This window comes from Pectobacterium colocasium (assembly GCF_020181655.1).
Taxonomy (GTDB): domain Bacteria; phylum Pseudomonadota; class Gammaproteobacteria; order Enterobacterales; family Enterobacteriaceae; genus Pectobacterium; species Pectobacterium colocasium.
Genome location: NZ_CP084032.1, coordinates 1,325,930 through 1,441,272, shown reverse-complemented (window position 1 = coordinate 1,441,272; position 115,343 = coordinate 1,325,930). Strand labels below are relative to the sequence as shown.

Here is a 115,343-nt window from a genome sequence, read left to right as displayed (position 1 = left end):
AAGCCCAGCGGCTGCGTGCACAGGGGCTAGATATTCTTGTCGGCGTGGTCGAAACCCACGGCCGCAGCGAAACCGCTGCGCTGCTGGATGGACTGCCGTTGCTACCGCTCAAACATTTTCGCCATCATGGCCGTCACACCGCCGAATTCGATCTGGATGCAGCGCTGGCGCGCTGTCCGGCGCTGATTCTGATCGACGAGCTGGCGCACAGCAACGTGAGTGGATCGCGTCACCCCAAGCGTTGGCAAGACGTGCAGGAATTGCTTGATGCGGGTATCGACGTCTTTACGACGGTAAACGTTCAGCATCTGGAAAGCCTGAACGATGTGGTCGGCGGCGTTACGGGGATTCGGGTACGGGAAACCGTGCCAGACCCGATATTCGATCAGGCCAGCGAAGTCATTCTGGTGGACTTGCCGCCGGACGATCTGCGGCAGCGCCTGAATGAGGGCAAAGTGTATCTGCCGCTACAGGCCGAGCGCGCCGTCGAGAACTTTTTCCGCAAAGGCAATTTGATCGCCCTGCGCGAGCTGGCGCTGCGGCGCATGGCGGATCGGGTTGACGATCAAATGCGCGCCATGCGTGCCGGACAAGGGCGCGAACAGGTCTGGCATACGCGTGATGCCATTTTGTTATGCATCGGCCACGGCACGGGTAATGAAAAACTGGTGCGAACAGCGGCACGACTGGCAGCGCGGCTAGGCAGCACCTGGCACGCCGTTTACGTCGAAACCCCGCGTCTGCACCGCTTGCCTGAACCGCAACGGCGCGCCATTTTGCGGGCGCTCAAGCTGGCGCAGGATTTAGGGGCAGAAACGGTGACGCTATCGGAACCCGATGAAGAGCTTGCCGTCCTGCGCTATGCGCGTGAGCACAACCTCGGCAAAATCGTCATTGGTCGCCATGTAGAACAGCGCTTCGGCTGGTGGTGGCGCACGCGCTTTGCCGAACGGCTCGGCCGACTGGGGCCGGATCTCGATCTGGTCGTGGTGGCCGTGCAGGATGACGTATCAGCCGCACCGATTAAAACACCGGATGCACGCGGGTTGGTCGAGAAATGGCGTATGCAGTTGTTTGGCTGCGGACTGGCGACGCTGCTGTGCGCGTTGATCACTCTGCTCGCCTCATGGTCGCCGTTTGCCATGCTGGAACCCGTCAATCTGGTGATGATTTATCTGCTGGCCGTGGTAATCGTTGCGCTGTTCTTTGGCCGCTGGCCGTCGGTGTTCGCTGCCGTCATCAACGTCGCCAGTTTCGATCTCTTCTTTATTCTGCCACGCGGCACCTTTGCCGTCTCGGATGCGCAATATCTGGTCACCTTTGCTGTGATGCTCGGCGTCGGCCTGCTGGTCGGTAATCTGACCGCAGGCGTGCGCTATCAGGCCAGGGTCGCCCGTTATCGCGAGCAGCGCGTTCGCCATCTGTATGAGATGTCGAAGGCGCTGAATCGCAGCCTGTCCAGCGCCGATATTGTCGAAGCCAGCCAGCATTTTCTCAGCACGACGTTTCAGGCCAGGATCGCGATTTTGCTCGCCGATAGCCTGCATCATACCTCGTCCGAGCTATCTCAACCTGCGCGAGACAGCCAGCAGTTGATTGTCGATCATGCTATCGCCCGCTGGAGCTTCGATCATCGCGCCCCCGCCGGAGCGGGAACGACAACCCTTCCCGGCGTGTCATATCAGATTCTGCCACTCGCAACCACGCAGCAAATCTTCGGCGTGCTGGCGATCGAGCCTAATAACGCTCGGCAGTTGATGATTCCCGAACAGCAGCGCCTGTTGGACACCTTTACCGTGCTGATCGCCAACGCGCTGGAGCGTCTGCATCTGATGCAAAGTACGGAAAATGCCCGGCTGGATGCCGAGCGCGAACAGTTGCGCAACTCGCTGCTTGCCGCGCTTTCGCACGATCTCCGCACGCCGCTGACCGTCCTTTTTGGTCAGGCCGAGATTCTGACGTTGAATCTGGCCAGTGAAGGATCGCCTTATGCCCAGCAAGCCAACCAGATCCGCCAGCATATTTTAAACACCACACGACTGGTGAATAACCTGCTCGATATGGCGCGTATTCAGTCGGATGGCTTTAACCTACGTAAAGAGTGGCAAACACCGGAGGAACTGATCGGCAGCGCCCTACAGCAGTTGGAAAGCGCGCTGGCGAAAAACACCATTCAGGTTAATCTACCTGATGAGATGGTTCTGGTTTATTGTGATGCAGGGCTGGTGGAACGCGTGTTCATTAACCTGTTGGAGAATGCGCTGAAGTACGCCGGAGAACAGGCCACCATCGCGATTTCAGCAAGCATTATTCCCAAAAGCCTTATTGCAGAGAGCACCGCCCCGCAGCACGATGCGCAGGAAAGCGTGCTGGAAATCATCGTGCAGGACAATGGCCCGGGGATTGAGCACGGCCAGGAAAGCATGATTTTTGATAAATTTTCCCGTGGTCACAAAGAGTCATCGATTCCCGGCGTGGGACTGGGGCTGGCAATCTGTCGGGCGATAGTAGAAATTCACGGCGGCCGGATCTGGGCAACGAATGCCGAAAGCGGCGGTGCTGCCTTCCATTTCACTTTACCGCTGTCGGCACCGCCGGATCTCGAACCGGAAGATATTGAGGAGCACTGAATCCCTTGCAGGCCACCATTCTGATCGTTGAAGATGAAAAAGAGATCCGTCGTTTTGTTCGTCAGGCGCTGGAAGGCGAAGGCTGTCGCGTGTTTGACGCCGAAACGATGCAGCGCGGTCTGCTGGAAGCAGCCACGCGCAAACCCGACCTGATTATTCTCGATTTGGGCCTGCCGGATGGTGACGGTATCGACTACATCCGCGATTTACGTCAGTGGAGCAGCCTGCCCGTGATTGTGCTTTCTGCCCGTACCGATGAGCAGGATAAAATAGACGCGCTGGATGCCGGTGCCGATGATTATCTGACCAAGCCGTTCGGCATCGGCGAGCTGCTGGCACGATTGCGTGTCGCGCTGCGTCGCCACAGCAATACACAGCAGGAAACGCCGCTGGTGAGCTTCGGTAATATCACCGTGGATTTACTCAATCGGCAGGTGAATCGCGACGATCAGGAGCTACACCTGACGCCCATCGAATTTCGTCTGTTAGCCACACTCCTCGCCAACCCAGGCAAAGTGCTGACGCAACGTCAGTTGCTGACGCAGGTTTGGGGGCCAAACGCTGTCGAGCACAGCCACTATCTGCGCATTTATATGGGGCACCTGCGCCAGAAGCTGGAAAGCGATCCGGCAAGACCGCGCCATCTCTTGACCGAAACCGCTATCGGTTATCGTTTTATGCCGTAAAATCATCCTTCTGTATCAGGCGACGTCCGTAGAGAATGTTTCCCACGGCACGCGCTTGCCTTTTCTTCAGGAATACGCCGTCATGAGTAGTTGGTTAATTTACGCCTTGCTGTCTGCCGTATGCGCCGCGCTGGTCGCGATATTTGGCAAGATTGGTCTGCAAAATCTGGACGCCAATACGGCGACCGCGATTCGTGCCGTCATCATGGCACTTTTTTTAGTCGGAGTGGTGGTCGCGCAAGGCAAGTTGGCGCTGGTCGGTGAGGTCGTCGCCAATAAAAAAGCGCTGTTGTTTATCGTGCTCAGCGGCGTCGCGGGGGCGCTGTCATGGCTATTTTACTTTGTCGCATTGAAGAACGGTAATGTCGCTCAGGTCGCCCCGATCGATAAGCTCAGCGTGGTTTTCGCTGTCGTGTTGGCAGTCATTCTGCTGGGAGAAAAGATTTCGCTGATGGCGGGAGCTGGCGTGGCGCTGATTTCCGTGGGAGCGTTGCTGGTCGCATTGGGATAAAGGCGTTCTGCATTTTCTGGCTGTACAAGATTAAAAAAGCAGACAGTTGAAAAACTTATTTGCCGAGTGAAAACGGGAGTAACGGAATAGAAGAGTAAAGCGTTTGCGCCAGGGATGGCGCAACCCGAGCTTACAGGGACGTACTTGCAGCGTCTTTACGATCTATCCGTTACGCCCGCTCTGCGGACTTTGTCAGCAGTCTGAAAGGCGCTGCATGCAGCGCCTTTTCACTTATTTAGCCGTTGCGAGTACCGCACTGACAATTTCTACCGCTTCTTTCTCGATGCGCTCGCGGTGTTCCACCCCGAGGAAACTTTCACAGTAGATTTTGTAGGCTTCTTCGGTGCCGGAAGGACGCGCGGCAAACCAGCCGTTCTCCGTCATCACTTTCAGGCCACCAATCGATGCCCCGTTGCCCGGCGCAGCGGTCAGGCGCGCAGTAATCGGATCGCCCGCCAGCGTACTGGCCGACACCTGCTCAGGCGACAGCTTGGACAGTACGGCTTTCTGTGCATGCGTCGCGGAAGCCTGGATACGGTTATAGCTCGGCGCGCCAAAGCGCTGTGCCAGCTCATCATAATGCTGCTGTGGGTTTTTACCTGTCACGGCCGTAATTTCCGCCGCCAGCAGACACAGGATGATGCCGTCTTTGTCCGTCGACCACGGCGTGCCATCAAAGCGCAGGAAGGACGCCCCCGCACTCTCTTCGCCACCAAAGCCAAAGCTGCCGTCATACAGGCCGTCAACGAACCACTTGAAGCCAACCGGTACTTCTACCAGTTTACGGCCTAAATCGGCTACTACACGGTCGATCATCGCACTGGATACCAGCGTTTTGCCGACAGCAACAGACTGCCCCCACTGTGGACGATGCTGGAACAGATAGTTGATTGCCACCGCCAGATAGTGGTTCGGGTTCATCAGCCCGGAAGGGGTGACGATACCGTGGCGGTCATAATCAGGATCGTTGGCAAACGCCAAATCGAATTTATCACGCAGCGCTAGCAGCCCAGCCATGGCGAATTCTGACGAGCAGTCCATACGAATCACGCCATCGTGATCCAGCGACATAAAGCGGAATGTCTGATCGACCGCATCGTTCACCAGCGTCAGATCCAGCTTGTAGTGCTCGGCAATACGCTGCCAGTAGGCAATACCGGAACCACCCAGCGGATCGACGCCCAGTTTCAGACCAGCGCGTTGAATCGCCGCCATGTCCACCACGCTAGCCAGCCCTTCTACATACGGCTGAACCAGATCCTGCTCGTGGACATGTCCGCTTTTCCACGCCTGATCCAGCGTAATACGCTTCACGTCACGCAGTTCATCCGCCAGCAGGGCATTCGCACGCTTCTCAATCACGCTGGTAAGATTGGTATCTGCCGGGCCACCGTTCGGCGGGTTATATTTAATGCCGCCATCTTCCGGCGGGTTGTGGGACGGCGTGATCACAATACCGTCAGCCAGCGCGCCGCCCTGACGATTGTTAACCAGAATGGCGTTAGACACCGCAGGCGTTGGGGTAAAACCATTATCCAACTGTACGATCACATCTACACCGTTGGCAGCCAACACCTCAAGCACAGAGATAAACGCAGGTTCGGAGAGCGCGTGAGTATCTTTACCGACGTAGCACGGGCCGCTGATGCCTTGCTTTTTACGCTCTTCAGCAATCGCCTGCGCAATCGCCAGAATATGCGGTTCATTAAAGCTATGGCGTCCCGCACTGCCGCGATGGCCAGACGTACCAAATTTCACCGCATGCGCTGTGTTGCCGACGTCCGGCCGCAGCACATAATATTGTGACGTTAACTGTGCCACATTGATCAAATCGCTCTGCCGGGTAGGCTGTCCGGCCCTTGGGTGATTAGCCATTGGCGTTTCTCCCTAACGCTGTCGTTAGATAAATGGTTAATAAATAATTAGATGGTTCCGCACACTTTCTCTGTCAGTTCCGCTGGGAACTGCATCGTCAGCATGATGTGCTCAACCATGCTACGTTTACGACCGGTATTCGTGTTGGTAATCACCCAGTATGGCGTACCCGGAATATGTTTGGGCTTTGTGTGTGTGCCATGCTGAAGCAATGTTTGTTGGTCACCCGCGAAATAGACCCGCGTGCGGCCATGAAGAGATTCTGTCGCGGCAGCAAACTCCTGCGGCGATAAGTTATACAGCGTGGACAGAACCAGCATAAAGCGGTTGATGGCCTTATTCTGTTCAGCGTATTCATCCGACAGCAGCAGCTCACGCAGGGTGCGAACCCGATCGCGCGGGCTCGGCGCAGAGGCAGGCTGAGACGCTGCCGTTGTTGCAACAGCCTCTACCGCTGGCGTGGTAACAGGCTGCCCAGCGGTAAATTTCAGCATGCGCCGTAAAATATCCGATGCGCTTTCACCAATATGTTGTGTGTGGCTGGCAATATAGCGATAAAGCTCTTCGTCGACTTCAATAGTTTTCATCTTTATCCAGTGCTGTTTTTACCCAAAATCATGCAAATTACAGAGGTGTTTCCCTTCTGCAACCCGGCACTATGGGTAGATGACTCAAATCAAAAGGATTATACAGGCGTTCAAATATTATCGAACAGCGGCATAGTGGGACAATAGCAAAAGTCAGACTATGCCCCAATGTCTTTCACATCCATTCAAATGGCTATACGAGTCCCTTCAGCGACAATATTGTTCTAACGTCATGATATGTTCTAAAGCCATAATTCGTTCTAAAGTCATGATACCCTAAGCCCATGTCTCTCTGAATGAACTTCACCATGAAATTGAATCATCGTTGGCAAAATGCGCACCAACCCACAGATAAACTCCCTGTCGTCCTGATTCATGGCCTGTTTGGCACGCTGGATAACCTTGGCGTATTAGGCAGAGATTTGCAAAACACGCACGATATTCTGCAAATCGATTTACGCAATCACGGTTTGTCGCCACGCTCACCGCAAATGAATTATCCTGCGATGGCGCAAGATGTGCTGACACTGCTGAATGACCTGAGCATCGAACGTGCTATCGTTATTGGCCATTCAATGGGCGGGAAAGTCGCGATGGCACTCAGTGCGCTCATTCCCGAACGGTTGGACAAACTGGTCGCGATTGATATCGCACCGGTGGATTACCAGGTACGCCGTCACGACAGTATTTTCGCTGCACTACGCGCCGTCACGGAAGCCGGACTGACCTCACGCGCAGAAGCCGCCGCCTTAATGCGTCAGCACATAGAGGAAGAAGGTGTCATTCAATTTTTGCTGAAATCCTTCCAACAGGGTGAGTGGCGTTTTAACGTGCCGGTGTTGTGGGATGAATACGAAAACATCGTTGGCTGGCAGGATGTTCCCGTCTGGCAAGGTCCTATCCTGTTCATTCGCGGCGGCGATTCGCCTTATCTGGACGATCGCTACCGAGATTCGCTGCTGCGTCAGTTCCCAGCGGCACGCGCGCATGTCATCAGCGGAGCGGGTCACTGGGTTCACTCAGAAAAACCCGATGCGGTTTTACGCGCTATCCACCGTTTTCTGGACACGAATTAACCAGACAACACTGCCACTGGCGGATTCATGATAACGGCGTCAGTTAACCGTTGTCGCCGCCAGTGCGGCTAGGGTATGATTGTGCCCGCAGTAGAGGGACGGCTGATTCAGCCACAAGCATTGTAACCACTTCATCAAAATGCACGCATAACTTCCCGACATGTTTCACTGATAGCAAACCGCATTCTGGCAACCTCTGTTGCAGGGTGAGAATCGGTATCGCTTTTATCTGTAGAACAAGACAGGCAGCACCGTGTATTTTGGTCCGAATACCTTGCAGTATCATTACTTATGGCAAAAGAACAAACGGATCGCACCACCCTGGATCTGTTCGCAGACGAGCGTCGTCCGGGCCGCCCCAAGACCAACCCGCTCTCGCGTGACGAACAACTAAGAATTAACAAGCGTAACCAGCTACGTCGCGATAAAGTTCGTGGCTTGCGCCGTGTTGAATTAAAGATTAACAGCGACGCTGTTGATATCCTGAACAGCCTTGCTGAAGAGCGGAATATTAGCCGCAGTGAATTGATTGAAGAGATGCTGCTGGCGCAGTTAGCAGAACAACAGTCCTGATTGACGTAATACGATATTCACATCTTGTGCGGCGCCATTTCTGACGCCGCTTGAACATTCACCCGAAATTAAACAGCACTCTCTTTTCTGACTCACATACTGTTTTTCTGATGAAAACCCGCGTCAGAATTTTTCCCAGTTGTCGTTGCTGGGTGGCAACGCTTTAGCTGCAGCGGCACGTGGCGCAACCGCGTGCGCTTTCTGCACCGGCTTTGCTGCGACTTGCAGCGCTGACTGCGTGTCAGACAGCTGGAACAGCGACACCGTCTGGTTCAACAACGCCGCCTGCTCTTCCAGCGACAAGGCTGCCGACGAGGCCTGTTCAACCAACGCGGCGTTTTGCTGCGTTACGCTGTCCATTTCCGCCACGGCCTGACCAACCTGTGCAATGCCTTTGCTCTGCTCTTCCGATGCCGACGCAATTTCACCCATAATATCTGTCACGTTGGTCACCGCACGGACGATATCCTGCATGGTGTCACCGGCATCGCTAACCAGATTAGAACCTGTATCGACACAGCGGACAGACTCAGAAATCAGCCCTTCGATCTCTTTCGCGGCCTGCGCACTGCGCTGTGCCAGACTGCGTACTTCTCCCGCTACCACGGCGAATCCACGCCCCTGCTCACCTGCACGCGCAGCTTCTACCGCCGCGTTCAACGCCAGAATGTTGGTCTGGAAGGCGATACCGTTAATCACAGTAGTGATTTCTGCGATTTTTCTCGAACTGCCAGAGATTTCCGCCATGGTTTTCACTACGTTCTCAACGATTTCACCGCCCTTCTTCGCCGTAGTTGAGGCTTGTAACGCCAGTTGGCTAGCGTGGTTGGCGTTTTCAGCGTTCTGTTTCACCGTTGCCGTCAGTTGCTCCATGCTTGCCGCGGTTTCTTCCAACGCGGAAGCCTGCTCTTCGGTACGTGAAGACAGATCGTTGTTGCCCGCAGCAATTTCAGAAGCGCCCTGATAGATGGAATCCGTGCTGTTTCTGATCGTGCTAACCGTGCTGGCCAGACTCCCCTGCATTTCACGCAGCAGTGGGAACAGGCGACCGACGCAGTTATTGCCGAAGTCCAGAATTGGCTTGCCCAGATGACCGGAAGCAATCACGCTAAAGTGATAGCGCAGGTCATTTAATGGACGAACCAGACACACCACGAGGTAACGGTCTGTCAGGAACAGCATGATCAGACCGATCACCAATCCGCTCAGCAAAATGTTCTGTCCAATCGTAGTGATTTGTTCAAAACGCACGCCAGCCGCAGCGAATTTCTCTGCGCTGGCGTTACTGAATGCGGATAAGGATGCGCCGAATTGGCGGCTCAATGGCGGCACAACATTCTTGGCCTGATTTTGATAATCATCCAACGCATTGGCAACGGCCTTTTGGTAAAGCGGCTCAACACCCTGAGTAACCAGATTGTTCCAGTCACGACTAACAGCCTGTACCAGCGCGGCATCCAGACCTGCATGATCGATAGCGTTAAACGCCACCAAATCAGACTTCAGTTTATCCAGCGCGACGAGGGCGGAAGCCTGTTCTTTATCTGCGGTAGCATTATCGCCGCTGCGGCGAGCGTCAACGGCACGCGCCAGACGGGTTACCATACGGAAGTATTGATCGTTGCCCTGGTTGATAAAGTTCATGTTCTGAACCAGCAAGGTGCTGGTTTTCGAGGTCGCTGTCATCTCTTTAAAAGAGAACATGGTATATATCGATACGCCACCCCAAAGGACACAAAAAATGCCCAGAACCCATAGCATAGCGGTTCTGATGGCAATATTTTTTATAAGTCTCATAGCTCACTCCAAATCAGGAAAATGGTTAAAAAGATTTTTATCGCTAATCAACCGATATGAATCAGAAAATTCACACCATGAAACAGGTCACTTCTCCCTAGCGTTCACATTTCACCGAGTTGAAAACTCAAAAACCACGCTAACTCATCGGCTAAACACAGAGAATATTTAGCGTTCTTGCTATATTTATTAATATAATTTTTCATATTGAGAATACATTTATCTATTTTTATCGATATAAGTATTTTAATCAGATAGTTATCATAAAAATCGCTATCGCTTGCGCCTCATATGCGTTGGCATCGCCATGCGGTTAGTCGGCAAAAAACCACGCCGGTTTTTTATTTAATCATTTAAAATCAAAAAGATAAAACATTTTCCTTTCGTCTTTTCATCAAGCCATCCGTAAATGGTTATAATTCTTATCTCCATTCATTAGGAATATTCCCGAGAAATGTTACGGGCTTTTAATTCAACAAAAACATTATCTTTTGTATGCATTTTAATTCTCATGAATAGTAACGTACCGTGAGGTGACTTTTATTTCTCACAAAAAGAAGTCTGCTTTTAATTACAATTGGAATTAGTCGTAAAAATAAAAAACACATTCATAAAAAATGAAACAACGTTACAGATAAATATCCGCGAAGAGATTAAGGAAATGTGCATTTAATCCCAGACGATAACATAATCCCTATTCATTATGGGGAATTTAGCACCCACAGAGATGCGTTTCGTTTCTTTTACTGCCCTCCACATTGCATACGCCTTTGATTTACGCCTCCTTACCGATACGAGTTTCTCCTGATGTGAGTGTCTGTTATTATTAACAGATAAGTGGGTGAAACATTACACCATACCATTAGGAATCAAGAGGTTATTCAATTCATGGCACTCATCGGAATATTCTTTGGCAGTGATACTGGTAACACTGAAAACATCGCCAAAACGATCCAACAGCAGTTAGGCACCAACGTTGCTGATGTTCATGACATCGCCAAAAGCAGCAAAGAAGACCTCGACGGTTTTGATATCCTGCTGCTGGGTATTCCCACCTGGTATTACGGTGAAGCTCAATGTGATTGGGATGACTTCTTCCCTTCGCTGGAAGAAATTGATTTCACAGGAAAACTGGTTGCCCTGTTTGGCTGCGGCGATCAGGAAGACTATGCGGAATACTTCTGCGATGCCATGGGCACCATTCGTGACATTATTGAGCCTCGCGGCGCGACGATTGTCGGCCACTGGTCAACAGAGGGCTATTACTTTGAAGCCTCTAAAGGGCTCGCCGACGACAATCACTTCATCGGTCTGGCTATTGATGAAGACCGTCAACCTGAATTGACCAGCGAACGCGTCACCGCGTGGGTCAAACAGATCAGTGATGAACTGAGCCTGAAAGAACTGGTTGGCTAAGCCACGTTGGCTCTGATAGTCCCTATCAGAGCCAAAACAACATTGATAGGCAAAACCTTTCATAATAATTGATACATTTTTTTAACTTCTATCCGTAAACCTGTACAATAATCCCATCGGTTTTATACGTGCTTCACCATTTCCTCATTCACCAACAACGGATTGCGTTGGATACCAGTAGTGTGAATGGGGACAATATTGTTAACATTCCCTTGTTTTCATTTTGTATGTGCGGTTCTATAATTGGGACGCTATTACATTTTTTGCGCCGACCGATGTCATAGGCTAGGCAGCCTCCATTGATAAGTAAGCAACAGGACTAAACCCGCATGACTGACAACAATATCGCATTAAAGAAGGCCGGCCTGAAAGTCACTCTTCCAAGATTGAAAATTCTGGAAGTGTTACAGGATCCTGTCTGTCACCACGTCAGTGCGGAAGATTTATATAAGAGATTGATTGATATGGGCGAAGAGATTGGTCTTGCTACCGTCTATCGCGTACTCAACCAGTTTGATGATGCGGGCATCGTCACTCGTCATAACTTCGAAGGGGGTAAATCCGTCTTTGAACTGACACAGCAGCATCATCACGATCACTTAATTTGCCTCGACTGTGGCAAAGTCATTGAATTCCGCGATGAATCTATCGAAGCACGCCAACGCGAGATCGCAGAAAGACACGGCATTAAACTGACCAACCACAGTTTGTATCTCTACGGGCATTGCAGTGAAGGGGATTGCCGCGAGGATGAAACCCTGCACGAATCGACACGATAAATCGACCGCATAAAAAAATAAAACCGCCGAGGCGGTTTTATTTTTGTCTTCTTACCGGTGGCGTTAGCCTACCCAGGTATCACGCAGTCCAACCGTACGGTTAAACACCAGATGTTCCGCACTGGAGTAAACTCGGTCAGCACAGAAATAGCCTTCACGCTCAAACTGATACGCTTTCTCTGCTTCTGCCTGCGCCAGACTCGCTTCCACAAAACCTTGCGTAATTTTCAGTGAGTCTGGATTAATCGTCGACAGGAAGTCTTCCGCCGCACCCGGGTTTGCCACACTGAACAGACGATCGTACAAGCGGAATTCTGCTGGTACCGCGTGTGCCGCAGAAACCCAGTGAATCACGCCTTTCACTTTACGGCCATCAGCCGGATCTTTGCTCAGCGTTTCCGCATCATAGCTACAGTAAATCGTGGTGATAGTACCCTGCTCGTCTTTTTCAATGCGATCGGCTTTGATCACATAGGCATTACGCAGACGAACTTCTTTACCCAACACCAAGCGCTTGTACTGTTTGTTAGCTTCTTCACGGAAATCTGCGCGATCGATATAAACCTCACGGCTAAATGCTACCTGACGTGATCCCATTTCCGGCTTGTTCGGATGGTTTGGCATCGCGACAAATTCTTCGTGCCCAGCTGGCAGATTCTCGATCACCACTTTGACCGGATCCAGCACCGCCATCGCACGCGGGGCGTGTTCATTCAGATCGTCGCGGATACAGGATTCAAGCGCGGCCATCTCCACGTTGTTATCCTGCTTCGTCACGCCGATGCGCACGCAGAATTCACGGATAGAAGACGCACTATAACCACGGCGACGCAGACCAGAGATCGTCGGCATACGTGGATCGTCCCATCCTTCAACGACATTTTCCGCAACCAGCTGATTCAGCTTACGCTTGGACATAATCGCGTATTCGAGATTGAGGCGAGAGAACTCGTACTGACGCGGATGGCAAGGAATCGTGATGTTATCCAACACCCAGTCATACAGGCGACGGTTATCCTGGAATTCCAGCGTACACAGTGAATGCGTGATCCCTTCCAGCGCATCGGAAATGCAGTGGGTGAAGTCATACATCGGGTAGATGCACCACTTGTTGCCCGTCTGGTGGTGGTCGGCAAATTTAATACGATACAGCACTGGATCGCGCATCACGATAAAGGACGATGCCATATCGATTTTTGCACGCAGGCAGGCCGTGCCTTCCGCAAACCCACCGTTGCGCATTTTTTCAAACAGCGTCAGGTTTTCTTGCACGGTACGGTCGCGGTAAGGGCTGTTTTTGCCTGGTGCCGTCAACGTACCACGGTATTCACGGATCTGCTCGGGCGTCAGTTCATCAACGTAAGCCAGCCCTTTACCGATCAGCTCAACCGCATACGCATGCAGTTGATCGAAGTAATCAGAAGAATAGCGAACGTCACCGCTCCATGAAAAACCCAGCCACTCGACGTCACGTTTGATCGACTCAACGTACTCGATATCTTCTTTTACCGGGTTGGTGTCGTCAAAACGCAGGTTGCATTGCCCCTGGTAGTCACGCGCGATACCAAAATTCAGGCAAATAGACTTGGCATGCCCAATATGCAGATAGCCGTTCGGCTCTGGCGGGAAACGCGTCTGAATATGGTCATGCTTACCGGACGCCAGATCTTCATCGATAATCTGACGGATAAAGTTGGTTGGGCGGGCTTCAGCCTCACTCATTCTTCATTCCTCAATGCTAAAACGACGTATAACCGACAATGATCCAACAAGCTACGCTGGGAAACAACCGTTAGTTTCATTTAATTATTCATAACGAAAAAAAAGGGCGAGATTACTATCTCGCCCTATCAATTTCATCAGCATAGCGCCGTTATGTTACGCCTTACTCTGCTCCGCTTTCAGTGCGGTTGCTATCGATTCGGCCTGTGTACCCACAACAATCTGTACACTTTGTTTATTCAGACGAATCACGCCCGCCGCACCAAGACGCTTCGCCTGAGCATCGTCAACCAGAGAAGAATCAGCCACATTCAAACGCAAGCGTGTGATACAGGCATCAATGCCGATCAGGTTGGCTTTACCGCCCAGTGCCTGCAAGTAACCCCGCGCCAGTGCCGCTGCATCGCCTGATTTCTCGCTCGCAGTCGCGGTACTCACATCATATCCATCAGCTTCGCTACCGCTCACGGCCAGTTCACGCCCCGGCGTTAACAGATTGAAGCGCGTAATGGTAAAGCGGAACACCACATAGTAAATGACGAAGAATGCCAGTCCCTGAACAAGCAGCATGTACCACTGGGTGGCCAACGGATTACGCGAGGACAGCACCATATCCACCAGACCAGCACTGAATCCAAAACCGGCAATCCAATGCATACTGGCCGCGATAAAGACGGAAAAACCCGTCAGCAGCGCATGCAGGAAATACAGCACCGGTGCCACAAACATGAATGAGAACTCCAGCGGCTCGGTGATCCCGGTGAAGAAGGAGGCAAATGCCGCTGCCAACATGATCCCTGCCACTTTGCTTTTGTTCTCAGGGCGGGCGCAGTGATAAATCGCCAGCGCCGCTCCCGGCAGGCCGAACATCATAATCGGGAAGAAGCCCGCCTGATAACGTCCGGTGATCCCCACTACGGCTTTGCCTGAATCAATAGATTGCTGGCCAGCCAGGAAGTTAGGAATATCGTTGATGCCCGCGACATCGAACCAGAACACCGAGTTCAGCGCGTGGTGCAACCCAACAGGAATCAGTAAGCGGTTAAAGAAGGCATAAACCCCGGCACCAACCGATCCCAACTGTTGGATATGTTCACCGAACGACACCAGCGCGTTGTAAATCACTGGCCAGACGTACATTAAAATGAACGCCACCAGAATCATCAGGAAAGAAACCAGAATCGGGACCAAACGGCGTCCGCTGAAGAACGACAGCGCCTTAGGCAGTTCAACCTGACTAAAGCGGTTATACAGTTCGGCCGACATCACACCAACCAGAATCCCGATGAACTGGTTTTCAATCTTGCCAAACGCAGCGGGCACCTGTTCAACAGGGATCCGTTGGATCATGGCGACAACGGCCGGTGAACACAGCGTGGTCAGCACCAGATAGCCGACAAAGCCGGTCAATGCCGCCGCACCGTCTTTATCTTTCGACATACCGTACGCGACACCGACGGCAAACAACACCGCCATATGCCCGATAATGGCTTCGCCCGATTTAATGAGGAGCGCGGCCAGCGCGTTCTCGCTTCCCCAGCCAACCGGATCAATCCAGTAACCTATCCCCATCAGGATAGCGGCAGCAGGCAGCGTCGCGACAGGCACCATCAATGCCCGACCGACTTTTTGTAAATAGCTCAGAGTACTCACTTTTCCCTCTCTTACCTTTGCGAGGTAAATGAAATGTTGTGGGGCAAACAAACCTGCCAATAAATTTCACTGCCGAAGAGCGTCGCCGTCGAAAAACTGCATTGTCGAGAAAACATGGCAGCGGTGGCTCCTAGGGGGAGTGTAAGAAAAATAATTCGCTACACAAATTAAACCCCATAATTATGTGATAAAAATCACCAAAAAACTGCATATTAAAAGTTTATACCTGAATAAAACCCCAACTTATTTCAAGATTAAAAAAAACGGAGTAGACTAATTTTAATGCATAGACAAAACGCGCAGCTGGCGCGATTGACGCAATAACGCAATTTATTCCACTTAAAACCAGGAGAGCGCTGATGAGACTTATTCCCTTAACTACCGCCGCCGACGTCGGAAAATGGGCCGCCCGCCACATCGTTGAGAAGATTAACGCTTTCAACCCCAGCGCAGAGCGCCCTTTTATTCTTGGGCTACCGACAGGCAGCTCACCGTTGGAGGCCTACAAATCGCTGGTCGCCATGCACCAGGCTGGCCTGGTGAGCTTCAAACACGTTGTCACCTTCAATATGGATGAATACGTCGGTCTGCCGACCGACCACCCAGAAAGCTATCATACCTTCATGCATCAGAATTTTTTCAATCACATTGATATTCCGCGTGAAAACATTAACCTGTTGAACGGCAACGCAGAAGACACCACAGCAGAATGTCGCCGTTATGAAGAGAAAATAAAGTCCTACGGAAAAATTCATCTTTTCATGGGCGGCGTGGGTAATGATGGACATATCGCCTTCAATGAGCCCGCCTCCTCTCTGGCTTCCCGCACTCGCATTAAAACGCTGACGGAAGAAACCCGTATCGCGAATTCCCGCTTCTTTGGCGGGGACGTCAGTCTGGTGCCTAAATTTGCGCTGACCGTTGGCGTTGGTACGTTACTGGATGCCGAAGAAGTGATGATTCTGGTGACCGGTCGCAACAAAGCGCAGGCACTACAGGCTGCAGTAGAAGGCAACGTTAACCATATGTGGACGATCAGCTGTTTGCAGCTTCATGCCAAAGCCATCATGGTGTGTGATGAACCTTCCACGATGGAGCTGAAGGTAAAAACTGTTAAATATTTCCGTGAGTTAGAAACGGAAAGTATGAAGAATCTCTAACCGATCGCGGGAGTCGATGATGTACGCGTTAACCCACAGCCGGATTTTCACCGGCCATCAGATTCTGGACAATCACGCCGTCGTGATTGCCGATGGGCTGATCGAGCGAGTCTGCCCACTTGCCGAGCTCCCTCCCGGCATTGAACAACACGACCTGCACGGTACGTTCCTCGCGCCGGGGTTTATCGACCTCCAGTTGAACGGCTGCGGCGGCGTGCAATTCAACGACTCGCTGGACACGATCTCCGTCAAAACACTGGAGATCATGCAGCAGGCAAACCAGCGTTCAGGCTGTACCAGCTTTTTACCTACGCTGATTACCTCCAGCGATGCGTTCATGAAGCACAGCATTGATGTGATGAGAGACTGGCTGGCGCAGAATAAGCATCAGGCGCTGGGGCTGCATCTCGAAGGCCCGTGGCTAAACGTGATAAAGAAAGGTACACATGACCCCGCCTTTATTCGCCAGCCCACGCAAGCGCTCGTCGACTTTCTGTGCGCTAACGCAGACGCCATTACAAAAGTCACGCTGGCGCCAGAGGAAGTCGAACCGTCGGTTATCCGTCAGCTAACGACTGCGGGTATTATCGTCTCTGCCGGGCATTCTAACGCGACCTGGGAACAGGCGAAGCAGGGCTTTGCCGCTGGTATTCGTTTCGCAACTCACCTGTTCAACGCCATGCCATATCTGACTGGCCGCGAACCCGGTTTAGTCGGCGCAATTTACGATGCCCCAGAAGTCTATTGCGGTATTATCGCGGATGGGCGACACGTTGACTGGGCCAACATTCGCAATAGTAAACGTATCAAGGGCGATAAGCTGGTGCTGGTTACCGACGCTACCGCACCGGCGGGGGCAGATATTGACCAATTCATTTTTGCTGGTAAAACCATATACTACCGTGATGGCATTTGTGTCGATGAGCACGGCACGCTGAGCGGTTCTGCACTGACCATGATTGAAGCCGTGCGTAATAGCGTCGAACATGCGGGTATCGCGCTGGATGAAGCCATTCGAATGGCGACACTCTATCCCGCACGCGCCATCGGCGTCGATAAGCAGTTAGGCAGTATTGAAAGCGGTAAAGTGGCCAACCTGACCGCCTTTGACCGTGACTATCACATTCTCAAGACGTTTGTTAACGGTAACCCGGTTTGGGGATAAAGTGAAAAACGTCTTGGGGTAAAGCGGAAATGCGTGGGGTAAACCGAGATCAGATTTACTCCATGTTGACGAAGACGACGCATTTATCTCTGCGTTTATACCTAAAGAAGCGAGTAACTTTTTCATGACCACAGGCGGACAGGCGCAGATAGGGAATGTCGATCTGGTTAAGCAATTAAACAGCGCGGTGGTTTACCGCCTGATTGACCAGCAAGGACCAATCTCACGCATTCAGATAGCAGAACAGAGCCAGCTTGCGCCTGCCAGCGTCACAAAAATCACCCGCCAGCTTCTGGAACGCGGGCTCATCAAAGAAGTCGATCAGCAGGCTTCTACCGGCGGTAGACGCGCCATTTCGATTATCACCGAAAACCGCCCTTTCCATTCTATCGCCGTCCGTCTCGGTCGTTACGACGCGACCATTGCACTGTACGATTTACAGGGAAAAGCGCTGGAAGAAACGCATTACGACCTGCAAGAGAAAACGCAGGAAGCGCTGGAAGCCGCGCTTTTTCAGGCGATTGTCGGCTTTATCGCCAGCCACCAGCGCCGCATTCGCGAACTCATTGCAATCTCCGTTGTGCTGCCTGGGCTGGTTGATCCCGTCGCGGGCATTGTTCGCTATATGCCGCACATCAGCGTGAATAACTGGAAACTGGTCGAAAATCTGCAACGCCAGTTCAACGTTACCAGCTTTGTCGGTCATGACATTCGCAGCCTGGCGCTGGCAGAACACTATTTCGGTGCCACCCACGACTCACTGGATTCTATTCTGGTACGTGTCCATCGCGGTACGGGCGCGGGTATTCTCGTCAACGGGCAAATTTTTCTGGGCAGCAACGGCAACGTAGGCGAGATCGGTCATATTCAGATCGATCCACTCGGCGATCGCTGCCACTGCGGCAATTTCGGCTGTCTGGAAACCGTCGTGGCCAACGCCGCTATTGAACAGCGAGTGCAGCATCTGCTGCGTCAAGGTTATCCCAGCAAGCTTTCTACGGATAACGTAACGATTTCTGCCATTTGCAAAGCGGCAAATCGGGGCGATGCCCTCGCCCGCGAGGTGATCGAACAGGCTGGAATCAACCTCGGTAAAGCGCTTTCCATCGCAATCAACCTGTTCAATCCTCAGAAAGTCGTGATTGCTGGTGAAATTACCGAAGCAGAAAAAACGCTGCTTCCGGCGATTCAACGCTGTATCAACACGCAAGTGCTGAAAGAATTTCGTCATAACCTGCCGATTGAGATTTCCAGCCTCAACCATCTTTCCGCGATCGGCGCGTTTGCCTTGGTCAAACGGGCGATGCTAAATGGCGTGCTGCTACAGCAATTGCTCGAAAATGCCTGATTCCCTTTCTGGCCGGATTATGTAATCACTAAAAATCTGGCCTTTCCTCTTCATGAATTTGAAGAATCCACACCAGAAAACCGAATAAATTAACGAAATACCACATCAATGGCTTTTTTCATTAAATAATATTGAATTCCTATGGCACTTTGATGCTAAATCAATGGCACTGAGGTCGAATCTGTCATTATTTGGAGTCATGTATGTGTTCTATTTTTGGTGTGCTTGATCTGAAAAGCGATCCTGTTGAACTGCGTAAGAAAGCGTTGGAGTTGTCTCGTTTAATGCGTCACCGCGGGCCAGACTGGTCCGGCGTTTATGCCAGCGACAAAGCGATTCTGGCTCACGAACGTCTGTCTATCGTTGACGTCAACACGGGCGCACAGCCGCTTTATAACGCTGAGCGCACCCACATTCTGGCCGTTAACGGTGAAATTTATAACCATCAGGCATTGCGTCAGCAATACGGTGACCGTTACGCGTTCCAGACTGGTTCCGACTGCGAAGTCATTCTGGCGTTGTATCAGGAAAAAGGCCCTGAATTCCTGGATGAACTGCGCGGCATGTTCGCCTTTGCGCTGTACGACAGCGAAAAAGACGCCTACCTGATTGGTCGTGACCACCTCGGCATCATCCCGCTGTATATGGGTTACGATGAGCACGGTAACTTCTACGTCGCTTCTGAAATGAAGGCGCTGGTGCCAGTGTGCCGCACCATCAAAGAATTCCCGGCAGGTAGCTACCTGTGGAGCAAAGACGGCGAAATCCGCGAATATTACCAGCGTGACTGGTTTGACTACGATGCCGTAAAAGACAACGAAACAGATAAAGAAGCGTTGCGTGATGCGCTGGAAGAAGCGGTAAAAAGCCACCTGATGTCTGACGTGCCCTACGGCGTGTTGCTTTCTGGTGGTCTGGATTCCTCCGTTATCTCCGCAATCACCAAGAAATATGCCGCACGTCGCGTAGAAGACAACGAGCGCAGCGAAGCCTGGTGGCCTCAGTTGCACTCCTTCGCCGTCGGTTTAGAAGGCGCGCCAGATTTGAAAGCGGCGCAGGAAGTGGCTGACCATCTGGGCACCGTGCACCACGAAATTCATTTCACCGTGCAGGAAGGGTTGGATGCAATTCGCGACGTGATTTATCACATCGAAACTTATGACGTCACCACAATTCGTGCCTCAACACCGATGTACTTGATGTCGCGTAAAATCAAGGCAATGGGCATCAAGATGGTGCTGTCTGGCGAAGGTTCTGACGAAGTATTTGGCGGTTACCTCTATTTCCACAAAGCGCCAAACGCCAAAGAGCTGCATGAAGAAACCGTGCGTAAGCTGCTGGCTCTGCACCAGTATGACTGCGCACGCGCCAACAAAGCGATGTCTGCCTGGGGTGTGGAAGCTCGCGTGCCGTTCCTGGACAAGAACTTCCTCGATGTCGCCATGCGCATCAACCCACGCGACAAAATGTGCGGCAACGGCAAGATGGAAAAACACATCCTGCGCGAGTGCTTTGAATCCTATCTGCCGCACAGCGTTGCATGGCGTCAGAAAGAGCAGTTCTCTGACGGCGTGGGCTACAGCTGGATCGACACGCTGAAAGAAGTCGCGGCTCAGCAGGTTACCGATCAGCAGTTGGAGACAGCACGCTTCCGCTTCCCGTACAACACGCCAGGCTCCAAAGAAGCCTACCTGTACCGTGAAATCTTCGAAGAGCTGTTCCCAGTTCCAAGCGCGGCAGAATGCGTACCAGGTGGCCCATCCGTCGCCTGTTCATCTGCGAAAGCGATTGAGTGGGATGAATCCTTCAAGAAACTGGATGATCCATCAGGCCGCGCGGTTGGCGTACACCAGTCCGCCTACAAATAATTCGATTTAATTTCTTCAGTCAACGGGCCTTTCATGGCCCGTTTTTGTACGCTTAATTGACTGGGAATGCGTGCTTTTTGGCGTTTTTCTCACCATACTGTTCACAACCCAAACAAACGATACATTGAGGGCACTTTTCGGGAAAAAACTAGTTGACGCAATTAGGCCAACTACGCATAATGCGCCCCGCAACGCCGATGAAGGTGACGCGGAAAGGATGGCTACGTAGCTCAGCTGGTTAGAGCACAGCACTCATAATGCTGGGGTCACAGGTTCGATTCCCGTCGTAGCCACCATCTTTTTTGCGGGAGTGGCGAAATTGGTAGACGCACCAGATTTAGGTTCTGGCGCCGCAAGGTGTGCGAGTTCAAGTCTCGCCTCCCGCACCATATCATCTTCTCGGTCTGACATCGCTTTTCGAAGCCTGTTAGTGTTTTGTAGTGATTGGGGTATCGCCAAGCGGTAAGGCACCGGTTTTTGATACCGGCATTCCCTGGTTCGAATCCAGGTACCCCAGCCATTTCAAACATATGCTGAAAAATTCGTTGTCCTGTTGGGGTATCGCCAAGCGGTAAGGCACTGGTTTTTGATACCAGCATTCCCTGGTTCGAATCCAGGTACCCCAGCCATCTACTTGATAGTAGAAGATTTGTTGAAGTGAAGTAACATTAGCAGTAGATTTGGCTACGTAGCTCAGCTGGTTAGAGCACAGCACTCATAATGCTGGGGTCACAGGTTCGATTCCCGTCGTAGCCACCATATTTTTGGGGTATCGCCAAGCGGTAAGGCACCGGATTCTGATTCCGGCATTCCGAGGTTCGAATCCTCGTACCCCAGCCAAATAAAGCTGGTAAAACAGCAAAGAAACGGGGCGACAATCAAAAGATGTCGCCCCGTTTTGTTATGAATGGCGACAAAAATTTTAACGTTCATCCTACGGTTACTCCCCTTCTCTATTCTAAATACGAAGATCCCCCTTCAATAGACGAAAGCAACACTCCACTCTTCTACTTGGCTCCAAGCATTTCCCTAAAGCTCGTCAGAAAGCCATAGTGCCACGTAAGATAAATTCCTAAGCCCTAATACGATGTGCTGTCACATCTCGCGATACGAAGCCCTTGAGGACGTTTCATGCCAAGTGAAGAATCCCCTAATATCCAACGTATGTCAAAATCCCACCGGAAAGTGATTCGGGAGGACTCCCCATCTTTGTCATAGTCGGAGTTCGCAGATAAGCCTGTTTCTCATACGAGTACCAAAAGAATTGAAATTGTAATATTCAGAAACATAGGGCATCATTTGCAGCAAAGCACAGTTTAAAGCGTATGTTATATGAAGCTGAATTTCTGACTGACGTGATTGTTGTACTCGTTCAATGCGAGCATGTCTAAGTTTGATGAAGTGACAGACGGCAAGTGGCTGGTTGAGATTGAAGGAAAAATCAGCGTCCGCGATCTGACCCGTATCCCTGTAGGAAAAGTTCATGTGGCGGGAGATAAACTTTCATTTGAATGCTTGCTTCTAGAATTGAAAATATTAGCTAAAATTAAAGTCACAGCTGAAATAACTCATATGTAGTGCGCGAATTAAAAATCACCAACTAACGTTAATAAAATATACTTTTTTACTAATCAATTAATTGAGGAAATTATGGACAAAATAACAAACTCATTACTTGAAGCATTTTCAAAACAAAATGAGATAGAAAATTTATCCGAATCTATCAGATTCGAACACTTCTGCAACTATTCCATAGTATCTAAGTTAAATAGAAGTAGTTTCGAATTAGAAGATATTCATAGCGGCGAAGGGAATGATTGTGCTATCGACGGATTATTTATATCAATAAATGGAAAGATAATTAATTCATTAGAAGTATTTAACGACATTTTAGAATCAAGCAGCTATCTAGACGTAGATATAACATTTATTCAGTCAAAGACAAGTACATCATTTGATGGCGCTCAGTTAGGAAACTTCATATATGGTGTAAAAGATTTTTTATCAGACACACCAGAGCTAGTTCAAAACGATAAAATAAAAGAGACAAAAGAAATATGGGAAATCATATTATCTAACTCTGATAAGATGATAAATAGAAGACCTAATTGTAGGTTATATTATGTTACAACGGGGAAATGGGTTGGTGATGTAAATTTAACTGCTATCGTTAACAATGGAGTAAAGGAAATAGATGCAATTGGAATATTTGAAGAGATTAAAATATATCCCTTTGGTGCAAGTGAAATACAAAAACTTTATCATGAAACAAAAAACAAATTATCAACAACAATAAACTTTCAAAGTAGAATAACTTTACCTGACATACGTGGTGTCAAAGAAGCATATCTTGGAGTTATACCTTTTGATGAATATATAAAATTAATCCAAGATGAAAACAAAAGCATTCATAGTATATTTGATGATAACGTTAGAGATTTTCAAGGTTCCAACCCCGTAAACTCAAGAATTAAAGAAACCCTTACAAATAAAAAGTTTGACTTATTTAGTGTTCTCAATAATGGTATAACAATAGTAGCATCATCACTTACACCTGCGGGTAATAGATTTACTCTCCGAGATTATCAGGTTGTGAATGGTTGTCAAACAAGTCATGTCTTACACGAATGTCAAGACATTGAAGGAATGAATTCAGTCTATGTCCCTATCAAGATAATCGTTACAGATAGTGACGATATAAAAATTGACATAACTCTAGCAACTAACAGCCAGACAGAAGTAAAACCAGAAGAGCTTGAATCTCTCAGTGTATTCCAAAAAAACCTTGAGTCATATTTTTTAGCGGAAAAACCATTCTCTATTTACTATGAAAGAAGATCTCAACAATATAATTCTGCCAATATAAAAAAGACACAAATAATATCAATACCTATACAGATAAAATGCTTTGCATCTATGTTCCTTAACTCCCCGCATTTAGTTAGCGCGTATTATGGAACTATAGTAAATAGATTTAAAGGTAAAATGTTCAACATAGAGCACAAACTTTCACCATATTACATTAGTGCATTGTGCTATTACAGATTAGAACAGTTCTTTAGAAGTGGTGATATTGATAGCTCAATGAAAAAATTCAGATTCCATATTTTAATGATCATCAGAGTATTGACTATGGGATCAAACATAGAACCGTTCAATTCAAATAAAATGGATAGAGAATGTGAAAGAATAAAAACATTAATTATTGATGATGTTAAATTTTTAAATTTAATAAAAACTGCAATTGACATAGCTAAAAATTCTGGGATTGATAATAGTAAATCCAGGTATAAATCTGAAACAGAAACATCACAAATTCTGAATGCAGCAATTGCTTTTAACAACGGAGAAAAAACAAATAGTTTTTAATTGTATATTTTAGTTAATTTAAATATTGATAACTGTTTTTATATACAGTGAAAATTCAGCCCTCAGTTAACAGGGGGCTGTATGGCAGTTCGTAGGCTGTGTGAGTGCTATCCGCGAAGGCAAGCGTGTGCGCAAACAGTTTGCCACCAAAGTGGAAACCGTCACCTTTGAGCGCTTCACAATGGATCGGTCGAAAGATGTCGCCCCGTTTTCTTATGTCTGGTATTAACATCATCCGGTGCTAACATATGCACACCAATCATTCGATTTTCTCAAAAGGGCGGGCATGAAGGTTTTATCGACATCCTCTGTTACTCATGATTTCAGCCACGTTGTGCTGCCACAGCAGAATGACGTCGGCCAATCGCGATGGTCTGTCAGACGTGCGCAGTTAACCACACTGCTACTCAGCATGGCATTGCTATTTTGCTTCATTACGTCGGCTTATGCCGCCAATGTCGCGTCTTTTAAGATGTCATCGCAAACGTTCGCTGACCGGATGAATGCCAATCTGACGAAACTCAATATCCCTCTTAAATTGACCATTAAGTTGGAAAAGGGAACGTCCGTCGATGACTTTCAGCACATTTTTAATGAGTACGTCGGCTTAATTGGGTCGGTAGAAAGTAAAAGCCAACAGCTTAATGGAATCGTGCTACTCAGTGCCGCGTCAGAACCCGCCGAAACAACAAGACAGAATCTGCAAATCGTCACTGCCGCGTTTTCTGCGCTATTGGGCGAGAACAATCTTGAAAGTCCTGAGGTGACCGAAATGATGTTCGGCCTGCTGCAGGATAGCCAGGCCTCAGGTAAAGGCGTTCGACAAGTAGGAAAAGTTCGCTTTACAGCAACAACCAATGAGGACACCGATATAATCTTCACCGCCGAGCCTGTGCTATAGCGGGCGGCGTCCTCATTATTCATCAGACGCCAATGGCATATTTCAATGCGCGCTGTTTTAACACGCCAGCGCGCTGTGCAACCATCAGCGCCATATTGCGCGCAAAGCTCAGCGGCGGTAACGCATTACTGAACGCGTTATAGAAGAGATCCATCCCGCTTTGCATCATCAGATTATCCGGCATACGGCGACACTGATAGCGGCGTAAAACGCGCTCAGAAGCCCATTCTTCTCCCGCATTGCGCGCGTTAATTAGCACATCCAACAGCGCCTCAACGTCACGATATCCGAGATTAACCCCCTGCCCCGCCAGCGGATTGATGGTATGCGCGGCATCGCCCAGCAGCACTAAGCCAGGCTTGATATAGGTTTGCGCATGGCGTCTGACCAGCGGGAATGATCCCGCAGAAAGCGCTTTGACCTTGCCCAATCGCTCAGGAAACGCGGCCGCAATTTCTTTATCCAGCTGTGTAAGCGGCATCGTCTGAAGCTGGCGAATACGCTGCGGGCTGTCATACCACACCAGCGACCCCCATTGGTCAAACAGCGGTAAAAATGCACGCGGGCCACTCGGTGTGAACTGCTGCCAGGTCACATCCTGCTGGGGTTGCGAAGTCTCAACACCAATCAACATACAAGACTGACGATACTGCCAGCCGCTGATGCCAATCCCCGCCCACTGGCGAATCTGAGAGTTCGCGCCATCAGCGCCAATCACCAGCGAACCCGTCAGTTGTTGCCCATCGGCAAGCTGTAAACACCAGCCATCATCGATGCGTTGCAGGTTCTGCGGCGCAGCCGGGCAGTAAGATTGACAACGTTCTTCTTCCTGCAAACTTTCCCAGAGCGCTCGTTGCAGCACACGGTTTTCCACCATAAAACCCAGCTCAGGCAGATGAATGTCAGCAGCATCGAAAACGACTCTGGCATTCGCCCATTCCCAGGTTTCCAGACGGCGGTAAGGCGCGCTGCGCATTTGCTGCACTCGCTGCCAGGCACCCAACGCTTTCAGCAACGCAACCGACGCGTAACCAATCGCCGAGATCCGTAAATCTGGCGGGCTGACGGCATCAAACGGCGCCGGCATGTCCTGCTCAATCACCGCGACCTGAAACCCTTGCTGTGCCAGCCCAAGCGCCGCAGCCGCGCCGACCATACCTCCGCCAACTACAATCGCATCGTAATGCATATTGGCTTTATCCTCTCTGGTTCCGGTGTATTCACACCGGTAAAAGTGCATGAAAGTAGTGTACTGGATCTAAGGGGGATTTTTTAGAAAAGCCGCATTTTTATAGAATGTAAGGGGTTATCAAATAAGCGCGGTTTCCGGTGCTGGTCACAACGTCAGCGAACGATTACAATACCCCCCCGAATATCCCCTAAATAATTCGGGTTACAGGAAGGCGGCGACGCAACGAATCCCCAAGAGCTTACACAAGTAAGTGACTGGGGTGAGTGAAGAAAGCCAACACACCTGTAACTTGAAGTATGACGGGCGAGGGGAATCTTTCTTATCCGCACTGAGTAATGGCAAGTCGATGACAAAAAAACTGCTTATTAAAACTTGGGGCTGTCAGATGAATGAGTACGATTCATCGAAGATGGCTGATTTACTGGGAAGTACGCACGGCTATGAGCTGACTGAAATCGCTGAAGAAGCCGATGTCCTGCTGCTCAATACCTGTTCGATCCGTGAAAAGGCGCAGGAAAAGGTCTTCCATCAACTTGGCCGCTGGAAAACGCTGAAAGATCTCAATCCGAATTTGATTATTGGCGTCGGTGGCTGCGTTGCATCACAGGAAGGCGCGCATATTCGCGAACGTGCGCACTATGTTGACGTTATCTTTGGCCCGCAAACCTTGCACCGCCTGCCGGAAATGATTAACCACGTTCAGGGAACCCGCAGCCCTATCGTTGATATCAGTTTCCCTGAAATCGAAAAATTTGACCGTCTGCCAGAACCGCGCGCTGAAGGGCCGACGGCATTCGTCTCCATCATGGAAGGCTGCAATAAATATTGCACATTCTGCGTTGTGCCTTATACCCGTGGCGAAGAAGTTAGCCGCCCATGCGATGATGTGTTGTTTGAAATCGCTCAACTCGCCGCGCAAGGCGTGCGTGAAGTCAACCTTCTTGGGCAAAACGTTAACGCCTACCGCGGCGAAACCTATGACGGTGAAATCTGCTCCTTTGCCGAACTGCTGCGTCTGGTGGCCGCCATCGACGGAATCGACCGTATCCGCTTTACCACCAGCCATCCCATTGAATTCACAGACGATATCATCAGCGTCTATGAAGACACGCCGGAACTGGTCAGCTTCCTGCATTTGCCAGTGCAAAGCGGTTCTGACCGCGTGCTGACGATGATGAAACGCCGTCATACCGCGCTGGAATACAAAGCGATTATCCGCAAGCTACACAACGCGCGTCCGGGTATTCTGATCAGTTCTGACTTTATCGTCGGTTTCCCTGGCGAAACGCAGGCTGACTTTGAACAAACGATGAAGCTGATTGCCGATGTCAATTTCGATATGAGCTACAGCTTTGTCTATTCCGCCCGTCCGGGAACCCCGGCAGCGGATATGGTTGATGACGTGCCGGAAGAAGAGAAAAAGCAGCGTCTGTACCTTCTGCAAGAACGTATTACCCAGCAGGCGATGCGCTTCAGTCGCCTCATGTTGGGCACCGTCCAGCGTATTCTGGTAGAAGGCACCTCGCGTAAGAGCGTGATGGAGCTGTCTGGCCGTACAGAAAACAACCGCGTCGTTAACTTCGAAGGCACGCCGGATATGATCGGTAAATTCGTCGATGTGGAAATCGTTGATGTTTATACCAATTCGCTGCGCGGCATCGTGGTGCGCACCGAAGATCAAATGGATCTACGCGTACATGAATCACCGTCTTCCGTGATTGCACGGACTCGTAAAGAGAATGAGATCGGCGTCGGGTTCTACCAACCGTAATCGACGGTTATCAACGTCTTAGCGTGACGATGGGTGGCTTTGCCACCCATTTTTTAGGTTCATCGCGTTTTACCGGGGAACGCTGCTTTAATTTTCAGGAAGAAGTAGTCGTTATCCCGGTATCCATAAGCCATTCGCTTTAGTACCTTGATTTTGTTATTCATCCCCTCCAGCACACTCGTATTCAGACGATGTTCAGCACTGGCGATTATCCCGCTCACGTAGCCCTTGAGCTTATCTGCGAACTGCTGCAGCGCTTTTATATCGCTCTCCTGAGACTGCCTGTACCATTCATCCCAGCGATGCCGGGCCACCTCCTTATCCGGCGCATACCACAGCTCTTTCAGCGCAGTTTTCATCACGTACACGGTGTTCAGCGGCTGGTTGGCCTCCAGCAACTCTGCCAGCTTTACATCATGACCTGCTGGCAGATTTTCAGCGTTACGCAGCAACAGCCAGCGGCTGCGCTTGATAACCTTCCGGGTTTTCGCGTTGTCACGTAGCTGATTCGCCTGGTCAACCCGCACCCTGTCGATGACCTCGCGACCGAACTTCGCCACCACGTGGAACAAATCATAGACCACTTCCGCCTGTGGGCATTGCTCCCTGACTTCAAGGTCCAGCGCCGTGTTCATGTCCATTGCGACAGACTCGATAGCCGCGCAGCCTTCCGGTCCCAGCCAGGTGAAGAACGGGCGGAAGGCCGCGCGGCTGCGACCTTCCCCGACCCACAGCACCTGCTGCGTATCAGCGTCCACGACCACAGTGGCATAGCGATGACCTTTAAACAGGGCGAACTCATCCATTATCAGGCGGCGAAGTGTATGTCGCTCTGGCTCCTGCAATTCCCGACGCAAACGGCGGAGGTCGATATTCTTGATGGTGTGCCAGTGCAGGCCTGTCAGCTGTGCTACGTGCTTCACGGGGAGTAGACGGCTAAGAGACTCAACCCAGACGGATAATTTAGAGGTGTAACGCTGCCTCTCAGGCAACCAGGAGATACGTTCGGTGGCAACACCGCAGCAGGCGCAGCGAAGACGACGAACAGGAACCAGAAGGGTGACGCGCCAGTGCAGCAAATCCCGCTCACGAACCTGACGTACAGAGACATCATGAACGGCACAGTCTCTTCGGCCACATCGGCGGCACTGGGGTGCAAAACGGGGGTCTGGGCGAAGCGTAATAAGCAGCGCATCAGATGAGGAATGGGAAAAGGAGTCAACGGTAAAGCCTTCCCAGAAAAGGGAAGAGAGGTTAGCATTCATGGCAGACGGCGGTTGAGTGGTCGGTTGGTGTTTTGGCGAATACAAAACTAACCACTTTTACCGCCGTTTTCTATTGGTTCACGCTTAAGCGCGATGAACCATTTTTTATGACGGACAAGAAGATCCGTCACCTTTGCGGGCCGGGCTTTACCGCGTTAAAAACGCACAGGCGTTTTCTTGCGACAGCCCCTCTTCACCATCTGTTTTAATTTCATCGTGCTTACATTTGCTTTTGCGAAGCAGCATCCCAATATCATTATTGTGACTTGCACCATCAGGCATTCACGATGAATAATTCATTCATAGGGCGGACACATCAGACCGTCTGACAACTATTCATTTTGTGCAGGCAGAATAGCGCCAGCACAGCAACGCTCAAGAGGAATAATTTGAACGTAACGACAAAAGAGATTGCCCTTGAACCCGCAGATAACCAACGCCTGCTCAGCCTTTGCGGTCCATTTGATGACAATATTAAGCAGTTAGAGCGTCGTTTAGGCATCGAGATCAATCGACGGGATAATCAGTTTAAACTGGTCGGCAAACACCTGCTGACGCAAGCTGCCTCTGATATTCTGCAACGTCTGTATGTCGATACGGCTCCGGTACGTGGCGTGATCGGTGATATCGATCCTGAGCAAATTCACCTTGCGATTAAAGAATCCCGCGTGCTGGAGCAGTCTGCGGAACACGTACCTGACTATGGCAAAGTGGTCAATATCCGCACCAAGCGCGGCGTAATCAAACCGCGCACGCCAAATCAGGCGCAGTATGTCGCCAATATCCTCGATCACGACATCACATTCGGCGTTGGCCCGGCAGGCACAGGGAAAACCTACTTAGCCGTCGCTGCCGCCGTCGATGCATTGGAACGTCAGGATATTCGCCGTATCCTGCTAACGCGCCCCGCGGTCGAAGCCGGTGAGAAACTGGGCTTCCTGCCTGGCGATCTGAGCCAGAAAGTCGATCCCTACCTGCGTCCACTTTATGATGCCCTGTTTGAAATGCTGGGCTTTGAGCGTGTCGAAAAGCTCATCGAACGTAACGTCATTGAAGTCGCGCCACTGGCTTATATGCGTGGACGAACGCTGAACGATGCTTTTATCATCCTCGATGAAAGCCAGAACACCACCATCGAACAGATGAAAATGTTCCTGACGCGTATCGGGTTCAACTCAAAAGCCGTTATTACCGGTGACGTCACGCAGATCGATCTGCCGAAGAATCTGAAATCCGGCTTACGCCACGCCATTGAAGTGCTGGCCGATGTGGAAGAGATCAGCTTTAACTTTTTCCACAGCGAAGACGTGGTGCGCCATCCTGTGGTCGCGCGGATTGTGAATGCCTATGAAGCGTGGGAAAATGCCGAGCAGAAACGTAAAGACGCCTTAGCCGAACAACGTAAGCGTGAAGCACAGGCTGCGGCATCAGATCAGGAGCAAAAATGAGTCAGGTGATTCTCGATTTACAAATCGCCAGCGAGCAAGAACAAGGGCTACCGGAAGAGAAAGACTTTCAGCGCTGGCTGGAAGGCGTTCTGCCGCAGTTTCAGGAAGTCTCTGAAGTCACAATCCGTATCGTGGATGAATCTGAAAGCCGCGACCTGAATAACACCTATCGCGGGAAAGACAAGCCGACCAACGTGCTGTCGTTCCCTTTTGAGGCTCCGCCTGAGGTCGAACTTCCTCTGCTTGGCGATTTAATCATCTGCCGTCAGGTTGTCGAGCAAGAAGCCGCAGAGCAGGAAAAAACCGTAGAAGAGCACTGGGCGCACATGGTTGTCCATGGTAGCCTGCATCTGCTAGGGTATGACCATATCGAAGACAGTGAAGCCGAAGAAATGGAAGCGCTGGAAACCGAGATTATGCAAAGTATGGGCTATGCCGATCCTTACCTTGCAGAAAAAGATGGTCTCACCGAATAAATAGAAATACATTTTATCTAGCCCGAGATCGGGAAGATATCGGGCATTTATATCTTCACACATCAGCGACTGTGCCGCTTCCAGTTGCTGGCAATAATCCTTTAACAAGAGTGATGTTAATTAAAACGCATGAGCGACGACCATTCTCAAAACAGCGATGCACCCAGTCCCAAAAAGGGCTTCTTTTCTCTTATTCTTAATCAGCTTTTTCACGGCGAGCCAAAAGATCGTAACGGTTTACTCACTCTGATTCGTGATTCCGAACAGAATGACCTGATCGATCCTGAAACACGAGATATGCTCGAAGGCGTCATGGATATCGCCGACCAGCGTGTACGCGACATCATGATCCCTCGCTCGCAGATGATTACGCTCAAGCGCGATCAAACGCTGGAAGAGTGTCTGGACGTGATTATCGAATCCGCTCATTCCCGTTTCCCCGTTATTAGCGAAGATAAAGACCACATTGAAGGCATCCTGATGGCGAAGGATTTGCTGCCGTTTATGCGCAGTGATTCTGAGCCTTTCAGTATGGATAAAGTTCTGCGCTCCGCTGTTGTGGTGCCGGAAAGTAAACGCGTTGATAGAATGCTGAACGAATTCCGCTCGCTGCGCTATCACATGGCGATTGTCATCGATGAATTTGGTGGCGTCTCCGGCCTGGTCACGATTGAAGATATTCTTGAGCTGATTGTCGGTGAGATTGAAGACGAATACGACGACGAAGAAGACAGAGATATTCGTCAGCTTAATCGCCAGACCTACACCGTGCGGGCATTAACCGATATCGAAGATTTCAATGAGGCTTTCGGTACACGGTTCAGCGATGACGAAGTCGACACCATTGGCGGCTTGGTTATGCAGTCTTTTGGTCACCTCCCTGCCCGAGGCGAAACTATCGACATAGAAGGTTACCTGTTTAAGGTGGCGATGGCGGACAGCCGCCGTATTATCCAGGTTCATGTCAGAATCCCTGACGATGCCCCTCAACCAAAATTGGAAGAATAATTTGGCAACGGTTGTCGCTTCTTTTCTACAACGCCAGCAGGTCAAAGCCCTGCTGGCGCTCTTATTTGGTGCCTGTGGCACACTGGCATTTTCCCCCTTTGATTTCTGGCCTGCGGCGATTATCTCGCTTATGGGTCTACAGGCGCTGACGCTGAACCGCACTAGCCGTCAGTCAGCCTGGATAGGGTTTTGCTGGGGGTTAGGCCTGTTCGGCAGCGGCATTAACTGGGTTTATGTCAGTATCGCGCAGTTTGGCGGGATGCCGGGGCCTGTAAATGTCGCACTGGTCATTTTGCTGGCGGCCTATTTGTCGCTCTACCCACTGCTGTTTGCCACCCTGCTCTCACGTATCAGCCCGAAGACAACGCTGCTGCGTCTGACACTGGCCGCTCCCGTGCTCTGGCAGCTAACCGAATTTCTCCGCGGCTGGGTGCTTACTGGTTTTCCGTGGCTGCAATTCGGCTACAGCCAAATTGACGGCCCGCTAAAAGGTATTGCCCCCATTCTGGGCATCGACACCATTACCTTCCTGTTGATGAGCCTCAGCGGTCTACTCGTTTATGCCATCAATCAACGCAAAGCCGCCCCGGCTGCTATTGCTATTGGCGTTTTCGTTTTATCCTGGCCGCTGCGCAACGTGCAATGGTACACCCTGCAACCTGAACGCGCCGTCAATGTCGCACTGGTACAGGGTAATATCCCTCAGGCTGTGAAATGGGAACAGGATGAGCTGCTGAACACGCTGCGGATCTATCTGGATAACAGCCTGCCCTACATGGACAAAGCCCCTATCGTTATCTGGCCGGAAACGGCGATTCCTGATATTGAAAGCCGTCAGGGTGCTTATCTGAAGCAGATTGACGATATCTTGCGTAGCCGCAATAGCAGCCTGATTACGGGTATCGTCGATATCCGGCGTGAGGGTAACAAAACCGATTTTTATAACTCCGTTATCGTTTTAGGCGACAAAGATCCGTATCACTACCCGACAACGAACCGTTACAACAAAAACCATCTGGTGCCTTTTGGCGAGTTTGTTCCATTGGAAACGCTGTTACGCCCGCTGGCGCCGTTCTTCGATCTCCCTATGTCGTCGTTCAGCCGGGGAAACTACGTTCAGCCTCAGCTTTCGGTTCATGGCTTTAAACTTAATGCCGCCATTTGTTATGAGATAATTTTAGGCCAACAGCTGCGGGATAACTTCCGGCCAGACACCGATATGCTGCTGACTATCTCGAACGATGCCTGGTTTGGTCATTCGATCGGGCCGTGGCAGCATTTTCAGATGGCACGCATGCGCGCGCTGGAATTAGGGCGTCCTCTGGTTCGTAGTACCAACAACGGCGTCACCGCGGTGATCACGCCAGATGGCAATGTCAGCGCCAGCCTGCCGCAGTTTACGCGTGCGGTCCTGGATACACCGGTTGTGCCAGCAACCGGACTCACACCTTATGCACGCTTCGGTTCCTGGCCACTCTGGATCATTACGCTTCTTGGCGGCATCGTTACCGTTTTCTCCGTTTTACGTCGCCGATAACCACTCCCCTCTCACTTCCTTAAGGGCATGCTTTTGCATGCCTTTTTTATTTATGGCACGGTATTTGCCTGTTATTACCCTGTAAAAGGTTGTTTCTGTATTTTTTTGGATATTGCGTCGGCTTCAGGCTCTCTATTGGAGCAAGTAACGCACCAAATTGGTGCCACACACTGACATTGCAGCTATTTGGTGCGGCGGATATCGCAAAAAACAAACATTTCCATTTCAATCTATTTACAATCAGCTACTTTTTAACTGTAGAGACAGTAACTTCGCGCTTTAACGGTGCAGCGTTATCACAGAGAAGTCGCAAAGCGTTATGAGTGATGCAGCGATACGCTGTTTAACGTGAAGACGAAGATAACTTGCACATTAACCATACGGTTATTAATGACAGCGCTATAACTATTGCACTGCAACGACAGCAAAGGAGTTAGAACATGCAAATGCGTAAACTGGCATTATCACTGCTTCTGCTTGGCACTGCCGCCAGCGTAGCTCAGGCTGAAGACCTGACCGGTACCCTGAAGAAGGTCAAAGATAATGGCGTGATCGTCATTGGACACCGCGAGTCGTCCGTGCCTTTTTCTTACTATGACAACACGCAAAAAGTGGTCGGTTACTCTCAGGCCTACTCTGACAAAATTGTCGAAGCGGTTAAGAAAAAACTGGATGCGCCTAACCTGCAGGTCAAGCTACTCCCTATCACCTCTCAGAACCGTATCCCTCTGTTGCAGAATGGTACATTCGATTTTGAATGTGGTTCAACGACCAACAACCTGGAACGCCAGAAACAAGCCGCATTCTCTAACACCATCTTCGTGGTCGGTACGCGCCTGTTAACCAAAAAAGACTCCGGCATAAAAGACTTTCCGGATCTGGCGGGTAAAACGGTGGTCGTCACCTCCGGCACCACTTCTGAAGTTCTGCTGAATAAGCTGAATGAAGAAAAACAGCTGAAAATGCGCATCATCAGCGCGAAAGACCACGGCGACTCCTTCCGTACGCTGGAAAGCGGCCGTGCTGTGGCCTTTATGATGGATGATGCTCTGCTGGCGGGTGAACGTGCAAAAGCGAAAAACGCCGATCAGTGGGACATCGTCGGCAAAGCGCAGTCGGAAGAAGCCTACGGCTGTATGCTGCGTAAAGACGACCCGCAATTTAAGAAACTGGTTGATGACACCATCGCTGAAGTCCAGACCTCCGGTGAAGCTGAGAAATGGTTCGATCGCTGGTTTAAACAGCCTATTCCACCAAAAGATCTTAACCTGAACTTTGAACTGTCAGATGAAATGAAAGCCTTGTTCAAAGCGCCAAATGACAAAGCGCTAAACTAATTAATAATGAGAATAAGGGCAGAGTCACCTGCCCTCTGATTGCTGATTCGTGGCAGGACAGACAGGCATGTGATGGTCGTTCCCCATCACATGTTGCCCCAAGAAATTTCGATAAACAGGAAAACAAACAATACGCCTGTAGTTTGAAACAGAACGGGGATATGGCCGCTCATCAATCTTCAGGGTAGCTTCGCTACCCTTTTTTTACCGGAGTTCGTTATGTCTATAGATTGGAACTGGGGCATATTTCTACAAGCCGCCCCTTTCGGCAACACAACCTACCTCGGGTGGATTTTGTCCGGTCTGCAAGTCACCGTCACATTGTCTATCTGCGCCTGGATTATCGCCTTTATCGTTGGCTCTTTATTTGGCATCTTGCGTACCGTCCCGAACCGTTTTGTTGCGGGCATTGGTACCTGCTACGTCGAGCTATTTCGTAACGTTCCGCTGATTGTCCAGTTCTTTACCTGGTATCTGGTCGTTCCCGAACTGCTTCCTGCCAGCATCGGCATGTGGTTTAAAGCCGAGCTAGACCCAAATATTCAGTTCTTCCTGTCATCAATGATTTGTCTGGGGCTCTTCACCGCAGCGCGCGTTTGTGAGCAGGTGCGTGCGGGGATTCAATCGCTACCGCGCGGACAGAAAGCCGCCGGTCTGGCAATGGGCCTGACGCTGCCACAAACTTATCGCTATGTATTACTGCCGAATGCATACCGCGTGATTGTTCCACCGTTGACGTCGGAAATGCTGAACCTGGTCAAAAACTCAGCCATCGCTTCTACGATTGGTCTGGTGGATATGGCCGCACAGGCGGGGAAACTGCTGGACTATTCCGCCCACGCGTATGAATCCTTCACCGCCATCACGCTAGCGTACGTTGGCATCAATGCCATCATTATGTTGATTATGCAGGTCGTTGAGCGAAAAACCCGTTTGCCGGGCAATATGGGGAGCAAATAAATCATGTATGAATTTGACTGGAGCTCAATTGGGCCAAGCATGCCGTACCTGATCCAGGGAATGGTCGTTACACTGAAAATTACGCTGACGGCGGTGGTATTCGGGATTGTGTGGGGCACGATTCTGGCAGTCATGCGTCTGTCGCCGATCAAGCCCATCAGTTGGTTCGCCAAACTGTATGTGAACCTGTTCCGCTCCGTTCCACTTGTTATGGTGCTGCTGTGGTTCTATCTGGTGGTTCCTAGCTTATTACAAAATGTGCTTGGGCTGTCGCCGAAAACCGATATTCGACTGATTTCAGCTATGGTAGCCTTCTCGCTGTTCGAGGCAGCCTATTATTCTGAAATCATTCGTGCGGGTATCCTCAGCATATCGCGCGGCCAATCCTCCGCGGCGCTTGCATTAGGCATGACACACTGGCAATCCATGAAGTTGGTTATTCTGCCACAGGCATTCCGCGCCATGGTGCCATTGCTGCTGACACAAGGGATTGTCCTGTTTCAGGATACGTCGTTGGTTTACGTGCTCAGCCTCGCAGATTTCTTCCGTACCGCCTCAACCATCGGTGAGCGTGACGGAACACAAGTTGAAATGATCCTGTTTGCCGGGTTCATTTATTTTATCTTCAGCATTTCAGCCTCAATGCTGGTCAGTTACCTGAAAAAAAGGACGGTTTGATGATTTCCCTGAAAAATGTTTCTAAATGGTACGGCCAATTTCAGGTGCTAGCCGACTGCTCCACAGAAGTAAAAAAAGGTGAAGTCGTGGTCGTCTGTGGGCCTTCAGGCTCCGGCAAATCAACCCTGATCAAAACCGTAAATGGCCTGGAACCGATCCAACAAGGTGAAATTACCGTCAACGGGACTGCCGTTAACGATAAAAAAACCAATCTGGCTCAGCTACGTTCCAAAGTCGGGATGGTGTTCCAGCACTTTGAACTGTTCCCGCATCTGTCGATTATCGAGAACCTAACGCTCGCGCAGGTAAAAGTGCTGAAACGTAAGCGTGAAGATGCCAAAGCCAAAGCGCAGAAGCTGTTGGAACGCGTTGGGCTGGCAGCACACGCTAACAAATATCCGGGGCAACTTTCCGGTGGTCAGCAGCAGCGTGTCGCTATCGCCCGCGCACTGTGTATGGATCCTATCGCGATGCTATTTGATGAGCCGACATCCGCACTCGATCCAGAAATGATCAACGAAGTGCTGGACGTCATGGTCGAATTGGCACAAGAAGGCATGACCATGATGGTCGTCACCCATGAAATGGGCTTTGCCCGTAAAGTGGCGCACCGTGTGATCTTTATGGACGAGGGAAAAATCGTTGAAGACACCCGCAAGGATGATTTCTTCAATAACCCACAGTCCGAACGTGCGAAAGACTTCCTGGCGAAAATCCTGCATTAATATCTGCAGGAATACTTTGTAGGACTAGAACGGTGGTAATGGGATAGAAGAGTAAAGCGTCCGCGCCAGGGATGGCGCGGCTCGAGCTTACAGGGACGTACTTGCAGCGTCTTTACGATCTACCCATTACCACCGCTCGCCGCCCCAACAGCCTTACGGCTGAAATGGCTGGCGGTGGAACAGGTCATGCGAGCATTTCGGGCAGAGTGGCAAAACCTCCGGCGTGTAGAACGCAATATGGTGGTGGCAGTTCTCACACACCAGATTACCTAGCCCCACCACTTCACCGCTGTGATACACCCCGTGATGGTTCACATCTTTAAAAATCTCACGCCACTCCAGCTGGGTTTTATCCGTAATATCCGCGAGTTCCTGCCACAGACTTTCCTTGATAACTCGCATAAAAACGCTGTCGGTAAACGCATCCTGACTTTCGTTATAGCTGCGGGCAAACTCTTCGAGATCGCGCTGAACAGCCTGAATGACCTGTTCTATTTCTTTCTGCGTCAGCTCCGAACCTTCCTGCAAGGTTTTGCGGGCGCTCAGCACCAGACTATCGAGATCGCGCTCACCGTTGTTCAGCCGGGCCGTCACTGAAGCCATTAACTCGCGGTAATAGCGGGCTAGTTTATTCATGCTTCCTCCTGAATAAGCGGATTGAAGGGCGATAAAGCACAACTATTCTCCGTCTGGCACACCAAGCCAAAACCGATACGTTGCCTATCTCTCTCTATTTTAGATTATTTTTTCGGTACGCCTGATAAATTGTCGCCAATTTGCGCAACGCCTCGCAGTCTGTCGCTCACAGAGCAGAAATATTCCTCAGTCGGGCGCTGGGTGTTGTTGCACGCGCCGCTTACGGCTATGCTATGCGGATCTTTTGTTATGAATCAGAACAGGCTACTCACACGTAGCGATTCTTCACTAAACAGGACCCCTGGCAGCCATGCAAGAGCAATACCGCCCAGAAGAGATAGAAGCGGACGTCCAGCTTCACTGGCAAGAGAAGCAGACATTTAAAGTCACCGAACAGCCCGGCAAGGAAAAATACTATTGCCTTTCCATGCTGCCTTACCCTTCTGGCCGACTACATATGGGCCACGTCCGTAACTACACCATCGGCGACGTGATCTCCCGTTATCAGCGCATGCTGGGTAAAAACGTTCTGCAACCGATCGGTTGGGATGCCTTTGGTCTGCCAGCAGAAGGGGCTGCGGTCAAAAACAACACCGCACCAGCGCCCTGGACTTACGCCAATATCGACTACATGAAAAACCAGCTTAAACTGCTGGGCTTTGGCTATGACTGGGATCGCGAAGTCGCGACCTGTAAACCAGACTACTACCGCTGGGAACAATGGTTCTTCACCAAGCTGTACGAGAAAGGTCTGGTTTATAAAAAAACCTCCGCCGTTAACTGGTGCCCGAACGACCAGACTGTACTGGCGAACGAGCAGGTTATCGATGGCTGCTGCTGGCGTTGCGATACCAAAGTTGAGCGCAAAGAGATTCCGCAGTGGTTTATCAAAATCACCGCTTATGCAGACCAATTGCTGAACGATCTGGATACGCTGGAAAGCTGGCCTGAGCAGGTCAAAACCATGCAGCGTAACTGGATCGGCCGTTCTGAAGGGGTGGAAATCACCTTTGACGTAGCGGACAGCAACGAGAAGTTGACCGTTTACACCACGCGCCCGGATACGTTCATGGGCGTGACGTACGTCGCTGTTGCCGCAGGCCACCCTCTTGCCGCACAGGCCGCTGCCACGAACCCGGCACTGACCGATTTCATTGCAGAATGCCGTAATACCAAAGTCGCCGAAGCCGATATGGCGACGATGGAGAAAAAAGGCATGGCGACTGGCCTGTATGCTATTCACCCGCTGAACGGCGAAAAAGTCGCTATCTGGGTCGCCAACTTCGTCCTGATGGAATACGGCACAGGTGCAGTGATGGCCGTTCCGGGCCACGACCAGCGCGACTGGGAATTTGCCACCAAATACGATCTGTCCATTAAGCCGGTTATTCTGAACGCTGACGACAGCGAACCCGATCTGTCCGCCGAAGCGATGACGGAAAAAGGCCGTCTGTTCAATTCTGGCGAGTTTGATGGTCTGGATTTCGACGCCGCTTTCAATGCTATTGCCGACAAACTGGTAGCAAAAGGCATTGGCGAGCGCAAAGTCAACTATCGCCTGCGCGACTGGGGTGTCTCCCGTCAGCGTTACTGGGGCGCGCCAATTCCGATGGTGACGCTGGAAGACGGTACCGTCATCCCGACGCCAGAAGATCAGTTGCCGGTGATCCTGCCGGAAGATGTTGTGATGGATGGCATCACCAGCCCACTGAAATCTAACCCGGAATGGGCGAAGACTACCGTTAACGGTCAACCTGCGCTGCGTGAAACCGATACGTTCGACACCTTTATGGAATCGTCCTGGTACTACGCGCGCTACACCTGCCCACAGTACGATCAGGGAATGCTGGATCCGGCCGCCGCCAACTACTGGCTGCCCGTTGACCAATATGTTGGCGGTATCGAACACGCCATCATGCACCTGATGTATTTCCGCTTCTTCCACAAGCTGATGCGCGACGCGGGTTTGGTAACGTCTGACGAACCAGCCAAGCGCCTGCTGTGTCAGGGCATGGTGCTGGCCGATGCCTTCTATTATCTAGGCAATAACGGCGAGCGCGTCTGGGTTTCACCTATCGACGTCACCGTTGAGCGTGATGACAAAGGCCGCATCGTTAAAGCTGTGGATAATGAAGGCCGCGACGTGATCTACGCGGGCATGAGCAAAATGTCGAAGTCTAAAAACAACGGCATCGACCCACAGGTCATGGTAGAGAAATACGGTGCAGATACCGTGCGTCTGTTCATGATGTTTGCGTCTCCGGCGGAAATGACGCTGGAATGGCAGGAATCCGGTGTAGAAGGTGCGAACCGCTTCCTGAAACGCGTCTGGAGACAAGCCTTTGAGCACACCGAGAAAGGTGCGGTAACGGCGCTGGATGTCGCGACGCTGAACGAAGATCAGAAATCACTGCGCCGCGATCTGCACAAAACGATCGCGAAAGTGACCGATGATATCGGCCGTCGTCAAACCTTCAACACCGCCATCGCCGCCATCATGGAGCTGATGAACAAACTGGCGAAAGCGCCGCAGGACAGCGATCAGGATCGCGCACTGACGCAGGAAACGCTGCTGGCCGTTGTTCGTATGCTCTATCCGTTCACACCGCACGTCTGCTTCACTCTGTGGCAAGCGCTGCAAGGCGAAGGCGACATCGATACCGCGCCGTGGCCGGTTGCAGATGAGAGTGCAATGGTTGAAGATTCCAAGCTGGTCGTCGTGCAGGTTAACGGTAAAGTTCGTGGTAAAATTACCGTTGCCGCTGACGCGAGCGAAGAACAGGTTCGCGAACGCGCTGCTCAGGAACCGCTGGTCGCGAAATATCTGGACGGCGTCACGGTTCGTAAAGTGATTTATGTCCCTGGCAAACTGCTTAACCTGGTTGTGGGTTAAGGCAAGGAGGAACTGTGCGACATCGTCTATTCACGTTGTTGCTGGGGCTGGCGGTGTTAATCACCGCTGGCTGCGGTTTTCATCTGCGTGGCACAACACAAGTGCCTGCGCAGCTACAAACGCTGGTGCTTGACAGCAGTGACCCTTATGGCCCGCTCACGCGTGCAGTACGCGAGCAGCTCCGCCTCAGCGATGTGAAAATCGTTGACGATGCGACGCGCCAGGATATCCCGTCTCTGCGGGTACTGGGCTCAAGCGAAACGCGCGATACCGTTTCTATTTTTCAGGACGGTAAAACGGCGGAGTACCAGATGGTGCTGACATTGCAGGCACAGGTGCTGATACCGGGTGAAGACATTTATCCGCTCAGCGTGACGGTGTTCCGCACGTTCTTTGATAACCCGCTGGCTGCACTGGCGAAAGATGCCGAACAGGACATCGTTCGTCAGGAAATGCGCGAGCAGGCTGCCCAGCAACTGGTGCGTAAATTGCTGACCATCAACGGTAGCCAGGAAGTCAAAAATCGGTTGCAGTCCACCGATTCCACTACTGCCGCCACGCGTTCATGATTCGGCTGTACCCCGAGCAACTCACCGCGCAACTCCATGAGGGGCTGCGCGGTTGTTATTTGGTCTTTGGTGCAGACCCACTCCTGCTACAGGAAAGCCTAGACAGCATTAAACGGGTCGCTCAACAGCACGAATTCAGCGAGCATTTCAGCTTCATCCTGGACCCGCATACCGATTGGGATGCGATTTTCAGCACCTGTCAGGCGCTCAGCCTGTTTGCCTCACGCCAATCGCTCCTACTGGTTCTGCCGGAAAACGGCCCAAATGCCGCGATAAGCGAAAACCTGGTCAAGCTTTCCGGACTCTTGCACCCCGATATTTTGCTGATTCTGCGCGGTCATAAGCTGACCAAAGCGCAGGAAAACAGCGCCTGGTTCAAAGCGCTTGCGCAAGACAGCGTCTATATCAACTGTCTCACGCCGGAACAGGCACAGCTTCCCCGCTGGGTGGCTCAGCGAGCCAAAGCCATGAAATTGACGCTGGATGAACAGGCTACGCAGCTCATTTGCTATTGCTATGAAGGTAACCTTCTCGCGCTGTCTCAGGCGTTAGAACGGCTGGCGCTGCTTTATCCCGATGGCAAACTGACCCTGCCGCGCGTGGAAAGCGCCGTTAATGATGCCGCCCACTTCACGCCATTCCATTGGCTTGATGCGCTACTGGCAGGCAAAGGCAAACGCGCCTGGCACATTTTGCAGCAGCTAAAACAGGAAGATTGCGAACCGGTCATTTTGCTGCGCACGCTACAGCGTGAGCTGCTACAGCTGTTAACGCTGAAACGGCGTATGTCAGGCACACCGCTGCGTACCTTATTCGATCAGCAAAAGGTGTGGCAAAATCGGCGTGACCTGCTCACGCAGGCATTACAGCGGCTTTCCCTTCAACAACTACAGCAGGCTGTGCGATTACTGGCGCAGGTGGAAATAACACTAAAGCAAGACTACGGTCAGCCCGTTTGGTCTGAACTCGAATCCCTTGCCATGTTGCTATGCGGCAAAGCATTACCGGAGGCATTCATTTGAATAAGTCCCCCGCTACGCCACCGCTGACCGCATTTTTTGGCGGCACGTTCGATCCGATTCATTACGGTCATCTTCAGCCAGTGACAGCACTGGCACATCTCGTGGGGCTAACTCAGGTTGTTCTGATGCCCAATAATGTTCCGCCACATCGGCAGCAGCCTGAAGCCACTTCACGACAGCGTTTTCATATGGCTGAACTGGCCGTTGAGGGTAATCCGCTCTTCACCGTGGATGACCGTGAACTGCAACGGCAAACCCCCTCCTATACCATTGATACGCTGGAGGCGCTGCGGACTGAAAAAGGCCGCAATGCGCCGCTGGGCTTTATCATCGGGCAGGATTCGCTGCTGACACTACACCATTGGCACCGCTGGCAGGATCTACTCGACGTCTGCCATTTGCTGGTGTGCGCGCGCCCCGGCTATCGCTCGACGCTGGAAACGCCCGAGTTACAACAGTGGCTGGACGATCATCTGACCCACACGCCAGACGATCTTCATCGCCAACCGCATGGGCGGATCTTTTTGGCAGACACGCCGCTGGTTACCATTTCCGCCACGGACATTCGCCAACGTCGGCAGCAAGGTCTCGACTGCCACGATTTATTACCGCCCGCCGTGCTCCGTTATATCGACGAAAACGGTCTATACCAATAACATCGCTTTTCCTGTCCATCAGACATGGGCTTTATACCACTCGGTAAAAGTGCGTGATATACTCCGCGGCTGGTTTCAATCACCGGGAAAAGCGGAAATTCTCGGCAATTACTCGGTGATTCACGTTTTTCCTAAACAATTCAGCGCCACACGCATCTGTCAGTTACAGACAGAACGCCATTGAGGGGGAACCTTTGCAAGGCCAAGCACTCCAAGATTTCGTTATTGATAAGGTCGATGACTTAAAAGCCCAGGATATCGTTGCACTTAACGTGCAGGGTAAATCCAGCATTACCGATTACATGGTTATCTGTACGGGAACCTCTACGCGCCACGTCGCGTCTATTGCCGATCACGTCGTGCAATCTTCACGCGCCGCAGGTCTGATCCCACTCGGTGTCGAAGGCGAAAGCGCCGCTGACTGGGTTGTTGTCGATTTGGGTGACGTCATGGTTCACGTCATGCAAGAAGAAAGTCGCCAGCTGTACGAATTGGAAAAACTGTGGGGCTAGCATGAAACTGCAACTGGTCGCCGTTGGCACCAAAATGCCTGACTGGGTGCAGACTGGTTTCACCGATTATCTGCGCCGTTTTCCCAAGGACATGCCTTTCGAACTACTCGAAATTCCGGCAGGGAAACGAGGCAAAAATGCGGATATCAAACGCATTCTGGAGCGTGAAGGCGAACAGATGCTGGCTGCGGTCGGCAAAGGCAACCGCATTGTGACGCTGGATATTCCAGGGACTCGCTGGGAGACACCGCAATTGGCGCAGCAACTGGAGCGCTGGAAGCAGGACGGGCGCGACGTCAGCCTGCTGATTGGCGGGCCCGAAGGCCTTGCGCCAGAATGCAAAGCGGCGGCGGAGCAAAGCTGGTCACTCTCGCCATTAACGCTGCCGCACCCGCTCGTCCGTGTACTGGTCGCGGAGAGCCTGTATCGTGCATGGAGCATTACGACTAATCACCCTTACCACCGGGAGTAAGGCGGTACGATGAAACCTGTGAAATAACGCTGGATGAAAGTAGAACGTAAACCCTTTCGAGATTATACGGCTGAGTCCGCCCTGTTCGTGCGCCGTGCTTTGGTTGCCTTTCTGGGCATTTTGCTGCTTTCCGGTGTATTAGTCGCTAACCTTTATCATCTGCAAATTGTGCGTGTTGATGACTATCGCACGCGCTCTAATGAAAACCGTATTAAGCTGGTTCCTATCGCGCCCAGTCGCGGCATCATCTATGACCGCAACGGCACCCCACTGGCACTAAACCGCACTATCTACCAGTTAGAACTCGTACCCGACAAAGTCGACAATCTTAAAGATACGCTGGAAGCACTGCGTCCCGTCGTCGATCTCACCGATGACGATCTGGAGGGTTTTGAAAAAGAGCGCAAGCGCTCGCGCCGCTTTACCTCGATTCCGGTAAAAACCGGGCTCACCGAGATTCAGGTTGCCCGCTTTGCCGTCAACCAATATCGCTTTCCCGGTGTTGAAATTAAAGGTTATCAGCGCCGCTATTACCCTTATGGCTCTGCGCTGACACACATCACCGGCTATGTTTCCAAAATCAACGATAAAGACGTAGAGCGGCTGACCAAAGAAGAGAAAATCGCCGATTATGCCGCTACGCGCGACATCGGTAAGCTGGGCATCGAGCGCCATTACGAAGATTTACTGCACGGTAAGCCCGGCTATGAGGAAGTTGAAGTTAACAACCGTGGCCGTGTGATCCGTCAGCTCCATGAACAGCCGCCACAGGCCGGACGTGATATTTATCTAACGTTGGACCTGAGTCTGCAAATCTACATCGAAAAATTACTCGAAGGTAGTCGTGCTGCGGTCATCGTCACCGACCCGCGCGATGGCGGTATTCTGGCGATGGTTTCTACCCCCAGTTATGACCCCAACCTCTTTGTCGATGGCATTTCTACCAAAGATTACAACAAATTACGTAACGACCCCAATCGTCCGTTGATCAACCGTGCGACACAAGGTGTGTATCCCCCCGCTTCCACCGTGAAACCTTACATCGCAGTTTCCGCCCTGACGGCAGGAGTCATTACGACCAACACCAGCCTGTTCGATCCCGGCTGGTGGCAGTTACCCGGTTCAGAAAAGCGTTTTCGCGACTGGAAAAAATGGGGACACGGCCGCCTGAATCTCACCAAATCACTGGAAGAGTCTGCGGATACCTTCTTCTATCAAGTTGCTTATGACATGGGCATCGACCGTTTATCTGAATGGATGAACAAATTCGGGTACGGGCAACGAACCGGTATTGATATCTCGGAAGAAAGCAGAGGTAACATGCCAACCCGTGAGTGGAAGCTCAGACAATTCAAAAAACCCTGGTATCAGGGCGACACGATTCCTGTCGGAATCGGGCAAGGCTATTGGACGGCGACGCCGATCCAGATGAATAAGGCGCTGGTCACACTGATCAACGACGGCCAGGTCAAAACACCGCATTTGCTTTATAGTTCACGCGAAAATGGCGTTATTGTGCCTTACCGACAGGCCGAGAATCAGCAAATTGGCGACATTCACTCTGGCTACTGGGAAGTGGCAAAAGATGGTATGTATGGCGTGGCTAACCGTGCTAACGGCACCGCGCACAAAAGTTTCGAGGATGCCCCTTATAAAATTGCGGCAAAATCCGGTACGGCGCAGGTCTTCGGCCTAAAAGAAAACGAAACCTATAATGCGCACAAGATCGCAGAGCATCTGCGTGACCATAAGTTAATGGTTGCCTTTGCCCCGTACAAGAATCCTAAAGTCGCAGTATCGGTCATTTTGGAAAACGGCGGCGCAGGCCCGACCGTTGGCACCATCACTCGCCAGATCCTTGATCATATTCTGCTGGGTGATAACAATACTGATTTACCCAGTGCGCCCCCTGCGTCACCGGGTAGCGAGAGTGAGTAACAAACAGTCATGACCGATAGCCAACAAAAGGGATCGTTCTGGGCGAAAATCCACATCGACCTCCCGTTTCTTCTCTGCATCCTGGCACTGCTGGGCTATAGCCTATTTGTCTTATGGAGCGCCAGCGGGCAAGACGTCGGTATGATGGAGCGAAAAGTCGTTCAAATCGTACTGGGGTTTACGGTGATGATCGTGATGGCGCAAATCCCACCCCGCGTGTATGAGGGCTGGGCTCCCTACCTCTACGTCTTTTGCGTGATTTTGCTGCTCATCGTGGATATTTTCGGGCAGATTAGTAAAGGTGCACAGCGCTGGCTGGATCTGGGCTTTATCCGTTTCCAGCCGTCGGAAATCGCCAAGATCGCCGTACCGCTCATGGTTGCGCGTTTTATCAACCGTGATATGTGTCCGCCGTCGCTAAAAAATACGGCAATCGCGCTGGTATTGATTTTTGTCCCTACGCTGCTGGTTGCCGCACAGCCGGATTTAGGCACCTCAATTCTGGTCGCGCTATCAGGGCTGTTTGTGCTTTTCCTCGCTGGTATGAGCTGGCGTTTAATTGGTATCGCCGTTCTGCTACTCGCCGCGTTTATTCCTATACTCTGGTTTTTCCTGATGCATGATTATCAGCGCGCCAGAGTGATGATGCTGCTCGATCCAGAAAGCGATCCGCTTGGTGCCGGATACCATATTATTCAGTCGAAAATTGCGATAGGCTCTGGTGGCCTGTCTGGAAAAGGTTGGCTGCACGGCACACAGTCTCAGTTAGAGTTTTTGCCCGAACGCCACACCGACTTTATCTTTGCCGTGCTGTCAGAAGAACTCGGCTTAATCGGCGTTTTGATTCTGCTCGCGATGTATCTGTTCATGATCATGCGCGGTCTGGTCATTGCCGCTAATGCACAAACCTCGTTCGGCCGGGTGATGGTCGGCGGGCTGATGCTGATTCTGTTTTTCTATGTTTTCGTCAATATCGGGATGGTCAGCGGTATACTTCCCGTCGTTGGCGTGCCGCTACCGCTAATCAGCTATGGCGGATCGGCGCTGGTCGTCTTAATGGCGGGGTTCGGTATCGTCATGTCGATACATACTCACCGCAAACTGCTATCCAAAAATTTATAACACGAGGTGAGCAATGCGTAAGGATTGGCTTTGGATCGGCGTAGCAACTCTGGCGCTTGCTGCCTGTACCACGACGGAACAGCGGCAGCCTGCTCCGCCCGTGACTCAGGTCTATAGCGGCCCCGTTGAGGAAATCGGCGGTGCGGAACCCCGTTACGAACCCTACAATCAGGGGACGCTGCAAGACTACAGCATCAAAGGCAAGAGCTATAAAATTGTCAAAGATCCGCAAAACTTTAGCGAGACCGGCTTAGCCGCCTGGTACGGCGAAGAAGCCAGCGGTAACCGCACGTCAATCGGCGAGACGTTTGATCCGAATGCGATCACCGCCGCGCACCCGACGTTGCCGCTGCCGAGCTATGTCCGCGTCACCAACCTGAGCAACGGTCGTCGTCTGGTTGTGCGTGTGAACGATCGCGGACCGTATACACCGGGTAGAATTATCGATCTGTCGAAAGCCGCAGGCGATCGGCTGAATATCTCGAACAATACCAAAGTAAAAGTGGATTTCATCAACGTCGCACCAGACGGCACGCTCTCCGGCCCCGGAACCGTGGGCACCACCGTCGCGAAGCAAAGCTTCGCCCTGCCAGAACGCCCAAGCTTCGGCGCTAGCGGGCTGGGTACCCCCATGATGGAATCGACATCCCCCACGCCGAACAGCGCCGTTCGCCCAATCAGCAATAGCAGCCTGAGCGTGCCAGCAGAAAGCACACAGCCGCAAAGCAGCGCACCGTCGCACAGCGGTGGTTTTTTGGGAGCGCCTTCCGCGCTGCGCGCTGGCGTGGTTGAGTCCAGCGTGACGCCGGCGGCAACGCCGTCTTCATCCGCAGCGCCACTGAGCGTCGCGCCAGCGGCTGCCGTTGCCGCACCCGCCGCAACGACACCGTCTGCTACGGGGCGCTATGTGGTTCAGGTCGGGGCGCTGAGCGATCAGCAGCGTGCACAAACCTGGCAACGCAGCCTGAGCGAACGCTTCCGCGTAGCCGGTAAAGTCACAGCGAGCGGCGGGCTGTACCGTATCCAACTGGGGCCATTCCAGAATCGTCAGCAAGCCGCTGAACTTCAACAACGTTTGTCAGTCGAAGCTCAGCAGCAGTCGTTTATTACCGCCGCACCCAGCACACTTTAGTAGCGAATAACCGGCAGACTTGCGCAGCGAAAACGGCGGCTATGGCATTGAACATACCGCCCTTTTGCAAAATCACGTAACGTAATGTCTGATGCCGGCCTATTGCCCATCTGCTATAGTGTGGCTCGTTTTTTAACTCATACCCACGGATGTTGTTGTTCCAATCATGAATACTGTAAACACGTCTCGTTTTACTAAGCGTACTGCGCTTGGCGCACTGCTCGCCATTAGTGCCACTTCCTTTGCCTATGCCGAAGATATCAATCTCAAAACGATGATCCCCGGCGTTCCGCAAATCGATGCTGAATCCTACATCCTGATTGATTACAACTCTGGGAAAGTGTTGGCGGAAATGAATGCCGACACGCGCCGCGATCCGGCCAGCTTAACGAAAATGATGACCAGCTACGTCATTGGTCAAGCCATTAAATCAGGAAAAATCACCCCGAACGACATCGTTACCGTCGGTAAAGATGCCTGGGCAACTGGCAACCCGACCTTCCAGGGCTCTTCCCTGATGTTCCTGAAGCCGGGCGACCGTGTTCCCGTATCCCAATTAAACCGCGGTATTATCCTGCAATCCGGTAATGATGCTTGTGTCGCGATGGCCGACTACGTCGCCGGCAGCCAGGACGCTTTCGTTAACCTTATGAACGGTTACGTGAAGGCGCTGGGACTGCAAAATACCAATTTTGAAACCGTACACGGTCTGGATGCGCCCGGCCAGTTCAGTTCGGCGCGTGATATGGCTTTGATCGGCCAGGCGCTGATCCGCGATGTGCCAGAAGAATACGCGACCTACAAAGAGAAAGAATTCACGTTCAATAACATTCGCCAGCCTAACCGTAACGGTTTGCTGTGGGATTCCAGTCTGAATGTTGACGGCATCAAAACGGGTCATACGTCATCAGCCGGCTTTAATCTGGTCGCCTCGGCAACAGAAGGTCAGATGCGCCTGATTTCAGCGGTACTGGGTGGTCGTAATGCCAAAGGACGCGAATCAGAAAGTAAAAAGCTGCTGACCTGGGGCTTCCGCTTCTTTGAAACCGTTGCGCCGCTGAAAGCAGGCAAAGAATTCGCTTCCGAACCCGTCTGGTTTGGCGACAGCGACCGCGTGGCGCTGGGCGTTGAGAAAGATGCCTACCTGACTATTCCACGCGGCCGTATGAAAGATCTGAAAGCCAGCTATGTTCTGGACAACACAGAACTGCACGCGCCGTTAGCGAAAAATCAGGTTGTGGGTTCCATCAACTTCCAACTGGATGGCAAAACGATCGACCAGCGCCCGCTGGTAGTCATGAACGAAGTGAAAGAAGGCGGGATCTTTGGCCGCATGATCGACTACATCAAATTGATGTTCCACCACTGGTTCGGCTAATCCCCCCTTGTCTGGGGCTAAAACGTCCCCATATAGATAGCATCCATCACTCCCGCACAACGCGGGAGTGTTATTTTTTAGTATAATGTCGTTATATCGTGGCTAATACAGTCGGCATTACGCCGATGTATTCCCTTTTCTGGAGCGCAAATGAAAACCAAATTAAACGAACTGCTTGAATTCCCCTGTGTTTTTACCTACAAGGTCATGGGTGAGGCAAAACCAGAGTTGGTCGATCTGGTCGTTGAAGTGGTACAGCGTCATGCGCCAGGCGACTACACGCCACAGATCAAACCCAGCAGCAAAGGGAATTATCACTCCGTTTCTATCACCATCACGGCAACACACATTGAGCAGGTGGAAACGCTGTACGAAGAACTGGGCAATATCGATATCGTACGTATGGTTCTGTAAGACATATGGTTCTGTAAGGCATAGCGTCCTGTAAAGCATAGGGTTCTGTAAGAACCACGCAGTAAGAAGAACGAGCGGGAAAATTGGCGGGCGGCATAGTTTTGTGATGCATGGTTTTGTGATGCATGGTTTTGTGATGCACAGTTTTGTGATGCATAGTTTTATCGTGCATGGTTTTGTGTCACCGACGTTTTGCACTACATAATTTGCATAGTGCTGTTCGCTGAGGCCTCCCGCCGTTATAATCCCCCCACCTTTCCTTAACCTGAAGATGACACACTTGCTACAGGATAAGATCATCGTACGCCAATTTGACGTACAGCCATATGAACCCGTCTCTCTGGCGATGCATAACTTCACCGACCGACGCGATGAGAATACCCCGGACGAACTCTGGCTGGTTCAACACCCTCGCGTATTCACACAAGGTCAGGCAGGAAAAGCCGAACATGTCCTCATGCCTGGCGATATTCCCGTCATTCAGAGCGACAGAGGCGGCCAGGTGACCTATCACGGCCCCGGCCAACAGGTCATGTACGTGTTGATTGATCTAAAACGCCGCAAGCTCGGCGTTCGCCAGCTCGTCACCGCCATCGAAAATACCGTGATTGGTACGTTGGCACATTTCCAGATCGAAGCTCATGCGCGCCCTGATGCGCCCGGCGTCTATGTGGGGGAGCGTAAAATCTGTTCGTTGGGGCTGCGCATTCGTAAAGGCTGCTCGTTCCACGGACTGGCGCTCAATATCGCGATGGATCTCTCTCCTTTCTTGCGTATCAACCCATGTGGTTACGCTGGTATGGAAATGACGCAAATTAGCGATCTGGTAGCAGGCGTCACGCTGGATGACACATCCCCCGTGCTAGTGAACACCTTTTTACAGCAAGTTGGCTATTCCGCACCCGAGTTTATTCCGTGGAATCTGGACATACAGGGTGAGCCGCTTCCTGGTTAACAAGTTTCATCCTGTCGATGAAAATCAACCGGTTAGACTATCACGTCTTGATAAATTACATTTTATTCACATAATTTATTCATTTTGATCGCGCAAAGGCTGATTGTGGTTAGGCAAGATGATATAATTTTTAGAGTTTTTTAAAAAAAAGTTTAACCAAAAACATAATCCTTTGAATTTGGATAACAAATTTAAAGAAACGATTCAGAACTGGAACTTACGCAAACATGAGTAAACCGATTCAGATCGAACGCGGCGTTAAATACCGCGATGCCGATAAAATGGCGCTAATCCCGGTACGTACCGTCGTTACCGAACGCCAAGAGATTCTGCGCAAACCTGAATGGATGAAGATTAAACTTCCGGCAGATTCAAGCCGTATTCAGGGAATCAAAGCAGCCATGCGCAAAAACGGGTTGCACTCAGTTTGCGAAGAAGCCTCCTGTCCGAATCTGGCAGAGTGTTTTAACCACGGCACCGCGACTTTCATGATTCTGGGCGCCATCTGTACGCGTCGCTGCCCGTTCTGTGACGTTGCCCACGGCCGCCCGCTTACGCCGGATGCGAATGAGCCTGAGAAACTGGCACAGACTATCCATGACATGGGTTTACGCTATGTGGTGATCACCTCGGTTGACCGTGATGACCTGCGCGACGGTGGAGCACAGCACTTTGCAGACTGCATTAGCGCCATTCGCCGTAAAAACCCGAATATCCGCATCGAAACGCTGGTGCCAGACTTCCGCGGCCGTATGGATCGCGCGTTAGAGATCCTGACCGCCACGCCACCGGATGTGTTCAACCACAATCTGGAAAACGTACCGCGCGTTTATCGTCAGGTTCGCCCTGGCGCGAATTATGAGTGGTCACTGAAGTTGCTGGAGAACTTCAAAAACGCGCACCCGGATATCCCGACCAAATCTGGCCTGATGGTTGGATTGGGAGAAACCAATGCTGAAATCGTGGAAGTCATGCGCGACCTGCGCCGCCACGGAGTGACGATGCTGACGCTGGGACAATATTTACAGCCTAGCCGCCATCATCTGCCAGTACAGCGTTACGTCAGCCCGGATGAATTTGATGAGATGAAAGCCGAAGCGATGGCGATGGGCTTTACCCATGCAGCCTGCGGCCCATTTGTTCGCTCGTCTTACCATGCCGACCTACAGGCAAAAGGCATCGAAGTAAAATAAGCGCTCATAGTTTTTTACACATTTTTTGTGTGGAATAAAAAACGGACGGCAATAGCCGTCCGTTTTGCTGTGTGATGGGCAATCAGGATTCTTTACGAGATGAATCATGCAGCGCTGCTGTATCATCCGTTTTTGCCGGTTGATCGTCATTCATCGCCTTTTTAAAGCCTTTAATCGCCGCGCCCAAATCACCGCCTAAGCTACGAAGTTTATTCGTACCGAACAGCAGGATGATTAATGCGCCAATCACCAACAGTTTGGCAATACTGATACCTTCCATACAAACCTACCTGATTTACAGAGGCTGGAGACGCCAGCAAACGAGACTATTCTTGTCGGAGCAATGCTTTTTATCCTATGCCTTCTATGTAAAACCTTACGCAACACGATACAATCGCCATCTGTAACAAAGTAAGACGCGGGAAAAGCGCTTTCACACGCATTCAGATTGGTTTACAACTTTTCCCTCGGTATCACTACAAAAAAACTGTCCGACGACGTAAACTTTTCCCTCCAAAGCGGAGATGACATTCCTCCCTACCCTAATGCCACCAAAAACGCTGGCAGACTGAACGACAGGGTACAACCGCCACTTGGCTAATGATGTCTACGTCCACCTCGCAGAGAGGGCGTAGCGTCCTGCCCGATACTCTTCGAGATGACAAAAACGCCCTAAGCACAAATAATCCAGGAAAGATTTCTATGTTTAGTACATTACTCGCGGTATTTATTGGTGGCGGAGTTGGCAGCGTGGCACGCTGGCAACTCGGAATGAAGTTTAATAATCTGTATCCAACGCTGCCGCTGGGTACCTTACTTGCCAACTTGATTGGCGCCTTTGTGATTGGCGGCGCCCTCGCTTTCTTCCTGCGCCATCCTCATCTCGATCAGGGCTGGAAAATGTTGATTACCACCGGGCTATGCGGCGGCCTAACAACGTTTTCTACCTTTTCCGCAGAGGTTGTCATGTTTCTGCAAAGCGGACAGCTGGCAGCGGCGGGGTTACATGTGTTGTTGAATCTGGCGGGATCGTTACTGATGACCGCGCTGGCGTTTGCTCTGGTCACGTGGGTGACAACGCACTGATATTTTTGATAATTGATGGCACGTGAAAATTGATAGCACGTGGAAAATGAAGCAAAAAAAACCCGCCATAGGCGGGTTTTTCACGAAATCGGTATAATTAAATAGCGTTAACGTTAGCAGCAGAAGGACCTTTGGCACCGTCAGTGATTTCGAACTCTACACGCTGACCTTCAGCCAGAGTTTTGAAACCATTGCTCTGGATGGCAGAGAAGTGTACGAACACGTCTTTGCTACCATCTTCAGGAGTAATGAAACCGAAGCCTTTGGACTCATTAAACCACTTAACACTACCTTTAATCTTAGACATCAAACTTACCTTTACATGAATGAAAGACACAAAATCTGTGTCAGGTACAGTACAACAATAGATTGGCCTTTTGTCCAGTTGAAGTTGGATAAAAAGTGATAAAAATCGCTAAAAATGTATACCGGGAGACCTCGCTGCCCTATTTTAACCCGATGCAGAACGCAGAGCGCTCGGTTCTGGCCGATTCATCACTTTTTATGATATCGAAGGAAGGCACCATGGTAAGCAAAACGCTGGGTCTGATCGGGGGAATGAGTTGGGAATCCACCATCCCGTATTACCGCATGATCAACGAGTATGTGAAAGGCCAACTTGGCGGCCTGCACTCCGCCAAAATCATCCTGCACAGCGTCGATTTCCACGAGATCGAACGGTTGCAGTCACAAGGTGATTGGGAGCAGTCAGCCGCTTTACTCAGCAATATCGCAGTAGGATTACGTCAGGCTGGCGCAGACGCTATCGTCATCTGTACCAACACCATGCATAAAGTGGCCGATGACGTTGAACGTGCCTGCCAGCTTCCTCTTTTGCATATTGCCGATGCCACCGGTACCAGCCTGAAACAGCACGGATTGAAGAAAGTCGGCCTGCTCGGAACCCGCTACACGATGGAGCAGGATTTCTATCGCCAGCGCATTCAGGAACGATTTGGCGTGGAGGTGATGGTTCCCGATCATGAGGGAAAGGAAATCGTTAACCGCATCATTTACGACGAACTGTGTCTGGGGAACATTAACGACACCTCGCGGCAGGCCTATCGGGGCATTATCCAGCAGCTTGAACAGCAAGGCGCGGAAGGCATCATTCTGGGGTGTACGGAAATTCCGCTGTTAATCAGCGCCCAAGATGCGACAGTTCCTCTTTTTGACACCAGTAAGCTTCACGCAATTGCCGCTGCGAAATTTGCGCTTAACCAATCATCCACATGAATTAATTGGATAAAATGGATTTCGTTCGCAAGCTTAATAATACCCTCTTTTATTCACTCAAGTTTCCCCTTTTTGGATAGAAAAAAAGCAGTATTGAGAGACTCAATACTGCTTATTCGTATGATTTTATTCCTGGTATGCAATGACTAACAGTACTTCTCGTTATTATTTACGTAACATTGCTTCAATAAAATCTTTCCAAGTACTCACTTCTACTTCTACCATGCGAACCTCTTGGTGATTAACGGCGATGCATTATACGCACACTTTTTAATCAGGTAAAAGTATTATGAAAGTATAAAAAGCGTACTGCCGCCTATTTCTGCTACACAGTTCACAGTAGATCTCCCCGCCTTTTTTCGGCATGCTGGGCTATCGCCCGATTAGGCCTCATCAGGCCGCGCTGCCGAGAACAGCGATCGTCATGCAACCCAATAAGCAGAAAGGATTTTACCCCTATGGCGCTGACCATGTACGGCATCAAAAACTGTGACACCATAAAGAAAGCGCGCCGCTGGCTGGACGATCAACAGGTGGCGTATCTCTTCCATGATTACCGTGCCGACGGTCTGGATGAACAGCAGCTACAGCGTTTTATCGACCAACTGGGGTTTCAGGCTTTACTCAATACACGCGGAACGACCTGGCGTAAGCTCAGTGAGGAACGGCGTGAATTAATCAATAGCGATACTCGTGACAGCGCAGAGGCCGCCAAAAGCCTGATGCTGGAACAGCCAGCGGTGATTAAACGACCGTTGCTGGTTGCCGATGGCGGTAACGCGCTGCTTGGGTTTAGTATCGACAGCTACCAGAAATTTATTGCGGAGAACCAATAACGTGTCTTGCCCAGTCATAGAGCTCGCTCAACAGTTAATTAAACGCCCTTCCCTTAGCCCGAATGACGAGGGCTGCCAGGCGCTCATGATTGAACGCCTGACGGCGATTGGCTTTACCGTCGAAGCAATGGACTTTGGCGATACCCAGAACTTTTGGGCATGGCGCGGTGCGGGAAAAACGCTGGCCTTCGCAGGACACACCGATGTGGTTCCCAGCGGGGATGAAAACCAGTGGCAGCACCCACCGTTTGAACCGATCATCCGTGACGGTATGTTGTACGGTCGCGGTGCCGCGGATATGAAAGGTTCGCTGGCAGCAATGGTGATTGCCGCCGAGCGCTTTGTCGCCGCTCACCCGAATCATCAAGGGCGTCTCGCGTTCCTGATTACGTCGGACGAAGAAGCCAGCGCCGTTAACGGCACGGTAAAAGTGGTTGAGGCGCTGATGGCACGCAACGAACGCCTGGACTACTGTCTGGTCGGCGAGCCGTCGAGTACGCATGTTGTGGGCGATGTGGTAAAAAATGGCCGTCGTGGTTCTATCACGGCGAACCTGTACGTACACGGCGTACAAGGACACGTTGCCTATCCTCATCTGGCGGACAACCCTGTCCATCGTGCCGCACCAGCGCTTAACGAGCTGATCGCCACCGAGTGGGATCGGGGCAACGATTTCTTCCCGCCAACCACCATGCAGATTGCCAATATTCAGGCAGGCACCGGCAGCAACAACGTCATCCCCGGCGAACTGTTTGTGCAGTTCAATTTCCGTTTCAGCACCGAATTAACAGATACGCTAATCCAGCAACGCGTCGCAGAATTACTGGATCGTCACCAGCTCAATTACACCATCGACTGGAAGCTCTCCGGCCAGCCGTTCCTGACCGCTCGCGGCGAACTGGTCGATGCCGTAGTGAATGCCGTCGAGCATTACAACGAGGTGACTCCAGAGCTGCTGACCAATGGTGGCACCTCCGATGGCCGTTTCATCGCGCGTATGGGCGCACAGGTGGTTGAACTCGGCCCCGTCAATGCCACAATCCATAAAGTGGACGAGTGCGTCAGCGCGGCAGACTTGCAGCTGCTGAGCCGGATGTACCAGCGCATTATGGAGCAGCTCATCGCATGATGACGTCAGCTATGTTAACCGGTAAAAGCGACCAGCATCTGGTCGCTTTAGACGGTCGCCATCGCCTTCAACCGGAGGCGGTAACAGCGTTTCTGGCGCTACAGCTGGCGGCAAAAACCGCAGGATTTAACCTACAGCCCGCCAGTACGTTTCGGGATTTCGAACGCCAGCGTCAAATCTGGAATGGCAAGTTTCGCGGTGAACGTCCCGTCATGGATGCAAACAGTCAGCCTCTGGATGTGTCAGCTCTGGACGACGCCGAGCGCTGTGAAGCAATTCTACGCTGGTCTGCCATGCCCGGATCCAGCCGCCACCACTGGGGCAGCGATCTCGATATCTACGATCCCGATTTATTACCCGCAGGCAGTTCGCTCCAGCTAGAACCGTGGGAATATGAAGAAGGCGGTTATTTTGCCGTCTTGAACGCGTGGTTGAGCGCGCACATGCATGAATACGGTTTTTATCGGCCTTATGCGCACGATCTCGGCGGTGTCGCAGTCGAACCCTGGCATATCAGCTATTATCCATTAGCACAGTATGCGGAAGAACAGCTTACACCCGACCTCATTCTTGCCGCCTGGCAAGATGAAGATATTGCAGGCTACCACTGGCTTTGCCAGAACTTGCCGCAGCTGTTTACCCGTTATATTCATAATGTTGACGAGGCGTAACCATGGCATGGCTGGCTGATTACTGGTGGATAATCCTGATTATCCTGATTGGCATGCTGATTAACGGCATCAAAGAATTGCGCAACGTTGACCACACGCGTTTTCTGCTCAACAAACCCAAATTGCCCCCGCATCGTGACAACAACGATAAATGGGATGATGAAGACGAGGACTGGCCGAAGAAAAAACCCTGATACGGGTCATCGCCAAACCGCCAGTTAAGCGTCACGCTGCGGGCGGTTTGGATTCTCACGCGGCGGGAACAAAACTTTCCGCCCGCTCAGTGCGGTTTTACGATACGAATCGTTGAGGCCGGATCGTTAACCAGACAGCGTGCCGGACGCACCGGCCGTTTGACTAACTCACCGCCGCAGTTCGGGCAGGCGTGATGAAAGACGGTATCCGCACAGTCTGGGCAGAACGTACATTCATAGGAGCAGATATACGTTTCGGTATCTGGCGGTAAATCACAGTCACAGTGCTCACAATTAGGGCGTAATTCCAGCATCGGCTTATCCTGATTCAACAAAAAATAATCGGTCCCTCGCTGTCACTTTTCTGTAGCTATTGCACAAAGAGTAGTGAAGGAGACGGAGATTCTTTTCTACCAGAAACCGACCTTCATGCAAATGAGGTTTATTCACCAGAATAGCGCCCCCCTCATTAACAACAGTCTGACTTTCCGAATCCCTGTTTTTTGGGAGGCGGTTCTCTATTCGTAATAAATACAGGGACACGACAATGACGACGGCAGTTCAGTTATTTCCACTAAAAAAGAATGATGCGCCAAAAAGAAAAACATTTCGCCAATCCATCATCGCCGCCAATATTAGTCTAGCGTTGCTGATGCTGGCAGGCTGCGGCAGTGGAGGAGGCGGCGGCGGTGAAACCGCCAGCATCGCGCCAACATCGCCCACTCCCACAACACCGACGACGCCAACCACTCCTACAACGCCGGAAACTCCTACAGCACCGGAAACGCCGACCACATCTGCGGTTAAAGTCGGGATTATTGACTCCGGTCTGGAAGCGGCTCGCCCGGAATTTAATTACAGCAATCTGCATTTTTCCTCTTTTGTCGGCGGTTCACAGCTTAATGATAATCAAGGCGTTAACGGCCACGGCACGCTAGTGGCACTGGCGCTGGCCGGTCTGGCGACAGACAGCTATGCAGGAGGCGTCGCCCCCGACAGTCAACTCTATATTGCGCAGGCGTCGTTAAATAGCCGCTTTGACTATCAAAACACCACCTCTGCCGTGAATTGGTTACTCAATTCCGGCGTGAAAATCATCAATATGTCCTATGCCGCGGACGAACGGCTGACGACCGCCGATGCACTGAATAACGCAAGAAACAACTTTGGCTACCTTTTAGTGCGTAACGAGCTAAAAAGCATTGTCGATGCTGAAGCACTAAGCATTGTCGCCACGGGGAATAATGCCGGTTCTACGCCCTCCCCCAACACACAGATCCCGCTAATTTTCGGTGAAACGTCGTTGCAAAAAGGCATTTTGGCCGTCACAGGTTACATCCCTGAATGGGTTGGACAGGAAGGCAATGAGCGTCCTGCTGAACTTTATCTTTTTGATAAGTGTGGCAATGTGGCTGCCTATTGCATGAGCGCACCGGGCTATGTTGATTATCCCGTTGCAGGCAGCAGCACTTCAGAGCGTTCGCACGGTACCTCTTTTGCAGCGCCGCGCGTCGCGGGCGGAGCTTCGCTGGTGCAGGCAGTTTATCCGTGGATGACAGGCTATAACCTGCAGCAAACGCTGCTGACCACCGCGACCTATCACACTGACGGGTATACTCGCTACGATGCTGAGAACGCTTACTACGAAATCATCCGAGACAGCGACGGCAACATCACAGGAAGTGTTTTCCACCCTGCTTATATCTCGGTCGCCGATACCGCCAACGGACGCCCTTATAACGACACCTTTGGCTGGGGCGATCTCAACGTCGATAAAGCAGTGAAAGGCCCAGCCATGTTTTACGCGGATAATTTCACCGCGCGTTTAACCGCAGGCGACTACACGTTCGCTAACGATATCAGCGGCGACTACGGCCTGATCGTCAACGGAGCCAGCAATGCAGGCGGTATTCTGCGTTTGACAGGCAACAACACCTATAAAGGCGATACCCAAATCACCGCCAATAGCCTGTACGTTGACGGCTCAATTGTGGGTAATGCCAGCGTATCCGGCTCCGGCACGCTGGCAGGAAAAGGCCGCATTGGCGGCAATGTGAGTAACACGGGTATCGTTGCCACCACCGCAGAAGGTGGGCTAACCGTCGCAGGCAATTACACGCAGGGCAGCAACGGCTTATTGAGCGTGACGCTGGCCAACCCGTTCACCGTGGAAGGCAGCGCGACGCTGGATGGCACACTGCGCGTTGGCCTGCCCAGCAATACCTACATCGTCCAAACACAAGAAACGCTGCTGCACAGCAATCAGGGCATCACGGGAACATTCCGTACCACCGATCTGGGGCTATTCCTGACGGGGAACCTGACTTACGGCAGCAACGACGTGACAGGCGCATTCAGCCGCCTGAATACCGTAGAAGCGGCCACCAGCAGCGGTTTGCGCAGCGCAGCGCAGTTGCAGACAGCGGCGAATGTTGAATCGGCGCTACAGGTTGCCGATCGCTGGTCAGCACTGTCCTCAACCAGCGAACAGCAAGCCGGTTTACTGGCTAAAGCCGCCGCCTTCCAGCAGTTAGGCAGCGCGAGTGCCGCCGCTATCGCACTGGATTCGCTGTCCGGTCAGGCACACGCTTCCAGCAATGCCATTCTGTTTAACAGTCTGGATTATCAGAACCAGCTCCTGAACAACCGCTTGGATCTGTTAGGGAACGGGAAAAACTACGGACTGTGGATTGAAACCGGCAAGCTGCGCGGCGACCTGAAACAGTCCGGCTATCTGGGCAGCCATTACGACATCACGCTGACTGCCATCGGTACGGATACCGACTTCGACACGCCGGGATTACGTGCCGGGATCGCCTATACCAACAGCCAAATCAAAGCAGATTACGAGGGCAGCGGCGGCAGCAGTGAAAATAAACTGCACGGGGTGATGACCTATGCGCGCTATAACCTCACGCCAGAATGGTATGTTCAGGGCAACCTGAGCTATCAGCATGGTCGCGATAAATTGCAGCGTTCAATCTTGCTGAACAACGTCGAAGCCGTTTCCAGCAGTACCTCAAGCGATAGCTGGCAGAGCCTGCTCAAAACGGGTTACGAATGGGCGATCAACGATATCTTTAGCGTACAACCCTATGCAGGACTCAAATACAGCTATCTGTCCACTGGCGGCTTTACGGATACCGGCAGCGCATTTGGCCTGACGGGAGAAGGCAATGATTATTCCCGTACCGTTGGCCTGACAGGGGTTAACCTGCGCGCGCTGCTGCAATGGAATCAGGGATGGTGGAGCAGTGTTGGTGTGAGCGGTGAATATCAGCATGCATTCACCAATCCGTCGCTGGATGTTTCTGCCCGCTGGAGCGGATTGGGCCGGGAAGGAGAACGCCTCGATATTCCGGGCATTCGACTGGACAAAGACTCGCAGTGGGCAGGTGTGAGGCTGGACGTAGGCAAAGCGGCGGATGCCCGTTTCTTCCTGCGTGCTGACAAACACTTTGCCGATCGCGGTAACGAAGAAGTGCTGCGCGGCGGTGTCGACGTGTCCTTCTGATAGCACCATAACGCCGACGGTATCTTCGTCGGCGTTAATACGATATCCACACCATCATCATATCAATATATTATCTATCCTATGCCGATTTAATTATTAAATATAAAATAGGTCATATAACATAAACCACGTAAAATAATTTAATTCAGACATCTCACCTCAAATATAATCATCTCAAACACAAGGACATATCGTGAGAAATAAAATTTTATTATTTGTCATTCCCGTTTTTTTATCATTATTGTCGCAGGTTACCTTGCTATCACGAATAACCTTTATTCAGACATTGCTACATCCATCATAGGATGTGTGATTGGTGCCTTAATCATTCTGGCAGCTAAGGCGATAATCTTTAGGCGGAAAATCTCACCATACGATGTCTCCGTTATTACTATCATCACAGTATTACTTTCTTTCAGCGTCGTCATTTCTGGCTTGCTCCTGTCAGATTCAGCCCCGCTAATTAAAGCATTAGCAACCAGTGCAATCCTGATGACCGGTGGACTTATTGTACTGAAATTTTTTCAGCGCAATAAGAAAAACACCGAATCCGGTAACGAGTAAAATCGTCTCGGTACCACAGGGGAAATAAATAGCATGAATCTGTCTGACAAACCCTATTTGCAGCGCGTCTATTTTCATCCGCAAAAAACATGCGACCCACACATTTACCCATTGAACATTCCGGCAATAAGCGATATCGAAAAGATCCGTTTTCACCCTGATGTCACCTTTCTGGTTGGTGAAAATGGTTCAGGAAAATCGACGCTATTAGAAGCCGTGGCCATTGCGATGGGCTTCAACCCGGAGGGCGGTTCGCGTAACTTCAATTTCAGTACCCGTGATTCTCATTCCAGGCTGAGCGAATCCCTCCGCCTCGTCAAAGGCATAAAACGCCCTCGTACCGGTTACTTTTTACGGGCAGAAAGTTTTTTTAATGTCGCGACAGAAATAGAAAATATCGATCCTCGCCTGATTCAACTGGCTTACGGGGGTGTTTCGCTCCATCAGCAGTCGCACGGTGAATCGTTTATGGCGCTGTTAAACCATCGTTTCGGCGCCAACGGGTTTTATGTACTGGACGAACCGGAAGCCGCACTGTCTCCCACTCGGCAGCTCGCCGCGCTGGCGCGCATCCACCAGTTGGTAAACGAAGGGGGTCAATTCATCATCGCCACCCACTCGCCCATTATTCTGGCCTATCCTAATTCGGTGATTTATCAGTTCAGTGAAAGCGGTATTCAGCAGGTCGCATGGCAAGATACAGAGCATTATCAAATCACGCGGCAGTTTTTAAACAATCCGCAAGGCATGATGAATATATTACTCGCCGATGAAGACAACATCGGCGAGCGCACTTAGCGCGCCGGAGGCTTTTCCTGCACCGGGCGATTCCAGTCTGGCGTTTTTCGTCCTGCCAGATGACGAATAAAGAAATCCCACATCAGCCGCTGACCGTAGGCCCCGCCGCTGACACCATGACCACCGCCGGGCAGATAGAACAGGTCAAAATCTTTGTCGGCTTTAATGAGCTTATCGACGACCTGCATCGTCGTGGACGGATCGACATTCTCATCCAACTCCCCCACCATCAGCAGCAGCTTACCCTGTAAACGCCAGGCATTTTCCGCGTTGGAAGAGTCCGCATACTTTTCATCGACCGGCCAGCCCATCCACTGTTCATTCCACCAGATTTTATCCATGCGATTATCGTGACTGCCGGAATCGGCCACGGCGACGTTATAGAATTCAGGATGGAAGAGCAGTGCCGCCATCGCGTTCTGCCCGCCAGCAGACACGCCGATAATCCCTACGCCACGGGCGATGTCATACCAGGGATACTGTCGCGCGACTGCCTGATGCCACAGGATCCGATCGGGAAACCCGCCATCCTTCAGGTTCCGCCACGCGACATCATGAAAGGCGCGGGAACGGTTATTGGTTCCCATACCGTCGATCTTTGCGACGGCAAACCCAAGTTCGGTCAACGGCTCCGGCCAAAAGGAAAAATCCTTCGGCACAAAAGAGCCGTGTGGCCCGGCATAGATCCCTTCAACGACTGGGTATTTCTCCCCCGCGTTGAGATTGCGTGGCGGATAGAGAAGCCCCCAAATCTCCGTTTTGCCATCCCTGCCCGGCGTCATAAAAGGAATCGGAGGACGCCAGCCTGCGGCACGCAGTTGGCTGATATCCGTGATATTCACCCGCATCAACGCCTGATTATCTGCCGTGCGATAGAGCGTGGTGACTGGCGGTAAGTCGTAGCGCGAGTAGGTATCAACGTAATAGTCGCCATTGGGTGAGAAGCTCAGCGTATGGTTGGCAGATTCCGGTGTTAATGCCGTCAGTCCGCTGCCGTCAAAACCGATTTTATAGCCGTGCAGATAATAAGGATCTTCCCCTTGATTGATGCCCGATGCACTGAAGTAAATCACCCGATTCTTTTCATCGACCCAATTAACGGCGCGCACCACCCACTCGCCTTGCGTAATCGCATTCTTCACCGTTCCCGTCACAGCGTCATACAGGTAAAGATGCTGCCACCCACTGCGCTCAGAGGCCCAAATGATCTCTTTGCTGTCAGCCAGATCTCGCCGATAATATTTACCGCTTCCCGTCGCCACACCCGTTAGCGGCATGTAATCGATAAACGTGTCTGACGTTTCGTTGATCAGCACGCGCGGCGTGGCGGTCGCACTATCTACTTCAATCACTCGGTACGTCTGATGACCGCGCTGGTTATAGTCAAACGTGAATGTCTGCCCGTCTTTGCGCCAAACGGGGTAAGAAAGCGAATAAGGATTGGGAAACAGTGCGGGATCGATAGCGGTGATGCGGCGCGAAGCCACCTCCACCAGCACCGGTTGCGGAATATCCAGCACATCGCCCGGTTTAGGGTAAAAGATCTGACGATGCTTCGGCTGTCGCTGGTCTGCTGGCGACGATTCGATATAGTGAACGTAACGCTTGTCTGCTCGTTGAACACGAAACAGTGCCAGTTTCGTGCTATCCGGCGACCAGCTCAACCGTTCAATCTCGTACTCGTTTTGCGCTGTCCCGTCCTGCGTGATAACAAGCCGTTCGCCATTCTGCTTACCGACCAGCACCAGATTATGGTTTTCAATGAACGCCTCCCATTGTCCATCCGGTGAGAGCCGGCTCTGAGATTTCGCAGCAGTAAGGCTTTGCTCCTCGGTTTGAGAGAGATCGGACAACACGCGACATTGATAGCTGCTGATATCACAGCCAAGCAGCCGCGAGCCTTGCGGGATAAACAGCAGTTTTGCCTGTTCGTTATAATCAATCTGCTCAAACGGCAGCGTCGTTGCCGTCACCGGTTTGGTCAATAACAGGTTCAGCGCCTGCGCCAAGCGTGTGTGATCGAAAGCGGGTTGCTGCGTCTTGCTGGCCGCCTCTACGCGCATAAATTCATAGCCACCAGGGTTCTCTGCCGTCGCCGCTATCGAGCGACGGTAGAAAAATGTCTGCCCGTCGGACTGCCACACTATCCGTCCCGGATAGTGGTGAACCAGTGTACGATAATGCTGTCCTTGCTCCCTGATGAGGCGATAGTTCTCGCGGCTCAGGTCAGGAGACTCACTCGCTGCGCCAGGCAAGGCTGCGCTCGCCAATAGCGCTATCAGCATGTTGATGCGGCAGCGCGTCATCCTCCGTTTGGGTTTTCCGTTCATCATGGGTATCACTTTCAGTTAGCGGTGTCAGGTGCAAATGGTGAGTATGGAATGTAGCCAGCGCCTCCCGATGCGCCACGCTGATAATCGCGCTGTCGGGCAAACGGGTTACCAACGTTTGATAAACCCGCTGTTCTGTTTCAGGATCGAGTGCGCTCGTGGCTTCATCCAGAAAAATAAAGTCAGGACGGTGCAGCAACGTGCGCGCGATCGCTACGCGCTGCTGCTCGCCGCCGGATAGCCGCTGTTGCCAGCGATCTTCATCATTTAATTTCGAGGTCATATCCGGTAATTCACTGTCGATCAGCGCCTGCCGGCACTGTGCGTCGGTAAAATCACGCGCATTACCGGGGTAGCACAGCGCGGCTTTCAGCGATCCCGTAGGCAGATAGCTTTTCTGGGGTAAAAACAGAGAGCGGCAGCGGCGAGGTCGCGCAATCAACCCGCTACCGTGCTGCCAGAGTCCGGCACAAGCACGCAACAGCGTGCTCTTACCTACGCCGGACGCCCCGTTGATCATCCAGCGCTCACCGGGCAAAACCTGCCAGTTGTCTAGCGCCGTCAGCGCCCGACCATCGGGTGTTAACAGCCGCAGATTTTGGCAGGAAAATTCCGGGCCATCGTGTTCCGTTACCCGAATGGGCGAAGGTGACTGTTCACTTTTATTCAGCGCTTCTTCCATATCCTGCAAACGCTTCGTCAGCGCCAGCCAACGCGTGAAGGACTGATATGCCTGCATGAAATAGCTCAACGTCGCCCCGAGAGAACCGTAAGCCATCTGAATGCGCGTCAGGTCGCCAAAGGTGATTTCGCCGCTTAACAAGAGCGGCAGCGCCAACAGCGTCGGTAATGGTGAAAGGAAATGACTAAACAGGCTCTGACCAAACGAGACTTTGAAGCCACGCAGCAACACGGACAACGCGTTATCACGCACGCGCGCAAACCGCTGAGTAAGCCGTTCACCTTCGCGTGCACCTCCCTGATAGAAAGCAATCTGCTCGGCATTTTCACGTAACTGAACGCCCAGAAAACGGAAGTCACCTTCCGCATTCTGCTGGTTCATGTTCAGCTTTATCAATGCCTTACCGAGCCAGTGCGACAGCAAAATTTGCAAAAAGTATTCAATATAAAGGGCGTAAACCATATAGCCGGATATCGCCCAGTCGCTGCCCATAAACGAGAAACGCAGCACCCCGGAAACGGACCACAGCAGCGCCGTGTACGTTACGGTGCTGATGACAACCGAAATGAGGCTAAGAAAAAAATTCAGCGAGGCAGAGACCAGCTCATTAACATCATCGGCGATGCGCTGATCGATATTCGACAGCGCCCCTTCCCTCTCGATAGCGTAATAAGCCGATGTCCCCGTCCAGCGCCGAATATAGTGAAGCGTCATCCAGGTACGCCAACGCAGCGCAAGATAGCCTTGACCCAGTACGTTTATCCATCTCAGCATCATCGCGCTCAAACCGAGCACAAAGCTGAAGATAAACAGCGGTTTTATTTGCTCCCAATCCAGCCCAATCAGCGCATCGGTGAATTTTCCCGATACACGATTCGCCTCCACGCTAATGTAAGCCGTCCCCAGATTGATGCTAATAATCATCGCCAGAATAAGCAGCGCCAGATATTTCTCCGACGTCAGCCAATAGGGTATAAGGATCTGGCCGATACCCGGTCTTGCCGTACTTGTCTCTCTTGCGTTCATGCGCCGTCTCTACCTGCTGATTCGTGTGAATGCCCGTTCTCGTGATTCGTTGAACGGATTATCAGAACGAATAGGTTCCGGTGAGACGCCAGATCCGCCCATCTTTTATCCCAACCCACGAACGTGTCGATGACGGATAATAAATATCGCGATCGAAAACGTTATTGACGCCCAGCGTCAGCGACCATGATGGTTGGCGATAGAAGACGGAGGCATCCGTTGAGTATTGGCTGCCGATATCAAAGGATTGCGCACCACGTCCACTACTGGCGCGTGACGTTCCGCTCACCCCAACAGACGCCCCAGCGCCCTGCAAACGCCCTGACTGAATTTCATAGGATGTCCAGACGTTACTGGCATGGCGTGGCGATCCCTGTGACTGAACCAAAGAAGGATCTTTATTATCCGAATAGGTATAACTGGCTGTCACATCCCACCCTGGCAGCACAGTACCATTCAAATCAACATCAAAACCTTGTGTTTCACGTCCTTCCGTACCGACCGCGATCCCATTCTGGAATATCACAAGATTTTGCTGTTTCAGGCTGAAGAAAGCTGTCGTCAATGTCAGATCATCATCTAACAAATTAAACTTAAGCCCCGCTTCTTTCGATTTCCCCGTCGTTGGCGGCAGCGTTTCCCCCGTGCGGCTTACCTGCGCATTACCGCTGAAGCTATTGAGTAAATTGGCATAAATCGTAATATCGGGCGTAATATCAAAACTCAGGCCGTAATTGGGAATCCATTTGCTGGTGGAATAATTCGAGGTTCGCGTTCCCACCAGATAAGAGTTATTCCAACTGGAATGCTTCAGGGCAAGCTGGGCGTGCCATCTTTCCCACAGATCGATTTGATCCTGCAACAGGAAGCCGCTCTGGATTAGCTTCGTGCTATAGGTTTGATTTGTCGGTTCACCGATACCGGGATAGACCAGCGAATCAGGATTGTAGACATTGCCAGTGTTTAGCAAAACAAAGTCGCCATCGTAGCTGGTAAAACGTCCGTATTGGTAATCATGCCCTATCAGCAACGTTTGGGTAACCGGTCCCAATTCCACTTTGCCACGGAAATCGTTTTGCAGGGTCCAGTTCTGGTTAGTAGATTTATAGGCCAATGGGTGGCTAATTTTGCTGCCATCATTATTAATTTGCAGGGTTTCATTCATTTTTGCCTGCATAGAGGCACTCTGGAAACCAGCCTTACTATTGAACGACCACCCTTGCGGCAGATCCTGTTCAAACTCGTAATAAGCATTCGTGGTTTTCAGCTTGTTATGATCGTCCTTATCGCCCAGACGATAGACAGGGAGCTTTTGTACCCTCCCATTGCTATAAAACGTCCCCGCTGGGCCAGAATCGCGAAGCTGGTTAACTTCCGCGCCTACCGTCAGTCGCGTGCTGTCACCTTTCCACGAGAATGCCGGAGCCAGATAGTCGTTGTGGCTGCCGTTGAAGTCAGGATAAGACTGGCTGGACTTCATCGTCGAAGCATTTAGACGGTAGCTAAAGGCCTTATCATCCGTAAGCGCGCCACCGAGATCCAGGGCTGTTTTGAATTCACCGTAACGTGCAGCCTCAACTTTGACGCGTCGAATCGTCTCCGTCACGGGCTTTTTGCGCACGATATTAATGGTTCCAGCGGCAGAACTGCTCCCTGTCAGCACCGACTGAGGCCCTTTCAATACCTCGACGCGTTCAATACCGTCAATAGCCGTTCCCTGACCAATTCCAGAATTACTGGATCCGGCAAGGCCGTCTGTCGCACCAGAAGTCACATTGAAGCCACGAATCCAGTAGGTGGGAGTACCACGGTTAGATTGTACCGTCACCACACTGCCGGAGTTTTTTAGCGCATCTTCCAGCGATGTCGCCTGACGCGCGTTAATCAGCTTATTACTGATAACCTGCACCGACTGCGCCGTTTGCTGCAACGAGGTGCTGGTACGTAATGCCGAAGACGACGTGCCAGGGTTCAAGACGGTTTCATCTTCACTCTCTGCACTGACCGTAATCGCGGGCAGCGTTTTGTCGTTAGCCTGTGCGACTTCTGCATCATTGGCGCGAGAAGAAACAATGGTTAGCGTGCCGTTATCCGTCGTCGTCAGCAATAAAGGCGTACCTTGCAATAACCGCAAAATAGCCTGACGCGTCGAATAATTACCATTCAGCGCCGCACTTTGATAGTTCGCCACCAGCGCAGGATTAAAAGAGAGCGTCTGCTTGCTTTGATTGGCAATCGCCAATAATCCTTTTTGCAGATCGCCCGCCGGAATAGAAAAAGCGATCGTGTCATTTTCACCAGCAGCGTAGACGCTAACAGGAACAGCAGTCGCCCCCACGAATAACGCAGAATTTATCGCCAGCATATTCGTGAAAAATAAGCGTTTCTTAAAACTCAGCCCCAGAGCAGGAGAGGCAGCATTACGTTTTTTCATTTTTCCCTCGTCAATTGCTTCAACAAATCGGTTTTTATTGGCCTTCGTATGAGTTGTGCAATGACGATGAAAAAGTGACAGGGGAAAGTTATGTTTTCATGTGATTATTTTCTATTTCCACATAAAATATTGATTAATAAAAATTTTTATTTTTCACTTTCACTATAGAAAATGCATCAATAAAGGCACTGTTGTCCCCACATTGAAAAATTAACCATTCAGCAAGAGCTTTTTTATCTCCGAGAAAGACACATTCAGAAATCGCTATTCATGCATTTTTATCAATAACAGAACATTTCTCGATAATTATATAAGAAAAAAATTGTTTGATTTTTCCAAATATTGACTTAAAAACACTTTAGTACCCATCGTTCCTTTTATCCTGCGGCTCTGGGGTATCCCAGCTCAAGCATTGTTGTGATATACGCTATCTAAGGGGGATCCTCATGTACACAGAGGCCGCTAAAAAACCCGATCTGCTGTCGCTGATATTTCGCAGCGACTACCGCTGGTTAACGGAAAAATTACGCCGCCGTATTGCCTACGGCTGTGAAGCTGAGGATGTCGCGTCAGAGGCATTTTTGCGCTTAGCCTCCCTGCCAAACCTTGACAACGTACAGGAACCGCGCGCGATGCTCACCACGCTCGCCAAGCGCGTCCTGTATGAAAACTGGCGTCGACGCGATCTGGAAAAAGCCTATCTCTCGGCACTGGCGAGTAAACCCGAATATCATCATCCGTCACCGGAGGAGCAACAGCTGTTGATGGAAGCGTTGCTCACTATCGATCAGGCGTTGGATGGGCTATCAACCAAAGCACGGCAAGCGTTCTTGTACAGCCAGCTTGATGGTATGACCTATGCTGACATTGCCGAAAAGCTCGATGTTTCCGTCAGTATGGTGAGAAAATATATCGCCAAAGCACTAACCAACTGCTATCTGGCCACACAGGACAGCAGCGACTGATAGGTGAACCACATGGCAAGACGACACATGGATGACCCGGTTGCCGAACAGGCCATTGAATGGATGGTGCTGTTGCGTTCCGGTGAGGCGACACAGAGCGATTACGATGAGTACCGCCGCTGGCGGTACGAGAACCCGCTGCACGAACGAGCCTGCCAACACATTGAGCGCACGCTGGGAAAATTTCAGCCGCTCCTCGCCACGCTGCCTCACGAACCGATTCGTCAGGCGCTCTTGGCGCCATCAAGCCGACGTAAAGTTATGCAATATGGGCTGGGGATGGTTGCTGTCGTATCGCTAAGCAGCCTGCTACTTAACCAACACTACCCGCTGTCTCCGCTAATGTCTGATATAAAGACCGCAACGGCACAGCGCCAGCAGGTTCCACTCAGTGATGGCAGTACGCTCATGTTGAACGCGCGTACTGCGGTCGATATCAACGTGCGTCCAGAGACGCCAGTGCGTCAGGTTGCTCTGCATAACGGTGGTCTCTTCGCCAAGATTCAGCCAGATACGCAGCGCCCCTTTGTGATTGCCACCAGTATGGGCGATATCGTCGCACTTCAGTCCACGATAAATGTGCGCCATGAAAGCGGCGGCATCCATGTTGGCGTGCTGGACAACATCGCCAAAATTACCAATCGCGCTGGGCATAGCCTGAGCCTTCATGCGGGTCAGGGCGTGTGGTTCGATCGTTCCACACTTTATCAGGTCGCCGTGACACCGGAATCAGAAACAGACTGGTTATATGGCCGTCTGGAGGTACGCGATCGTTCGCTGGCTTCCGTCATCAGCACATTGCGTGATTACACCCCCGGCATCATCCGGTTGGATCCCGCCATCGCCGATTTACGCGTTAGCGGCAATTTCCCGCTAGATAACCTGAATTACACGCTGGATTCACTGGCGCAAACCATGCCCATCGCCATTGTGCATACCACCGATTACTGGATACACATTCGCGCAGCCAATACCTGATCCTCATCCACAAAAGCGGATGGATAAAAAATTTCATGCGCGTGGTGACACTTTTTCCATCTCGTTGCACATCGTTAGTAGAAGTCATCATCGTTCCGTGTTCAGGGCTGGATGAAACGTCCGACACCGTCAGCAAAAGTATCAGGGGAAAACGTGCAACAGGCATCCGTGCAACACCTTTCGTTAAACGCACGCGTTGATGCGGTTCCTACCGCACGGCGTGATGCCGTCCCCGTACAACCAGCGCACAGGATGACAGCGGCTGCGCCCGTTCGGGGAGAAATGGGGAAGATAGCGCTCAGCTTTCTGACCGTCGCGTTGATCCATGCGGGAGTCGCTGCGCTGCTTATCACTCGTACTACCGAATACACACCGATCAATCTGCTTAATCCGGCAGCCAGCGTAAGCATTCAGGCCTCCATGGTGGAAGCGCCAGAACCTGAACCGATTCCCGAACCGTCGCCAGAACCGCCCGTCCTGACGTCAGAACAGGGGGAACGTGAAATTGCGCCCGTACCTGAGCAACCTATCGTTGAGGAGCAGCAAACACCGCCCCCGCCAGTCAAAAAAGAAGTCCACCAGCCTCCCGTTAAACCGGTGGTAAAACCTCAGCCCGTTCGCCCCAAAACAACGGCCGAACGTCAGCCCGCTGCGCGTCCTGCTGCGGAAGCACCCCCTGCTGTACCAGAAGCGACGGCCGGGCCGCTTACCACCTCCAGCAAAGGCAATTTGATGCAGAACAGTCCTGGCGCGCAGCCCAAGCAGGTTGCCTCCGTCGGCTGTGTCGTCCCGCAGCCTGACTACCCTCGCCGCGCAAAGCGTCTCCAGCAGGAAGGCGACGTGTTGGTTCGTCTGGTGATTAACCCGGAAGGGCGTTTAATCCGACACGACATTGCCCGCAGCAGCGGCTATGACGCACTCGATCAGGCTGCCGTGGACGCCGTGGCACAGGCGCGCTGTACGCCTTACCGTGAAAACGGGCAGGCCATTACCGTCATGACGATTCAGCCCGTTAATTTCCGGCTCAATCGCTAATAGAAACGCAGCGACGTTGAAGTAAGCGTCATTGAAATATCACATCAGCCATATCGTAGACACATTGAATCAGGTTATTGCACAAGAGGTCACACATGAACACGTTAGATATCTACCATTTTTGGCAACAGGGCGATGTGGTTACCCACTCCGTAGCCATCATTCTGCTGATCATGTCGCTGCTGTCATGGACGGTCATGCTGCTCAAGGCACGGCAGTTGATCGCCTTGAACAAGAGCGTGCAATACAGCCGACATACCTTTTGGCAAGCCACCAGCCTGCAAGAAAGCGTCGAAAAATTCGGTAAACAACGTTTTAATCCGTTCCGCGATCTGGTGATCGAAGGACATGCGTTGCTGAAACATCCGCATAAATTCTCTTCCACGCTGGGCGGACATGTCGATCTCAGCGACTGGCTGGTACGCGGCCTGAGCAACACGCTGGACACCAACGCCGGGAAACTGCAATCAGGCCTCGGAACGCTGGCCTCCATCGGCAGCACCGCACCGTTTATCGGCCTGCTGGGCACCGTATGGGGAATTTTTCACGCGCTGCAAACTATCAGCACCATCGGCCAGCCCGATCTGGCGCAAGTGGCTGGCCCGGTCGGTGAAGCGTTGATCATGACGGCATTTGGTCTGTTTGTGGCGATTCCCGCCGTATTAGGGTTTAACGCCATCAACCGCCGCAACCGCATCGTGCTCCATGCCATGAACCGCTTTGCGCACGATCTCCACGCCTACCTGCTGACGGGCGCACGCGTCGACACCAGTTTGACCGACCTGACTAGCACTGCGCGGTATGAAGCCACTCACCCCGTTGAGCGCTCCGCCTAAGAGGAACACCGCCATGAGTATGTCATCCCCGTTTGAAAGTCAGGACGATGCGTTGCTTAACGATATCAACATGACGCCGTTTATCGACGTCATGCTGGTGCTGCTGATCGTGTTTATGATTACCCTGCCGGTGATTAATCACGCCGTCAAAGTGGAGCTGCCGCGTGCCAGCGTCGAGAAAATCAAGAAAGATCCACGGGCGGTGGATATCGCCATTACCGCGACCGGGCAGATTAACTGGAACAAAGAAGCGATTGATGATGCACAACTGATCGCCAAACTCGATGCGGCCTCAGCAGAAGGCACCCACCCGAATATACGGCTGTTTGCCGATCAAGCCGTCGAATATGGTCGGGTGGCGTATGTCATGACCAGCGCCCAACAGCGCGGCCTGAGCAAAATCGATTTCGTCCTGCAACCCGTCAAAGCCCCCTGATCTCCCCTCCCGTACTGATGCTGGTGTTCCCATCGCCAGCATCAGTCATAAAAACCGTACAACATAACCGCCGCTCCCTATAAAAAAGTTTCGCCGCGCGCTGACGCTTTTCTTTTCTCGTTGCACATCATGAGTAGAACACTGCCACACATGGATACCAATGATGCCTTCTCTTGATGAATCCCCCGTTCTTGCGACGCCGCAAGCCGAGACGCTCCAGTCACTGGCCGCAGACGTGCTGAACTTCGCGGCCGCTAAAGGCGCGAGTCAGGCGGTTGTTAACGTCTCGCAAGGAAACCGCCGTACGATCCGTGTCAGGAATGGCGATATTGATACACTGACGCAAAACCAAAGCCGCTTTCTGTCAGTCACGGTCTACTTCGGCCAGCGCGCGGGGAGCGTGTCCTCCACCTTATTTAGCCGGGAAGCCTTACGGGATGCCGTTGATGCCGCCAGCACGCTGGCGAAATACGCCGATGAAGATCCTTGTAGCGGCTTACCGGAACCGCAGCATCTCGCTCGCGATATTTACGACCTTGATTTACATAACGCCGATACGCTGACCGTTGAGCAGGCGCTGTCGCTGGCACTACGTGCCGAACAGGCGGCCAATAGCACACACGAGCATGGCTACAGTGAAAGTACCGAAATCACCTCACAGCAGGGTGACTTTATTCTAGCGAATTCCGCGGGCTTTTGTGCAGGTTACCCGACGTCGCTGCACACGCTGTGGAGCCATGCGATCGCCCGTAACGCCACGCAGCGTCAGCAAGGTTTTTGGCACACCCTCGGTCGTTCGCCTTCACGACTGGCCGCGCCGGAAGCGATTGGGAAAACCGCTGCCCAACGCGCCGCCGCACAGTTAGGCGCGCGAAAGCTGTCAACCCGCCGCTGCCCGGTGGTATTTGAAGCCCCCGTAGCCCACAGTTTAATTCATCATCTGGTCAACGCCCTAAGCGGCGCGGCGCTTTATCGCTCCACGTCATTTCTGGGGCAATGCCTCGGCGAAACCATCACCGCCCCACACCTCAACCTATATGAAAACCCGTTTATTCCTGGCGCACTGGCCAGCGCCTGTTTTGATACCGAAGGCGTCGCTGCGGTTCCGCGTCATGTCATCCACGACGGCATCGCACAAGGCTATTTTCTCTCCAGCTACAGCGCCCGACGATTGGGGCTCACCACGACCGGACACGCCGGTGGGGCTTATAACCTGAGCGTTAGCAGTAGCCAGAAACACACCGACGATGACTTGCCGACGCTACTGCGCCGTATGCACACAGGGCTGCTGGTTACCACACTGCTGGGGCACGGGCTGAATCCCATGACAGGCGACTATTCTCAAGGCGTGGCAGGTTTTTGGGTCGAAAACGGCGATATTCAGTATCCGGTCGAAGAGATCACCATTGCAGGTAACCTGAAAACGTTGCTCCTGCAATGCGTGGCGCTCGGCGCGGACATCCACACGCAGGGCAATCTCTCCTGCGGTTCTTTATTGATTGAAGAGATGCAGATCGCCGGGCAGTAATCCCCCATCGCGTCCCAGATACAGGATCACCATCATGGCAATACACGCCACCACGACATCAGTTTCACCTGTGCTATCGGCATTTTCGCTGGAAACGGCGGAGATATCGCATGCGCTGAACCACATCATGCAGCGTCAGGTGGACTATGCCGATCTCTATTTTCAGCGACGCCAGCAGGAAGGCTGGCAGGTCGAAAACGGCATTGTGCGCCCAACGGGGTTTAGCCGCGATCAGGGCGTTGGCGTCCGCGCCATCAGCGGAGAGAAAACCGCGTTCTCCTACACCAACGACCTGCGCCCACAGGCCATTCTTCAGGCCGCCAGCACCGTAAGAGAAATCAGCCGTCAGGGGCAGAACGTCAGCGTAGCGCTACCCGCCTCGCTACCGTCCAGCGCCACGACGCTCTATCCGGCAGACAATCCCTTGCTTGCCGTCACGGAAGAACATAAACGCCAGCTGTTATTGACTATCGATCGTCAGGCTCGCGCCCGCGATCCTCGGGTCACACAGGTCACGGCTTATCTGAACGCCTCGCATGAAACCATTCTCATCGCCCGACATGACGGGCGACTCGCCGCCGACGTTCGCCCGCTGGTGAATCTGGTCATCCACGTCGTGGTTGAACAGCAGGGTCGGCGGGAAAATGGCTCCAGCGGTGGCGGACGCCGTCTTGATTATGGTTTTTTTACTGAAGAAACGGTCAGCAACTGGATCAATCAGGCTGTCGATCAGGCGCTGAATAATCTGGATGCCAGTCCGCTTCCCGCAGGCACCTACAGCGTGATCCTCGGTGCGGGCTCACCCGGTATTTTGCTGCATGAAGCCATTGGACACGGGCTGGAGGGCGACTTTAACCGGAAAGGCAGTTCCGCATTTTCCAGTTTATTGGGCGAACGGGTTGCCGCGCCGGGTATTACCGTCGTGGATGACGGCACGCTCGCGAATCGTCGGGGCTCGCTGCATGTGGATGACGAAGGTACGCCGTCACAGTGTACGACACTCATTGAGGACGGCATCCTGCGCGGCTATTTACAAGACAGCCTCAACGCCAGATTGATGAATACCGCGCTCACGGGCAACGCACGTCGGGCGTCCTACTCCACGCTGCCGCTGCCGCGTATGACCAACACTTACATGCTGGCAGGACAGTACCCCGCCGAAGAAGTGATCGCGTCTGTCAAAAACGGCCTCTATGCCGTCGGCTTCGGCGGCGGGCAAGTGGATATCAGCAGCGGGAAGTATGTCTTCTCTACCACGGAAGCCTATCTGATTGAAAACGGGCGCGTCACCCGTCCGGTTAAAGGTGCCACGCTGATTGGTCACGGGCCGGAAGCCCTGCTGCACGTCGCCATGGTGGGCAACGATCTGGCGCTGGATGACGGCAATATCGCGTGTACTAAGGAAGGTCAATCCCTGCCCGTCAGCGTCGGTCAGCCAACGCTTCGTATCGACAACATGACCGTAGGCGGCTCGCAATAAACCGTGTCGTCACGGTTCATCGCCCGCGCTTTGCTTATTTACTTACGACTTTTCCCTGAACGGAGACACCATGTCCGACGCCATTATCACTGCCAGCGATACCTCGCTAGATGCATTGCTCAATCATAACGACAAGCCCATTCTGCTTGACCTGTGGGCACCCTGGTGCCAGCCGTGTAAAACACTGGCACCGCTGCTGCATACCATCGCGGATAACACGCCAGATAACTTGACCGTCGCCAAGTTGGATGTAGAACAGTATCCGGCATTCATGCAGCGTTTTGGGGTTCGCGGCATTCCAACGCTGCTGTTGTTTAAAAACGGGCAGGAAATTTCGCGACAGATTGGCGTAAAAACGCTGGCGCAGCTACGTGGCTGGCTGGAATCACACCAGATTACGATACAGAACACCGCCCAGCCGCTGGCAGAAACCCGCGTGACGTGGGGAGCATTTTATGGCGATGCGTCGCTACACGATTTTCTCCACCAGCGACTACGTCAGCATGCGGCAAACGGGGATATTGAACACGCCTTTTCCCCTTATTGGCAGGACAACAAGGGCTCGGTCTCTGCGGTGCTGGCGCACAGTGCTGACATTCACATTTTTGAACGCGTCAGCGGGCTGCCAGCCGCACTCGGCCTACTGATGGAAAAGCTGCCGACTACCACGCCAGCACAGGTTGACGCTCTCTTTACTGCTATCGCTCCCGGAAAAGCCATAGATGGCGTTGCGCTGCAATGGCTACAGCAGTGGTTAGACGATGCGAGCAACCCGTGGTCAGACTGGCTGGCAGACAGCACGGTAGACAGCCTGCGTCAGCAGTGGATTAGCGCCACTTCGCAGTTGTTGGCGGGTGAAACCGTAGCGGAAAGCGAATGGACGGCGCTGCATCAGCAGGCAATAAGTTGGGAGGAGAAAGCCTCTGGCGAACTGGGTCTGGAAAAAAATATAGCGTCAATCATTGCCAGCCTATCACCGCCACCTGCCGCGTCCGACGCGAATAGCTGGCGAGGCGTGAGCATTACTCTCGGCTTCGCGCTAGCGCAGATCCTGCAAATTCACGACGGCTGGAGCAGAGAAGAACGGGCAACACCTGACAAACGCTTCCGCTGGTTTAAGGAACAGGAAGACGCCACGCCCAACAAACAGCTAACGGACGAGCAAATTACCGCGCTCCGTAAGCAATGGCTTCAGGAGAACCCGGATTTTTCCGCGAAAGAGGACGCTTTTTATCAGCGTTATCCGCAGTTGTTAGAAGCGCAGAAAATCCCCTTACAGGAAACGCTGTGGGCATTGCTCCGTCGGGCCCCCGCCTTCAAACCGCAGTTGGACTGATACCCTAATCTGCGCCTCACGGATGAGGCGCATCCTCCGCCGAGCGAACAGACAGCCCTCATTCTCGCCAACGCATCAAGAGCGCTTTCCAACAGAACCGCAAGCGATAACGGGCAGAGCCTGATAAAATTCGCCACTCGTACCCGATGAGGTAGCGTCGGACAATTTGGGAAAAATAAGGCGATAAGAGATGACACGTGACAGAGATGAACTTTATCGGCTCGCGGGCGATCTGTTGAGGGGCATCCAGCACAGCGACCCCGACGTTCTACTCGACTTTGGCGTAAGCCCTGCTATCTACGACGAGATTCTTGAAGAGCTGGATAGCGCGGGAGAATCGGTTGCAGATTTGACGCTTCCGCCTTTCGACGTTGCCTTTACACCCGATAAAACGGGCAGAATTCCCTTGTACCGTTACGACATTGACGCTGATGCTCCGCGAAAGAGAGTCGAGTGCCAGCTCTGGTCTGGAGAGAGGAAAACTGACCTCACGCTAATTGCCGACTATTCTGACAAACAAGGGAAAACACCGCTGATTTTCCGACTGTTAGAGACGCAGTAATCCACTTCATCTTACTATATTCGACGTACCTGTACGATTTGCGAGTTCTGTCGTCTTCAATCACGCAATACTCGTCAAGAGTCACCTAATACGACGGTTCTTCGCCAGCGTTCACTGTGTTGCACATCAAGATCGACCAGCGCAGCGGCGATCTCTTCTCGCCAGCGTTTCAGGAGCGTTTTCCTACCGCTTAGCCCCAGCGTCGTGGCTATCAGCTCGCTTTCACCCGGTTTTTCCGCCAGCAGGCGTAGCGCAGGCAGCAGCAAAGTGGTGTGACTCAACAGGCGGCAAATCGCAGCGAAGCTGGCCTCCATCGGCCGATGCGCAAACGCAAACCCCGCCAGTTCACGCCAGTCGCCTTCATCCAGCTCGGTATTTCCTGTCTGCGGCAGCGCGAGGTTCAGCGGAATCAGGCGCTGTAACCAACGCCAGTCACGCGCCAACTGTCGGCTTCCCTGCTCCGCCAACTTATGCCCCGCGTCACTCAGCGGCAGTACCGCCATCGCGCTATAACAGCCACTGCTAGCCTCAAGATGGCTGCCGATACGCACCAGTTGAAAGCCGCATGATTGCCAGAATGCCCACAAGTCTGGCTGATAGCCGAAGCTAACCGACAGGTAATCCAACGCCTGCCGTTGTGCCTCGCGCGTCTGCTCTGCAATGAGTGCCCGACCAATTCCCTGTCGGCGGTATGCCGATGCCACCGCAATCCGGCTCACGCGACGCGCCCGCAGCGTCGGTGCATGCCACAGCCCGGCGTGTGCCGCCAGCGACTGCGCCACCAGATTGCCACGCGGGCGCCGCCGCCCGGCCCACACCTCATGCGCCAATGATGCGGATAGCCCGCCTTCCTCCACCAGCCACAGTACGCCGCACATATTGCCCGCCACCTGTGCACTGGCAATCTGCATGCCCGGCGCATCCATCAGGCGGCGCAAATCCAGCGGCGAAGTACGGTAATGCGCGCTGCACAAGAGCGCGTAACACCCCGCCAGACGCTCAGGGTTCGTTAGCCAGTCGTCGACACGTTCGATTCGACTGTCCAGCGCAGAAGGCGGAATAGGTAGATTGGACGGCAGCGGGGAATGAAACGCGTCGGGCTCGTTGAAGAGCAATGCCTGATCCAACACCCGCTCCAGCGGATCGTTAACAGCCCAGCGCAGAGGATCGTCCAGCGTAAACGCTCGCCACTGCGGTAACGTCGCACAAAACTTCAGCAGGAATCCCCGTCCGGTACCTTCATACCCTTGCACCGTCGTGGTCATCAGAATACGAGGAAAATAGGGTAATAGCGCGGAGAGCGCGGAAGACGGAATCGCCGCCGCTTCATCAATCAACAACCAGTCGACATCAGGCGCGCCATGAAGGCGGCAGTGTGCCAGCAGCGCATCCGGTGCCCAAAACTGCGCATCGGCACGCGCGTGCTGTTGCAGAATCTCCGCCGCCGCACGAGACGGTGCGGTGATCCAACAGGCTTTACGGCTCCGCTGCGTCAGCATTCCTGCCAGCGCGGATTTCCCGCGCCCGCGCGGAGCGGTAATCACAAATACGCCGGATTCAGCGGCGTTCAGCTCATGCAAGATGTGCTGCTGTCGCGCGGTCGGTTCACCGTTCGCTGGCTGCCAGTCCGATCGCACGGCCAGTGGCCGAATGACAGCTTCCTGGCCCTGCAGCCAGAGCACCACATCTTCATCGGCCAACAGCTGGCGCTGAAAATGTTGGATAAAGTACGGGGTAGCAATCGGCTGTGCTTGTTCGCACCAGCGCAGGCTGTCTTCATCCGGCAAGGTCGGCCATGTCTGCCACGGCGGCACCAGCATAATCAGCCAGCTACCAGCCTGTAGCGTGCCTGATAGCATCGCCAGCGCCTCGACGTCCACGCCTTTACGTGCATCAGATACCGCATGGAGAAACTCCCGCCCCAGCAGCGTCCGTACTCGGCTGGCTGGCCGTGAGGTAACGGAATCAGGTGCAGACTCACCGATCCACAGCCAGTCGCCGGACAATTGGCAACTAAGCGCCAACGCCTGCGCTTCACACCAGCTTGGTTCACCGCTTAGCACCAGCAGGCGTCGGACGCCATAGCGCTGCTGCTGGTGTTGGCTGGAGAGAAAATCACGCAATATCATCACACGCGCCGAATGAATCAGGTCTTGCCGATCAGCAGGGAAAGCAGTCCGGCAGCGATCAATGGCCCGACGGGAACACCGCGAAACAACGCCACGCCCATAACCGTGCCCACCAGCAGCCCCGCTACCACGGAGGGCTGGTTGCTCATCAGCGACACGCCGCGTCCGCCAAGCCAGGACACCGCAACACCAATGAGGATCGCCAACAGAGATTTCCAGTGCAGGAAGGAATGCATCACTTCACTGGCGGTAATTTTTCCGCTGGCAATCGGTGCCATCACGCCAATCGTCAGAATAACGATACCGATGCTCAGGCCGTATTTTTCTACCCACGGGAAATAGCTGTTTAATGGTGTGATGCGTATCGCCAGCAGAACCAGAATCGCCAGCGTGACGGTCATGTTATGGCTGATAATACCCAGCCCCGCCAAAACAAGCAGAATTAACAATGTTGGATCGAAGTAAGCCATGGATGCGAGTCTGTCGAAAAGTAGTCAGGTTGCGCGTTAAGCAAAGCGCAATCATAGCATTAATCAGAGCAAGGGCAGGAATCGAAGTAAGAGCTAGGTCTGCAACTTATTCAGACAGAGATGAGAAGAGAAAGGCAGCTTTTCGAGAGGAAAATCAGCAAAACATTCAGGCCGTCAGCCTATCGCCAGCAGGCGACCTGAACGTAAACGATTGCGCAGTTAGTCTAATTTTACGCCGATACGGTGCGCAACTTCTTCATACGCTTCAATCAAGCCACCGAGGCTCTGACGGAAACGGTCTTTATCCATTTTGTTCAGCGTTTCTTTGTCCCACAGGCGGCTACCGTCTGGTGAGAACTCATCACCCAGCACGACTTCCCCTTTGAACAGACCGAACTCCAGCTTGAAATCGACCAGAATCAGCCCGGCGTCGCCAAACAGTTTGCTCAGCACGTCGTTCGCTTTGTAGCTCAGCTCTTTCATGCGAGCCAGATTTTCTTCGTTCACCCAGCCGAACGTCTTGCAATAAGATTCGTTCACCATTGGGTCATGCATCGCATCGTTTTTCAGGAACAGATCGAACAACGGCGGGTTCAGCTCGATACCTTCTTCGATACCCAGACGTTTTACCAGCGACCCTGCCGCGCGGTTACGCACAACACATTCGACCGGCACCATATCCAGCTTCTTCACCAGCACTTCATTGTCAGACAGCAGGCTCACCATTTGGGTTGGGATTCCAGCTTCTTCCAGTTTGCTCATGATGAAATGGTTGAACTTGTTATTCACCATTCCTTTACGGTCAAACTGCTCAATGCGCGCACCGTCTCCTGCTGATGTATCATTGCGGAACTCCAGCACCAGTAGATCGGGATCTTCGGTGGTGTAGACGGTTTTCGCCTTTCCACGATACAGCTCAGCTAGCTTTTGCATCTTTAATTACTCCACACAGTGAGGGTCAACCAATACGACCCGATATTTAACGCTTCCCCGAACGGTTGCCGATAGCGCCCGTCAATTCGGGTAGAGATTGTTGAATGAAGAAGGGTCGGATAATCCGACCCTTGGTTTATGCGTTATTTACTAAACGCCGCCTGGAATACGGCCACCAGCGCATCGTTCTGAGACTGGGTTAGCGTATGCCCTTTGGCGTCGATAAATTGCAGACTGCTGCGGTTATCTAAATCGCCGACCTGCAATTTGTAATCGCCGTTAGGCAATTCAGGATTTTTCGCGCCCAGGTCATCCCAGGTTCCGCCGCTCGGTGCTCTGTACTTGACGGAAACTGAACCCTGCGGCCGGCTGCGATCGCTAACTTCCATTCCGATTTTACTCAGCGCGGCTGGCAGACGATCCCACACCACCGTGTACGGACCGCGTACAATCAGCAGTGGCAGCCCCGTGTCATCCGCCCCGCTTTGCACATCCAGCGAACCAATGGTGCGGTTTGCCAGTGCGTTTTCGCGTGCGGTTGCCTGAGCATCCAGACCATTACTGAGCGCATTCAGCATCAGGCCGGTGTAACGCTGAGCCTGATCGCCCGTCGTCACTGGCTGGCCGTTCAATTGTAATCCCAGCAGCTTCACGATCAGAGCGACCTGATAGCCCTGCTGCTGTACGGCGATCTGATAACGCCCTTGATACGGTACGTCTTCATCTTCACGCGGCCATGAGATCCAGTCGGTTGTCAGCGTTTGGCTGGCGTCCTGACGGCTGGCAATAGTGAACGCTTTGTCTTGCAACACGCGGATAACCTGAGACCAGAGCTGGCTGTTTTGCGCGCTGTTTTCTAACAACAGCGTTGCCGTATCTCCAGAGATCTGGGTGCGAGAACCATTCAACAAGGCCAATGGCTGCACAGGAGGACGAATATCCAGCTCCTTGCCGACCGCGCCATTCAGGGTAACTGGCGGTATATCATAATCCCCGTTCTGCACCGGTAAAATCATCCCGGCCGGCGTATTCAGCGCGTGCAGCGCCGGTGCCTTCAGATAGGATTCATCGCCACTCACCTGACGCTTATAGCGCTGATCGGTGGAACAAGCCGCAAGCAACATCACAAGTGATATGCCAACAACTTTCGCCACCATCGACTTTTGTAATGAATAACTCATTAAATCTCCCTAACGATTACAGCAAACCCGCTTGCTTAAGTGCTTGCCCCATCACCGTACGACCGGCATCGGTCAGCGGTGTCATCGGCAGGCGCAGCGTATCGGTCGCCATGAGTCCCAATTCCTTACAGGCCCACTTCACCGGAATAGGATTGGGTTCAACAAATAATTTTTGATGCAGAGGCATCAGGCGCTGATTTAAACGGCGCGCTTCGACAAAATTGCCCTGCGCCGCCAGCTTGCAAAGTTCCGCCATTTCACGTGCAGCAATGTTCGCCGTTACGGAAATCACACCTTTACCGCCGAGTTGCATAAAGTCCAGACCGCTGGCGTCATCGCCGCTCAGCAAAATGAAGTCTTCACTAACCAGCTCTTGGATCTGGCTTACCCGACTTAAGTTCCCCGTCGCTTCTTTAATTGCGACAATATTTTTCACTTCGGACAAACGGGCAACGGTTTCTGGCAGCATATCGCAGCCAGTGCGGGAAGGTACGTTATACAGGATTTGTGGCAGATCGGTATGCTCGGCAATCGCTTTGAAGTGCTGGTACAGGCCTTCCTGCGTCGGTTTATTGTAGTACGGTGTGACCGTCAGGCAACCAACGACGCCTGTGCCATGAAAGCGTTTAGTCAGTGAAACGCCTTCAGCGGTCGCGTTAGCACCCGTGCCAGCGATGACAGGAATGCGTCCGTCGCTCAGTTCCAGCGTCAGCATCACGACATCGCCATGTTCGTCATGGCTCAGCGTGGCGGATTCACCCGTCGTGCCGACAGAGACAATCGCCGATGTACCGCTAGCGACATGATAATCAATCAGTTTTTTCAAGCTCGCCCGATCGACGGCGCCTTTGGCGTCCATCGGCGTAACCAGCGCAACAATACTTCCCGTAAACATTGGCCATCCCCTCCACAAACAAGTGCTTCATGGTACTTTTGACTTCTATGCAAAAGCAAGCGGACAAGGGCGTTGTCGGTGTCTGACGCAGGTTTTTTTATGACGCAGTAAACGAAATTAAAAATGCTTCTGACGTTTTGGTACAAAAGCAGCCCGTTTACTGCGACTTATCCGTCACTCGCGGGACGTTTCAGGTTAATTTTTACTCAGCCAATCAAATCCAGATATCATTTTCAGCCGTCCGCTCGCCGCCTTCATGACCGGTATTCAGTACGCCTTTCGGTTCAATCAGCAGCATTTTTACTTCGTGCTCGGCATAAGGCTTATGTTCAACGCCGCGTGGAACAACGTACATTTCCCCGGCATTGATGTGCACATCGCCATCACGAAAATCAATTCTCAGTTGGCCTTCCAGCACGATGAACGTTTCGTCCGTTTCGGGATGAGAGTGCCAGATAAAATCGCCCTGAATTTTAACGATTTTAAACTGATAGTCATTCATCTCAGCGATCACTTTCGGCTGCCAATGATCGTCGAATAACGCTAACTTTTGGGCAAAATTAATGGATTTATACATACCGTTTCTCCTTATGATGACGCCCCCAGACTAGCGAAGCACAGTACCGGCTGTATTGAACGATTGTGCAAGCAGGCTAAGGGGTCTTGAACATGCGCTGCCAGTGGCCTGGAGAAAGGCCAAATGCCTTCACGAAATGACGCGTCATATGGCTTTGGTCTGCGAAACCCGTCTGAGCAGCAATATCGACGAGGCTGTCACCTGCCAGCATGAGCCGCCGACAGTGTTCGAGACGGCGCATGGTGACGTAGCGGTACGGCGTCGTGCCGAAGAGTGCGCGGAAATCACGCGTCAGGCTCCAGCGATCCCGCCCGCTCACCTGCGCCAACGCATCAAGCGTAATGGTCTTATCAAAGGCATCATGAATATATTCACGCGCCCGCTCAGCCGCGTGATAGTCGAACAAACGCCGCGGATGCCGCTGCCCTCCCACGGCTGACAGCGCCAGTGCCAGATCGTAGAGCACATCATCTTCTTCTAGCTCATCAAACGCCTCTTCCATGGCTCTGAGCAACGGCTCTGTTGCCGCAAACAGGCGTGGATCGTTGGATATGCCACCGTTAACGAAGGGCAAAGGTTTGCCACCGAGTATTTTTTGAATCAGCGCGGGCTCAACGTAAATCATGCGGTACTGAAAACCGTCGGCGGAACCCGCCTCGCCGTCATGGATCTCATCCGGGTGAAGCACCAGCGTTCCCCCCGGCACGCTATTGCACAAACCGCCACGATAGTGAAAGCGCTGCACGCCGGATAACGTCCGCCCAATCGCATAGGTATCGTGCCGATGGGGATCGTAACCGTGTCCACGGAAGAAAGCCTCAATTCGTTCGAACGAGGCGGGATGCTGAGCCTGCTTTACCCAATCGTTATTTATTTGATGCCGTCGCATGATGAAAGGCGCTTTGTCTTTGGTTACCAACACATACCATAACGCGGAATCCCTACAATCACGAAATAGTGTCTGGGCCGCCGCAAGCGGCGTTAAAAATTGCTCCAGGCTTTTTATGGCGGGCTATCCCTGCCCGCCACCCTTCGGGCCGCCGCAAGCGGCGTTAAAAATTGCTCCAGGCAATTTTTTATGTTTACCATGTGATTAATGGGAAAAAAGACAGGAAGCATGATGTTGCCAAGCTCACAAGAATACTATCTGGTTATTACCGCTCTGGGGGTTGATCGCCCCGGTATTGTCAATGCGATTACCCGCCACGTCAGTAGCTGTGGCTGCAATATCGAAGATAGCCGTCTTGCTATGCTGGGCAAAGAGTTCACCTTCATTATGCTGCTATCCGGTAGCTGGAACGCGATAACACTGATCGAATCAACCCTGCCGCTGAAAGGCGCGGAGATGGATTTGCTGATCGTGATGAAGCGGACGGAGTCACAGGCTAGCCAGCCGACGCCTTCGACCGTCTGGGTGAAAGTTGACGTTGTCGACTCCCCTCACATCATTGAGCGTTTTACCGATTTGTTCGATTCCCATCAGTTAAATATTGCTGAGCTGGTTTCAAAAACGCAGCCCGCCGAGGGTAAAAAACCGCCGCAACTGTACATTCAGATTGCCGCACACAGTTCTACCCCGTTGGATAGCTCAATTATTGAGCCAGCCTTTCATCAGCTATGTACAGAATTGAACGCACAAGGCAGTATTAGCGTCGTTAACTATGCTCAATAGTATTTGGGCTCAATAGTATTTGGGCTCAATAGCATTTGGACCCAATGGCATAACGTTGCCATTATTATTGCAAAGGGCATGGGCATATCCACAGCATGAAGAGAAACAAGACGGAGAGTCGTGATGAACACACTGAAAGCCGGTGATATTGCACCGAAATTTAGCTTGCCCGACCAAGATGGCGAACAAGTAAATTTAACCGACTTCCAGGGACAGAAAGTATTGGTGTATTTCTACCCTAAAGCGATGACGCCAGGATGCACCGTTCAAGCCTGCGGTCTGCGCGACAACATGGACGATCTGAAAAAATATGGTGTTGAAGTTCTCGGTATCAGCACGGACAAATCAGAAAAACTGTCCCGTTTCGTCGAGAAAGAAGTCTTAAATTTCACGCTGCTTTCTGATGAAGATCATCAGGTTTCAGAAGGATTTGGCGTTTGGGGAGAAAAAACCTTCATGGGGAAAACCTATGACGGTATTCATCGCATCAGTTTCCTGATCGATGAAAACGGTAAGGTAGAGAAGGTTTTTGACGACTTCAAAACCAGCAACCACCACGACATCGTTCTTGATTATCTGAAAAACGCCTGATTCACCGCTTTCAGATTTTCCACCGGCACCGTCATAGGTGCCGGTTTTTCCTGATTCTGGAAAAACGCTCACGATAGTTCGTTAAATCAGATAGGCGGCACAAGACCTCACCTTCTCTTTCTGCTATACCACAGTAGACCAACATACAACGTCATCGTGAGATGCGAGTAACTCAGTCAAATAAGGCAATAAAATCACCATGAAAACGGTAACCAAAAGCGATCATCTAAGCCATATAGTAATTGAAGGATACAAATCAATTGCTAGCTGCGATCTGCGTATGGGCTGCCTGAATGTGCTGATTGGCGCAAATGGTGCTGGGAAGTCGAATTTCATTGGCTTTTTCCGACTCATCGCCACATTATTGGATCAGCGGTTACAACTGTTAATCAGTAAGTCTGGTGGCCCTGATGCATTATTACATTTTGGCCGTAAAAAAACGGAAGTGCTGAAAGGCGAACTCTATTTCGGAAATAACGGTTATAAATTCGCACTAGAACCCACCAACGACAACCGTATGATGTTCCAGCGAGAGGCGTTATGGTGGAACCTTAATGGCGATAATGGCGTTAACTCAGGGCATTTTGAATCCTTAGCCGAGCAACATCGTTCGAATATAAAAAAGTACACGCTTCCTGCCATGCGTCGCTGGCGGGTGTACCATTTCCATGACACCAGTGAAAGCGCCCGAGTCAAACAAATCCACCGTATTAATGATAATGACTATTTACGAGAAGACGGTGCCAATCTGGCCGCATTTCTATTTCGTCTGCAAAAAAATCACACCGAACACTACCAACGTATCGTAAAAACGATCCAAATGGTCGCTCCTTTCTTTGGCGATTTTTATCTCCGCCCAACGCCGGATAACCTCGAAAGCATTCAGCTTGAATGGGTCGAAAGAGATCAGGATATCCCATTTAAAGCCCATGAACTATCCGATGGCACGTTACGTTTTATTCTGCTGGCTACAGTGCTGCTCCAGCCAGAAACCTACATGCCCAGCGCTATCATTATCGATGAGCCAGAATTAGGCTTGCACCCTTATGCTATCAGCGTACTCGCCGCACTCATCAGAAGTGCCAGTGAACAGCACCAACTTATTGTTTCAACACAATCTGTTGAGTTGGTTAATGAATTCGAAGCCGAAGATTTGATCGTCGTGGATAAACATCTTGGCGCCTCCACGTTTAAACGTTTGGATCAAGATTCACTGCAAGAGTGGCTGGAAGATTACAGTTTAGGAGAGCTGTGGAAGAAAAACATACTTGGCGGGAGGCCACAACGATACTCATGACGAGGATTAATGTTTTTGTTGAAGGACAAACGGAAGAAACATTTGTTCGTGATACGTTGGCTCCTTACTTTGCACAACAGGGCATTTACCTTAACGCGATCTTGGCACAAACCAGCCGAGGGCATAAAGGTGGAATTGTCAGCTATGGAAAAGTGAAACATCAAATAACCAGGCTGTGTCAGCAAGATAAGAAAGCCTGGGTAACCACGCTGATTGATTATTATGGCCTCCCGACTGATTTCCCAATGGTTGGGCAAGGCAAATCTGTTAATGAAGATATATATTCGTGGATCGAAGATTTGGAAAACGCCTTTGATGCCGATATTGCTCAGCCTAATTTTATCGCCAATTTTTTATTACATGAGTTTGAAGCGTTGCTATTTTGCGACACAGAAAAATTCGCAGACTGGCTTGAAGAAAAAAAGCCGATAATTGAACTTAACAATATTAAGCTTGCATTCGATTCTCCTGAATCCATTAACAATAGCCCACAAACCGCTCCGTCAAAACGTATTCTTGCAGCAATACCGGAATATCAAAAGACACTGCATGGGCCGCTGATTGCCGCAGATATCGGGTTGGATGCGATTCGTCGGCAATGTCCTCACTTTGACGGCTGGCTACAGCGTCTGGAAGCATTGAAACCGCCTCAACCCTGATAGATTTATCTCTGCGAGATGAGATATCTTCCATGCGGACTTCCACCTTCACCACGTTTTTCCCGCTCGGGCATTTCTTTGTCTGCCATCGCTGGCTAAGATAGTTGGCAGAATGCTTTCACGTTAGCTGTTGATAAAGGTTATCTTCCGTTATGTCTATTCGGTTAAGAAAAACGGTCATGTCTGTCCTGCTCGGGGCATTACTGGCTGGCAACCTGCTTCCCGCTCAGGCCGACACGCAGGATCGGCTACCGGACATCGGCACCACCGCGGGCGGCACGCTCAGTATCAATCAGGAACTGGCGATGGGTGATTTTTACGTCCGCCAGTTGCGCGCAGGTGCACCGCTTATCAACGATCCGCTGCTGTCCAATTACATTAATCAGCTCGGCAACAGATTGGTCAAACAGGCCGATTCGGTACGTACGCCGTTCCATTTCTATCTGATCCGTAATGATGACATCAACGCCTTCGCCTTCTTTGGCGGCAACGTGGTGCTGCATTCCGCGCTGTTCCGCTATGCCGATAGCGAAAGCGAACTGGCTTCCGTGCTGGCGCATGAAATCTCCCACGTTACCCAGCGCCATCTGGCACGCAGCATGGAATCACAGCAGCGTAACGCCCCGCTCACCTGGGTCGGCGCTTTCGGCTCCATTCTGCTGGCGATGGCCAATCCTCAGTTAGGGATGGCCGCGCTCAGCGGCACGCTGGCGGGTGCACAGCAGGGCATGATTACGTTCACGCAGGCAAATGAACAAGAAGCAGACCGTATTGGGATTCAGGTGTTACAGCGTGCGGGCTTCGATCCGCAAGCCATGCCGAATTTCCTGCAAAAGCTGGCTGACCAATCGCGTTATGCCTCAAGACCACCGGAAATGTTGCTGACTCACCCGTTGCCGGAAAGTCGGCTGTCTGACGCCCGCAACCGTGCCAACCAGATGCGCTCGACGCCAGTGCAGTCTTCTCAGGATTTCCTGTTCGCCAAAATACGTACCTTTGGCATGTATGGCTCACCCGATCGCCCGCTGAGCAACGATCTGCTGGAGCAATGGGAGAAAGGCAACGTGCGGGAGCAATTGGCGGCGAAGTACGGTCGAGCGATTCAGTTTTATCAGGCGAAAAAGTACGATGAGGCACGTAACGTGCTACAACCACTGCTAAGCAACGCGCCTGAAAATCCGTGGTTTCTGGATATGATGACCGATATCGATCTGGGACAAAACCGCGCAACGCAGGCGATCAGCCGCTTACAAAACGCGCCTGGCGCGCAGGCTAATCCGGTGCTTCAGTTAAATCTGGCGAATGCTTATGTCGAAGGGAAACAGCCTGCCGCCGCCAGCAAAATACTGTACCGCTATACCTATGCGCACCCAGATGATTCAAACGGCTGGGATCTGCTGGCGCAAGCCGCAGCCGCACAAGGACAGCGGGCGGAAGAACTGGCCGCACGAGCAGAGAGTCTGGCGCTCAACGGCCAGCTCGATCAAGCCATTCGACTACTGAGCAACGCGAGCTCACTGGTTAAATTGGGGAGTCTGGAACAGGCGCGCTACGACGCCCGCATCGACCAGCTTCGTCAGTTGCAACAGCGTTTCCGCCAGTACCAGAAATCCTGATAAGGAACATGACGATGACACAATCTTCACCCCAACCCGCAGTGACGATTTACCATAACCCGCGCTGCTCCAAGAGCCGCGAAACGCTGGCACTGTTGCAGGAGCATCATGTTACACCGAACGTCGTGCTCTATCTCGACACGCCGCCCGATGCCGCGACGCTGGCGCAGCTCATCCGGCAGTTAGGCTTTAACAGCGCACGCGAATTGATGCGAACCAAAGAAGAGATTGATCAGCAGTTGGGGCTGTCCGACGCCACGCTGACGGAAGCGCAGCTGATTCAGGCGATGATCGATAATCCGAAGCTTATCGAGCGCCCCATCGTCGTGGCACACGGCCAGGCGCGTATCGGCCGTCCGCCGGAACAGGTGCTGGAGATTCTGTCGTTGTAAAAAATGGCTGTCAGAGAATAGCGATAAACGAGAGGCGTGAACGATCCTCAACGGCGATCTTTTAACAACGATCGTTAACTACAGACCGAGGATCTCTTTCACAAAAGGTATGGTCAGCTTGCGCTGTGCAGTGATGGAAGCATGGTCGAGCTGATCGAGTGTCATAAACAACGTCCGCATTTCTCTATCCAGACGCTTAAGTAGAAAACGGCTCACGTCTTCCGGCAATTCAAACCCGCGCAGTCTGGCACGCAGCTGTAGCGCTTCCCCTTTCTCATCATCCGACAGCGGCTGTAGCTTGTAGATTTGTCCCCAATCGAGGCGGGAAGCCAGATCGGGCAGACGTAAATTCAGCTGCCGTGGCGGACGATCGCCAGTAATCAACAGCCGGGCACGTCCTGTTTCCTGAATGCGGTTATACAGATTAAACACGGCCATTTCCCACTCTTCATCACCCGCAATCGATTCAATATTATCGATACACACCAGCGCCAGTTGTTCCATGCCTTCCAGCACGTCCGGCACAAAGTAGGCGCGTTTATCTAACGGCACATAGCCCACCGCGCGTTCCTGACGCGACAGCTCAGCGCAGGCAGCATGCAGCAGATGGCTGCGTCCGCCCCCTTCGCGTGACCAGAAATAGATGTAGCTGCCATGCTCCTGATGCAAAGCATTATTGATGGCGGCAAGAAGAGACGCGTTTTCACCCGGATAGAAACTGGCAAAGGTTTCGTCATCGGGTAAGTAGAGTGGCAATGAAAGCTGTGCCGGCGTGTTCAGAATCACCTCAAGCAAAACGGGCAGGAAATCGGATCGAGTTTATCACAGAAACCAAGCCCTGTTGAGGACGCGATATGCACGGCCTCAACAGGGAAACTGACGCGGTTATGGACGAGCGTCGTTCTCTTCCGGCGCATCGAGGATCTCTTCCTCTTTGCGGAACAGGCTAATGACCTTAAATACCAGGCTCATCCCGATACCGACAACGGTCGCCAGCGCCATGCCTTTCAGCTCGGTTGCACCCAAATGCACTTTCGCACCGCTGACGCCGATGATCAGAATCACGGAAGTCAGGATCAAGTTTTGCGCTTTGTTGTAATCCACTTTGGATTCAATCAGCACACGAATACCAGACGCCCCGATTACGCCGTACAGCAGCAGCGATACGCCGCCCATGACGGGAACGGGTACAGCCTGAATCGCCGCCGCCAGTTTACCCACGCAGGAGAGCAGAATCGCGAGGATCGCCGCACCGCCGATCACCCAGGTGCTGTACACTTTGGTAATCGCCAGCACGCCGATATTTTCGCCGTAGGTTGTGTTCGGCGTGGAGCCAAAGAAGCCGGACAGCACGGTAGAAATGCCGTTGGCGAACATGGAGCGGTGCAGCCCCGGTTCACGCATCAAATCTTTCTTCACGATATTCGCCGTCACCACCAGATGGCCGACGTGTTCTGCAATCACCACCAACGCCGCAGGCAGAATCGCCAGAATGGCAAACCACTCAAAACGCGGCGTATAGAATGTCGGCATCGCGAACCAGTGAGCTTCACGAATCGGAGTCAAGTCCACCACGCCCAGCGCGAACGACAGCGCATAGCCTGCCAGCACCCCAATCAGAATTGGAATGATTGCCAGGAAACCACGAAACAGCACCGATCCCAGAATGGTGATCGCCAGTGTCGCCAGTGAAATCGTCACCGCAGTGGAATCGACAGAAGCGCCATCGGCAGGCAGTAACCCTGCCATTCCCGCCGCCACACCGGCCAGTTCAAGGCCGATAACCGCGACGATCGCTCCCATCGCCGCAGGCGGGAACAACACATTCAACCAGCCAGTCCCCGCTTTCTTAACAATCAGCGCCACCAGACAAAACAGCACGCCGCACATAATGAAGCCGCCCAGCGCGACTTCATATCCCAGTGGTAATAGCAGTAAAACCGGAGAAATAAACGCGAAGCTCGATCCCAGATAGGCCGGGATTTTTCCCTTACAAATGAATAAATACAGCAGCGTACCGACACCGTTGAATAACAGTACGGTGGCCGGATTAATCTTGAACAGAATGGGTACCAGAACGGTAGCGCCAAACATCGCAAACAGATGCTGGAAACTCAACGGGATGGTTTGTAACAAGGGTGGTCGTTCACTTACCCCGATGGCGCGACGAGTCATCTTCAATATCCTCTGTAGTGTTGTTATGTCGTGTTGTTATGTCGTGTTGTTATGTCGTGTTGTTATCTAGTATTGCTATTTATGTGTGCAGGTATACCGCACTTCTTATTTACAGCCAGACTTACCCCGCCCCACCGTGGTGAAGCAGGATGATGTTGACTGCTGATGTAATAAAAAAACCGACTATGGCCTAACACAGGCAGTGGCGAACCATAGGAAATACTTAGGTTCCCGCCAAAAAAAAGCCGACTAATAAGTCGGCTTACCTGTTATTTCGTACCAAATATTTTATCGCCCGCATCGCCCAGGCCCGGCATGATGTAACCCTGCTCGTTGAGGCCTTTATCGATAGATGCCGTGTAAAGCTCAATATCCGGGTGGGCTTTTTCCAGTGCGGCAATCCCTTCTGGCGCCGCGACCAGCACCAACACCTTAATGCTGTGACAGCCTGCTTTTTTCAGCAGATCGATCGTCGCGATCATTGAGCCGCCGGTCGCCAGCATGGGGTCAACCACCAGCGCCATGCGTTCTTCGATGTTGGACACCAGCTTCTGGAAATAAGGAACAGGCTCCAGCGTTTCTTCATCACGGTAGATGCCGACAACGCTGATACGCGCGCTAGGGACATTTTCCAGCACGCCTTCCATCATCCCCAACCCTGCACGCAGAATAGGTACGACGGTAATTTTCTTGCCTTTGATCTGATCGACTTCAACCGGACCGCACCAGCCATCAATGGTGACCTTCTCAGTGACCAGAGCGGCGGTGGCTTCATAAGTCAGTAAACTTCCCACTTCGGAAGCCAGCTCACGAAAACGCTTCGTGCTAATATCGTTCTCTCGCATCAAACCCAGTTTGTGTTTGACGAGTGGGTGTTTCACCTCGACGATCTTCATCTTTATCTCCCCATCGGCTAGTGGACGGACAAAAACGCCAAGCGCGTTTTTAAACACCGCTTGCGGCGGCCCGCAGGGCGGCGGGCACAAGAGCCCGTCGTAAAAAAAATCGCGGGATTATACCGCCTTTTTTGCTTAGCGCCATACGATTAAGCCTGATCCAGATCAACCGAGAAGAGAAATTGTTGCCGTTAACGAAAAATAGCCCGCCGATGACTCATCACTCGCAAACGATTGCCTACACTGTTAGAATTAGCGCGCATTATTTTTACCACAGTATGTTTTCTCAATACCGTGTTTTCTGAATACGACCCGTAACCTTCGTGGGGACTCAGCAGTGACCGACAAAACCTCTCTCAGTTATAAAGACGCAGGCGTGGATATCGATGCAGGTAATGCATTGGTCGACCGTATCAAAGGTGTAGTGAAACAGACTCGTCGCCCGGAAGTTATGGGTGGATTGGGTGGTTTCGGTGCCTTGTGCGCCTTACCGCAAAAATACCGCGAACCGATTCTGGTTTCCGGCACTGACGGAGTCGGCACCAAACTGCGCCTGGCGATGGATCTGAAACGCCACGATACCATTGGTATCGATCTGGTTGCGATGTGCGTGAACGATCTGGTGGTTCAGGGCGCAGAGCCGCTGTTCTTCCTCGACTATTACGCTACAGGCAAACTGGATGTTGATACGGCTGCCAGCGTGATTACTGGTATCGCAGAAGGCTGTAAACAATCAGGCTGTGCGCTGGTTGGTGGCGAAACCGCAGAAATGCCGGGCATGTACCACGGCGAAGACTACGACGTAGCTGGCTTCTGCGTCGGTGTGGTAGAAAAATCAGAAATCATCGACGGCAGCAAAGTCCAGAACGGTGATGTGCTGGTTGCCCTCGCGTCCAGCGGCCCCCACTCAAACGGCTATTCTCTGGTACGCAAGGTGCTTGAAGTCAGCAAAACCGATCCAGAGCAGTTCGAGCTGGAAGGCAAACCGCTGGCCGACCACCTGCTGGCACCGACCAAAATCTACGTGAAATCCATCCTGTCCCTGATTGAGAAAGTGGACGTTCATGCGATTTCTCACCTGACCGGCGGCGGCTTCTGGGAAAATATCCCACGCGTTCTGCCAGAAGGTATGCAGGCAACTATCGACGAATCCAGCTGGCAATGGCCTGCGGTTTTCAACTGGCTGCAACAGGCTGGGAATGTCAGCCGCCATGAAATGTATCGTACTTTTAACTGCGGTGTTGGTATGATCATCGCACTGCCAGCCGAACAGGCAGACGAGGCCGTTGCATTACTCAACAGCAGCGGCGAAAACGCATGGAAAATCGGCGTCATTACTCAAACCGATGCCGGAGACGCAGTGGTTATTAACTGATGAAAAACATCGTTGTGCTGATTTCAGGTCATGGAAGCAACTTGCAGGCGTTGATTGACGCCAGTAAGAACGGACGTCTCAAAGGAAAGATCGCCGCCGTATTCAGTAATAATGCGGAGGCCTACGGGTTAGAACGCGCACAGAATGCGGATATTCCGACGTTCGTCCTGAACCCTGAAGATTTTGCCGATCGCGCTGCATTTGATGCCGCGCTGGCAAATGAAATTGAGCAACATGAGCCGGCGCTGGTGATCTTAGCGGGTTACATGCGGATTCTTAGCCCGGAATTTGTTGCTCAGTTTGCAGGCAAAATGCTGAACATTCACCCTTCTCTGCTACCTAAGTATCCCGGCCTGCATACGCACCGCAAGGCGCTGGAAAATGGCGATCGGGAACACGGGACTTCCGTACATTTTGTCACCGATGAATTGGATGGCGGTCCACTGATTCTGCAAGCGAAGGTGCCAGTATTTAGTGATGACACCGAAGAAAGCCTGAGCGAGCGCGTGAAAACGCACGAGCACACAATTTATCCGATGGTCATTAACTGGTTCCTGAATGGCAGACTGGTGATGCGGGATAATGAAGCCTGGCTGGACAGCGTGCGTATTCCCCCACAGGGCTACGCTGCCGAGTAATTCTGTCTGCTCATTTCAGTAAGGCTCCCACTACGGAGCCTTACTTCCCCCCCCTCTCACCTCTTCTTATCCGCCTCTTTCTTTCCGTATCCACGTCAGGCACCGCTGTTCCCCTCTCTCTACGCTTTAAATATTTACTAATCTTTACGAAGAAACCACTAACTCTCAGATAAAAAACAACATTTCTATCAGCCGTCATTACACGTACTTTTCATCGGTTGAAAACGAAAATGACAATGATTATCTTTCCCCATCCTAAATTCTGTGAACTCCATCATGCGTATTGCCCTACTGCTTTGCCTGCTTTTTCTCAGCCCGCTTTTGCAGGCAAAAACCGTCACTGATATTTTGGGTCGACAGGTAGAGATCCCAGACAGCCCCCAGCGCATCATTCTGGGCGAGAGTCGCATGCTGTATACGCTGGCGCTGCTTCAACCGGATAACCCGGCAAAGCATGTCGTCGGCTGGCCGGGCGATATGGCGCGCTACGATGCGCAAAGCTGGTCACGCTATACCGAAAAATTCCCGCAGCTCACCCAGATCCCACAGTTAGGCAACGGCAGCCTGCAAGCGATGAACGCAGAGATGCTGCTGCCGCTAAAACCCGATCTGGTCATTCTGCCCCGTCTGGCAAAAAACGCAGCCAATGAAGATCTCCTGCAACAAACGCTGACTCGTGCAGGGATCCCGTTTATTTATGTCGATCTGCGTATCGATCTGCTTAACAACACGTTGCCCAGTATTCGTTTGCTTGGCGAGGTGCTGGATCAGGCCCAGCGCGCGACCGCCTTCAGCAATTTCTATCAGCAGCATATGGACGTGGTGCGCCAGCGTATCGCGCACTATCACGGTAAAAAACCGACGGTCATGCTGCATTTGCATCTGGGCAGACGAGACACCTGCTGTACCACGGCGGTCGGCGGCAGCCTTGGCGACCTGCTGACTTTCGCCGGCGGCGAGAATATTGCCAGCGGCACGATCAGCAGCGTCTACGGGGAATTGAGTCCAGAGCGCGTACTGGCCGCTAATCCCGATGTCTACATCGCCACCGGTATGGCCGGTCCGGAGGGAAAACGTTTCTCCAGCTTGATGCTCGGCCCGCTGGTTAACGCCGCGCAGGCGAAAGAGAGCTTCGACACGCTTATCCGTCAGGAACCTATTTTGTCTCACCTGCAAGCCGTGCAAACAGGCCGAGCCTGGAGCATGTGGCACAACTTCTACCTCAGCCCGTACCACGTCGTGATGGTCGAAATGTTTGCCAAGGCGCTCTACCCGGATCGGTTCGCCGATATCGATCCGCAACAAACACTACAACAACTCTATCAACAGTTTTTACCTATTGAATTTTCAGGGATTTATTGGAGTCAGATTTCGCATGAATAAGTTTGCTATAAAAAAGACCCCGTTACGCCACAGCTGGCCGCTGCTGGCACTGTTGCCGTTTAGCATTCAGGCAGCCATTGTTAATAACAAAACTGTTGATGGCAAAGAAGACACGATGGTGGTGAACGCCACGACGGGCGATCAAGCAGGAAAAGAAACAGGCTATCAGCCCCATAAAACGGTAACAGGAACCCGTACCGAAAGCCGTCTGCTGGATGTGCCACAGGCGGTCAACGTCGTCCCCACGCAAGTGCTTAAAGATCGTGCAGTTCGCAATATTGATGAAGCACTGTATAACGTCAGCGGTATTACACAGTCGAATACGCTGGGGGGCACGCAAGATGCCATCATCAAACGCGGCTTCGGCGATAACCGCGACGGCTCGATCTTTCGTGACGGCGTGCGCTCTATTCAGGCACGCAACTTTACCCCCAGCAGCGAACGCGTCGAAGTGTTGAAAGGCCCAGCTTCCATGCTCTATGGCATGGGCGAACCCGGCGGCGTCATCAATATCATCAGTAAAAAACCCGAGCTGGTACAGAAAACACACATTGAAGGCTGGGGAAGCAGTTTCAAAGGCGGCGGCGGACAGTTGGATGTCACCGGCCCATTAGGCACATCCGGTTTGGCTTACCGTATGGTGGTCGATCATGATGAAACCGACTACTGGCGCAACTTCGGGCGTAATCGCCAAACGACACTTGCACCGTCATTGATGTGGTACGGTGAAGACACCACCGTGCGTGTATCCTACGAACATATGGAATACCTGACGCCTTTCGATCGCGGCACCATTATCGATCCGAAGACGGGCAAGCCGGTTAATACGCCGCGCGATCGTCGCTTTGATGAAAGCTACAATGCGACACGCGGCGATCAGGACAGCGTCACCATGCAGGTTGATCGCAACCTGAATGACCGCTGGAAAAGTAGCCTGACCTACTCGTACAACCGCAACCGCTACAGCGACAATCAGGCGCGGGCGATGAGCTATGACACTAATACCGGAATACTAACGCGCCGAGCCGATGCCACCGCTTACGCGCATTCCCAGGCGCAGATTGTGCAGCTTACCGTAAATGGTGATGTGGACTGGGGGCGTATCAATCACCAGTTATTGTTTGGCTTTGATTACGAAGCGGACAGAACATTCCGTGGTGATATGATCCGTGGGACAAACAATACGGCCTTCAATATCTATAACCCCGTTTATGGTCAGTTAGCCGCCTCCACACGCGTCATCGCCTCAGAGAGCGATCAGCGTGAAAATATCGACAGCAAAGCGTTCTTTATGCAAGACACCATTCGTCTTAACGATCGCTGGCAATTGCTGGGTGGTCTGCGTTATGACACCTTCGATGTGATGGCGGGTAAAGGTCGTCCATTTGTCACGCGAACAGATAGTACCTACAGTCGCGTCGTCCCACGTGCAGGCATCATCTACAGCCTGACGACCTATTCATCCCTTTACGCCAGCTACAGTGAATCATTTAAACCCAACTCCTCTATTGCAACGCAAATCGGCTCGCTACCACCAGAATTAGGGCGTTCTTACGAACTCGGTGCCAAATGGGATCTGCCCAACCGTATTACGGGTAACGTAGCCTTGTTCGATATTGAAAAACAAAACGTGATGGTCGATGAGCTCATCAATGGCCAGACGGTAACGCGCACCGCAGGCTCCGTACGTTCACAAGGCGTTGAACTGGATCTGGCAGGCAACATTACCGATTCATTAAGTCTGATCGGCTCTTACGCCTATACCGATGCTCGCGTCACCGCCGATCCGAAAAATGAAGGCAAACGGATGAGCAACGCTGCCCGTCATACCGCCTCGCTATTCCTAACACAGGATTTTGGCAATATTGGCCTGGCATCTGGTGACGATCTCCGCGCCGGAGCAGGTGCACGCTACGTTAGCCGTCGCGCGGGCGATGCAGCAAATACCTTTTATCTCGATGACTACACCGTTGCCGATGCGTTTGTCGCCTATAGCCTGCCGCTCAACGGCTACAAGGTGAAATGGCAGCTCAACGTGAAAAACCTGTTCGATCAAACCTATTACCCGTCAAGCGGTAATAATCTACGTGTCGCCATCGGCGAACCGCGTCAGGTGGTGCTGCGCGCCAGCGTCGATTTCTAATGCACTTTAGCCCCGCATTTCACCGATGCGGGGCATCGTGCTATTTTTCACGTCACATTCAGCGTTCAGCCCCCGCCTCCCCGCCGCTATACTAGTGTTGGCATATTCATGCCAGCGTGACTCCGGCCATGCCGTTTCACGTCTCTTTTATCAATTAAGGATTCACTATGTCCGGTACGAGCAATTCCGTTCGGCTACGACCGCTGGAGCGGGACGATCTCACTTTCGTTCATCAATTGGATAACAATGCCAGTGTGATGCGTTATTGGTTTGAAGAGCCTTACGAGGCCTTTGTCGAACTCAGCGATCTGTACGACAAGCATATTCATGACCAGAGCGAGCGGCGCTTCATTATTGAACATGAGCAGACCAAGGTTGGTCTCGTTGAGCTGGTGGAGATCAACCATATTCACCGTCGCGCGGAATTTCAGATCATCATCGACCCTGCCTATCAAGGCCACGGCTACGCCAGCGCGGCAGCCAAACTGGCGATGGATTACGGCTTTTCAGTATTGAACCTCTACAAGCTGTATTTGATTGTGGATAAGGAAAACAAGAAAGCGATCCACATCTACAGCAAGCTAGGGTTTGAGGTAGAAGGCGAATTGATCCACGAGTTTTTCATCAACGGTGAATACCGCAACACGATCCGCATGTGCATTTTCCAGCACCAATATCTGGCGAAGCACAAAACCGTGACGGGAACCGGCGGCGAAGCCCCGGGGAGTGCTATCAGTCAGTAAGGTAAAAAGGCCAGCATTGCTGGCCTAACGCGATTTATTTCCCCTTTAGCGCAATCTCTGTGGTTCGTTTTATGCAGGTTCGGAGACGGTTTCGTGCGCCATAATGCTGTCATTTCATGCTATCTCGTAGCACGCGCCCGACGCAGGGCGCTCAGTCGCCGCCGCCCTGCGAACCCAGGCTTTCCGGCTAAATTATGCCGCTACGCGGTGCCATCGGTGTTCATGACCGCTGCTCGAGCCGCCAGTGACGCGTTCCCGACGCGGCACTGGCTTTCGCGACGTCCTGTCGCTCACTCGGCGTTCATGCCCACCGCTGCATAATTTTTTACGCCGGATGCTACTAAAAACCATCGTGTCATAGTGTTTATGTATAAGAGATTAACGCACGGTAAATAAATTTTACCCCGCGAACTGGCGGAACAGTGCTTTGCCGCGTAATAGCCGTAGCCCCAGCCAGCCGCCGCAGAGCGACAGCAGGAACGCCGCAATTAACGGGAGCGTTATCCACATCGTGACGTTCGGTTCCCAGGCGAAGTTGAAGACCTTACGCTGCAACAGCCACAGCGCCGATTCTGCACCAATCGCCGCTGCCGTTCCCGCCACCAGTCCCAGAACAGCAAACTCACACCACAACGTGGTGCGCAGCAGGCGTAACCCGGCCCCCAACGTGCGGTATACCATCAGTTCCTGACGTCGCTGACGCATCCCGACCTGGATCTGTGCCAACAACAGCAGTACGCCACAGAACAGTACCAGAATGACCATAATCTCCAACGCGCGGCTTACCTGCTGCAAGACCTGCCCAACCTGACGCAGAATACTGCCGATATCCAGCACGCTCACCGTCGGAAATTGGCGGTTCAACTGCGTAATCATCTTTTCATCGCCGTCGTAACGGAAGCTGGTCAGCCAAGACTGTGGCTGGTTATCCAGCGCACCCACGGGGAAAATAAAGAAGAAATTCGGACGCAGACTTTCCCAGTCGACCTGACGGAAGCTGGTGACTGTGGCGCTAAACGGCTGCGTGTCGCCGGTAAAGGTCAGCGTATCGCCAATCTTGATCCCCATCTCTTTGGCTTCTTTTGCTTCCATCGAGACTTCGCCCGCCTTCGGCGCGTCGCCTTCCACCAGTACGTTGTGCGGTGGAATCCCGTTCATCCAGGTTAGGTTCAGTTCACGGTTCACCGTGTTGCCGCCCGGATCGTCCTCGTGGATCACTTCTGTCGCAACCTGCTGATTAATCTCCGTTAGCCGCGCACGAATAATCGGGAAGAATTGCTCCGGCGTCACGTCATGCTGAGAGAGGAAATCCTCTATTTGTGGCACCTGTTCCTTCGTGATATTCAGCAGGAAATAGTTCGGGCTACCCGGCGGCAATTGCTGTTGCCAGCGCTCCAGCAAATCACCGCGCATCACCAGCAGCAGCGCCAAGAGCATGAAGGACAGCGAAAAGGCGGCCAACTGGCTGAGCGTCGACCATGGCTGGCGCAGCAATCGGTTAATGGCCAGACGTAGCGCCAGCCGTTTAACCGTCAGACGCCGTAATAGCAGCAAACCGCCCCAGCCAATGACGCCCAACAGTAGCGACAGCACTGCCATTCCGCCGAGCAGTGACCACAGCAGCACGCCGCCACCGGACAATACCGCCAGCAGCCCGACGACAATAAGCAGGACGATCGGCAGGTAATAGCGCAGCGACCACACGTTCGCTACCACATCCTGACGCAATACGCGCAGTGGCTGTGTCGCCAGCAGCAGCCGATAAGGGCGTAGCCCAACCAGCAGCGAGATCAGCACCAGCGATCCCAGCGCCCATACCCACGGCCACAGCCCGGAAGCGGGCAACGAGGCAGGCAGCACGGGTGCCAGCATTTTCATCAACAGCGCTTCAAACCCTAAGCCAAGTACGCTGCCACAAATCGCCGCCAAGCCCAGCACGGAAAGCCACTGCCCGATGATTAATCGCCTCAGTGCCTGTTTGCCTGCACCCAGCGTTTTTAGAATGGCGACCAAATCATAGCGGCTACGACAGTAGTGCCCCATCGCCACCGCCACCGCGGCGATAGACAACAACAGCGTCAGCAGCGCCGACAGCAACAGGAACTGCTGCGACCGTTTTAACGACTGGCTTAATGCGCCTTCAGAATCTTCCATGCCATACCAGCGCTGATCGGGCTTAAGCTGGGGTTTGATGAAGTTACCGAAGTCACTAATCTGCTTCTCATTGCCGGAAAACATGTAGCGCCAGGTAATGCGTCCCCCCGGCTGAATCGCCCCGGTTTTCTCGACATCGTCCAGATTCATCAGAATACGCGGCGCGGTCTCAAACGGATTGAAGCCCGCATCCGGTTCCTGAATCAGTTCGCCGCTAATGCGCAGCGAGGTATCGCCGACGTCCAGCATGTCACCGACTTTCAGCCCGAGTAGCGCCAGCAGGCGCGGCGCTACCAGCACCGTTCCCGCTTCCGCATGCAGCCCTTCCGGACGCGTCTGCAAATTACCGTACAGCGGATAGCGCTGGTCGGTGGCTTTAACCTGCGCCAGCTGCGGCGTGTCGCCCGCGAACGTCATGGTCATAAAGGAAATTTGTCGGCTGAGCGTCAGCCCGCGCTGCTGCGCGTCCTGAAGCCAGGCTTCCGCCACGGGCCGCGAGGCACGCAACACGCGATCACCCGCCAGAAAATCACGACTCTGCTGGCTGAGCCCTTTTTCCATGCGATCGCTGATGGTGCCCAGCGCCAACACGCAGGCCACCGCCAGCGTTAACGCCAGCCAGACAATCAGTAAGGAAGGAGAGCGCCATTCGCGCCAGAACCACCGCCAGATCATGCGTCCTCCCGCAGCTTGCCATCGACTAACCGCAGACGCCGCTCGCAGCGTGCCGCCAGTTGCTCATCGTGCGTCACCAGAATCAACGTGGTGGCATAATCGCGATTGAGGGAAAACAGCAGATCAACGATGCGCTCACCGGTTTTACGATCCAGATTTCCGGTCGGTTCATCAGCAAACAAGACGTTGGGACGACCGCTGAACGCCCGCGCCAGCGCCACCCGCTGCTGTTCACCACCGGAAAGCTGGGCAGGAAGATGATGTAAGCGCTCACCTAGCCCGAGCTGCTGTAAAAGCTGTTCAGCCTGCCCACGGCTATGGCTGTCGCTTTCACCGCGCAGCAACGCAGGTAATTGCACGTTCTCCAACGCATTCAGCGTCGGCACCAGCATGAAAGACTGAAAAACAAAACCCACATGCTGAGCACGCAGCGCCGCACGGCCTTCTTCATCCAGCGCGTTTAGCGATTTGCCCATCAGGCTCACCTCGCCCTCTGTGCCATCATCCAGCCCGGCCAGAATCCCCAGCAACGTTGACTTGCCCGAACCGGATTCGCCAATCAGGGCAATTGTCTGCGCAGGTTTGACAATAAGCTCAACTCCGGTAAGGATGGAAAGCCGATTTTCTCCCTGACCAACGTGCTTACTAAGATGATGAACTTCAAGAATGTTTTCTACGTGCGCAGTTTCGCTTGGCGTAGCACTCGCTGGGCTGGTCTTCGCAAACATGTTTTCGTCCTTTTGCTTCTGGGATTATGCAGCGTACGCGCTTTCGCCGCTGACACATTATTAATTCTGGGCGATAGCCTCAGTGCGGGCTATCAGATGCCGATCGCTAACGCATGGCCAACGCTATTGAACACACAGTGGCAGACGCAGAAAAAAGGCGTCGCGGTGGTTAACGCCAGTATTAGTGGAGACACCACCGCGCAAGCACTGGCGCGTCTTCCTGCCCTGTTGCAACAGCATCAGCCGCGTTGGGTATTGATTGAACTGGGCGGCAATGATGGCCTTCGGGGATTTCCGGCCCCTAACATTGAGCAAGATCTGACGAAAATCATCACGCTGGTCAAACAGGCTAACGCTCAGCCGCTGCTCATGCAGATCCGTTTGCCGACCAACTATGGCCGTCGCTACACCGAGTCATTCAGCAATATCTACCCCAAATTAGCGGAGCAGTTTGCGCTTCCGCTGCTGCCTTTCTTTATGGAGCAGGTGTATCTTAAACCGGAGTGGATGATGGAAGATGGCATCCATCCAACCCGGGATGCCCAACCGTTTATCGCAGAATGGATGGCGAAGCAGCTGGAACCCTTAGTTAACCATGAGTCTTAATAAATAGGCTTTTGAATTAGGTAAAGTTATGCAAAAAACGGTCTTCATTACGGGTTGCTCCAGCGGTATTGGCCTGATTGCCGCTCAGGATCTGCAAAAGCGCGGCTATCGCGTGATTGCCGCCTGCCGCCGCGCAGAGGATGTCGCGCGTCTTACCACGCTGGGTCTGGAAGCGATTACGCTCGATCTGGATGACAGCGCCAGCGTTGAGCAAGCGGCTGCGGAGGTGATCAGACTGACCGATAACCGCCTGTACGGTTTGTTTAATAACGCCGGATACGGCCTATATGGCCCGCTGAATACCATTTCGCGCCAGCAGCTTGAACAGCAATTTTCCAGCAATCTATTCGGCACGCATCAACTCACCCAGTTGCTGCTACCCGCAATGTTGCCTCACGGTGAAGGCCGTATCATCCAGACCAGTTCTGTTCTGGGGCTGGTGTCCACGCCGGGGCGCGGCGCGTATGCCGCCAGCAAATATGCACTGGAAGCCTGGTCAGATGCGTTGCGTATGGAGCTCCACGGTAGCGGCCTGCACGTCAGCCTGATCGAGCCTGGCCCAATCAGTACGCGCTTTACCAGCAACGTCGCACAGACACAGACAGACAAGCCGGTGACCAATCCCGGCATCGCTAAACGCTTCACGCTGCCGCCGGAAGCGATATTGCCGAAGTTGCATCATGCGCTGGAAAGTTCGCGGCCTAAATTACGCTATCCCGTCACGCTGGTGGCTCACGCCTTAACCTGGCTGCGCCGCCTGCTACCGGGATGTCTGCTGGATAAGGTATTACGGGGATAAAACCTCAGAAGGTGAGGTATTGCGCACTTGCCTCTGTATGAGGCTTGCAAGTGACACCGACAGGCCCCATCTAAGGGTCAAACGCATTCAGGAAGTAAGAGAGACTACTCATGTTAGAACAACAAGCGACTATCGTTGACGTCAACGAATCCAACCTGCATCAGGTGTTGGAACACTCCATGACACTGCCAGTCCTGTTTTACTTCTGGTCAGCACGTAGCCAGCACTGTCTGGAGCTGGAACCGGTGTTGGACAAGCTGGCGCAGGAATACGCCGGGCAGTTCGTTCTGGCGAAGGTTGACTGTGATGCCGAGCAGCGCGTCGCCGCTCAGTTTGGCCTGCGTTCAATTCCAACCGTTTATCTGTTTAAAGATGGCCAGCCGCTGGACGGTTTTCAGGGGCCACAGCCGGAAGAAGCCATTCGTGAATTACTGAAACGCGCGCTGCCGAAAGAAGAAGAGCTGAAAGTCGCACAGGCACAGCAGTTGATTCAGGAAGACAAACTGCCGGAAGCGATGCAGTTACTGAAAGACGCCTGGCAGCTCAGCCAACAGCGTAGCGACATCGGTCTGATGCTGGCGGAAGTGCAGATTCAAATTAAACGCAGTGAAGAGGCTGAAGCCGTGTTAGCCACCATTCCTTTGCAAGATCAAGACACGCGCTATCACAGCCTCGTTGCGCAGATTGAGTTGCTAAAACAGGCAGCCGATACGCCGGAGATTCAGCATCTACAGCAGCAACTGGACGCCGACCCACAAAATGCGGAACTGGCGGTACAGCTGGCGCTGCAACTGCATCAGGTCGGTCGTAATGAAGAAGCACTTGAGCTGCTGATGGGATTCCTGAAGAAAGATCTGACCGTTGCTAATGGTAACGCGCGCAAAACGCTGATGGACATCATGGCCGCCCTCGGCACCAGCGACGCCCTCGCCGCCCGCTACCGCCGCCAGCTCTATTCGTTATTATATTGATTCTCTTGTGAAAAAGGCCAGAACGTTGATTCTGGCCTTTTTATTTACAGGTAAGCATTAGCCATCGGCTTATAGACTTATCGTCTTATGCTAGATTGATGTGATGGTTTCGGGCAGGTTTACTCGGCGTAAAAATTGCGCTGAGGTGAGCGTTACCGCCGAGTGAGCGGCATGGACGCCGCGAAAGCCAGTGCCGCGTCAGGAACGCGTCACTGGTGGCTCGAAAGCGGGAACGATCTCCGAAGGCACCGCACAGCGGCGCAATTCACGCCGAAAGCCTAGGGTCATGGGGCGAGCGGCGCTTGAGCCGCCCCGTGTCGGGCGCGTGCTACGAGGTAGCATGAAAATGACGGTACTATCGCGCACGAAACCACATCGGCAGCAGCATAGAAGCAGCCAACAGGCAGGTTAGGATAAGATCCTCAATAACGCCACGCTAACTACAACGTATCCAGCACCGTGATCCAGCCGTGGCCGCCGTACACTGACCAGCCGTTTAGCCAGCGGCGTAGCATATTCATCGCCAGCATCGCAACGACCTCCTGATGGGTTTTCAGGCTGTAGCGCTGTACGTTGAACTGTATCGTTTGGGCGAAAGATCCTTCCGGCGTATGTAGCGCCAGTGATAGCTCGGCATCGTTCCTATTCCCCACGACCAATGCTAACGACGCGCCCTGACGCTCCGCCAAATGGCGAGCATAGTCCGCTATCCCAGACAGGCTAACATCCTCAACGTTTGCCAGCAGTTCCCCGCCTGCCAGCGGCGTATTTGCCGATTGAAGCTGCCAGTTAAGCAATCCCGCCGTGAAGTGTTCACTCACTGCCAGCGTCATATCACGTTCAGCCAGACGCCTTGCCAGCTGTGTAGGAAGCCCTTCCGTTCCTTCAAAAAGGGTATTTTCTCCGGCCACGGCGCGCACCGTTTCCCACAGCTGCATCATCTTTTCCTGCTGTGCGGCTGGACCGGTCAGCTTCAGCTCAATGATCGGCATAGAAGAGCGGTAACCCAGCACCACGCCCGGCGGTAACGCCATGCCATCCAGCTGACTTGCCAGATCGCTTTCAGAACGGCCAAAGGTGGTCAAACGCAGGCACAGCGGCGCATCTGCGACAGTAAAACGTTCGCGCAAGCGCGGCATAATCTGCTGATCGACCATGACCTTAAATTCAGATGGCACGCCCGGCGTAAAAAACATCAGGCATTTATTCAGTTTCAGCGCGAAACCACAGGCGGTGCCCACCGGGTTATCCACCATTTCCGCACTGGCGGGGATTTGCGCCTGTTTGCGGTTGCTGGGTGCCATCACTCTGCCACGTTCGGCAAAAAAGGCCTCCATACGCGCCAGCCATTCCGCATGTTCAACTAGCCTTTCGCCTGCTGCGGTGGCCGCCGCCAACGCGCTGAGATCGTCGCTGGTCGGCCCCAGCCCGCCGTTAACAATCAGGATATCGGCGATCTGGCTACGCTGCGTTATCGCGGTCACCAGCGCATCGAGATCGTCCCCCACCGTCATCCGGCTGGTCATCGGTAATCCCTGTTGAAACAAATAATCCGCCAGCCAGGCCGCATTGGTATCAATAATCTGACCATGCAGCACTTCATCGCCGGTACATAACATCTCGACCCTAAGCATTTTTTTATTCCTCGTGACGATCCTGAAACCACTTTAAAAAGTCGGATGAACAAACACAATATTTCTTTCAGCCAGCCCGAGAACACACGCAGCCAACGAGCACAGCCCCAGTGTAAATATAAAATTACACCCCTCGTAACGGTGTTTTGACAGAAATCACTGAATACTCTACCCTGCTGCCAAAAATATCTGGATAGCCACGCTATATATAGAGGAATAGGTGAAAAATCGCACTCTTGGCAGTATTTTTATCGTTGCAGGTACCACCATTGGAGCAGGAATGTTGGCGATGCCGTTAGCCACCGCTAGCGTCGGATTTGGTACTACGTTAATGATATTAATCGGTTTATGGGCACTGATGTGTTATAGCGCCCTGCTGCTGGTTGAAGTGTATCAACATCAGCCATCGCACACCGGGCTGGGCACGCTGGCAAAAATCTACCTCGGCCGCTGGGGACAATGGATTACAGGTTTCAGTATGCTATTTCTGATGTACGCGCTCACGGCAGCCTATATCAGCGGCGCGGGCGAACTGCTCGCCACCAGCATCAGCCAATGGAGTGGCTACTCACTTCCACTGTCCGCCGGAATTCTGCTCTTCACGCTGGTTGCCGGCGGCGTTGTCTGTATCGGCACATCCTCCGTCGATTTGTTTAACCGCATCCTGTTTAGCGGCAAAGTGCTCATGCTCGTCATTATGCTGGCCGTCATGGTGCCACATATTCAGCGCGTTAATCTCTTAACGCTACCACTGCAACAGGGTCTGACGCTTTCAGCATTACCCGTCATTCTGACTTCATTCGGTTTTCATGGCAGCATCCCCAGTATCGTGCACTATATGGGCGGTGACAGCCGTAAGCTGCGCCGGATATTCCTTATCGGTAGCGCGATCCCGCTGATTGCCTATATTTTCTGGCAACTGGCGATGCTAGGCAGTCTGAGCTCTTCAACGTTCAACGCGATTTTGGCCGATCAGGCGGGATTGAATGGGTTGATGCAGGCTATTCATACGCTGGTGGCTTCACCGCACGTTGAGCTGGCCGTCCATCTGTTTGCCGATCTGGCACTGGCGACCTCTTTCCTCGGCGTGGCACTTGGGCTATTCGATTACTTAGCCGATCTGTTTAAACGCAAAAATAGCGTCACAGGGCGTGCGCAAACAGGTTTTCTGACCTTTATTCCCCCGCTGGTGTTTGCCCTCTTTTATCCGCAGGGGTTCGTGATGGCGCTGGGTTATGCGGCAATCGCGCTGGCCGTGCTGGCACTGCTTATTCCTGTTTTGCTGAGCTGGCAGGTACGCAAACAGCGTCCTGAAATACGCGCAACGCGCGGTGGCGCGCCGATTCTGGCGCTGGTCTTCGCCAGCGGTGTCGGTATTATTTTGATCCAACTGGCGATGGTGGCAGGCTGGCTGCCGTCAATCAGCTAGCCTTCCGCACAGGGTGACGGACAAGGATGTCCGTCATAAAAAAACGCCGGGAGCGTTTTTCAACGTCGCTTGCGACGGCCCGCAGGGTGACGGACAAGGATGTCCGTCATACATAAAAAAAGAGCGTGAACTCAGCATTCACGCTCTTTTTTCTTTCAAACCAGCGATCAGAAGTTCAGGCCAACGCCGACATAGGCTGAATCCGCCAGTTTATTATCCGGCCCGCTTTCACGTGCCATATTGATGTAGCGGTAGCCGACATCAACGTTCAGCGGTGCAAATACCTGCCAGCGTACACCTGCTTTCCCTTCAACGTAGTGATCGACATGGCTGGAGAAAGCATCCGGTGAATAGTAACCTTCGCCATACAGCGAGAACTGACGGCTCAGTGGCCACTGCACGCCACCGCCCAGAGCAACACCATAGCCATCATTGCCATGATCCTGATTCAGGTACAGCGCTTTACCGCCCAGAGTCAGCTTGAGTGGGCCGACAGGGATGGTGTATCCCAGACCGAAGCCGTAGACGTCATTGTTGTTGTCGCCGTGGGCATAGCTCACATTCCCCGCAAGCCCAGGAATGCCCATACCGAAGCCCGCATTAGCGCCTGCATAATCGCGACCTGCTTCCCCGGAAAGGCTAATGGCATGTACAGAGGCCGTTGCAAGTAACAGGCTTCCCGCACAGGCAATCACAAACTTTTTCATTTTCAATATCCTTAAAAACCGTCGTTAAACGCGCGTGTAAAGATGTTATCGCTGCCGATTTTACCCGAAACGCCCCCTCACTCCAGCATGAAATTACCCTGAGCAGCGATTTATTCTTTTAATAATCATGAAAGTTTTCATTCAGCGCTGCTGACAATGGCAACAATAAGCGTCGCCTATTTGCTCAAAAAAGACAAAGTGAACAATAGTACTCATCATGGACGACGACAAAACAGGCAGAAAGAAACGATGATGAGAGAAGGAAAATTAGCCGCAGGAAAGCGTGCCACGGCGATGGATACCCATACGGTGCCTTCCGACAAGCACACGCCGATGCGGTTTCAGGATATGTGGTTTCTGGAAAAGCTGGCGCTGTTCGATCGTGAAACCAACGCCAATCATCAGGCTAGTCAGCAAAAAAAGGCGACGAAACCCAGCAGCAACGCACCAGATTATTAGCTTACGGCCACGTCGCGCTACCTGTTGGGCACGCGGTGCGTTGCATTAACCCAGCCTTTCACCTGCTGACGCGACAGCTTAATCCCGCCATTTTTCAGTTCGGCTGGCAGCGTATAATACGCAACCGGGCGCTGAAATCCGGCAAGCTGCGGCTGTAGCCAATCGCGTACTGCATCAAGCGTCGTCGTTTGTGCCACTTCCAGCACCGCAACAGGACGGTGACCAAACTCCGCATCGTCAACGGGCACAACACAGGCCTGTTGCACATCGGGATGCCTCAACAGTACGGCTTCGATATTCTCCGGCTGGATCCCTTCTCCACCGCTAAAAAATTGATTATCCAGACGCCCCAGAATGTGCCACTCACCCTCGGCAAAGCGCCCGCGATCTCGCGTGTGGAACCAGCCATCCTCATCGACCAGTGGGATCAGTTTCCCGTCGCGCCAGTAGCCAGCCGCCAACGTGCTGCCGCGCAGCAGAATTTCATCCTCAACCAGTCGGATCTCCCGCCCGTGTAACGGCAGCCCCACCCCAGAACGCCCATCGGCGCGTTTCGCGCAAGCTGTCGACGCCAGTTCCGTCAGACCATAGCCACACCAGCAGCTCACGCCTCGGGCTTCAGCCTGTTGCGTGAGCGTCTGCGGAATCATCGCGCCGCCGAGCAATACGGCTTTCAGTGCCGTAGGGAAAGTTTCCTCCGACAGCAGTCGCCACAGTTGCGTCGGCACCAGAGAAGCGTGGGTACAATCGCGCAGCGCACTCTCCAGAGGCTGATGCGCACGAACGACTATCGTGGCTCCCGTGGTAAGCCAGCGCCAGACGATACCCTGCCCGGACACGTGAAAGAGCGGGAGTGACAACAGCCAACTGTCGCGGGAGGAAAACGCCATCATCTGAACCACACCTTCCGCGCTGGAAAGATGAGCCGAGAACGTGTGCGCCACCGCTTTTGGCATTCCGCTGGAGCCGGATGTCAACGTCAGCGTCGCCAGCCGTTCGGCCTGCCAGCACAATCGATCGGCACGGCGACTTTCTTCGGTATAGCCCGATGGCAAAAAATCTGATGGTAAAGAAAGGGGGGCTAAAGAAAGCGTGCGTACCGCATTCGGCCAGGGGGTATCATTCAGGCAAAGACCATACGCCACATGCAATGCGGGCAACAGCGCCTCGGTTAACGCATCGGGCAGCTGTGGATTCAGCGGCAGCACACGTGCACCGCATTGCAATAGCGCCAGATAGCTGAACAGCATCTGTACGCTATTTTTCCCACGTAGCGCAACCGTACTGTCGGTCGCAACGCCCTGCTGTGTAAAATGCTGCGTCAGACGATCCACCTGCTGGGCAAGCGCCTGCCAGCTCCAGCAGGTTTCATCGTCAATCAATGCGACAGACGGAGGCGTCTGGTTAGCCCAGTGTCGCCACGGCCAGTCAGTCAGGATTGCCATACCACGTCCAGTTGCTCAGCAGCCAGCAGCGGCAACGTGCTCTCCGGCCAGGCTTGAATAACCTGCGCTTGCATCAGATTCAACGTGTCCAGACCTGGAATCGTCTCCGGCGTCAGCCAATGCGCCAGACGCGCCAACTGCGTTAAACCCAGACTGGATTCGATACTGGAGCTAATCACCGCCGTTAATCCAGCCTGCTGCGTTTCCTGCACCAGTTGCTGGCAGCGAGCGAGGCTGCCGACCAGCGTAGGCTTAATAACAATCGCGCTCACCCCCGGCTCAGCTTCCACCCGAAAATCGGCCTCGCGCACACTTTCGTCCCAGGCAATGCTGATACCGGTTTCCCGCGCAAATTCGCGAGATTCTTCACGGGTTTTGCAAGGCTCTTCGAGAAAGGCAATACGCGAACGCAATGACGGCGCGACATAGCGGGCAAAGCCGTCCGCTTTGGCGCGCGTCCAGCTACGGTTGGCATCCAGACGGAGTTTCAGATCCGGCAACGCTTCCAGCAGCACGTTAACGATCATGCCGTCACGCACCGCTTCGTACAGGCCGACTTTGACCTTTGCCACTTTCTCGCCCGGCATCGCCTGTAGCATGTCAAACAGCTCATCAGGATCGCCGCTGCACAACGGCGCTTTGCGATAGTCAGCAGCCTGCGGCAGGTGTTGATCCAGCTCTGCCTGTGCACAGCTTAAGCCAAAGGCCACTGACGGCAAAAGATCGTCAGAAAATGCAGACCCTGTCGCCCACGATTGCAGCTGTTCAAGCGTAACGGCTTCCGCCTCAGCCAGCGTTTCCACGCTGAATTCCGGTAACGGCGCGATCTCACCCCAGCCCAACCGTTCGTCTTCTTGCAGACGAACGATAAGCCCATCGCGGGTTTTCAGACGCTGATTGCGCAGCACGACACCCGCTTCCATCGGCACGCTGTAACGATAGAGAGTGACCCGACGCATTACGGATTCCGTTTGAATTTGCTGAAGTCAGGCTGACGTTTTTCGTTGAACGCGTTACGGCCTTCCTGCCCTTCGTCCGTCATATAGAACAGCATGGTGGCGTTACCCGCCAGTTCCTGCAAGCCCGCCTGACCATCGCAGTCCGCGTTCAGTGCCGCTTTCAGGCAGCGCAGCGCCATTGGGCTGTTTTGCAGCATTTCACGGCACCAGCGCACGGTCTCTTTTTCCAGGTCGGCCAGCGGAACCACTGTGTTCACCAGCCCCATATCCAGCGCTTGTGCCGCATCGTACTGACGGCACAGGAACCAGATTTCACGTGCTTTTTTCTGGCCCACGATGCGTGCCATGTAAGACGCCCCCCAGCCGCCGTCGAAGGACCCCACACGCGGCCCCGTTTGACCGAAGATGGCATTTTCAGCCGCAATGGTCAGGTCGCACATCATGTGCAGAACGTGTCCGCCACCGATGGAATAGCCCGCGACCATCGCGACAACTGGCTTCGGACAGGTACGGATCTGGCGTTGGAAATCCAGCACGTTCAGGTGGTGCACACCGCTGTCATCCTGATAACCGCCGTAGTCGCCGCGTACTTTCTGATCGCCGCCGGAGCAGAATGCCTTATCGCCTGCACCGGTCAGAATGATCGTTCCAATCCCGTCGTCATGGCGCGCATTGTCGAGCGCCTGGATCATCTCTTTTACCGTCTGCGGACGAAACGCATTACGTACCTGAGGGCGGTTAATGGTGATTTTGGCAATGCCATCGGTGGATTTATGGTAGAGGATATCGGCGAAATCGCCGCTGCAATCGTGCCATTCAATCGGTGCGTAAAGCAGTTCTTCACTCGGATAAAGCATAGTTATCAATCCTTAACGTGATGCAAAAGAAAAGCGCGAACCCGCTCGGCATACACCGCTGGATTCGCCTGATGAGCATTGTGGCCTGCCTGCGCTACGCTCAGTAACGGCAGGCCATATTGCGTCGCCAGCGTTTGAAATTTCATATCGCTGGCACCGCATAAATAAACAAAAGGCATCGACAGGTGTCGGAGACGGTCTGCTAAAAAAGGCTGCCGCCCCAGCGACGTGGCTTCCAGCATGGCCGCAACGGATGCGCCGTGATTCGCACTCCGGCGCTCAATCAGCTGTTCACGCTGTACTGAATCCACATCGGCAAAGACTGCCTGCTGATACCAGTCCTGCAAGACCGCGGGCAGCGGTTCGTGATGAAAGCGTTGCGCCCAACGAGCATCATGGTGGATACGTGCCGTACGCAGCTCCGGCGTCGCCAGACCGGGGTGGCCGCCTTCGACCAACAGCCCCAGCATGCCGTCATGCTGCCCGTTACAAGCGTGATACATCGCGATACGCCCACCGAGCGAATAACCCAACAGCCAATAACGCGTAATATCTTGCTCCCGCAGCGTCTCGCTGAGCAGGCGACTCACATCGGCAAAATCGGTTGCGGAAATCGTTCGCGACGCACTATGTCCGGGTAAATCCACCAGCAGTACGGGCCAGTCGCGGCAAAACGGCAGGACGGGCAACCAGTCCTCTCCGCTGCCTAATAAACCATGTAGGCATACCAGCCACGGCTGCCTCGGCGCCACCGCGCCATGCGTCACCTTCCGGCAGCTTAACCCCTGAGAACCTGAATCCTGAGAATCTAGCCCCTGAAACTCTATCCCCTGAGAATCTAGTGCGCCCATGTCGCCACCTGCGCGACCAGTTCATTGAGCGTTGCTGCGCCATCCTTCGGCTCAACCACGACCTCCAGCAGCGTGACGCCCCCCTGTGCCCAGCAGTCCATTACCGTATTCGCCAGCTGTTCCCAGTTATCAGCGCGCACGTAATTGAGGCCAAACATCGCAGCAGCATGGCCGAACTCCACATTTTGCGGCATGCAGTAAAACGCTTCACGCTGCGCAACCGGCGTCGGCAACAGGGAAAATATCTGGCCGCCGTTATTGTTCACCACAATCAGCACCAGCGGAGCGGGAGCCTGACGCAGCAGCGCCAGCGCATTCAAATCGTATAACGCAGAGAGATCGCCGACGATGCCCAGCGTCGCTTTCGCGGTGGCACGCTGCACGCCAGCCAGCGTGGAGATCAGGCCATCAATACCGCTGGCACCGCGATTACCGTACACCGGATATCCCTGCGGGAGCTGCGCCAGCGCGTCGATCAAGCGCACTACCAGGCTGTTGCCGACAAACAGCTGTCCATCTGGCGGCAACAGTGCGGGTATACGCTGCGCCAACTGTGCCTCACCAAAGCGAGGAGCCAGATGCATGTCGATCTGCCGCTGCGTTCTGTCGGCAATATCCACCAACATATCCGCCCACGGTGCCTGCTTGTGCGCCGGGTGCGCTGACAGCCACTCGCCCACGTCCGCCACCAGACGACGCCCGCGATGATGAGCCGGATCCAGCCGTCCCGGCAGATCGTCAATTAACCAGAATTCTTGCGGCTGGCACTGTTCCTGCCATTGCAACAGGCGCTTACCGGTCAGGCTACCGCCGAACTGCAAGACAATCTCCGCCTGCCGTAAGCGATCCGCTGCGTCGGGATGCGCCAGCCAGATATCCGCACAGGGCAACGGCTGCCCACTTTGCGACAGAACATCACCAATAAGCGGCCAACCCAGTTCATTTGCCCACGCGGCGAGACGCGCCCCCTGTTCGGGACTCACGCGACCGGCGAGCACAACGCCGCGCTTCTGTCGCCACTGCGGCCAGTCCGGCTGCACCACCAGCGCACTCTGACGCATTTCACGCAGCCAGGGTTCACGGCTATTCCACCAGTCGCCCAGCGTCATCAGCCAATCCTGATACGCCGTGCCGTCATCGGCACCGTACAGCGGTTCAGCAAACGGGCAGTTAATGTGCAGCGCGCCGTGCATCAGTCGCGCCATGGCGCTATCGACAGAAGAAACCAGCCAGCTAGCTGGGA

At 52.6% G+C, this 115,343-nt stretch carries 103 protein-coding genes, 6 tRNA genes, 2 pseudogenes and 1 riboswitch (2 of these 112 running past the window's edge); of the genes and pseudogenes, 76 read left to right on the top strand and 35 right to left on the bottom strand.

Going from position 1 to position 115,343, the window contains the following annotated elements; translation table 11 throughout:
- From kdpD to LCF41_RS06365, 3 genes are all read left to right on the top strand, one after another.
- Window positions 1-2,630, top strand: partial view of a two-component system sensor histidine kinase KdpD gene (kdpD, locus tag LCF41_RS06375; protein WP_225087345.1) — the 3' portion only. It extends 133 nt beyond the left edge of the window; the window shows 2,630 of its 2,763 coding nt (coding positions 134-2,763); its start codon lies beyond the left edge, outside the window; its stop codon occupies window positions 2,628-2,630.
- Window positions 2,631-2,635: 5 nt separating this feature from the next.
- On the top strand, window positions 2,636-3,316 hold the full coding sequence (gene kdpE, locus LCF41_RS06370) for a two-component system response regulator KdpE (protein ID WP_225087344.1): 681 nt from the start codon (window positions 2,636-2,638) through the stop codon (window positions 3,314-3,316).
- 82 nt (window positions 3,317-3,398) lie between these two features.
- Window positions 3,399-3,827 (top strand): EamA family transporter, encoded by a 429-nt coding sequence (locus LCF41_RS06365; protein WP_225087343.1) that lies wholly within the window; start codon window positions 3,399-3,401, stop codon window positions 3,825-3,827.
- Window positions 3,828-4,058: 231 nt separating this feature from the next.
- Here the strand turns inward: LCF41_RS06365 and pgm are convergent, their stop codons facing one another.
- Together pgm and seqA are read right to left on the bottom strand one after the other, a co-directional pair.
- Complete coding sequence (gene pgm, locus LCF41_RS06360) at window positions 4,059-5,702, bottom strand: phosphoglucomutase (alpha-D-glucose-1,6-bisphosphate-dependent) (RefSeq protein ID WP_225087342.1); 1,644 nt, start codon at window positions 5,700-5,702, stop codon at window positions 4,059-4,061.
- Between the two features lie 47 nt (window positions 5,703-5,749).
- A complete protein-coding gene (seqA, locus tag LCF41_RS06355; protein ID WP_225087341.1) occupies window positions 5,750-6,289 on the bottom strand; it encodes a replication initiation negative regulator SeqA in 540 nt (179 codons plus the stop codon).
- Window positions 6,290-6,597: 308 nt separating this feature from the next.
- On the opposite strand from seqA, the gene ybfF reads away from it, so the two are divergent.
- Window positions 6,598-7,365 (top strand): esterase, encoded by a 768-nt coding sequence (ybfF, locus tag LCF41_RS06350; RefSeq protein ID WP_225087340.1) that lies wholly within the window; start codon window positions 6,598-6,600, stop codon window positions 7,363-7,365.
- Between the two features lie 291 nt (window positions 7,366-7,656).
- A complete protein-coding gene (gene ybfE / locus LCF41_RS06345; protein ID WP_225087339.1) occupies window positions 7,657-7,938 on the top strand; it encodes a LexA regulated protein in 282 nt (93 codons plus the stop codon).
- Between the two features lie 123 nt (window positions 7,939-8,061).
- On the opposite strand, the gene LCF41_RS06340 is transcribed toward ybfE, so the two are convergent.
- On the bottom strand, window positions 8,062-9,735 hold the full coding sequence (locus LCF41_RS06340) for a methyl-accepting chemotaxis protein (RefSeq protein WP_225087338.1): 1,674 nt from the start codon (window positions 9,733-9,735) through the stop codon (window positions 8,062-8,064).
- A gap of 888 nt (window positions 9,736-10,623) precedes the next feature.
- On the opposite strand from LCF41_RS06340, the gene fldA reads away from it, so the two are divergent.
- Together fldA and fur are read left to right on the top strand one after the other, a co-directional pair.
- Window positions 10,624-11,151, top strand: coding sequence for a flavodoxin FldA (fldA, locus tag LCF41_RS06335; RefSeq protein ID WP_225087337.1), 528 nt, complete (start codon window positions 10,624-10,626; stop codon window positions 11,149-11,151).
- A 329-nt stretch (window positions 11,152-11,480) separates the two neighbouring features.
- A complete protein-coding gene (fur, locus tag LCF41_RS06330) occupies window positions 11,481-11,930 on the top strand; it encodes a ferric iron uptake transcriptional regulator (protein WP_225087336.1) in 450 nt (149 codons plus the stop codon).
- Window positions 11,931-11,993: 63 nt separating this feature from the next.
- Here the strand turns inward: fur and glnS are convergent, their stop codons facing one another.
- Both glnS and nagE read right to left on the bottom strand, forming a co-directional pair.
- Window positions 11,994-13,652 (bottom strand): glutamine--tRNA ligase, encoded by a 1,659-nt coding sequence (gene glnS / locus LCF41_RS06325; RefSeq protein WP_225087335.1) that lies wholly within the window; start codon window positions 13,650-13,652, stop codon window positions 11,994-11,996.
- A gap of 156 nt (window positions 13,653-13,808) precedes the next feature.
- Window positions 13,809-15,305, bottom strand: a complete 1,497-nt coding sequence (gene nagE, locus LCF41_RS06320; protein ID WP_225087334.1) for an N-acetylglucosamine-specific PTS transporter subunit IIBC — start codon at window positions 15,303-15,305, stop codon at window positions 13,809-13,811.
- Between the two features lie 359 nt (window positions 15,306-15,664).
- On the opposite strand from nagE, the gene nagB reads away from it, so the two are divergent.
- The 14 genes and pseudogenes from nagB to LCF41_RS06250 all read left to right on the top strand — a co-directional run bounded on the left by nagB (window position 15,665) and on the right by LCF41_RS06250 (window position 25,116).
- On the top strand, window positions 15,665-16,465 hold the full coding sequence (nagB, locus tag LCF41_RS06315; RefSeq protein ID WP_225087333.1) for a glucosamine-6-phosphate deaminase: 801 nt from the start codon (window positions 15,665-15,667) through the stop codon (window positions 16,463-16,465).
- A 19-nt stretch (window positions 16,466-16,484) separates the two neighbouring features.
- The gene (gene nagA, locus LCF41_RS06310) at window positions 16,485-17,630 is read left to right on the top strand and encodes an N-acetylglucosamine-6-phosphate deacetylase (protein ID WP_225088112.1); all 1,146 of its coding nucleotides are present in this window, start codon (window positions 16,485-16,487) and stop codon (window positions 17,628-17,630) included.
- A gap of 124 nt (window positions 17,631-17,754) precedes the next feature.
- On the top strand, window positions 17,755-18,978 hold the full coding sequence (gene nagC, locus LCF41_RS06305; protein WP_225087332.1) for a DNA-binding transcriptional regulator NagC: 1,224 nt from the start codon (window positions 17,755-17,757) through the stop codon (window positions 18,976-18,978).
- A 203-nt stretch (window positions 18,979-19,181) separates the two neighbouring features.
- Window positions 19,182-20,846 carry an asparagine synthase B gene (gene asnB / locus LCF41_RS06300; RefSeq protein ID WP_225087331.1) on the top strand — a complete coding sequence of 555 codons (1,665 nt, stop codon included), beginning with the start codon at window positions 19,182-19,184 and terminating at the stop codon, window positions 20,844-20,846.
- A 219-nt stretch (window positions 20,847-21,065) separates the two neighbouring features.
- Window positions 21,066-21,142 (top strand) — tRNA-Met (locus LCF41_RS06295).
- A gap of 8 nt (window positions 21,143-21,150) precedes the next feature.
- Window positions 21,151-21,235: transfer RNA gene (locus LCF41_RS06290), tRNA-Leu, on the top strand.
- Window positions 21,236-21,291: 56 nt separating this feature from the next.
- Window positions 21,292-21,366: transfer RNA gene (locus LCF41_RS06285), tRNA-Gln, on the top strand.
- Window positions 21,367-21,400: 34 nt separating this feature from the next.
- Window positions 21,401-21,475: transfer RNA gene (locus tag LCF41_RS06280), tRNA-Gln, on the top strand.
- 53 nt (window positions 21,476-21,528) lie between these two features.
- A tRNA-Met gene (locus LCF41_RS06275) sits at window positions 21,529-21,605 on the top strand.
- Between the two features lie 6 nt (window positions 21,606-21,611).
- Window positions 21,612-21,686, top strand: a tRNA-Gln gene (locus LCF41_RS06270).
- Window positions 21,687-22,232: 546 nt separating this feature from the next.
- Window positions 22,233-22,424: pseudogene (locus LCF41_RS06265) on the top strand (S24/S26 family peptidase); the annotation flags it as partial.
- Between the two features lie 72 nt (window positions 22,425-22,496).
- Window positions 22,497-24,215: an AIPR family protein gene (locus LCF41_RS06260; protein WP_225087329.1), complete on the top strand. Its 1,719-nt coding sequence runs from the start codon at window positions 22,497-22,499 to the stop codon at window positions 24,213-24,215.
- A gap of 81 nt (window positions 24,216-24,296) precedes the next feature.
- Window positions 24,297-24,402, top strand: a pseudogene (locus LCF41_RS06255) (site-specific integrase); the annotation flags it as partial.
- Between the two features lie 99 nt (window positions 24,403-24,501).
- Window positions 24,502-25,116, top strand: a complete 615-nt coding sequence (locus LCF41_RS06250; protein WP_225087328.1) for a hypothetical protein — start codon at window positions 24,502-24,504, stop codon at window positions 25,114-25,116.
- Between the two features lie 22 nt (window positions 25,117-25,138).
- On the opposite strand, the gene ubiF is transcribed toward LCF41_RS06250, so the two are convergent.
- On the bottom strand, window positions 25,139-26,305 hold the full coding sequence (gene ubiF, locus LCF41_RS06245) for a 3-demethoxyubiquinol 3-hydroxylase (RefSeq protein ID WP_225087327.1): 1,167 nt from the start codon (window positions 26,303-26,305) through the stop codon (window positions 25,139-25,141).
- 349 nt (window positions 26,306-26,654) lie between these two features.
- On the opposite strand from ubiF, the gene miaB reads away from it, so the two are divergent.
- Window positions 26,655-28,079, top strand: coding sequence for a tRNA (N6-isopentenyl adenosine(37)-C2)-methylthiotransferase MiaB (gene miaB / locus LCF41_RS06240; protein ID WP_225087326.1), 1,425 nt, complete (start codon window positions 26,655-26,657; stop codon window positions 28,077-28,079).
- A gap of 59 nt (window positions 28,080-28,138) precedes the next feature.
- On the opposite strand, the gene LCF41_RS06235 is transcribed toward miaB, so the two are convergent.
- Window positions 28,139-29,344, bottom strand: a complete 1,206-nt coding sequence (locus LCF41_RS06235; RefSeq protein WP_225088111.1) for an ISL3 family transposase — start codon at window positions 29,342-29,344, stop codon at window positions 28,139-28,141.
- Window positions 29,345-29,733: 389 nt separating this feature from the next.
- On the opposite strand from LCF41_RS06235, the gene LCF41_RS06230 reads away from it, so the two are divergent.
- The 8 genes from LCF41_RS06230 to LCF41_RS06195 all read left to right on the top strand — a co-directional run bounded on the left by LCF41_RS06230 (window position 29,734) and on the right by LCF41_RS06195 (window position 37,513).
- Window positions 29,734-30,792: a PhoH family protein gene (locus LCF41_RS06230; RefSeq protein ID WP_180742350.1), complete on the top strand. Its 1,059-nt coding sequence runs from the start codon at window positions 29,734-29,736 to the stop codon at window positions 30,790-30,792.
- Window positions 30,789-31,268, top strand: a complete 480-nt coding sequence (gene ybeY / locus LCF41_RS06225; RefSeq protein WP_225087325.1) for an rRNA maturation RNase YbeY — start codon at window positions 30,789-30,791, stop codon at window positions 31,266-31,268. Before LCF41_RS06230 ends, ybeY begins: the two co-directional genes overlap by 4 nt.
- A 129-nt stretch (window positions 31,269-31,397) precedes the next feature.
- Window positions 31,398-32,276, top strand: a complete 879-nt coding sequence (gene corC / locus LCF41_RS06220) for a CNNM family magnesium/cobalt transport protein CorC (protein WP_015839475.1) — start codon at window positions 31,398-31,400, stop codon at window positions 32,274-32,276.
- 1 nt (window position 32,277) lies between these two features.
- Complete coding sequence (gene lnt, locus LCF41_RS06215) at window positions 32,278-33,813, top strand: apolipoprotein N-acyltransferase (RefSeq protein WP_284144947.1); 1,536 nt, start codon at window positions 32,278-32,280, stop codon at window positions 33,811-33,813.
- A gap of 440 nt (window positions 33,814-34,253) precedes the next feature.
- Window positions 34,254-35,150, top strand: coding sequence for an amino acid ABC transporter substrate-binding protein (locus tag LCF41_RS06210; protein ID WP_225087323.1), 897 nt, complete (start codon window positions 34,254-34,256; stop codon window positions 35,148-35,150).
- Window positions 35,151-35,369: 219 nt separating this feature from the next.
- Complete coding sequence (locus LCF41_RS06205) at window positions 35,370-36,110, top strand: amino acid ABC transporter permease (protein ID WP_225087322.1); 741 nt, start codon at window positions 35,370-35,372, stop codon at window positions 36,108-36,110.
- Between the two features lie 3 nt (window positions 36,111-36,113).
- Window positions 36,114-36,788 (top strand): glutamate/aspartate ABC transporter permease GltK, encoded by a 675-nt coding sequence (gltK, locus tag LCF41_RS06200; protein ID WP_015839471.1) that lies wholly within the window; start codon window positions 36,114-36,116, stop codon window positions 36,786-36,788.
- Window positions 36,788-37,513 (top strand): amino acid ABC transporter ATP-binding protein, encoded by a 726-nt coding sequence (locus tag LCF41_RS06195; RefSeq protein ID WP_225087321.1) that lies wholly within the window; start codon window positions 36,788-36,790, stop codon window positions 37,511-37,513. Before gltK ends, LCF41_RS06195 begins: the two co-directional genes overlap by 1 nt.
- Before the next feature lie 153 nt (window positions 37,514-37,666).
- Here LCF41_RS06195 and LCF41_RS06190 read toward each other — a convergent pair whose 3' ends face one another.
- A complete protein-coding gene (locus LCF41_RS06190; RefSeq protein WP_225087320.1) occupies window positions 37,667-38,149 on the bottom strand; it encodes a zinc ribbon-containing protein in 483 nt (160 codons plus the stop codon).
- Between the two features lie 310 nt (window positions 38,150-38,459).
- On the opposite strand from LCF41_RS06190, the gene leuS reads away from it, so the two are divergent.
- From leuS to lipA, 13 genes are all read left to right on the top strand, one after another.
- Window positions 38,460-41,042 (top strand): leucine--tRNA ligase, encoded by a 2,583-nt coding sequence (leuS, locus tag LCF41_RS06185; RefSeq protein WP_225087319.1) that lies wholly within the window; start codon window positions 38,460-38,462, stop codon window positions 41,040-41,042.
- A 14-nt stretch (window positions 41,043-41,056) separates the two neighbouring features.
- Complete coding sequence (gene lptE, locus LCF41_RS06180) at window positions 41,057-41,611, top strand: LPS assembly lipoprotein LptE (RefSeq protein ID WP_225087318.1); 555 nt, start codon at window positions 41,057-41,059, stop codon at window positions 41,609-41,611.
- Entirely contained in the window at window positions 41,608-42,633 is a 1,026-nt protein-coding gene (gene holA / locus LCF41_RS06175; RefSeq protein ID WP_225087317.1) for a DNA polymerase III subunit delta, read from the top strand. Before lptE ends, holA begins: the two co-directional genes overlap by 4 nt.
- Window positions 42,600-43,289, top strand: coding sequence for a nicotinate-nucleotide adenylyltransferase (gene nadD, locus LCF41_RS06170; RefSeq protein ID WP_225087316.1), 690 nt, complete (start codon window positions 42,600-42,602; stop codon window positions 43,287-43,289). Before holA ends, nadD begins: the two co-directional genes overlap by 34 nt.
- A 194-nt stretch (window positions 43,290-43,483) precedes the next feature.
- Window positions 43,484-43,801 carry a ribosome silencing factor gene (rsfS, locus tag LCF41_RS06165; RefSeq protein ID WP_010284049.1) on the top strand — a complete coding sequence of 106 codons (318 nt, stop codon included), beginning with the start codon at window positions 43,484-43,486 and terminating at the stop codon, window positions 43,799-43,801.
- A 1-nt stretch (window position 43,802) separates the two neighbouring features.
- Window positions 43,803-44,273, top strand: a complete 471-nt coding sequence (gene rlmH / locus LCF41_RS06160; RefSeq protein WP_015730925.1) for a 23S rRNA (pseudouridine(1915)-N(3))-methyltransferase RlmH — start codon at window positions 43,803-43,805, stop codon at window positions 44,271-44,273.
- A 33-nt stretch (window positions 44,274-44,306) separates the two neighbouring features.
- On the top strand, window positions 44,307-46,211 hold the full coding sequence (mrdA, locus tag LCF41_RS06155) for a peptidoglycan DD-transpeptidase MrdA (RefSeq protein WP_225087315.1): 1,905 nt from the start codon (window positions 44,307-44,309) through the stop codon (window positions 46,209-46,211).
- Between the two features lie 9 nt (window positions 46,212-46,220).
- Window positions 46,221-47,333, top strand: coding sequence for a peptidoglycan glycosyltransferase MrdB (mrdB, locus tag LCF41_RS06150; RefSeq protein WP_015839464.1), 1,113 nt, complete (start codon window positions 46,221-46,223; stop codon window positions 47,331-47,333).
- Between the two features lie 13 nt (window positions 47,334-47,346).
- Window positions 47,347-48,465 carry an endolytic peptidoglycan transglycosylase RlpA gene (rlpA, locus tag LCF41_RS06145; RefSeq protein ID WP_225087314.1) on the top strand — a complete coding sequence of 373 codons (1,119 nt, stop codon included), beginning with the start codon at window positions 47,347-47,349 and terminating at the stop codon, window positions 48,463-48,465.
- A gap of 166 nt (window positions 48,466-48,631) precedes the next feature.
- Complete coding sequence (gene dacA / locus LCF41_RS06140) at window positions 48,632-49,843, top strand: D-alanyl-D-alanine carboxypeptidase DacA (protein WP_225087313.1); 1,212 nt, start codon at window positions 48,632-48,634, stop codon at window positions 49,841-49,843.
- Window positions 49,844-49,993: 150 nt separating this feature from the next.
- A complete protein-coding gene (gene ybeD, locus LCF41_RS06135) occupies window positions 49,994-50,257 on the top strand; it encodes a DUF493 family protein YbeD (protein ID WP_005976281.1) in 264 nt (87 codons plus the stop codon).
- A 271-nt stretch (window positions 50,258-50,528) separates the two neighbouring features.
- Window positions 50,529-51,212: a lipoyl(octanoyl) transferase LipB gene (gene lipB / locus LCF41_RS06130; RefSeq protein WP_225087312.1), complete on the top strand. Its 684-nt coding sequence runs from the start codon at window positions 50,529-50,531 to the stop codon at window positions 51,210-51,212.
- 227 nt (window positions 51,213-51,439) lie between these two features.
- Window positions 51,440-52,405: a lipoyl synthase gene (gene lipA, locus LCF41_RS06125; RefSeq protein ID WP_225087311.1), complete on the top strand. Its 966-nt coding sequence runs from the start codon at window positions 51,440-51,442 to the stop codon at window positions 52,403-52,405.
- An 82-nt stretch (window positions 52,406-52,487) separates the two neighbouring features.
- Here the strand turns inward: lipA and tatA are convergent, their stop codons facing one another.
- Window positions 52,488-52,685 (bottom strand): Sec-independent protein translocase subunit TatA, encoded by a 198-nt coding sequence (gene tatA / locus LCF41_RS06120; protein ID WP_039498795.1) that lies wholly within the window; start codon window positions 52,683-52,685, stop codon window positions 52,488-52,490.
- Between the two features lie 231 nt (window positions 52,686-52,916).
- Window positions 52,917-53,022, top strand: a riboswitch (Fluoride riboswitch).
- A gap of 85 nt (window positions 53,023-53,107) precedes the next feature.
- On the opposite strand from tatA, the gene crcB reads away from it, so the two are divergent.
- The gene (gene crcB / locus LCF41_RS06115) at window positions 53,108-53,491 is read left to right on the top strand and encodes a fluoride efflux transporter CrcB (protein ID WP_225087310.1); all 384 of its coding nucleotides are present in this window, start codon (window positions 53,108-53,110) and stop codon (window positions 53,489-53,491) included.
- A gap of 97 nt (window positions 53,492-53,588) precedes the next feature.
- On the opposite strand, the gene cspE is transcribed toward crcB, so the two are convergent.
- Window positions 53,589-53,798, bottom strand: a complete 210-nt coding sequence (gene cspE, locus LCF41_RS06110; RefSeq protein WP_005976270.1) for a transcription antiterminator/RNA stability regulator CspE — start codon at window positions 53,796-53,798, stop codon at window positions 53,589-53,591.
- Between the two features lie 218 nt (window positions 53,799-54,016).
- Here cspE and LCF41_RS06105 point away from each other — a divergent pair, with 218 nt between their 5' ends.
- Window positions 54,017-54,727 carry an aspartate/glutamate racemase family protein gene (locus LCF41_RS06105; RefSeq protein ID WP_225087309.1) on the top strand — a complete coding sequence of 237 codons (711 nt, stop codon included), beginning with the start codon at window positions 54,017-54,019 and terminating at the stop codon, window positions 54,725-54,727.
- A gap of 165 nt (window positions 54,728-54,892) precedes the next feature.
- On the opposite strand, the gene ypfM is transcribed toward LCF41_RS06105, so the two are convergent.
- The gene (gene ypfM, locus LCF41_RS22410) at window positions 54,893-54,952 is read right to left on the bottom strand and encodes a protein YpfM (RefSeq protein ID WP_137739554.1); all 60 of its coding nucleotides are present in this window, start codon (window positions 54,950-54,952) and stop codon (window positions 54,893-54,895) included.
- A gap of 233 nt (window positions 54,953-55,185) precedes the next feature.
- On the opposite strand from ypfM, the gene LCF41_RS06095 reads away from it, so the two are divergent.
- The 4 genes from LCF41_RS06095 to LCF41_RS06080 are packed head-to-tail and all read left to right on the top strand — an operon-like array spanning window position 55,186 to window position 57,557.
- The gene (locus tag LCF41_RS06095) at window positions 55,186-55,563 is read left to right on the top strand and encodes an ArsC family reductase (RefSeq protein WP_225087308.1); all 378 of its coding nucleotides are present in this window, start codon (window positions 55,186-55,188) and stop codon (window positions 55,561-55,563) included.
- Between the two features lies 1 nt (window position 55,564).
- Window positions 55,565-56,692, top strand: coding sequence for a succinyl-diaminopimelate desuccinylase (gene dapE, locus LCF41_RS06090; protein WP_225087307.1), 1,128 nt, complete (start codon window positions 55,565-55,567; stop codon window positions 56,690-56,692).
- Complete coding sequence (locus LCF41_RS06085) at window positions 56,689-57,363, top strand: M15 family metallopeptidase (RefSeq protein WP_225087306.1); 675 nt, start codon at window positions 56,689-56,691, stop codon at window positions 57,361-57,363. The genes dapE and LCF41_RS06085 overlap by 4 nt, the downstream gene beginning before the upstream one ends.
- Before the next feature lie 2 nt (window positions 57,364-57,365).
- A complete protein-coding gene (locus LCF41_RS06080) occupies window positions 57,366-57,557 on the top strand; it encodes a YpfN family protein (RefSeq protein WP_225087305.1) in 192 nt (63 codons plus the stop codon).
- 86 nt (window positions 57,558-57,643) lie between these two features.
- Here the strand turns inward: LCF41_RS06080 and LCF41_RS06075 are convergent, their stop codons facing one another.
- Window positions 57,644-57,871 (bottom strand): DUF1272 domain-containing protein, encoded by a 228-nt coding sequence (locus LCF41_RS06075; protein WP_225087304.1) that lies wholly within the window; start codon window positions 57,869-57,871, stop codon window positions 57,644-57,646.
- A gap of 233 nt (window positions 57,872-58,104) precedes the next feature.
- On the opposite strand from LCF41_RS06075, the gene LCF41_RS06070 reads away from it, so the two are divergent.
- Entirely contained in the window at window positions 58,105-61,071 is a 2,967-nt protein-coding gene (locus LCF41_RS06070) for an autotransporter domain-containing protein (RefSeq protein WP_225087303.1), read from the top strand.
- Between the two features lie 275 nt (window positions 61,072-61,346).
- Here LCF41_RS06070 and LCF41_RS06065 read toward each other — a convergent pair whose 3' ends face one another.
- Window positions 61,347-61,499, bottom strand: coding sequence for a hypothetical protein (locus tag LCF41_RS06065; protein ID WP_225087302.1), 153 nt, complete (start codon window positions 61,497-61,499; stop codon window positions 61,347-61,349).
- A gap of 169 nt (window positions 61,500-61,668) precedes the next feature.
- Between LCF41_RS06065 and LCF41_RS06060 the strand changes: the two genes are divergently transcribed.
- Window positions 61,669-62,433, top strand: coding sequence for an AAA family ATPase (locus LCF41_RS06060; RefSeq protein WP_225087301.1), 765 nt, complete (start codon window positions 61,669-61,671; stop codon window positions 62,431-62,433).
- Here the strand turns inward: LCF41_RS06060 and LCF41_RS06055 are convergent.
- The 3 genes from LCF41_RS06055 to LCF41_RS06045 all read right to left on the bottom strand — a co-directional run bounded on the left by LCF41_RS06055 (window position 62,430) and on the right by LCF41_RS06045 (window position 68,905).
- Window positions 62,430-64,766: a DPP IV N-terminal domain-containing protein gene (locus LCF41_RS06055; protein ID WP_225087300.1), complete on the bottom strand. Its 2,337-nt coding sequence runs from the start codon at window positions 64,764-64,766 to the stop codon at window positions 62,430-62,432. The two genes, LCF41_RS06060 and LCF41_RS06055, sit on opposite strands and share 4 nt — an antisense overlap.
- Complete coding sequence (locus LCF41_RS06050) at window positions 64,669-66,471, bottom strand: ABC transporter ATP-binding protein/permease (RefSeq protein WP_225087299.1); 1,803 nt, start codon at window positions 66,469-66,471, stop codon at window positions 64,669-64,671. The genes LCF41_RS06055 and LCF41_RS06050 overlap by 98 nt, the downstream gene beginning before the upstream one ends.
- A 61-nt stretch (window positions 66,472-66,532) precedes the next feature.
- The gene (locus LCF41_RS06045; RefSeq protein ID WP_225087298.1) at window positions 66,533-68,905 is read right to left on the bottom strand and encodes a TonB-dependent siderophore receptor; all 2,373 of its coding nucleotides are present in this window, start codon (window positions 68,903-68,905) and stop codon (window positions 66,533-66,535) included.
- Window positions 68,906-69,351: 446 nt separating this feature from the next.
- Here LCF41_RS06045 and LCF41_RS06040 point away from each other — a divergent pair, with 446 nt between their 5' ends.
- The 9 genes from LCF41_RS06040 (at window position 69,352) to LCF41_RS06000 (ending at window position 78,061) form a co-directional block, all read left to right on the top strand.
- Window positions 69,352-69,870 (top strand): sigma-70 family RNA polymerase sigma factor, encoded by a 519-nt coding sequence (locus LCF41_RS06040; RefSeq protein ID WP_225087297.1) that lies wholly within the window; start codon window positions 69,352-69,354, stop codon window positions 69,868-69,870.
- A gap of 12 nt (window positions 69,871-69,882) precedes the next feature.
- Window positions 69,883-70,848, top strand: coding sequence for a FecR family protein (locus tag LCF41_RS06035; protein WP_225087296.1), 966 nt, complete (start codon window positions 69,883-69,885; stop codon window positions 70,846-70,848).
- Between the two features lie 111 nt (window positions 70,849-70,959).
- Window positions 70,960-71,883, top strand: a complete 924-nt coding sequence (locus LCF41_RS06030; RefSeq protein WP_225087295.1) for an energy transducer TonB — start codon at window positions 70,960-70,962, stop codon at window positions 71,881-71,883.
- A gap of 95 nt (window positions 71,884-71,978) precedes the next feature.
- The gene (locus tag LCF41_RS06025; RefSeq protein WP_225087294.1) at window positions 71,979-72,719 is read left to right on the top strand and encodes a MotA/TolQ/ExbB proton channel family protein; all 741 of its coding nucleotides are present in this window, start codon (window positions 71,979-71,981) and stop codon (window positions 72,717-72,719) included.
- Window positions 72,720-72,732: 13 nt separating this feature from the next.
- Window positions 72,733-73,155, top strand: coding sequence for an ExbD/TolR family protein (locus LCF41_RS06020; RefSeq protein ID WP_225087293.1), 423 nt, complete (start codon window positions 72,733-72,735; stop codon window positions 73,153-73,155).
- A 160-nt stretch (window positions 73,156-73,315) separates the two neighbouring features.
- The gene (locus LCF41_RS06015) at window positions 73,316-74,683 is read left to right on the top strand and encodes a TldD/PmbA family protein (protein WP_225087292.1); all 1,368 of its coding nucleotides are present in this window, start codon (window positions 73,316-73,318) and stop codon (window positions 74,681-74,683) included.
- Between the two features lie 34 nt (window positions 74,684-74,717).
- A complete protein-coding gene (gene tldD / locus LCF41_RS06010) occupies window positions 74,718-76,163 on the top strand; it encodes a metalloprotease TldD (RefSeq protein WP_225087291.1) in 1,446 nt (481 codons plus the stop codon).
- A gap of 70 nt (window positions 76,164-76,233) precedes the next feature.
- On the top strand, window positions 76,234-77,499 hold the full coding sequence (gene trxA, locus LCF41_RS06005; RefSeq protein ID WP_225087290.1) for a thioredoxin: 1,266 nt from the start codon (window positions 76,234-76,236) through the stop codon (window positions 77,497-77,499).
- A gap of 190 nt (window positions 77,500-77,689) precedes the next feature.
- Window positions 77,690-78,061: a hypothetical protein gene (locus tag LCF41_RS06000; RefSeq protein WP_225087289.1), complete on the top strand. Its 372-nt coding sequence runs from the start codon at window positions 77,690-77,692 to the stop codon at window positions 78,059-78,061.
- 74 nt (window positions 78,062-78,135) lie between these two features.
- On the opposite strand, the gene LCF41_RS05995 is transcribed toward LCF41_RS06000, so the two are convergent.
- From LCF41_RS05995 to LCF41_RS05965, 7 genes are all read right to left on the bottom strand, one after another.
- Window positions 78,136-80,190, bottom strand: coding sequence for a tRNA(Met) cytidine acetyltransferase TmcA (locus tag LCF41_RS05995; RefSeq protein ID WP_225087288.1), 2,055 nt, complete (start codon window positions 80,188-80,190; stop codon window positions 78,136-78,138).
- A 17-nt stretch (window positions 80,191-80,207) separates the two neighbouring features.
- A complete protein-coding gene (locus LCF41_RS05990) occupies window positions 80,208-80,660 on the bottom strand; it encodes a DUF441 domain-containing protein (RefSeq protein ID WP_129703474.1) in 453 nt (150 codons plus the stop codon).
- Between the two features lie 219 nt (window positions 80,661-80,879).
- The gene (purC, locus tag LCF41_RS05985) at window positions 80,880-81,593 is read right to left on the bottom strand and encodes a phosphoribosylaminoimidazolesuccinocarboxamide synthase (RefSeq protein WP_180742321.1); all 714 of its coding nucleotides are present in this window, start codon (window positions 81,591-81,593) and stop codon (window positions 80,880-80,882) included.
- 143 nt (window positions 81,594-81,736) lie between these two features.
- Window positions 81,737-82,774, bottom strand: a complete 1,038-nt coding sequence (bamC, locus tag LCF41_RS05980) for an outer membrane protein assembly factor BamC (protein ID WP_225087287.1) — start codon at window positions 82,772-82,774, stop codon at window positions 81,737-81,739.
- Between the two features lie 16 nt (window positions 82,775-82,790).
- Entirely contained in the window at window positions 82,791-83,669 is an 879-nt protein-coding gene (gene dapA / locus LCF41_RS05975) for a 4-hydroxy-tetrahydrodipicolinate synthase (protein WP_180742319.1), read from the bottom strand.
- A 214-nt stretch (window positions 83,670-83,883) separates the two neighbouring features.
- On the bottom strand, window positions 83,884-84,246 hold the full coding sequence (locus LCF41_RS05970; protein WP_225087286.1) for a cupin domain-containing protein: 363 nt from the start codon (window positions 84,244-84,246) through the stop codon (window positions 83,884-83,886).
- A 76-nt stretch (window positions 84,247-84,322) separates the two neighbouring features.
- On the bottom strand, window positions 84,323-85,135 hold the full coding sequence (locus LCF41_RS05965) for an AraC family transcriptional regulator (protein WP_225087285.1): 813 nt from the start codon (window positions 85,133-85,135) through the stop codon (window positions 84,323-84,325).
- 231 nt (window positions 85,136-85,366) lie between these two features.
- Here LCF41_RS05965 and LCF41_RS05960 point away from each other — a divergent pair, with 231 nt between their 5' ends.
- From LCF41_RS05960 to arsC, 6 genes are all read left to right on the top strand, one after another.
- Window positions 85,367-85,918 (top strand): glycine cleavage system transcriptional repressor, encoded by a 552-nt coding sequence (locus tag LCF41_RS05960; RefSeq protein WP_225088110.1) that lies wholly within the window; start codon window positions 85,367-85,369, stop codon window positions 85,916-85,918.
- A 123-nt stretch (window positions 85,919-86,041) separates the two neighbouring features.
- Complete coding sequence (gene bcp / locus LCF41_RS05955; protein ID WP_015839422.1) at window positions 86,042-86,509, top strand: thioredoxin-dependent thiol peroxidase; 468 nt, start codon at window positions 86,042-86,044, stop codon at window positions 86,507-86,509.
- A gap of 199 nt (window positions 86,510-86,708) precedes the next feature.
- On the top strand, window positions 86,709-87,806 hold the full coding sequence (locus LCF41_RS05950; RefSeq protein ID WP_225087284.1) for an AAA family ATPase: 1,098 nt from the start codon (window positions 86,709-86,711) through the stop codon (window positions 87,804-87,806).
- The gene (locus LCF41_RS05945; RefSeq protein ID WP_225088109.1) at window positions 87,803-88,465 is read left to right on the top strand and encodes a DUF4276 family protein; all 663 of its coding nucleotides are present in this window, start codon (window positions 87,803-87,805) and stop codon (window positions 88,463-88,465) included. The genes LCF41_RS05950 and LCF41_RS05945 overlap by 4 nt, the downstream gene beginning before the upstream one ends.
- 152 nt (window positions 88,466-88,617) lie before the next feature.
- Window positions 88,618-90,081 (top strand): beta-barrel assembly-enhancing protease, encoded by a 1,464-nt coding sequence (gene bepA, locus LCF41_RS05940; RefSeq protein WP_225087283.1) that lies wholly within the window; start codon window positions 88,618-88,620, stop codon window positions 90,079-90,081.
- Window positions 90,082-90,095: 14 nt separating this feature from the next.
- Window positions 90,096-90,473, top strand: a complete 378-nt coding sequence (gene arsC, locus LCF41_RS05935; RefSeq protein ID WP_225087282.1) for an arsenate reductase (glutaredoxin) — start codon at window positions 90,096-90,098, stop codon at window positions 90,471-90,473.
- A gap of 78 nt (window positions 90,474-90,551) precedes the next feature.
- Here arsC and hda read toward each other — a convergent pair whose 3' ends face one another.
- The 3 genes from hda to upp form a co-directional block, all read right to left on the bottom strand.
- A complete protein-coding gene (hda, locus tag LCF41_RS05930) occupies window positions 90,552-91,259 on the bottom strand; it encodes a DnaA inactivator Hda (protein WP_180742315.1) in 708 nt (235 codons plus the stop codon).
- 99 nt (window positions 91,260-91,358) lie between these two features.
- Window positions 91,359-92,648, bottom strand: a complete 1,290-nt coding sequence (gene uraA, locus LCF41_RS05925; RefSeq protein WP_225087281.1) for a uracil permease — start codon at window positions 92,646-92,648, stop codon at window positions 91,359-91,361.
- A gap of 269 nt (window positions 92,649-92,917) precedes the next feature.
- Entirely contained in the window at window positions 92,918-93,544 is a 627-nt protein-coding gene (upp, locus tag LCF41_RS05920) for a uracil phosphoribosyltransferase (protein ID WP_225087280.1), read from the bottom strand.
- A gap of 337 nt (window positions 93,545-93,881) precedes the next feature.
- Here upp and purM point away from each other — a divergent pair, with 337 nt between their 5' ends.
- The 5 genes from purM to speG all read left to right on the top strand — a co-directional run bounded on the left by purM (window position 93,882) and on the right by speG (window position 99,826).
- On the top strand, window positions 93,882-94,919 hold the full coding sequence (gene purM, locus LCF41_RS05915) for a phosphoribosylformylglycinamidine cyclo-ligase (protein ID WP_015839417.1): 1,038 nt from the start codon (window positions 93,882-93,884) through the stop codon (window positions 94,917-94,919).
- On the top strand, window positions 94,919-95,557 hold the full coding sequence (gene purN / locus LCF41_RS05910; RefSeq protein ID WP_225087279.1) for a phosphoribosylglycinamide formyltransferase: 639 nt from the start codon (window positions 94,919-94,921) through the stop codon (window positions 95,555-95,557). The genes purM and purN overlap by 1 nt, the downstream gene beginning before the upstream one ends.
- 276 nt (window positions 95,558-95,833) lie before the next feature.
- Entirely contained in the window at window positions 95,834-96,940 is a 1,107-nt protein-coding gene (locus LCF41_RS05905; RefSeq protein ID WP_225087278.1) for an ABC transporter substrate-binding protein, read from the top strand.
- Window positions 96,933-99,083 carry a TonB-dependent siderophore receptor gene (locus LCF41_RS05900; protein ID WP_225087277.1) on the top strand — a complete coding sequence of 717 codons (2,151 nt, stop codon included), beginning with the start codon at window positions 96,933-96,935 and terminating at the stop codon, window positions 99,081-99,083. The genes LCF41_RS05905 and LCF41_RS05900 overlap by 8 nt, the downstream gene beginning before the upstream one ends.
- A gap of 167 nt (window positions 99,084-99,250) precedes the next feature.
- Window positions 99,251-99,826 carry a spermidine N1-acetyltransferase gene (gene speG / locus LCF41_RS05895; RefSeq protein ID WP_225087276.1) on the top strand — a complete coding sequence of 192 codons (576 nt, stop codon included), beginning with the start codon at window positions 99,251-99,253 and terminating at the stop codon, window positions 99,824-99,826.
- Window positions 99,827-100,225: 399 nt separating this feature from the next.
- On the opposite strand, the gene ybbP is transcribed toward speG, so the two are convergent.
- A complete protein-coding gene (gene ybbP / locus LCF41_RS05890) occupies window positions 100,226-102,655 on the bottom strand; it encodes a putative ABC transporter permease subunit YbbP (protein WP_225087275.1) in 2,430 nt (809 codons plus the stop codon).
- On the bottom strand, window positions 102,652-103,383 hold the full coding sequence (ybbA, locus tag LCF41_RS05885; protein WP_052198332.1) for a putative ABC transporter ATP-binding protein YbbA: 732 nt from the start codon (window positions 103,381-103,383) through the stop codon (window positions 102,652-102,654). The genes ybbP and ybbA overlap by 4 nt, the downstream gene beginning before the upstream one ends.
- On the opposite strand from ybbA, the gene tesA reads away from it, so the two are divergent.
- The 3 genes from tesA (at window position 103,306) to LCF41_RS05870 (ending at window position 105,759) form a co-directional block, all read left to right on the top strand.
- Window positions 103,306-103,989, top strand: coding sequence for a multifunctional acyl-CoA thioesterase I/protease I/lysophospholipase L1 (gene tesA, locus LCF41_RS05880; protein ID WP_225087274.1), 684 nt, complete (start codon window positions 103,306-103,308; stop codon window positions 103,987-103,989). The genes ybbA and tesA overlap by 78 nt on opposite strands.
- Before the next feature lie 28 nt (window positions 103,990-104,017).
- Complete coding sequence (locus LCF41_RS05875) at window positions 104,018-104,788, top strand: SDR family oxidoreductase (protein WP_225087273.1); 771 nt, start codon at window positions 104,018-104,020, stop codon at window positions 104,786-104,788.
- 110 nt (window positions 104,789-104,898) lie between these two features.
- On the top strand, window positions 104,899-105,759 hold the full coding sequence (locus tag LCF41_RS05870) for a co-chaperone YbbN (protein ID WP_225087272.1): 861 nt from the start codon (window positions 104,899-104,901) through the stop codon (window positions 105,757-105,759).
- A 440-nt stretch (window positions 105,760-106,199) separates the two neighbouring features.
- Here LCF41_RS05870 and LCF41_RS05865 read toward each other — a convergent pair whose 3' ends face one another.
- Window positions 106,200-107,393, bottom strand: coding sequence for a nicotinamide mononucleotide deamidase-related protein YfaY (locus LCF41_RS05865; protein ID WP_225087271.1), 1,194 nt, complete (start codon window positions 107,391-107,393; stop codon window positions 106,200-106,202).
- 220 nt (window positions 107,394-107,613) lie between these two features.
- Here LCF41_RS05865 and tyrP point away from each other — a divergent pair, with 220 nt between their 5' ends.
- Window positions 107,614-108,822 (top strand): tyrosine transporter TyrP, encoded by a 1,209-nt coding sequence (tyrP, locus tag LCF41_RS05860; RefSeq protein ID WP_225087270.1) that lies wholly within the window; start codon window positions 107,614-107,616, stop codon window positions 108,820-108,822.
- Between the two features lie 167 nt (window positions 108,823-108,989).
- Here the strand turns inward: tyrP and LCF41_RS05855 are convergent, their stop codons facing one another.
- On the bottom strand, window positions 108,990-109,529 hold the full coding sequence (locus tag LCF41_RS05855; protein ID WP_225087269.1) for a YfaZ family outer membrane protein: 540 nt from the start codon (window positions 109,527-109,529) through the stop codon (window positions 108,990-108,992).
- Window positions 109,530-109,778: 249 nt separating this feature from the next.
- Between LCF41_RS05855 and LCF41_RS05850 the strand changes: the two genes are divergently transcribed.
- Entirely contained in the window at window positions 109,779-109,988 is a 210-nt protein-coding gene (locus LCF41_RS05850) for a catalase (RefSeq protein WP_225087268.1), read from the top strand.
- Window positions 109,989-110,005: 17 nt separating this feature from the next.
- Here the strand turns inward: LCF41_RS05850 and menE are convergent, their stop codons facing one another.
- The 5 genes in view from menE to menD are tightly spaced (at most 5 nt apart) and all read right to left on the bottom strand, a layout consistent with a single transcriptional unit that may run on beyond the window.
- The gene (menE, locus tag LCF41_RS05845; RefSeq protein ID WP_225087267.1) at window positions 110,006-111,433 is read right to left on the bottom strand and encodes an o-succinylbenzoate--CoA ligase; all 1,428 of its coding nucleotides are present in this window, start codon (window positions 111,431-111,433) and stop codon (window positions 110,006-110,008) included.
- Entirely contained in the window at window positions 111,421-112,392 is a 972-nt protein-coding gene (menC, locus tag LCF41_RS05840; RefSeq protein ID WP_225087266.1) for an o-succinylbenzoate synthase, read from the bottom strand. The genes menE and menC overlap by 13 nt, the downstream gene beginning before the upstream one ends.
- Window positions 112,392-113,249 carry a 1,4-dihydroxy-2-naphthoyl-CoA synthase gene (gene menB, locus LCF41_RS05835; protein WP_180742300.1) on the bottom strand — a complete coding sequence of 286 codons (858 nt, stop codon included), beginning with the start codon at window positions 113,247-113,249 and terminating at the stop codon, window positions 112,392-112,394. Before menB ends, menC begins: the two co-directional genes overlap by 1 nt.
- Before the next feature lie 5 nt (window positions 113,250-113,254).
- On the bottom strand, window positions 113,255-114,100 hold the full coding sequence (menH, locus tag LCF41_RS05830; RefSeq protein WP_225087265.1) for a 2-succinyl-6-hydroxy-2,4-cyclohexadiene-1-carboxylate synthase: 846 nt from the start codon (window positions 114,098-114,100) through the stop codon (window positions 113,255-113,257).
- On the bottom strand, window positions 114,088-115,343 hold the 3' portion of the coding sequence (gene menD / locus LCF41_RS05825) for a 2-succinyl-5-enolpyruvyl-6-hydroxy-3-cyclohexene-1-carboxylic-acid synthase (RefSeq protein ID WP_225087264.1). 427 nt of this gene lie beyond the right edge of the window; only the last 1,256 of its 1,683 coding nucleotides appear in the window; its start codon lies beyond the right edge, outside the window; its stop codon occupies window positions 114,088-114,090. Before menD ends, menH begins: the two co-directional genes overlap by 13 nt.

Bases quoted from the DNA above. Each gene is read 5' to 3' on its own strand.
- LCF41_RS06365 (WP_225087343.1), top strand. From the start codon at position 3,399: ATGAGTAGTTGGTTAATTTACGCCTTGCTGTCTGCCGTATGCGCCGCG.
- pgm (WP_225087342.1), bottom strand. From the start codon at position 5,702: ATGGCTAATCACCCAAGGGCCGGACAGCCTACCCGGCAGAGCGATTTG.
- seqA (WP_225087341.1), bottom strand. From the start codon at position 6,289: ATGAAAACTATTGAAGTCGACGAAGAGCTTTATCGCTATATTGCCAGC.
- ybfF (WP_225087340.1), top strand. From the start codon at position 6,598: ATGAAATTGAATCATCGTTGGCAAAATGCGCACCAACCCACAGATAAA.
- ybfE (WP_225087339.1), top strand. From the start codon at position 7,657: ATGGCAAAAGAACAAACGGATCGCACCACCCTGGATCTGTTCGCAGAC.
- LCF41_RS06340 (WP_225087338.1), bottom strand. From the start codon at position 9,735: ATGAGACTTATAAAAAATATTGCCATCAGAACCGCTATGCTATGGGTT.
- fldA (WP_225087337.1), top strand. From the start codon at position 10,624: ATGGCACTCATCGGAATATTCTTTGGCAGTGATACTGGTAACACTGAA.
- fur (WP_225087336.1), top strand. From the start codon at position 11,481: ATGACTGACAACAATATCGCATTAAAGAAGGCCGGCCTGAAAGTCACT.
- glnS (WP_225087335.1), bottom strand. From the start codon at position 13,652: ATGAGTGAGGCTGAAGCCCGCCCAACCAACTTTATCCGTCAGATTATC.
- nagB (WP_225087333.1), top strand. From the start codon at position 15,665: ATGAGACTTATTCCCTTAACTACCGCCGCCGACGTCGGAAAATGGGCC.
- nagA (WP_225088112.1), top strand. From the start codon at position 16,485: ATGTACGCGTTAACCCACAGCCGGATTTTCACCGGCCATCAGATTCTG.
- nagC (WP_225087332.1), top strand. From the start codon at position 17,755: ATGACCACAGGCGGACAGGCGCAGATAGGGAATGTCGATCTGGTTAAG.
- asnB (WP_225087331.1), top strand. From the start codon at position 19,182: ATGTGTTCTATTTTTGGTGTGCTTGATCTGAAAAGCGATCCTGTTGAA.
- LCF41_RS06260 (WP_225087329.1), top strand. From the start codon at position 22,497: ATGGACAAAATAACAAACTCATTACTTGAAGCATTTTCAAAACAAAAT.
- LCF41_RS06250 (WP_225087328.1), top strand. From the start codon at position 24,502: ATGAAGGTTTTATCGACATCCTCTGTTACTCATGATTTCAGCCACGTT.
- ubiF (WP_225087327.1), bottom strand. From the start codon at position 26,305: ATGCATTACGATGCGATTGTAGTTGGCGGAGGTATGGTCGGCGCGGCT.
- miaB (WP_225087326.1), top strand. From the start codon at position 26,655: ATGACAAAAAAACTGCTTATTAAAACTTGGGGCTGTCAGATGAATGAG.
- LCF41_RS06235 (WP_225088111.1), bottom strand. From the start codon at position 29,344: ATGAATGCTAACCTCTCTTCCCTTTTCTGGGAAGGCTTTACCGTTGAC.
- ybeY (WP_225087325.1), top strand. From the start codon at position 30,789: ATGAGTCAGGTGATTCTCGATTTACAAATCGCCAGCGAGCAAGAACAA.
- corC (WP_015839475.1), top strand. From the start codon at position 31,398: ATGAGCGACGACCATTCTCAAAACAGCGATGCACCCAGTCCCAAAAAG.
- LCF41_RS06210 (WP_225087323.1), top strand. From the start codon at position 34,254: ATGCAAATGCGTAAACTGGCATTATCACTGCTTCTGCTTGGCACTGCC.
- LCF41_RS06205 (WP_225087322.1), top strand. From the start codon at position 35,370: ATGTCTATAGATTGGAACTGGGGCATATTTCTACAAGCCGCCCCTTTC.
- gltK (WP_015839471.1), top strand. From the start codon at position 36,114: ATGTATGAATTTGACTGGAGCTCAATTGGGCCAAGCATGCCGTACCTG.
- LCF41_RS06195 (WP_225087321.1), top strand. From the start codon at position 36,788: ATGATTTCCCTGAAAAATGTTTCTAAATGGTACGGCCAATTTCAGGTG.
- LCF41_RS06190 (WP_225087320.1), bottom strand. From the start codon at position 38,149: ATGAATAAACTAGCCCGCTATTACCGCGAGTTAATGGCTTCAGTGACG.
- leuS (WP_225087319.1), top strand. From the start codon at position 38,460: ATGCAAGAGCAATACCGCCCAGAAGAGATAGAAGCGGACGTCCAGCTT.
- holA (WP_225087317.1), top strand. From the start codon at position 41,608: ATGATTCGGCTGTACCCCGAGCAACTCACCGCGCAACTCCATGAGGGG.
- nadD (WP_225087316.1), top strand. From the start codon at position 42,600: ATGCGGCAAAGCATTACCGGAGGCATTCATTTGAATAAGTCCCCCGCT.
- rlmH (WP_015730925.1), top strand. From the start codon at position 43,803: ATGAAACTGCAACTGGTCGCCGTTGGCACCAAAATGCCTGACTGGGTG.
- mrdA (WP_225087315.1), top strand. From the start codon at position 44,307: ATGAAAGTAGAACGTAAACCCTTTCGAGATTATACGGCTGAGTCCGCC.
- mrdB (WP_015839464.1), top strand. From the start codon at position 46,221: ATGACCGATAGCCAACAAAAGGGATCGTTCTGGGCGAAAATCCACATC.
- rlpA (WP_225087314.1), top strand. From the start codon at position 47,347: ATGCGTAAGGATTGGCTTTGGATCGGCGTAGCAACTCTGGCGCTTGCT.
- dacA (WP_225087313.1), top strand. From the start codon at position 48,632: ATGAATACTGTAAACACGTCTCGTTTTACTAAGCGTACTGCGCTTGGC.
- ybeD (WP_005976281.1), top strand. From the start codon at position 49,994: ATGAAAACCAAATTAAACGAACTGCTTGAATTCCCCTGTGTTTTTACC.
- lipB (WP_225087312.1), top strand. From the start codon at position 50,529: ATGACACACTTGCTACAGGATAAGATCATCGTACGCCAATTTGACGTA.
- lipA (WP_225087311.1), top strand. From the start codon at position 51,440: ATGAGTAAACCGATTCAGATCGAACGCGGCGTTAAATACCGCGATGCC.
- tatA (WP_039498795.1), bottom strand. From the start codon at position 52,685: ATGGAAGGTATCAGTATTGCCAAACTGTTGGTGATTGGCGCATTAATC.
- crcB (WP_225087310.1), top strand. From the start codon at position 53,108: ATGTTTAGTACATTACTCGCGGTATTTATTGGTGGCGGAGTTGGCAGC.
- cspE (WP_005976270.1), bottom strand. From the start codon at position 53,798: ATGTCTAAGATTAAAGGTAGTGTTAAGTGGTTTAATGAGTCCAAAGGC.
- LCF41_RS06105 (WP_225087309.1), top strand. From the start codon at position 54,017: ATGGTAAGCAAAACGCTGGGTCTGATCGGGGGAATGAGTTGGGAATCC.
- LCF41_RS06095 (WP_225087308.1), top strand. From the start codon at position 55,186: ATGGCGCTGACCATGTACGGCATCAAAAACTGTGACACCATAAAGAAA.
- LCF41_RS06085 (WP_225087306.1), top strand. From the start codon at position 56,689: ATGATGACGTCAGCTATGTTAACCGGTAAAAGCGACCAGCATCTGGTC.
- LCF41_RS06080 (WP_225087305.1), top strand. From the start codon at position 57,366: ATGGCATGGCTGGCTGATTACTGGTGGATAATCCTGATTATCCTGATT.
- LCF41_RS06075 (WP_225087304.1), bottom strand. From the start codon at position 57,871: ATGCTGGAATTACGCCCTAATTGTGAGCACTGTGACTGTGATTTACCG.
- LCF41_RS06070 (WP_225087303.1), top strand. From the start codon at position 58,105: ATGACGACGGCAGTTCAGTTATTTCCACTAAAAAAGAATGATGCGCCA.
- LCF41_RS06065 (WP_225087302.1), bottom strand. From the start codon at position 61,499: ATGACGACGCTGAAAGAAAGTAATACTGTGATGATAGTAATAACGGAG.
- LCF41_RS06060 (WP_225087301.1), top strand. From the start codon at position 61,669: ATGAATCTGTCTGACAAACCCTATTTGCAGCGCGTCTATTTTCATCCG.
- LCF41_RS06055 (WP_225087300.1), bottom strand. From the start codon at position 64,766: ATGATGAACGGAAAACCCAAACGGAGGATGACGCGCTGCCGCATCAAC.
- LCF41_RS06050 (WP_225087299.1), bottom strand. From the start codon at position 66,471: ATGAACGCAAGAGAGACAAGTACGGCAAGACCGGGTATCGGCCAGATC.
- LCF41_RS06045 (WP_225087298.1), bottom strand. From the start codon at position 68,905: ATGAAAAAACGTAATGCTGCCTCTCCTGCTCTGGGGCTGAGTTTTAAG.
- LCF41_RS06040 (WP_225087297.1), top strand. From the start codon at position 69,352: ATGTACACAGAGGCCGCTAAAAAACCCGATCTGCTGTCGCTGATATTT.
- LCF41_RS06035 (WP_225087296.1), top strand. From the start codon at position 69,883: ATGGCAAGACGACACATGGATGACCCGGTTGCCGAACAGGCCATTGAA.
- LCF41_RS06030 (WP_225087295.1), top strand. From the start codon at position 70,960: ATGAAACGTCCGACACCGTCAGCAAAAGTATCAGGGGAAAACGTGCAA.
- LCF41_RS06025 (WP_225087294.1), top strand. From the start codon at position 71,979: ATGAACACGTTAGATATCTACCATTTTTGGCAACAGGGCGATGTGGTT.
- LCF41_RS06020 (WP_225087293.1), top strand. From the start codon at position 72,733: ATGAGTATGTCATCCCCGTTTGAAAGTCAGGACGATGCGTTGCTTAAC.
- LCF41_RS06015 (WP_225087292.1), top strand. From the start codon at position 73,316: ATGATGCCTTCTCTTGATGAATCCCCCGTTCTTGCGACGCCGCAAGCC.
- tldD (WP_225087291.1), top strand. From the start codon at position 74,718: ATGGCAATACACGCCACCACGACATCAGTTTCACCTGTGCTATCGGCA.
- trxA (WP_225087290.1), top strand. From the start codon at position 76,234: ATGTCCGACGCCATTATCACTGCCAGCGATACCTCGCTAGATGCATTG.
- LCF41_RS06000 (WP_225087289.1), top strand. From the start codon at position 77,690: ATGACACGTGACAGAGATGAACTTTATCGGCTCGCGGGCGATCTGTTG.
- LCF41_RS05995 (WP_225087288.1), bottom strand. From the start codon at position 80,190: ATGATATTGCGTGATTTTCTCTCCAGCCAACACCAGCAGCAGCGCTAT.
- LCF41_RS05990 (WP_129703474.1), bottom strand. From the start codon at position 80,660: ATGGCTTACTTCGATCCAACATTGTTAATTCTGCTTGTTTTGGCGGGG.
- purC (WP_180742321.1), bottom strand. From the start codon at position 81,593: ATGCAAAAGCTAGCTGAGCTGTATCGTGGAAAGGCGAAAACCGTCTAC.
- bamC (WP_225087287.1), bottom strand. From the start codon at position 82,774: ATGAGTTATTCATTACAAAAGTCGATGGTGGCGAAAGTTGTTGGCATA.
- dapA (WP_180742319.1), bottom strand. From the start codon at position 83,669: ATGTTTACGGGAAGTATTGTTGCGCTGGTTACGCCGATGGACGCCAAA.
- LCF41_RS05970 (WP_225087286.1), bottom strand. From the start codon at position 84,246: ATGTATAAATCCATTAATTTTGCCCAAAAGTTAGCGTTATTCGACGAT.
- LCF41_RS05965 (WP_225087285.1), bottom strand. From the start codon at position 85,135: ATGCGACGGCATCAAATAAATAACGATTGGGTAAAGCAGGCTCAGCAT.
- LCF41_RS05960 (WP_225088110.1), top strand. From the start codon at position 85,367: ATGTTGCCAAGCTCACAAGAATACTATCTGGTTATTACCGCTCTGGGG.
- bcp (WP_015839422.1), top strand. From the start codon at position 86,042: ATGAACACACTGAAAGCCGGTGATATTGCACCGAAATTTAGCTTGCCC.
- LCF41_RS05950 (WP_225087284.1), top strand. From the start codon at position 86,709: ATGAAAACGGTAACCAAAAGCGATCATCTAAGCCATATAGTAATTGAA.
- LCF41_RS05945 (WP_225088109.1), top strand. From the start codon at position 87,803: ATGACGAGGATTAATGTTTTTGTTGAAGGACAAACGGAAGAAACATTT.
- bepA (WP_225087283.1), top strand. From the start codon at position 88,618: ATGTCTATTCGGTTAAGAAAAACGGTCATGTCTGTCCTGCTCGGGGCA.
- arsC (WP_225087282.1), top strand. From the start codon at position 90,096: ATGACACAATCTTCACCCCAACCCGCAGTGACGATTTACCATAACCCG.
- uraA (WP_225087281.1), bottom strand. From the start codon at position 92,648: ATGACTCGTCGCGCCATCGGGGTAAGTGAACGACCACCCTTGTTACAA.
- upp (WP_225087280.1), bottom strand. From the start codon at position 93,544: ATGAAGATCGTCGAGGTGAAACACCCACTCGTCAAACACAAACTGGGT.
- purN (WP_225087279.1), top strand. From the start codon at position 94,919: ATGAAAAACATCGTTGTGCTGATTTCAGGTCATGGAAGCAACTTGCAG.
- LCF41_RS05905 (WP_225087278.1), top strand. From the start codon at position 95,834: ATGCGTATTGCCCTACTGCTTTGCCTGCTTTTTCTCAGCCCGCTTTTG.
- LCF41_RS05900 (WP_225087277.1), top strand. From the start codon at position 96,933: ATGAATAAGTTTGCTATAAAAAAGACCCCGTTACGCCACAGCTGGCCG.
- speG (WP_225087276.1), top strand. From the start codon at position 99,251: ATGTCCGGTACGAGCAATTCCGTTCGGCTACGACCGCTGGAGCGGGAC.
- ybbP (WP_225087275.1), bottom strand. From the start codon at position 102,655: ATGATCTGGCGGTGGTTCTGGCGCGAATGGCGCTCTCCTTCCTTACTG.
- tesA (WP_225087274.1), top strand. From the start codon at position 103,306: ATGATGAACTTCAAGAATGTTTTCTACGTGCGCAGTTTCGCTTGGCGT.
- ybbA (WP_052198332.1), bottom strand. From the start codon at position 103,383: ATGTTTGCGAAGACCAGCCCAGCGAGTGCTACGCCAAGCGAAACTGCG.
- LCF41_RS05875 (WP_225087273.1), top strand. From the start codon at position 104,018: ATGCAAAAAACGGTCTTCATTACGGGTTGCTCCAGCGGTATTGGCCTG.
- LCF41_RS05870 (WP_225087272.1), top strand. From the start codon at position 104,899: ATGTTAGAACAACAAGCGACTATCGTTGACGTCAACGAATCCAACCTG.
- LCF41_RS05865 (WP_225087271.1), bottom strand. From the start codon at position 107,393: ATGCTTAGGGTCGAGATGTTATGTACCGGCGATGAAGTGCTGCATGGT.
- LCF41_RS05855 (WP_225087269.1), bottom strand. From the start codon at position 109,529: ATGAAAAAGTTTGTGATTGCCTGTGCGGGAAGCCTGTTACTTGCAACG.
- LCF41_RS05850 (WP_225087268.1), top strand. From the start codon at position 109,779: ATGATGAGAGAAGGAAAATTAGCCGCAGGAAAGCGTGCCACGGCGATG.
- menE (WP_225087267.1), bottom strand. From the start codon at position 111,433: ATGGCAATCCTGACTGACTGGCCGTGGCGACACTGGGCTAACCAGACG.
- menC (WP_225087266.1), bottom strand. From the start codon at position 112,392: ATGCGTCGGGTCACTCTCTATCGTTACAGCGTGCCGATGGAAGCGGGT.
- menB (WP_180742300.1), bottom strand. From the start codon at position 113,249: ATGCTTTATCCGAGTGAAGAACTGCTTTACGCACCGATTGAATGGCAC.
- menH (WP_225087265.1), bottom strand. From the start codon at position 114,100: ATGGGCGCACTAGATTCTCAGGGGATAGAGTTTCAGGGGCTAGATTCT.